Raw genomic sequence first — 97,155 nt, 5'->3', positions numbered from 1 at the left:
GCGGCGCAGGTGCTCGGCCAGCCGGTCGGTGGCCTGTTCCAGGGCTTCGGGGGTACGAGCCGACAGGACCAGCGTCTCGGTCGGACGCGCGCTGGCCGGAGAGGCCGGGGCGAGCGGAGCCTCCTCCAGGATGAGGTGTGCGTTGCTGCCGCCGAAGCCGAAGGCGCTGATCCCGGCGCGGCGGACATGACCGTCGGTGCGCGGCCAGGAGCCGAGGGTGGCCTGTACCTGGAACGGGCTGTTGGCGAAGTCGATGTCGGGATTGGCCCGGGTGTAGTTCAGCGAGGGCGGCAGCAGCTCGTGCTTGAGCGCGAGAGTGGTCTTGAGTAGACCGGCGATGCCGGCGGCGGCGTCGAGGTGGCCGACGTTGCCCTTGATCGAGCCGAGCGCGCAGGATCCGGTGTCGCCGAAGGCGCGCGACAGCGCCTGCACCTCGATCGGGTCGCCCAGCGAGGTGCCCGTGCCGTGCGCCTCGACGTAGTCGATGTCCGTGGGCGCGAGGCCCGCGCTGGTGAGGGCGGCGGTGATGACCGCAGCCTGGCCGGTCACGCTGGGGGCGGTGAAGCCGACCTTCACCGCGCCGTCGTTGTTGATCGCCGAGCCCCTGATCACGGCGTGGATGGTGTCGCCGTCGGCCAGCGCGTCCTCCAGCCGCTTGAGCACGATCAGGCCGACGCCCGTCCCGAAGACCGTGCCCCGGGCGTCCGCGTCGAACGGGCGGACGTGCCCGTCCGGGGAGACGAAGGATCCGTCCTGATGCAGGTAACCGGTGCCCGGGTTCGGATCGACGTGGACGCCGCCCGCCAGGGCGAGGTCGCACTCCCCGGCGAGCAGGCTCCGGCAGGCCGTGTGCGCCGCGACCAGGGCGGTCGAGCACGCGGCGCGCAGGGAGATCGCGGGGCCCTTCAGGTCGAGCTTGTACGACACCCGGGAGGCCAGGAAGCCGACCTCGTTCGCGACCAGGATCTGGGTCTGGCCCAGGGTGTCCACGATCTGCTGATGCGAGTAGACGTGCTGGACGTAGCGGTTGGCCCCCGCGCCGCCGAACACACCGATGCTGCCGTCGTACTGGGCGGCGTCGTAGCCGGAGTGCTCCAGCGCGGCCCAGGCCGTCTCCAGGAAGAGCCGGTGCTGCGGGTCCATCACCTCGGCCTCGCGGGCGGTGTACCCGAAGAACTCCGCGTCGAACAGGTCACTCCCGGCGAACCTGGGCGTGGCCTTGACGTAGTTCGGCCGGCCGAACACCTCGGGTGCCACGCCCGCCGCCGTCAGCTCCTCGTCGGTCAGGGCGACGATCGACTCGACGCCGTCGCGCAGGTTCGACCAGAACTCGGTCAGATCCCCGGCGCCGGGGAAACGCCCCGCCATCCCGACGATCGCGATGCCACCGCGTGCCGCCGTCACTGCGCGGCCCGGAGGTTGTCGATGAGGGCACCGAGCGTGCGCACGGTGGGGCCCTCGTAGACGATGGTCAGCGGCACGGCAACGGCCAGGTCCTGACGCAGCCGGTGGACGACCTGGAGGCCGAGCAGTGAGCTGCCGCCCAGCTCGAAGAAGTTGTCCTGCACGCCGACGCTGTCGACGCCGAGCAGCTCCTGCCAGATCTCCGCGACCTGGCGTTCGGTCTCGCCGTTCGGCGCGACGAAGGGGTTGCGCAGGTTGGGGCGTTCGTGCCGCTGAGCCGGGGCCGGCGCATCGGCGACCGGGTCGGACCACAATTCCTGACGCAGCATCAGATCGCCGGTGGAGATGACGATCTGCGCCTGGGGCGCGGCGTCGAGCAGGCTGTCGACCACCAGGCGGCCCTCGGCCGGGGTGAGTGCCAACTCGCGTACCGCAGCGCCGAGTTCCGAGTCCGCCCGGTCCTCGGTCGAGAAGTACCAGGCCTCCCAGTTGACGCTGGTCCAGGGCAGGGCGGCACTGTGGTGCCGCTGGGCGAAGGCGTCGAGCACGGCGTTGGCGGCGGCGTACGCGCCGAAGCCGAGGCCGCCGAGCAGCGAAGCGATCGAGGAGCAGATGAGGGCGAAGTCCAGCTGCTGGTCGGCCAGCACCTCGTGCAGCACCTGGGTGCCGTAGAGCTTGGGGGCGAAGTGCCAGGAAGCCTCCTCCTGGCCCAGCACCGCGACTTCCCGGTGGGCCGCCTTGCCGGTTGTACCGGCGCAGTGCAGCACGCCGGCGATCGGGCCGAACTCCCGCAGGATGCGCTCCTTCAGCGCGAGCATGGCCGCGAGGTCGGAGACGTCGGTGGCGGTGACCAGGACCTCGGAGCCGAGCGCCTCGATCTCCTGGACGGCACGGATCGTCGACCGCACGTCCTGCGGGTGCTGCGGATCGGTCCAACTCTCCCGGGGCGGCAGACCCTTGCGTCCGAGCAGCACCAGGCGCACCTTCGCCCGGTCGGCGAGGGCGCGGGCCATCAGCAGGCCGATCTTCCCCAGACCGCCGGTGATCAGGTACACCCCGTCCGGCCGGACCGGCGAGTCACCGCGTGTGGGCGGCGCGCTGGTCACGTACGTGGGCGTCCAGCGGTGTCGTCCGCGCAGCGCGATGGTGCGTTCGCCGGGCGGCGCGGCGAGGTCGGTCAGCAGCTGGTCGACCAGCCCGGGTACGGCGTGCGGGGTGTCGACGCGCAGGTCGAACTGGACACAGCTGAGCGAGGGGTACTCCTGCGGCAGCACCTTGCACAGGCCCTGGACGGTGGCCTTCGGTGGGCAGAGCGGCTCGTCGCCGAGGACGGCGTAGACCTCGGTGGACAGCACGTCCCAGCGCTGCTGCTGCGTCATCAGCTCGGCCTCGGTGGCCTGAGCCCAGTGGACCAGGCTGTCGAAGGAGCGGTGCAGCAGGGCCCGCACGTCCTCGGGTGCCGTTGCCCGGTCGGCGTCGTCACCGACGCTCCAGCAGTGCACCACTCGGCCGGGCAGCGTCCCCTCGGCGCGCAGCGCTTCGGCGAGTCGGTGAAAGTGGTCCGGCTGGGCGGGGTTGAGGACGTATTCGCGCTCGCTCTTGCGGTGCCACTCGGCGCCTTGGACGACCGTGCGCACAGTGGCGCCGAGGCCTTCGAGCCGGTCGGCGAGCGAGCGGCCGACACCGGTCTCGTCCGCGAAGACGAGCCAGCGCTGAGCGGTCAGGTCCGCCGCTGCGGGCTGCGGTGCGGCCGCGAGCCGCTGCCAGGACGGTGCGTAGAACCACTGCGGCAAGGTGCCGCGCCGCTGCTGGGCCGAGCCGCCGCCGGACTGGGCCGTGCCGGGTTCGAGCCAGTACGTGCGTCGTTCGAACGGGTAGGTGGGGAGTGGAACTCGCCTGCCGTCAGCCGAGACCGGGAAGGGGTGCGCCCGTCCGGCGAGCCAGAGGCGTCCGGCGGCCCGCAGGAGCGCGGCACGGTCGCTCTGGCCGAGGAACGCGCCGGGCAGTGAGGGGACGACGACCCGGTCGGTGCCGGCGGCGGCGGGGTGCTGGAGGGCCCCGGGGGTCAGGGTCGGCGCGGGGCCGATCTCGACGATCGTGATGTCCGGGACGGACCACAGGGTGCCCAGGCCGTCCGCGAACCGCACACTCTCCCGGACGTGCCGGGCCCAGTACTCGGGGCTGGTGGCCTCGTGGTCGGTGATCCAGGTGCCGGTCAGGTTGGAGACGAACGGAATCGCCGGAGCGTTCAGCCGGACCGAACGGACCAGTTCGGCGTAGCGGTCGACGACCGGGTCCATCATCGGGGAGTGGAAGGCGAAGCGGCTGGTCAGTCGGCGGGTGGCGATGCCGGCGGCCAGCAGGTCGCCGGCCACCCGGTCGATGCCCGCGACGGTGCCGGACAGCACGCAGGTCTGCGGACCGTTGATCGCGGCGAGGCAGACGTCCGCGTCGGTGTACCGGGCGACGGCCTCCTCGGCGAGCGGCACGGCCAGCATCGCGCCCTCACCCTGCTCCTCGATGAGCCGTGCGCGTTCCGCGACCAGGCGCAGGGCGTCCGGCAGCGAGAAGACCCCGGCCACGCAGGCTGCGACGTACTCGCCGAGGCTGTGGCCGATCATCACCTCGGGCTGGACTCCCCAGGCGGCCCAGAGTTCGACCAACGCGTACTCGAGGGCGAAGACCGCGGGGTAACCCAGGCGCGGCTGGTCGAGCGGGTGCTCGCTGCGTTCCGGTTGGAGGAGCAGTCGGCGGAAGTCGAAGGGCTGCCCGGGGGTGGCGGCGGCGGACTCGTCGGCGGTGAGGATGAGCTCTCGGATGTCCGTGCCGAGCAGCGGCTCCAGCAGCCCCGCGCACTCGTCCAGCGCAGCCCTGAACACTGCCTCCTCGGCGTAGAGTTCGCGTGCCATGCCCGGGAACTGGGTGCCGAAACCGGTGAACATGAAGGCCACCGGCCGGTGCGCGGTCTCCGGTGCGGTCGCGGTGAGCAGGCGGCCGTCCTCGCGGGCGTCGAGTGCCTCCAGCGCCTCCTCGGTGCTGCCACAGACCAGCATCCGCCGGTACGGGAACGCCCGGCGGCCCTGCTGCAGGGTGAACGCGACGTCGGCCAGCGGGAGTTCGGGGTGCGCCCGCAGGTGGTCGTGCAGCTGGTCGGTGGCCGCTTCGAGGGCCTCCGGGCTCTTGGCGGAGAGCACCAGCAGCTGCTCGGTGCCGTCGGCCGGCTTGGCCCTGGGCGGTAGTGCCGGGGCCTGCTCAAGGATGACGTGGGCGTTGGTGCCGCCGAGTCCGAAGGAGCTGACTCCGGCGCGACGCGGGCCCTCGTCCTCAGGCCACGGCAGCAGTTCGGTGTTGATGTAGAACGGGGTGCCGGCCAGGTCGATCCGCGGGTTGGGCCGCTCGAAGTGCAGGGTGGGTGGCAGCTGGCCGTGCTCCACGGCCAGCACGGCCTTGATCAGTCCGGCGACCCCGGCGGCGGAGTCGAGGTGTCCGATGTTGGTCTTGGCCGATCCGAGAGCGCAGCTCCGCTCGCTCACCCCGGAGTAGGCCGAGGCGAGTGCGGAGAACTCGATCGGGTCGCCGAGGATGGTGGCCGTCCCGTGCAGCTCGATGTAGCCGATGCTCTCCGCCGGCACGTCCGCGTTCGACAGTGCGGTGGAGATGGCGCTGGCCTGGGTGGCGGCGCTGGGCGCGCTGAACCCGGCTCGGCGGGAGCCGTCGTTGTTCAGTGCGGTGCCCTTGATGACCGCGTGGATGTGGTCGTTGTCGGTGATCGCGTCCTTGAGGCGTTTGAGCACGACCATTCCGACGCCGTCGCCGCCCACGGTCCCCTGGGCGCGGGCGTCGAAGGTGCGGCAGTAGCCGTCCGGCGAGAAGATGCCGTCCGGGCGGTAGACGTACCCCTTGCTCCGTGTTCCGTCGACGGCGACGCCGCCGGCCAGCGCGGTGTCGCACTGGTACGCCAGCAGCGCCTGGCACGCCTCGACCACGGCGACCAGCGAAGTGGAGCAGGCGGACTGGATGTTGAGGGCGGGGCCCTCCAGGCCGAGCTTGTAGGAGACCCGGCTGGCGAGGAAGTCAGGCCGGTTGCCGATCACCGTCTGCTTGTCGCCGAGGATCTGGGCGGCGCCGGGCTGGGAGGCGATGTTGAACAGGAGGTAGGTGTTGTTGCCCGCGCCCGCGTAGACGCCGACCAGGCCGTCGTGGCGTTCGGCGTCGTGTCCGGAGCTCTCCAGCGCGGCCCAGGCGCATTCGAGCAGCACCCGATGCTGCGGGTCCATGAGTTCGGCCTCGCGCGGGGAGTAGCCGAAGAATGCCGCGTCGAACTTCTCGCTGTCGGCCAGCACGTAGCCCGCGCCGACGAAGTTCGGGTCGGCGAGGGTGGTTGCGTCCACGCCTCGGGCGGCGAGTTCCTCGTCGTCGAAGCGGGTGACGGAGCAGACGCCCGCCTTGAGGTTGCTCCAGTACTCCTCGACCGTGCGGGCGCCGGGGAAGCGGCCGGCCATGCCGACGATGGCGATGTCCAGGCTGTCGTCGAACTCGGAGATGTCACCGGCCGGTTCGTGGTTCGGCTGAGCATCCAGGATGAGGTCGGCGTCGGGGGAGTACTCACTCATGGTGACCTCGCTTCGCGTGCAGCTGCTGTTGGCGGCGCTTCAACAGGGCGTTCTGTTGCGCCCCCCTGCTGTGGGTGGTGGCGGGTGCCGCCCCCTGGTTCTGCTGGGATAGCAGCTCGGCCTGGGCCCGGACGGTGGTGTGTTGGAACAGGTCGAGCAGTTCGATCTCCCGGCCGGTCGCTGCCCGGAGCCGGTGATGCAGTTCGACCATGAGCAGGGAGTGCCCGCCGAGGTCGAAGAAGTTCTGCTCGGAGCCGACCGCCTCGGCGCGGAAGACCTCCTGCCACACCTTCGCCACCAGCCGCTCCAGCTCGTTTCTCGGCGGCAGTGGTGCGGCGGCGGCGGGCTCGGTGGGTCGAGGCATCTTGCTGCGGTCGACCTTGCCGTGCGCGGAGAGCGGCAGCTGGTCGAGTGTCACCATCGCCTGCGGGATCATGTGCGGGGACAGCCGCGCCCGCAGGTGGCGGTCCAGCCCGGCGGTGCTGAAGCCGGTGTTGTGCGGCTCGATGTAGGCGACCACCCGTCGGTCGCCGGGGATGTCCTCGCGGACGATGGCGATGGCGTCGCGCACCTCGGGGTGGCTCTTCAGGGCGGCCTCGATCTCGCCGAGGGCGACCCGGAAGCCACGTACCTTGATCTGGTCGTCGCGCCGGCCGAGGAAGGCGATCGTCCCGTCGGCCAGGCGGCGGACGATGTCGCCGGTGCGGTAGAGGCGGGCCCCGGGCCGACCGCCGAGGGTGTCGGGGACGAAGGCCGCGGCGGTGAGGTCGTCCCGGCGATGGTAGCCACGGGCGAGGTTGTCACCGCCGATCAGCAGCTCGCCGGCGACGCCCACGGGCGTGGGGCGACCTGCGGGGTCCACGACATGGGCCTGGGTGCCCGGCAGCGGAACGCCGATCGGTGCGGTCTCCCACTCGGCGTCCAGGTGGTCGGCCACGGTGAGGGTCAGCACGCCGACCGTGGTCTCGGTCGGGCCGTAGTGGTTGAAGACCCGGCAGTGCGGTACGAGGCGTTGGAGTCCGCGCAGCCAGCGCCAGTCGGAGGCCTCGCCGCCGATGACGAGCAGGCGGCGCGGCAGGAGCTCGGCGAAGCGCGGGGAGGCCTGGAGGCTGCGGAGGTGGGAGGGCGCGATCTTGAGGCAGTCGACTCCCCAGGTCTGCACCCAGTCGGCCAACTTCCCGGCGTCCAAAGCGGCTTCGCGGGAGATCAGATGTACCTGGCCGCCCGTGCACAGCGGCGGGGCGAAGGCCGTGACGCTGGAGTCCACCGTCAGCGGCTGCACCATCGCGAAGTTGAGCGGCCCGTCGATGCCGAGCCGCCGGATGACGGCACGGGTGTAGCTGACCAGCTGACGGTGCTCGATCACCACACCCTTGGGCTTTCCGGTGGAACCGGAGGTGTAGAGCAGGTATGCGGCATCGGCGCAGGCTGACCGCTCGATGGGCAGGTTCTCCAGCGGGCGGCCCGCCAACACGCCCAGGTCGGCGTCGAGCTGGATCACCTGGTGCCCGGTGCTGAGGGGAGCCGTCGCCACCACGAACCGCACGGCCGCGTCGCTCAGGATGCCGTCGCGCCGCTCGACCGGGTCGTTCGGATCCACCGGTACGTAGGCGCCACCGGCCTTGAGGATGCCGAGCACGGCCACCATCAGCCGCACGTTGCGATCGGCGCACAGGCCCACGGTCGCCTCGGGGCCGACTCCGAGTTCGCGCAGCAGGTGGGCCAGCTGATTCGCGCGGGAGTTGAGTTCGCGGTAGCTGAGGCAGGCGCCCTCCGCGCGTACCGCGATCGCGTCGGGGGTGCGGGCTGCCTGCGCCTCGAAGAGCTGGTGGAAGCTCTGGTCCACCGGCTCGCCCACGAGGCTGTTCAGGGTGGCGACGGTGTCCTCCTCCGCCGCGGTGAGCAGGGGAAGTTCGGCCACCGGCCGGTCTGGATCGGCCGTCGCGCCGTCGAGCAGCCGGAGCAGGTGGTCCACCGCGCGGCGGGCGGTGGCCGGATCGAGGACGTCGGTCGCGAACACCAGGCTGCCGGTCAGTTCGCCGTCGACCTGGCAGAGCCGCAGATCGAGGTCACATGACGTGGTCTCGGGGGTGACCCGCGGTGCCGATCGGCAGGAGAAGCCCGGCCAGAGGTGTACGGGCGTGGCAGTACGGACCTGCTCGGCCTCTGCCAGCCGGGTGCCCGCCAGCTGGACCAGCTCCCGGAAGCTCCCGCCGACCTCGGCGCGGACCGGGGTGGTCACCTCGTCGCTGTTGGACACCCCGACCGCAAGCTCGGCCTGCCCGCTGTACCGGTGCAGCAGCACCAGGTAGAGGGCGAAGGCTGCCGCCGGGAGCTCCACGCCGCAGGCCTCACCCAGCTGTCGCAGAGCGGCCGTCGCCGCGGTGGGCACCACGAAGGGCACCGAGCCGGCGCGGAGATCACGCCGGACCGGATGTGCCCGGTCCAGCGGGAGTTCCGGCGCGCCGGGCAGCTCGGCGAGGTGCCCGCCGACCTTCGAGTCGGTCACAGGCGTTGCGGAGTGCGGGAGTGTCATGGATTGCCTTGAGAAGGTCGGGGCGAGGACACAGGTCACCTGTCCCTGCCGGCGGAGGTCACGGCTACGCGGATCGCTTGGTGCAGAAGTAGACCCGGTTCGGACGGTGGTCGAAGGGGACGTCGACGATCTCGACCGACTCCGACAGCGAGTGCAGCAACGCCTCGAACGGACCGGGGGCGTAGCGGTTGAACCAGATGTAGCCGTTGGCCGTCTCCCGGCGCAGCAGCGCCTCCGGCTCCCGCACCTGGAACATGCAGATCACCACCGTGCGGCGAGCGACTCGGAACATCTCGCGGACGGCGGTCTCGTAGTACGGCAGACATTCCAGCAGGTGGCGGCAGTTCACCACATCGAACGAGTTGTCGGAGAAAGCGAGATCGGTGACGCTCATCTGCCGCCAGCGAGCCTCGGGGTGGCGCTCGCGGCAGTCGGCGATGGCGGCCTCGCCGATGTCGATGCCGGTGTAGTCGACCTCCAGGCCCGCCTGCAGCAGATGGTGGTACGTGACCCCGGAGATGACGCCACAGTCGAGCAGTTCGAACGGTGCTCCTGAGTGGAGTGTCGCGATGTGCTCGGTCACGACCGCATGTGAAGGATGGCCGGCCCGACCCGCCTCGCTCATGTGAGCCACTTCGGAGGTCTGGACCCAAAGCGATTCTGTGTTCACTGCTCTGACTCTCCATACTGCTGTAGCAAATGCGGTCATGGCGGCACGATCACCGATCTGGCCGACGGATGGCGGAGGGTGGGGTAGCGGGCCACCCCGGCCGGCGAGACCCGCCGGGAGCCCCGGCCGTGGCGGCGGACCGTCGGCGTGCACCCGATGTGGCCCCAGGTCGTGGCGGGCGGCGGTCTCATGGTCTGCCCGGCCCCGAATACGAGCCGGGCTTTCCGTGCCGCCGCCGCGCTCGTACCCGGGGCCGGACCTCCTTCTTCCGCGGCTCGACGCCCGATCGTCCCGTTCGGCTGTCGGGCGTTCGCTGCGCGCTGAGATCCGAGCGGGCCGCATGTCCGGCGCCGCCCACCGGTGGCTTCGCCGTCAGCGCACCCGCTGGGAAATCAGAAGGCAGCGCCCTCCTGGGACTCGGTGTCGAAGACAGCCGTCGGCCCGAACATGCGGGCATGTTTGGCCGCGGCGAGGACCAGCGTGCCGCTCTCGTCTCGAGAGCTCGCGACGTCGGCCAGCTGGTTGACGATCGCCGGCGGCGCCAGCTGCTGGTCGCGCAGCTCAGGGGAGCGGGACATCAGGACCATCGCCGCGGTGGTGTAGCCCGACTTGAGCCAGGAGTCCCAGATCAGGTCGCGATCCTGCTCCTGGCCCGCGAAGAGCTCCTCCCGGCGAGCGTGCCGGCGAGTGGGAGTGGAGCTCTGGCCGCGGGCGTCTGCCCGCAACTGAACCCGGCGGCCGGCGATGTAGGCGATGGCGATGCCCTTGCGAATGGCGAAGTTCAGGGCTTGTGCCGCCGTGTCGACAATCGGTTCGCCCTTGTCGTTCAGCGACGTGTTGCACACCATCGGAACGCCGGTGCTCAGCCGGAACGCCTCGATCGCCCGGTACAGCAGGGGGTTGGTCTCGGCGGCCAGCGTCTGACGCCGAGCCGAGGCGTCGAGGTGAAGAATCGCCGGAACCAGATCGCGCTTGGACTCGCTGACGTACGCCGTCTCCAGCATGTAGGGCGAGGGCCAGGAGTCCTCGAACCACTCGCCGCTGTACTCTTCCAGCACGATCGGGGCGACGGGGCGCCACCACTGCCGACTCTTGTACTCGTTCAGCAGGTCCTTCGATCGGGGCGAGCGAGGATCGGCAAGGATGCTGCGATGGCCCAACGCCCTCGGGCCGATCTCGGCCGCGCCGTCTGCCCACACCAGCGGTCCGCGGCTGATGTCCTCGACGAACTGGGTCTCGGTGAAGTCCTGGACGTCCTCGATGAAGTCGTCGAAGTGCTTCAGCGCGAGGTCGACGTCGGTCAGCTCGGAGCCGTAGTAGGGGGTCCGGAGTTGGAAGTCGCCGGCGGGGAGCTGGCCCTCACCGAGGAAGCCGAGGAGGCCGAGACCGAGAGCCTGACCGGAGTCGTTGGCGCAGGGAGGAGTGAGCAGGCCCTTGAAGCCGTAGCGGCGCAGCAGGAAGGAGTTGGTCGGGCAATTGAGGGCAAAGCCCCCACTGAGCGACAGGTATGCCTCACGCGGGTTCACCCCCGCCGAGCTGAGCAGCCGATCGATGTTTCGCACCATGACCAGCTCGCAAGCCGTCTGCACGAGCTTCATGACGGCAGACTGGAGGTGCTCGTGCGCGGTGAAGCGGCTGTCGAGTTCGAGCGACGGCAGTTGCGATTCCGCCGCACGGATGATGGCCTGAACAAACGGAATCGTATCGACCAACGGCACGCGTCGGCCGCCGAACAGCTGCAGATCCTGCACCGCCGCCTCGATGTCGAAGGCGATCTCGGTGGAACACGCCGACGCCAGTGCCATCAGGGTGCCGGGCTCTTTGTTGAATGCAGCCGACGCGGCGTCATAGATCGGAGCCGGTGACTCTACGGGTGCGAATTCGACGTCGCCCTTGTCGGACACGCAGCCCGCGTACCAGTACTTCTTGCTCGTCTGGTCGAGGCCGAAGTCGGGCCGGCCGTCCAGCGCCAATCCGACGATCGTCTCACTACGAAATACCGCAGCGTCGAGAAGCAGGCCGCTGTAGAGGTGGGAAAGGCTGTGGACCGGAAAGTCCTCGCTGCCGGCGGGCAACCGGATTTCTGAGTGATGCGGCAGGCCAGGCGTACCCCACGACGCGCTCACATCATCCAAGGAAAGCCCCTCGGCGGCGAGCAAATCGGCCAGCACCCGGTTGTATCTGTCCACGGTGAAGAGGGGCCAGTAGTGGTGCTTCTGCCCGCTGATGCGCTCAAGTTCCCAAATCCTGAGCAGTTCGACCCGCGAGTCGCGACTGCGCCACAGGGCAATGTTCTGATCATGGCGTGGTGCGATTACAGACAGGCTGTCGGGCTGGGAAATATAGCTGGACAGGAAGTATTTCGCATCTGGGAACGCGGTCACGATTCCCCCTTCGGCATTCGGGCAGTGGTCATTGAACTTGAATTCGTGATGTCGGTGCCATCGCTTCACCGACCGCTTGATCACCCGCAGCGCTCAGCGATCCCGGGGTGTTCTCCCCGCCCTCGCAGCGTTACGGCCGGCGAGGGGTCCGCTGGAGCGCGGCCCCCTCGGCGTCGGTCAGTCCGCCGCCCTGCGCGTACTCACGGCTCACGGTCACCGGACCAGCCGAAATTGGCAGGCACGGCAAACAGCTCCGACATCACGCTTTCAGGTCAGTCCGCTACTGCCGCCACGCTCGGGGGCGACGGAGGTCGGCAATGCGGCATCCAAATGCGAGGATTCGAGGCCGTGCTACGCCATCATCCGAGGAGGGCCGGCCTGCCACCGATTGCGCCGTTGGCGACCGGGCTCGCGTCGGAGGGAATCCTCACCGAGGCATGCGCTCTTGGACGAGCTGAATCAGCTCGCCGACGTTGCGCACGGTGAACATGTCGACGACGTCCAGATCGACATCAAAGCTACTCTGCAGGGAGACCATCAGGCGAAGCAACGATACGGAAGTGGCTCCGAGGTCGTCAAAAGTGCTGTCGGGTGAAACCTCAAGGGGAGCAAATACTTGAGTAATCACCGACATCAAGCTATTGGCCTGTTCGTTGGACATGCTGTGTTCCCGGTTCCCTTTCCTGAAGGTCGAGAGTCTAACGGCCGGATGGTGGCGTGCAGCCTGAACCGCCCTGGTGCCGTGACCTGGGTTCTCGCGGTGGTCAGACTAGTGGGTGTCCCGATACTCGACCTTGGGATGTGCCCTATGTCACCGTCGAGTGGGGAGTGGAGCGTCCGGCACCGCCCCGTGTACTAGAGAACGGGCGCAACACGCGAACCGTGCCGACACCGCCCCATACCAGACGGGCAAAAGGGGCGAACCGACTCACTCATCGGACCGTGGCAAGGTCTTATCAATCGATGTCCAATGACGTTGCGGTTCGATCGACTCAGCTTGATAAAGACGTTGCCGCCGACTCGATTGACCCACGCTCCACCCTCCTGCGCTCCTTGTCCTGTTTACCGGAATGTGTGCCCGCTCGAATCATGGGGTACGCTGCCCGCCCGACGATTCAATTGATAGACAATGCTTAGGGGTACGGGTGTCAGAAATCAGCTTTCGGCCTCTCACGCCAATCACCGGTGCGGAGGTGGAAGGGGTCGTTCTCGATGACGACCTGCAGCCGGCCGTAGTGGCCTGCCTGCGCGAGGCCCTGCTTCGCTACAAGGTCCTCGTCTTCCGTGACCAGCCGATGGACGACGCGCGCCAGGTCGCCCTCACCGACGCCTTCGGCGGCGCCACCGCCGCCCACCCCATCGCAAACGGCCTGCGCGAGACCCCTGCCGTGTTGCGAACCGCGCTGTCGGAGGATCGACCGAAGTTGGCCGAGGCGGAGTCCGGCCTCAACCCCCTGAGCGGGGCCGCGCCCAGGCGCCTGCGCACCGAGTGGCACATCGACAGCACATTCGTGGCCAACCCCAACGCCATCACCATCCTGCGCGGCGTGGAGATTCCCCCGGCGGGCGGCGACACCCTCTTCGCCGATCTCGAAGCGCTCTACGCTGGTCTGTCGCCTTCCCTTCGCGGCTACCTCGACACCCTGCAGGCCATACACTCCCGGCACAATCCCTCGCCGGTGCCCCGCTTCGACGGCAAGTCGGCAGGCCCCTTCGTCGCTCTCCACCCTCTGGTGCGGGTCCACCCTGAGACCGGGAGGCGGAGTCTGCTCGTCAGCAGCGTGTTCATGCAGGCGATTCGCGGTCTCAAGCCCCGCGAGAGCACCCTCCTGCTGGACTTCCTCCTCGACGAACTCGCCGGGCGCGACGAGATTCACGCCCGGGTCCGCTGGGAGAAGGACACGCTCGTGATGTGGGACAACCGCTCCGTGGCCCACGCCGGCCCGGTGGACGGTCTCATGTTCGAGGAGGAGCGAATCGTCCATCGCACCACTGTCGTCGGCGACCTGCCCTGCGGGCCCAACGGCTTCGTCTCGCGCGCCCTCGTCGGGGGCTTGTTCGAGGCAATGGCCTGAGCACCGTCCGCTGAGCTTTCCCCCGAGTCGGATGCCGTCGCACCCACCGTGGCGATGCATCCGCCCCCCAACATCGCAAGGATTCCGTTGATTCTCAGTCACCTCCGCCCGCAGCAGGCCGAGCGCCACGGCGAGTTCCGTGCCTTCGCCGACCGTGTCCTGGTGCCCCAGGCGGACCGCTTCGATCGCGAGCAGGCGATCACCCCCGAGGTAATCGCCGACCTGGCCGGTCAGGGCTACCTGGGCGCGCTCATTCCCAAGGAGTTCGGCGGCCTCGGCCTGGACTGGATCGACTATGGGCTGCTCACCGAGGAGCTGGGCCGGGGCTGCCAGTCGATCCGCAACTTCGTGGCCGTGGACGACATGGTCGCTCACTCGATCCACAAGTGGGGCACCCCGGAGCAGAAGGAGCAGTGGCTGCCCCGGATCACCTCCGGCCGGACCCTGGCCGCCTTCGCCCTGACCGAGCCGGACGTCGGCAGCGACGCCGCCGCCGTGGAGACCACGGCGACGGCTGACGGCGACGTGATCGTCCTCCGCGGCACCAAGAAGTGGATCAGCTTCGCCCAGATCGCGGACCTCTTCCTGGTCTTCGCCAAGCTCGACGGGCAGCACACGGCCTTCCTGGTGGAGCGGGACACTCCCGGCCTGTCGGTGGAGCCGATCGAGGGCCTGCTCGGCCTGCGCGGCTCGATGCTCGGCCGGATCACCTTCGACGACTGCCGAATCCCGGCCACGAACCTGGTCGGCCGTCCGGGCCTCGGTCTCACCTTCGTCGCTTCCAGCGCGCTCGACCTCGGCCGCTACAGCACCGCCTGGGGCTCGGTGGGACTGGCCCAGGCCTGTCTGGAGGCCTCGACGGAGTACGCCGGCCGCCGTGCCCAGTACGGCACCGAGATCCGCAACCACCAGCTCGTCCAGCAACTGCTGGCCGACATGCTCACCGATACCATCACGGCCCGGCTGCTCTGCCACCACGCCGGGGTGAGCAAGGAGCAGGGTGAGATCGACGCCGTCAACCACACCCTGCTGGCGAAGTACCGGGCCTCGACCATCGCCGTCAAGGCGGCCGCCGACACGGTGCAGATCCACGGCGCCCAGGGCATCGGCGCGGAGGCGTCCGTACAGCGGCACTACCGCGACGCCAAGGTGATGGAGATCATCGAGGGCACCACGCAGATCCAGCAGTCCATGCTCGGCCAGTTCGCCGTCCGGGCGGCCCGGCGGTGAGCAGCCGCCGGACGGGCGCGGTGACCTACGGTCAACTGTCGGTCCTGCGCTCGCTGGAGACGCACGGACCCGACCACCGGTCGGTCGCCAACCTGATCAGCGTCTGGGAGGTGCCGTTCGGCGTCGGGACCGCCCAGGTGATGGACGCCTGGCTCCAGTTGGTGGCGGCGCATGAGTCGCTGCGGACCACTTACGACCTGAGTGGACCCGCGCCTACCCAGACGGTGCACCCGTACCGCCCGTCCAAGGTGGCGGCAGTGGAGCTGGTCGAGGACAGCTTCGAGGCAGCCTACCGGCTGGCGGCGGAGTCGGCGGCCGAGCCGATCGACATCGAGGCCGAGCTGCCGTGGCGTGCCTTCGTCACGACCTACCAGGGCGACGCGCTCTACCTGGTCACCGTGATCCACCACGTGGCGGCCGACAACGGTGCGCTACGGGTGCTGGAGGAGCAGCTCGGTCGGCTACTGGACGGTGGAATGCTCGGGCCGGTGGTCCAGCCGCTCGAGATGGCGCAGGCGCAGCACGAAGAGTCGGGTTCGCGAAGCCTCCGGCACTGGACGGAGGTCTGGGACCGGCTCACGCCGGCGGACCGGGATCCCGGTGACCGCAGTGAGCGTCGCCGGGCCTCGCTCTACAGCCTGGACGGTCTGGCCGCCGCGCAGGAGCTCTCCGACCGGCTGAAGATCTCGGTGCAGTCCGTGGTGCTCGGCGTCGGCGCGCTCGCGCTGGCCCGGCTCAAGCGAACCGAACAGGTTACCTTCGCGCTGATGGCCGCCAACCGGCTGGACAGCCGGTGGGTGCCGCTGGTCAGCTCGCTCAACCAGTTCGCGCCGGTGACCATCACCATCGACGAGCAGGCCCACCCGTTGGAGTATCTGCGGTCCGGCTACCTGCAGTGCATGACGGCGTACATGAACGGCTGTTACGACGTCGACGCCCTGAAGTCGAGCCTTCAGCAGGCCGGCCGGCAGGAGACGGACCCGACCGCCTTCGCCAAGCACTTCAACTTCCTCGGCGACGTGGACGCTGAGCCTGACGTCGGGTCGGCCCTGCGCACCGGGATCCAATGGCGTGCGTCCACCCAGCGGTCCGGGCCGAACTTCCATCTCGCGGTGGCCACCGGAAAGGGGATCCTCATCGGCGTGGGCGCGAGCCACGACTATCTCGAAGGGAATCTCCCGGCGGTCCTCGCGGCTTCGATCGAAGGCGGTCTGGTCAACATCTCCAAGGGCTCCCAGGCCTGCCTGGGCGAGGTGTCACTGGACAATCCGTGGCGGGTCGTCTGAGCGCCGATTGCGGGAGAAACTCGTTTCTCCCGCAATCGGCTGTTCGTTTCTAGAATCCCGCGCAGATGCCGCGAAGCTGCTTCTTCATCATGAACACCTCCCTGTCCGTGGTGACTATAGCGATGGGCGGTCGGGGGTGGAAATGCTGGCCAGAAGCGCACCCGATCCCGGAGCGCTTGAATCATCAGTGTTCCGATTCGGTGGGGTTCGCCCAGGTGGGGTCGGGTGCGCTCGTGTCGCGAATGGTTTCTGGTCCATAGTCCAGGGCGCCACTCGTGATGGACTCGCAAGCTGATGCAGGTACGCTGGATCACCGCGGCGCGTCTACCTTCGTGGCCGGCCCTGAGTCAGCGCCGCCGGCGGCCGCGCGGATCGGCGTCGCGCGCGACTCAGCGCTCGACCGCGCGCCTCACCACTGTCGATTATCAGGAACGGAACCTCATGCACTCGGCACCATCGCAGACGGCCCAGAGCTGGGTCCGACCGATTCCCGGCCGGACCGAGCCCGGCGGCCTTCGGCTCTTCTGCTTCCCATACGCCGGGGCCGGCGCCTCGGTGTTCCGCGAGTGGGGCGCTGGACTCCCGGAGGGTGTCGAGGCTTTCGCCGTGCAGCTGCCGGGCCGGGCGGACCGCTTCTTCGAGGAGCCGATCGCGGATCTGGACGAGCTGTTGGACGCTCTCGTCCCGGCCCTGCTCCCGTACCTGGACCGGCCGTTCGCGTTCTTCGGTCACAGCATGGGTGCCATCGTCGGCTGGGAGCTTGCCCGCCGACTCGTGCGTAGCCACGGGCTGGAGCCGGTCCGAGTCGTGGTGTCGGGCTGCCGGGCACTGCCGTTTCACGAGTCACGGCCGCTGGGCGAGCTGAACCTGTCCGACGAGGAGTTGATCGACGAGCTCCGCCGCCTCAACGGCACGCCCGAGGAGCTGCTGCAGAGTCCGGACTTCGTCACCTTCATCCTGCCGTCCTTCCGGGCGGACCTCACCCTCTTCGCCAGTTACGTCTACCGCCCCGGTGAGTTGCTCAACTGCCCGGTTTCGGCCTTCGGCGGCGACGCGGACCCCCGGGTCAGCGAGGAGCACCTCAAGGGCTGGGCGGAGCTGACCACCGGCCGGACCGAGGTGGAGATCTTCCCCGGTGGTCACCTCTTCCTCAACGGCGAGCGGGAGAACGTGCTCCGGAGCATTGCCCGAGCACTCCCGGCAGTCGGTCGGTGAGCCTCTGCCGCGTGGATCGCCTGGTACTGCTGACGCCACGGTGAGATGGGGCACATCTCACCGGTCGAATCGAGACAATCGCTACCTGATCATCACGAAACCCAAGTCACCATCAGCGTCTGAGCCCGCTACCGGGCACTGGGCGGTTCAATGGGCGCTTGACAGTGGGAAGACTTCCTAAGAATATGTATTCGAGAGTGGATGTATCGTGCCGTTTGCTCATTGGGCGGTATCCGCGCCGGGACTTGGTGTGTGGGGTGGTGGGCCCCGCTCCTGCTGGACTTGCGGAACCACCGGCTGTTCCCTCCGTGTGGCTCATCGATCCTCGTGATGCATGACGACGGTCTGAGTTCGCCCTATTGAGCTTTATCCAACCTGGTGATCACGGTACGGGGCGACTATCCACACCGGACAGAATGCTGATGGAGCGGTAGCTGAAAGACCCCGATCCACCAGGTCGCTGACCGGCGGCCGGTTGCGGCGGGCCTGACCCGCGCCGCCCGGCGCGGTCTACGACTGCCGTTCCGGTAACGGGTTATCGCCCTTCGCGGCCCAGGTCGGCCGGGGTTCTCGGTCGTCGCCCGTCACTCGGCCAGGGCCGGGTGCCGTCCCAGGATCATGATGCCCGGCCGGAAGCAGGCGATCGTCCGCCGACCGGCGGGGGGCACGTGGCTGCGGTTCTGCCGTGAGGGTCCGGAGAGAAACAACACCGTCTCGCGACTTATGCCGAGGACCACTTCGTATGGCACACTTGCAACCCGCGTGAGCTCCTATGCAGCTGATCTCCGGAAGGGATCACCTCTTGGCAGGGGCTTCGCGCTTCCTGTTGCTCACTGAGCCCGTGGTTGCGGTGTGCCTTTCGTAAACCATTGATGAAAGATTGGCTGGCTGAGTGAAAGACTCCAGTGATGTCGCCGAGGATTTCCAGGAATCCGGCACTGACGTAGCCATCATCGGAATGGCGGAGCGTCTTTCGAGGGCAGCCGATCTCGATATCAACAGCGGCCCCGAACTGGAGGACGACCAGGCCTGGTTCGAGCTGTGGAACGTCCAGCTGGGCCTGTGGCTCCAGCACCAGTTGGACGAGGGCCGGGCGGATGCCAACCTGCCGCTGTGGCACCACCTGCACGAGGCGGTGGACGTCGTCTCCATGCGCCGTGCCCTGGCTCTGCTGGTGGACCGGCACCAGGCGTTGCGGCTGTCCTTCCGGGACACCCCGGACGGCCCGCGCCAGCGCGTGCTGCCCGTGTACGACCTCGAAGTGCCGCTCGTCGACCTGACCGGCGCGGCCGACCCCGAGGCCGAGACGGACCGACTTCTCCTGGCCGAGAGCACGACCGCCTTCGACGACCTCGGCACACCGCCGGTGCGGGCGAAGATCTACCGGCTGGCGTCCGACCACTACTGCGTCCTCCTGAACGTGCACCACATCGTCTCGGACGGCACCAGCATGCGCACCCTCCTGCACGAGCTGCTGCTCTGCTACCGGGCGTTCGCGGCCGGTGAGCAACCGTCGCTGGCCCCGCTCCCGACGGCGTTCGACACGTTCGTGCGGGACCGGCAGCAGTGGCTGTCGGGCGCGGAGTGCAAGTCCATGGAGACGTACTGGCTCGACCAGCTGGCCGCCCCGCTGCCGAGACTCCGCATCGGTGACTACGACGCACCCGCCGAGGAGGTGGTGAACGAGACGGTGGAGTTCGGCGTCGCGGCCGACCTCACCGAGGGCCTGGTGGGGCTGGCCAAGGAGCTGCACGTCACGCTGCACGTCCTGCTGCTCAGCGCGTTCGCGGTCGCACTGCGCGACATCAGTTCCGACGACGACATCGTCGTGTGCGTCCCGTTCTCCGGCCGCGACACCAGGAAGCTGGAGGGAATGGTGGGGAACTTCGTCAACCCGCTGTCCGTCCGGATGACGATGTCGGGCTCCGACGCCTTCGGCGACGTCGTGCGCCGGGCCCGGACCGCGAGCATCGGCGCGTACGCGAACAGCCGTTATCCGTTCACCCGGCTGCTCGGGAAGCTCGACGTCGAGGCCAGGCCCGGCCGGAACCCGGTCTTCTCGTGCTCCTTCCAGTTCACGGACTTCCTGCCGCCCGCCAGGCAGACCTCGCAGCTCGACCTCTGTCTGTACGGCAGGCCGGCAGGCGACCAGCTCAGCCTGCGGCTCAACTACAACTCCCGTCGGCTCGCGAAGTCCGAGGTCGAGGAGTTCCAGTCGGGCTTCCTGGCCGTGCTGGGGCAGGTCGTCGCCGACGCGGCGATCCCGTTGGCAGCCCTGTCGGAACCCCTGCGGCAGGCGCGCCGGGCGGCCCAGGCCACGTCCGGGACCCGCCGTCGGCTGGGGAGTCTGCGAGCCTCCCGGTCCTCGACACCGAACGCCTGAGCACCGGTCAATTCACCGAAGGAATAGTTCATGGAACAGCAGCGTGGCGACGACGTACACGTCGTGGTGATCAACTCTGAGGAGCAGTACTCCATCTGGCCGCTGGGCCGCGAACTGCCTGCCGGCTGGCGGCAGACGGGCAAGCAGGGCTCGAAGGACGCCTGCCGGGCACACATCGACGAGGTTTGGACGGACATGCGTCCGTTGACCCTGCGCCAGGAGATGGCAGGTAAGACCGGCCGATGAAGGTGCTCGTCAGACCACTCGCCAACCGGCCGCTGGCAGGCATGCGCCTGTTCTGCTTCCCGTACGCCGGGGGTGGCGTCTCGGTGTTCCGTGACTGGCCCGCCTCCCTGCCCGACGACATCGAACCGTGGGCGATCCAACTGCCGGGCCGCGAGGACCGGTTGGGTGCACCGCCGCTGAACCGGATGGGCGATGTGCTCAACGCGTTGGTGCCCGCGATCATCCCGAACCTGGATCGTCCGTTCGCCTTCTTCGGGCACAGCATGGGCGCCCTGGTGGCGTGGAGTCTCGCCTGCTCACTGCAGCGGATGGAGGCGGGTTCACCCACCCGACTGTTCGCGTCGGGATCGGTACCGCCCCAGGCCAGGGATTCGGCCGCGCAGTACCACGCAGGTTCGGACGAGGAACTCATCGAGAAGCTGCGTTCCTGGCGTGCCACGCCGGAAGCGGTGCTGTCGGACCCGGAACTGATGACCCTGCTGCTCCCGGTGATCCGGGCCGATCTCGCCGTCATCGAGACCTACCGGTTCACCGGTCCGCCACTGCTGAACTGCCCGATCTCCGTATTCGGCGGGACCGAGGACGAACCCGCGGGCAATGCGACGCTGCCGCGCTGGGGCGAGCTGACGGCCGGTGGTTTCGATCTGCGCATGTTCCCCGGCGACCACTTCTTCCTGCACTCCGCCCGTACGGCCGTGCTTGCGGAGATCTGCGGCCGGCTCAGTGGCGCATCCCGAAGCTCGTAAGAATCTCTGCCCTCGATCGATGGAATGGGTGTAACGAACATGTCGCAGCGGTCCGTGGTGGACGTTGTTTCGAATGTGTGGACAGCTGTCCTCCGGACCGAGATACCCGGCCCGGACGCCAGCTTCTTCGCACTGGGCGGCAATTCGCTGCAAGGCGCCAGGGTGATCAGCCGGCTGCGCGAGGAGTTGGGCATCCGGATTCCGCTCAGCGTGCTCTTCGAGGCCCAGACCCTCGGCCAGCTGGCCGCGGCCATCGAGGGGATGCGGCAGACCGAGCCCGGGGCGGCCACCACCATCGAGCCGTTCGGGGAGCGGTCGGGCGACGTCTTCCACGCCCCCGCGTCGTTCACCCAGCAGCGACTGTGGCTGGACGAGCACATTCAGGGTCCGAGCTCCCGCTACAACGTCCCGGTGGCGAACGAGATCGTCGGCCCGCTCGACGTCGCGGCGCTGGAGCAGGCCGTGCAGGCGCTGGTCGACCGCCACGAGGTCTTCCGCACCACCGTCAAGGCCGTCGACGGAGTCCCGGAGCAGGTGATCCTGGCCCACCTCGACCTGCCGCTGACCGTGGTCGACCTCCGGGACGAGCCGGCGGACAAGCGCGAGCAGGTCCTGGCCGACCTGGTTCTCGAGTCCGCGCAGCGGCCGTTCGACGTGGAGCAGGGACCACTGCTGCGGGTGGAGCTCTACCGACTGGACGAGCAGTGGCACGCCCTGCTCATCAACCTGCACCACATCATCACCGATGTGCACTCCTTCGAGCTCGCCATGTCCGAGCTGCTCGGGCTGTACGCGGCTGCCGCCGACGGCGCTCTGCCCGCGGCCGAGAAGCTGCCGGTGCAGTACGCCGACTACGCCGCCTGGCAGCGGCGCAAGACCAGCGGGGCCGCACTCGATCGGCAACTGGAGTACTGGAAGACCCAGCTGCGCGGTCCGCTGCCCGTACTGGATCTTCCGACCGACCTGCCGCCCCGGGTGGGCACCGCGGGCCGTGGGGCGTCGGTGGGCATCGAACTGCCCCGGGCGGTGTCGCGGCGGCTGCGCGAGTTGTCCAAGGAGCACAACGCCACTCCGTTCATGACCATGTTCAGCCTGCTCAATGTGCTGCTCAGCCGGTACAGCGGGCAGACCGACATCGTGGTCGGCATCCCCAGCGCCAACCGGGACCTGCCGGAACTGGAGTCCATGCTCGGGTGCTTCCTCAACACCCTCGCCCTGCGCACCGATCTGTCCGGCGATCCGACGCTGACCGAATTGCTCGGTGGCGTACGGGCCCGGATGCTGGAGGCTTTCGCCCACCAGGACGTCTCTTACGAGCGGGTGGTCAACGCGATCTCGACCGACCGCTCCTCCCGGCAGGAGCCGTTCCGGGTCATGCTGGCGTTCCAGCACCAGGTGCCGTCGCTGGACCTGACCGGGCTCACCGTCACCGACCTCGATCTGGACCTGGACAAGGCGGCCAAGTTCGACCTGGTGTTCAGGGTCGTCGAGACCGAGTTCACGTACCGCCTCGCGCTCGACTACAACACCGACCTGTTCGTCGAGGAAAAGGCGTGGCGCATCCTGGAGCATCTGGGCGTGCTCGCCGCCGATGCGGTGGCCGCTCCCGCCAAGCGCGTCTCCGAGCTCACCATCCTTCCCGAGGGGGAGCGCCGTCAGCTCGAGAAGTGGTCCACCGCGGCCTGTGGTCCGTACTCCACCGATCTCTTCCTGCACCGGTTGTTCGAGGAGCAGGTGCTCAGGACCCCGGACGCGGACGCGGTCGAGAGCGGTGACGATCGGGTCAGCTATCGCGACCTCGACCGCCGAGCGGCTCGGTTGGCCGCCGAGCTGACGGCGCGTGGTGTCGGCGCCGACGATTTGGTCGGGCTGTGCGCGGACCCGTCGGTGGACCTCATGGTCGGGATCCTCGGCATCCTCAAGGCCGGGGCCGCCTACGTGCCGATCGATCCGCTGGCACCTGTCGACCGGATGTCGTACGCGGTCGCGGACAGTGGGATGAAGGTCCTGGTCACCACCCCGGTACTGCGAGACCAGCTGCCCACGGCGGTCCTCGAGAGCGTGGACGTCGTGAGTTCCGACATCGCGGGTGCCGACATCGCGGGTGCCGACGCCGCCGGGAACGGCGGCTCCACCGGTGCGGACCGCCGGGAGCCGGAGGGTGCCGAGGGCGGTGCCCAGGACCCCGTGTCGCACCCGTTGCAGCTGGTGTACCTGATGTACACGTCCGGGACGACCGGCAACCCCAAGGGCGTCGGACTGCCGCACTCCGCGATCACCCCGTGGATCCAGTGGGCCCAGGACGTCCGCCCCATCGGGCCGGGCACCCGGGTCGTGCACAACCTCTCGTACCACTTCGACTGGTCCGTAGAGCAGATGTTCCACCCGCTGACCGCCGGCGCGTGCCTGGTCATGCTGCCTCGTGAGGTCCGGGCTGACAGCCGGGCCACCGCCCGGTTCATCAACGAGCGGTCGATCCACATGCTGCTCCTGACGCCGACCCAGATGCGCGGCATCGCGGACGCCGGCATCGGGATGCCGGCGCTGCGATACGTGTTGATGGCCGGCGAGAACCTGGACGGTGACCTGGTCGCGCGGACCCGCAGGGTCGTCTCCGCACAGTGCGAGGTCTGGAACGAGTACGGGCCGACGGAGACCGCGGGCATCGCACTGGCCGGCCGCATGGGCGACGAGTCGGTGGAGCGCAGCTCCATGCCGCTGGGAGAGCTGATCGCCAACGCGTCGTGCGCGGTGGTCGACCGCTGGGGGAATCTGCAACCGATCGGCGTCCCCGGCGAGCTCTGGATCGGTGGTGACGGCGTCGCCCGCGGATACCGCAACCGGCCCGCCCTGACCGCGGACCGTTTCGCCCCGGACCCGGCCCGGCCCGGCGGTCGCGTCTACCGCACGGGTGACCTGGTGCGCCGCCTTCCCAACGGGGAGCTGGAGTTCCTGGGCCGGCTCGACACCCAGGTCAAGATCCGTGGTGTGCGGGTCGAGTTGGAGGAGATCGAATCGGTGCTGCGCGGGCACCCGGACGTGGCGAACGCCGTGGTCGTCCTCGAGTCCGACCAGCGGCTGGTCGCCTATGTGGCCCTGACGCCGGGCAGCGAGCTCGGTGAGGCCGCGCTGCGCGCCTACCTGGCCCCGAAGCTGCCCATCGTCATGCAGCCGGCCGTGTTCGTGTGGCTCGACGCCATTCCGCTCTCGCCGACCGGGAAGGTCGACCGCCAGCGGCTTCCCCGGCCCGCCGCCGCTCCGGTCGCCCAGCCGACCGTGGTGCCGCCGAGCACCGACATGGAACGCACCGTCGCGGCGGCCTGGGCGGACGTGCTCAAGCTGGACGTGGTGAACGTGCAGGCCAACTTCTTCGAGATCGGCGGAGACTCGTTCTCCCTGCTGGCGGTCGCCAACCGGCTGCGGACCGAACTCGGCCTGGACATTCCGGTGCGTGCCCTGGTCGACACGCCGACCGTCGCGACGCTGGCCGCGCAGATCGAGGCGCTGCGCCGGACGGCATAGCCCTCCGGTAGACGGCCCGCAGTCCCAACACCATGACCGGACCGGCCCCGCCATACACGCGGGGCCGGTCCACATTCCCAACTCACGTCCCAAGGGGGAACGTTGTCCGCCCAATCAACCAGGATCGTGGGAGTCGAGTTCGGCCGCGAGGCAGTTCCCCGCTCGTTCACCACCCTGCTTCCACCGGAGCTGCGAGCGGGATACGTCCGGGTGGATCCGCTGGACAACCCCGACATCCAGGGGGCCGTCCGCACGATCGAGAGTCAGGCGGAGCACTGGGCAGCCGTGTTGGCAGCGGATCCGGCACCGCCGACCGTGGTCCTCGGCTACTGCTCCGGATCCGGGTTCGCCTCCGAACTCGCCGCGCGACTGGGCGGCAACCCGCAACTGATCCTCGTCGACCCCGGGGCACCGGACGCCGAGGACGCCCAGGAGCTCCTGATCGAGCTGGCCACGGGCATGGACGAGGACCTGGCGCCGCAGGACGTCCCCGACCTCCTCGGACGGAACGCCGACGACGCCCTGGCCGTGATCGGTGACTTCCTGACCGCGACGATCCAGCGGTGCGCCCCGGAGCTCGACCAGGACATAGCCGAAGCCCTGACCAGTCATCAGCGTGGCTGGATGAGCTACACGCTGGCGGCGGGCGCCCACGGCGGCGCGCTGCCCAAGGAGCCGGCGCACGTGCTGCTCAGCGAGGCGGCCGAATGGGACCGCACCCGACCGGGCGAAGTCCACCAATTCCCCGTGGACCCGGTGGCCCTGTTCTCCGACGCGGCGGCCGCGGCGGCCGTTGCCGCGGCCGTCGCCGCCCGGCTGTAGCGATCTGTCCGTAGCCTTCCACCCACGCAGAGGGACCAACTCATGGAACTCAGTTGTCCGTACCGACAGCGCGACGGGCTGATGCCGGTCGATCCGTGCATGGACTACCTGTCCCTGCGGGACGCCGAGCCCGTCCGTCGGGACGACGACCTCGGGGTCTGGATCGTCACGGGACTGCGCCAGGTGACCGAGCTGCTGCGGCATCCGGCGCTCTCTTCTGCCTGGCCGGAGCGCGGCCGGACCCGGCTCCACGACGAGCGGTCGGGCACCTCTGACGCCATGCGCACCGCCGACATCGTCCGGCGGTGGTTCATGTTCAACGACGCCCCGCGGCATCAACGGCTGCGCGGACTGATCGCCCCCCTGTTCTCCGCGGCCCGGATCGCCGAACTCCAGCCCTTCGTCGAGGAGACGGTGGATCTGCTCCTGGACGGTGTCACCGAGCAGATCGACGTGATGTCCGAACTGGCGGTGCCGCTGGCGAGCCGGGTCATCTGTCGGGTCATCGGGCTGCCGCAGGAGGTGGCCCCCCGCATCGCGGCGTGGGCCTCGGACATCGCGGCCCTCCTTGTGGCCGACTACCTGCCTGCGGTGGTCAAGCGCGGGACACTCGCCCTGGCGGAGATCGAGCAGGTGGTGGCGGCGGCGCGGGCCGCGGAGTCCCAGCCCGAAGGGACGGCCCTGGAGGTCCTGAGCGGGGCCCACCGCAACGGCAGCATCGAGGAGCAGGACATCGCCGCCACGGCGAGCCTGCTGGTCTTCGCCGGGTTCGACACCACGTCGACGTTCCTCGGCAAGGCGGTCCGCGCCCTCATGCACAGCAGGCAGTGGGATGCCGTGACGCCGGAGCGGATTCCCACGCTGGTGGAGGAACTGCTGCGGTTCGACACCTCGGTCCAGCAGGTGGCACGGGTCGCGGTCAGTGAAGTTGACATCGAGGGTCACCGGATCCAGCCGGGTGACCTGGTGCTGCTGATGCTGGGCGCGGCCAACCGCGACCCGGCCGTCCTGGCCGACCCGGACGTGCTGGATCCCGAACGGCACAACGCCAGGCACCTCGCCTTCGGTTACGGAGCCCACTACTGCCTGGGATCCGGTCTGGCCCGGCTGGAGGTCGGTGCGGCACTCAACGGACTGGTCCGGCGCTGGAGCCGGGTGGAGCCGGCCGAGGCTCCGGTGCTGCGGCCGCACCACGGGGTGGCCGTTCTGGAGCACTTGAGGCTCAACGTCCATAGGTGATCGCCCTCCGCCGAACTTCCGCAGCCGACCTGAACCGGCTCCGGCACCCTCTTGAAGCCGTCAGATAAGGAAATGATCGTGAGTGGGAAGACCGCACAGCGCACTGTGCCGCAGCTGATCGAGGCGTGGGCGGGCCAAAGCCCCGACGCAGTCGCCGTCGTCCTCGGGAACGCGACCGCCGAGTTCGCGGAACTGACTTACCGCGAACTGTGGGACGCCGCTGGTGTCATCGCGGACCGGCTGGTCTCGGCAGACGGGTTCCGTCCCGGGGCGCTCGTCGCCACCCTGTTCCCGCGGGGGATCCAGGGCGTGGTCTCCCAGCTCGGCGTATGGCGCGCCGGTGGCGCCTATCTTCCCGTGGACGGCGCACTGCCCGGCTCGCGGCGTGACGCGATCCTGAGCGACGCCCGGCCCTTCGCGGTGCTGACCCCGGGTGGCACCGGACCTGCCGACGTCTCGATCGAGGTCCTGGCCGACGCGGTATCGGGCGGTTCGCTGGACGGCGCGGGTGCGACGGCCGACGCCGAAGCGGCGTACGTCATCTACACCTCGGGTTCCACCGGCACCCCCAAGGGGATCGAGGTCGGCCACGCGAGTCTGGGCAACCTCGTCGACTGGCACCGGGAGACCTACCGGACCGGACCCGGCGTCCGCGTCGCGGCCTTTGCCGGCCTAGGCTTCGACGCTTCGGTGTGGGAGGTGTGGTCGACGCTCGCGAACGGTGCCACGCTGCTGCTGCCCGACGGCATCGCCACGATGGACATCGACGCGGTGTGCCGCTTCCTCGACCACCACCGCGTGGAGCAGTGCTTCCTGAGCACCCCGCTGGCCGAGCAGGCCTTCGCGGTGAGCACGCCACCCCGGTTCCTCAAGGTCCTCACCACCGGCGGCGACCGGCTCCGGGTATGGCCGCCGGCCGACTTCCCGGCCGCCGTGTTCAACCACTACGGCCCCACCGAGGCGACCGTCGTGACGACGGCCGGCGGTGATCTGCGCACACCCTCCGCGCACGACGTGCCGCCCATCGGTCGTCCGATCTCCGGTGCCGAGGTCCGGCTGGTGGCCGAGGACGGAACCGTCGTGACCGGGCCGGGCGAGTCGGGAGAGCTGCTCATCGGGGGCCGAATCCTCGCCATCGGCTATCTGCACGACGAGCCGCTCAACCGTAAGCAGTTCACGAAGGATCCGGACGGCGGCAGGTGGTATTCCTCCGGGGACCTGTGCCGGTGGACCGAGGACGGGGAGCTGGAGTTCCTCGGGCGCCGCGACTCCCAGGTCAGCCTGCGCGGAAACCGGGTCGAGCTCATCGAGGTCGAGCAGGCGGTCCTGCGCGTCGCCGGGGTCGACCAGGCCGCGGCGGTCGTACGCCCCGACCAGGACGGGGGAGAGCTGGTGGGCCTCTACTCGGGTACCGCCGCGGAGCACGCCGTACGCGCCGAACTCGCCGACGTGCTACCCGCCTATATGGTGCCGGCGACGCTGCTGCGGGTGGACTCGATCCCCCTGAACGCCAACGGCAAGATCAACCGGGTCGATCTGCTCACGCTGGCGCAGCCGCAGGCCGCGCCGGCCGGGCAGCCGGACGCCGTCGCCCCGACGACGATGGATCCCGTCCAGGAGAAGCTCTCGAACATCTGGAGCGAGGTGCTGGGGCGGGTGCCCGCGGCCACCGACAACTTCTTCGAGATCGGGGGCCATTCGCTGAAGGCCGCCCGTGTCCTGAACCTCACCCGCAAGGCCTTCGAGATTCCGCTGCCCCTTGAAGTGATGTTCAGCAGCCCAGTCTTCGCCGACTTCGCCGCGCGGGTCGACGAGCAGCTCCGGACCAAGGGGAACTGACGCATGGAGACGGTTTGGGACCTGGTCCGCGAGCAGGCCGAGCGCACCCCCGACGAGCCCGCCGCGGTGGGCGTACAAGAGTATTCCTACCGGGACCTGGCACAGCGGGCCGAGGCCCTGGCGGCCCTGATCCGGCGGGTCGCCGAACCCGGCTCCCTGCTGGCACTGGAGACATCGAGCCCGGTGAGCGGGGCGATCGCGTTCCTCGCGGGTGCGCAGGCGGGCTGCGCCATCCTGCCGATGAATCTGGAGAGCCCGCCCGCGCACCGGCAGCTCATCCTGGACGACGCCCGTCCGGCAGCCGTGGTCCGCGCCCCGCAGGAGGCGGTGTTCACCGTCGACAGCCTCGGCACGATGCCGGCCGCGGACACCGCCGGGCGCGACCTGCACGACATGGCATACGTCATGTACACCTCCGGCTCGACCGGGCGCCCCAAGGGTGTGATCGTCTCCCACGACTCCCTGGCCTCGCGCATCCGCGCGCTGGCCCGGGTTCCCGGTATGCGAGCGGGGGAGACCATCCTCGCGATGACGGCGCTGTCCTTCGACATCTCGCTGGCGGAGATGCTGGTGCCGTTGACCGTCGGCGCCAAGTTCGTCGCCGTACCGGTCGAAGCGCGTACGGACCCCGACGCCTTCGCGGAACTGCTGAAGCTCCACTCGCCGGACGTCATCCAGGCAACCCCGAGCTTCTGGCGACTGCTGCTCGCCGCCGGTGACGAGGACCTCTCGTACCGGTGCCGCGTCTGGTGCGGGGGAGAAGCGCTGACCCCCAGCCTCGCCGCCGCCCTGCTCACCCGCAGCACCGAGCTGTGGAACCTGTACGGTCCGACCGAGGCGACGATCTGGGCCACCGCGGCGCGCATCGAGCGCCCCGACGCCATCTCGCTGGGCGATCCGCTGCAGGGCTGCGGTCTGTTCCTGGACGAGGGGGAGATCTTCCTCTACGGCGAGGGCCTGGCATCGGGCTACCTGGGCCGGCCGGAAACCACCGCCGAACGGTTCTCCGTCCGGACCACACCGCAGGGCCCGGCGCTGACCTACCGCACCGGCGACCGGGGCCGATGGGCGGCCGACGGTTCGCTGGAGTACCTGGGCCGGGTCGACGCGCAGATCAAACTGCGCGGCCACCGGATCGAACTCGGTGAAGTGGAATCCGTGATCGAGGAGCATCCCGCGGTGACGGAAGCGGCGGTCCTGGTCCGTCATGCCGACCGCCCGGAGCGCGCCTTCATGGTTGCTTTCGTCGTCACCCGCGAAGACCTGACCGCCGAGGCGCTGAACACCTGGATCCGTACCCGGCTGCCGGCGAGCTACTGCCCGAGCATGACCCGATTCGTGCCGTCGCTGCCCCGGAACAGCTCCGGCAAGATCGATCGGGCCGGTCTGGCCGGCGCCGACCTGTGATGAAGGCACTGCGATGAACTCTGAGACCGAAGCGATCCGTACCGCCGTCCTGCAGGCGTGGCGGGACACTCTCGAAGCCGAACCCGCTTCGGACCACGAGAACTTCTTCGAGGCGGGCGGAAATTCCATTCTGGCCGTCGCGCTGCAGCGACGCCTCGCCAAAGCGCTCGGCCATGCCGTTCCGCTGCGGCAGATCCATGACAATCCGACCGTGGGCGGGCTCCTCGGGCTCGGCGCCGCAAGCCTGCCCGCCGAGGCGGCGCAGGCAGTGGACGAGACACCGGCGCTGACGCTCTACTGCCTGCCGTACGCGGGTTCTTCGGCGCGTATGTACGCGCACTGGCACAGCAGACTGCCCTCCTGGGTGACGGTGAAGCCGCTGGAACTTCCCGGAAGAGGCGCACGCTGGTCCGAGCCCGCGCTGACCGGGATGTCCGACCTGCTGGAGGACCTGGCCGGCGCCATGGACGAGGCACGGCACGCGCCCTACGCCCTGTTCGGGCACAGCTTCGGCGGCACACTGGCCTTCGAACTCACCCGGTACCTCGCCGACCACGGCTTTCCCGCGCCGCGCCGCCTACTCGTCTCCGCCTGCCTGGCCCCGCACCAGGCCACCCCGGTCGAGACCACCCATGACCTCTCGTACGAGGAATTCACCGAACGGCTGCGGAAGCTGCGCGGCACGCCGGAGGAACTCCTGGAGAACGAAGAACTGATGGAGCTCTACATTCCGACCATTCGCGCGGACTACACGATCCTGGACCACTACCAGGCGCCCGAGACCGCTGTTCTGGACTGCCCGATCTCCGTGTTCCACGGCGCCGACGACCAGGACGTTCCGCCGGAATCGGTGGGGGAGTGGGCCCGGTACAGCAGCGAGTCCCTCGCGGCCGTGGAGATCGCGGGCGATCACTTCTTCCTGCACGACTCCGAGGACGAGCTGCTGACAAAGCTGGCGCTGCAGCTCGAGGGCGGGCCCGTCGAAGACCGGTAGCCGTCCGACTCCAGTGCCTCGCCGCTTGTGGACGCCTCGGCGCGGCGAAACGCACCCGGCCGGGGCCGGCTCTTCGAGCAAGAGCCGGCCCCGGCCGGTTCGGTGTTTGTCAGGCGATCGGGTCCGGACAGGGCACCGGCGAGGCCGAGACGATCTACCGCTGCGCGGTGCGCAGCGGTAGATCGGCCTGCCCCGGCACCGGTCAGAGGCCGTCGACCATCCGGCTGCGCCCGGTCAGGTTGACGAGGACGGTCTCGTCCGGGCGGATCAGTCCGGCCGCAGCCCGGTCGCGTACGCCGGCGATGGCGGCGGCCGACGCGTAGCACACGTCGATGCCCTCGAGCTCGCTCAGCATGCGCCGGGCTGTGACGAGGTCCGGGCGGGCCGCGGAGACGATGGCACCGCCCGTGTCGGCGGCAATGCTGTGCAGGTAGCGGTAGTAGGGCGCGCCGTCGCCGAGGAGGATCGCGGTGGCCAGTCCCCGGGGATTCTCGATCCGGTGGACGTCCGACAGCTCCGTGCGGCCCTCCTGCCAGCCACGTGCCGCCGGGGCGCAGGACTCCTCCTGGACCATCAGGAACGCGGGCATGTGGGAGAGTTCACCCATGGCCAGGTATTCCCGCGCCCCCTTGTGGGCGGCGAGCATGCCCATGCCGCTGCTGACCGCCTGCACCACGACGTCCGGCGTGCGGTCCATGGCGTCGAAGGCTTCGAGGTAGGCGAGTTTGAGCCCTTCCCGGCGGGCCCAGTTGAAGAAGCCGGCGTCGAGGTGGATGTCCTCCGCCGCGGCGTACCGGCGGGCCTCGGCGGTGGCGTCGACGTAGCTTCCGTCCACCACGGTGAGGACGGTGCGGCTGTCGTCCGGGATGTCGTGGTTGGCGACGAAGTCCTTGCCGCAGAAGAACCACGCTTGCATGGTGGGGTCCATGCGTACGGCCCGGGCCAGGGCGGTCGAGCTGTTTCCCGTGCTGGAGCCGACGAACTCCTTCACGCCGAACTGGCGCAGCACCGCGGTCACCAGCGAGGCCAGCCGGTCCTTGGTGGTACGGGTCGGCTGCTGGGACTCGTCCTTGATCCACAGTCCCGGGACGCCGATGGCTTCGCCGAGGCGCGGCGCGGGACGGCACGGAGTACGTACGGTCACGCCGCTGTCCAGGAAATCTCGCGAGGTCAGCGGGAGCAGGTCGAAATAGACCTGCTCAGGGTCGGGGTGGTCGTGGCGGACCATGCCGGTCAACGCGTATCGCGGTTCCAGCGCACCTGCGCATTCGGGACATCGGTACATCAGCGCTGCTGGGAATTCGCTCTGGCAGAGGACGCAGGCTAGGACGAACTTGGCGGGCAAGCTGGGATCCTTCGGGGCGGGGGTGTGCATGGCTGAGTTCCTTCACGTCGTTCTCGGATGGGCGGCCCAGGGGAGCGGGCGGGATCAGGAATGGGTACGCCTCGGAAGCGGACTCCCAGGGGCGTACGACATGCCGAAGACTCAGCTCTCGCCGTTCCAGGATCGCCACAGGTCCGCGTACGGCCCGCCCGCGCCGACCAACTCGTCGTGGGTGCCCAGCTCGACGATGCGGCCGGACTCCATGACGGCGACGCGATCGGCGTCGTGTGCGGTCTGCAGCCGGTGGGCGATGGCGATGACGGTGCGGTCCGACCGGACGGCGGCCACTGCCCGCTCCGCCTGGCGGGCCGTCGTCGGGTCGAGCAGCGACGTGGCCTCGTCCAGGATCAGGGTGTGCGGGTCTGCCAGATGCACCCTGGCCAGGGTGAGCTGCTGTGCCTGGGCAGGCTCGAGTTCGACTCCGCCCGAGCCCAGCGGGGTGTCCAGGCCCTCCGGCAGGTCGGTCACCCAGTCCGCCTCCACCGACCTCAGCGCCGCGAGGACGGCCTCGTCGTCGGCTTCGGGTGCCGCCATGGTCATGTTGTCCCGAAGGGTGCCCATGAACACGTGGTGCTGTTGCGTGATGAGGACGATGCGGTTGCCCAGTTCGCCCGCCGCGGCCAGGTCGGCGACGGGAACGCCGCCGACCAGGACGCGGCCGGTGTCCGGGGTGTCCACGCCGGACAACAGCTTGCCGAGGGTGGACTTGCCGGCTCCTGACCGGCCGACCACCGCCAGTCGTTCACCGGGACGGACCACCAGCTCCACGTCCTTGAGGACCTCCTGCCCGGGGACGTAGGAGTACCCCACGCCCTTGACCTCGATGAGGTCGTCCACCGGGGCCGGCACCGGCGCGTCGGCGGTGTGCGACACCAGTCCGACACCCTTGATGCGGGCGAATGAGGCGCCGCTGCGCTGCAGTTGTTCGACCCAGATGAGCATCTGGTTGAGTGGGTCGACCAGCTGCCACATGTACAGGCTGCCGGTCACCACCACGCCCAGCGGGATCGACCCGTTGAGGTAGCCGAGCCCGCCCACGAGCAGGATGAGCGCCATGGGCAGGGTGTGCGCGAACTCGGTGACCGGGAACAGCACCGTCCGCAGGGACAGAGTGCGCATGCTGGCGCGGTAGGTGGTGTCGATGGCCTTGTCGAGGGTGTTGTTCTGCAGCGCGCGCAGCCCGTAGGCCTCGACGGTACGGGCGCCGTGCGCGGTGGAGTTGAGGATCTCGGAGACCTCGCCGGCAGCCGCGCCCTCGGCGAGGTAGGCGTCGCGGGAGCGCGCGAGGTACCAGCGGCTCACCCCCCACACGAGCGGCAGCCCCACCACCGAGCAGAGCCCGAGCAGCGGGTCGAGGAAGAAGACCGCGGCGAAGATGAATACGACCTGGATGCCGGCGATGAACATGTCCGGTGCCGCGTTTCGCAGCGTGGCCGCGACGGTCGAGACGTCCAGGGTGGCTCGGGTGACCAGGTCACCGGTGCCCACCTCGTCCGCGATACGCCCCGGCAGCGAGAGGGTGCGGTCGATGGTCTCCTCGCGCAGCCGGGCGAGCGCGCGCTCGCCGAAGCGGTGGGAGAGGCTTCGCGCATAGCGCGTCAGCACCAGTCCGGCCGCAGAGAAGCCGAGTACCGCCGCGGCCAGTCCGTCGATTCCCGAGACGGACAGGTCACCGGACTCGACCCTGGTCACGATGCGGCCGAGGAGCCAGGGGCCGGCCGCGCCGGCGAGCGCGGCAAGGCAGGTCAGCAGCAGCATCCCGCAGACGGCGCCCGAGTCGTCCTTCAACAGCTGCCAGCCGGCCCGGCGAACCGTTCTGGTATCGGCGATCGGCAGGCGGGGCGTCTCGTCGGACCGGTTCATCGGGGCTGTCCTTCCAGGGGCTGCGCCACTGCGGCTTCGTCAGGGGCTTCGGTGCTGCCGCGGAACACCAGTGCCGCGTATCCCGGCTGGTGGGCAAGGAGCTCGCCGTGCGTGCCGGTCGCCTGCACCTTCCCGTCCACGAGGTAGGCGACCTCGTCGGCCTGGCCGAGCACGAGCGGCGATGTGCTGACGATGAGGGTGGTCTGCCCGTGCCGGTGCGCCGCCACCCGGGCGGCGACCGTCGCCTCCGTGTGCGCGTCCAGCGCCGAGGTCGGTTCCACCAGCAGGAGCACCGCCGGATCCGCGAGCAGGGCTCGGGACAGCTGCAGCCGCTGGCGCTGTCCTCCGGAGACGTTGCGGGCGCGATTTTCCAGGCGGGCGTCGAGCCCGTCGGGGAGCACGTCGATGATGTCCTCCGCGGCGGCGGCGTGCAGCGCCCGGCGGATGTCCTCGTCGGAGCGGACGGCACTGCCGGAGACGACGGAACGCAGGGTGCCGGCGAACATGTAGGCGTCGTTGTCGGCGAGCAGAATATGTCGCCGAAGAGCCGTGCGGTTCCAGTCGGACAGCTTGTGGTCTGCCCAGGAGGCCTCGGAGTCTGTGTAGCCGGCCAGCCGGTCCACCACGGCTCGGGGCTCGTCGGGACGGGCACCGACCAGGGCCGTCACCTTGCCCGGGGCTACCACCAGGCCCGATACGGGGTCGTGCAGGAGGCCGGGGGTGGCTGGGGGGTCGAGTCGGATCCGGTTCGGCTCGGCAGCCGGCGCGAGCGCCAGGATGTCGACCACCCTACGTGCGGACACGAGCCCGCGCGGCAGATCGTCGGCCCCTTCGATCAGGGACGAGACGGGTACGAGCAGAGCGGCGACGTATCCGTAGACCGCCACCAGCTCGCCTACGGTGATGTCCCCGCTGGCCGCCATCCGCGCGCTGATCCACGTCACCACGGCAAGGAAGAGCATGGGCAGCCAGGCGGTGAGTGCCTGGACCCAGCTGGTGATGCTGGCGACGCGGTAGCCAAGGGGGACCAGAGCCTGGGACCGCTTCCGGTACCGTCCGGCGAACAGGGGCTTGCCGCCGATGCCGTTGAGAACGCTCAGGCCGGCCACCATGTCACCGGCGAGGGCGGTGATGGCCCCCTGGTCCTCCCGGTAGCGGCTTTCGGCGCCGTGCAGCTTCCGCAGCAGCGGGCCGACGGTCAGGGCCAGGGCCGGGACGCCGAGCAGGACCACCACGGCGATGGCGACCGAGATCCGGACCAGCATGACGGCGGTTGCGGCATACGCGATGACCGCCCCGACGCCGGGTCCGGTGATGGTCAGTGTCTGGGCGATCCTGCCGATGTCACCGGCTTGGAGGTGCGTGAGTTCGCCCGCGGACACCTGTCGGGACAGCGTCGACCCCAGCTGGGTGACGTGGCGTGTGACTACCTGGATCGTCCGGTAGGCCGCGTCCACGCGGATGCGCGTCATGGCGCGGTGTCGCAGGATGCCCAGGATCGCGATCCCGGCCCCGGCGACGACGACGGCTGCGATCCAGAGGAGCAGCATCCCGGTGTCTCGCGCCTTGAGCCCCTCGTCGATGGTCTTCGACAGCAGGTACGGCGGCAGCATGATCGCACACATCCACGCGCTGCCCAGAATGGTACCGATCAGTACCCGCCGGTATTGACTTGTCGTCAGCCACCACAGAAACCGCAGCGGGCTCCGATGGTCCGGTAGGCCGGGGGAAACGTAAGGGACCCGGCGCGTGCCTTCGGGCAGGTCTGGTCCGTGGGTCATCTCGGCCGTCCTTGCATGGGAATCGAGGGGCGTCAGCGAATGATTCGGCTGCAGTATTCCGCGTGCCGCGCATAGTAAACGCCATATGGCGGAAGGGGCCATATGGCGTGAAGTCGCAATGCGCCAACGTGGAACCTATGTTCTTAGCGGAGCGGGGGCTTGTCAATAGCCTCCTTGCGTCCATTGCTCTCGACAACAGGCAAGCTACGCATCCAGAGGCCCCGCCAGCATACGGCGACAACACGAGATCACCGAATCGAGGATCCGGAATACCGTGACAGTTGTGAATCGCCGCAACCTCTGATGTCCATGATGAGGGGACTGCCCTATGGGGTCGGCGATGTGGTAGCCCTCATATGGGGTGAGTCACAGTCGGTTGACCGTGGGAACGACGGCTGAAACCCTGATCAACCGTCATGCGCCCGCTCCTGAACCGGCGGATACGAATGCGGCACCCCGGCGTTCACGCGGAAGAACGCGATACCGCACCACGAGGCCTCGTGGGGATGTCCGGGGGGAACGACAGGCTGAATTGCTACGGGGGATGTTTCATGGATGACTGTCACGGCGAGGTGTGTCCGCGGTGTCACTCCGAAGCGCTTCAGTCAACCGACGGACTGGCTGTATGCGTGAGTTGCTTCGAAGGCTTCAAAAGTGACTTGCGGTCCATCCCCGAGCTCTACCAGGGGTGTGAGTCGGTGCTGGATGCCGCATCTCCGGAGGCCGAACGGGTGTCGGGCACACCCTCTTTCGGAATCAAGCTCAATACGGCCGCCGTCGATGCCCGGGACATGGTTCGGGCCCGTCTGCGTGCGTGGAGCGAGTTGGTGCGGACGGAGCGCGGATGTGGGCCGTCGAGTCCGTCCGTCACGGCGATGGCGGCCTTCCTCCGGCTGCACGCAGACTGGCTTTGCGGCCATCACGCGGCCGTCGACGCGGTCGCCGAGATGGCGGAGACGGCAGCCGCCGCGCGACGGGTGGTCAATCCGAGCGGGGTGCGGAAATTCCGCGTGAGCCGATGCGTCGTGGGCGACTGTGAGGGTGAACTCGTCGCCACCGTTCAGGCAGGCTCGGACCGGCTGCCCGGCGAGGTCCGTTGCGATGCCAGCGCCGAACATGTCTGGTCGGCGTACCAGTGGCGAGAACTGGACCGCCGGGCGAGTCAGCGGCATGAGGCCGGCGCCGCCTGGCTCACGCCGGGAGAAGTCGCGGTGCTGTGCCAGACGTCCATGAGCAACGTCTACCGTCTCGCGTCGGAGAAGAGCTGGCGCCGCCGGACGAACGGACGCCGTGTCCTCTACGCCAAGGCGGACGTCCTCGCATCCGTCGCCTGACATCGCAGCGCAGCGGATGGAGCCAGCCATCGGCGAAGCCGGCCCGCACTGGTCGGCCATGTCGTTACAGAGGAAGTGGACAAGGCATGTCTGACCAGCCATCCGTGAGTACGCCGGGATCCCTTGTCGAGGCCTTCGCCGCCTGCGTCGCCCGGTTTCCCGACCGGGTCGCGGTCACCTGCGGGAGGCGGAACCTGACCTACGCCGAGTTGGACCGATGGTCCGACCGGTTGGCGGCGGACCTTCCGAGCGGCCCGGAGGCCGCGGGCCGTCCCGTGGGGATCCTCCTCGAGCGCTCGGTCGAGATGGTGGTGGCAGCACTCGCCGTCCTGAAGGCCGGTGCGTTCTATCTGCCGCTCGATCCGACCGCCCCCGCGCAGCGAAACGCACTCATCCTCGAAGACGCGGATCCGGCCGCCGTCGTGACGTCGCGGCTACTGGCGGACGGTCTCCCGGCGGGGCTTGCCCTGTGTCTGGTGGAGGAGTCCGAAGAAGATCGGAAGTTCACCGCGTCCGCACCGGCGGCGATCTCGCCGGACGATCGGTGCTACATCATCTTCACCTCTGGCACCACGGGTCGGCCCAAGGGAGTCGAGGTCACCCACCGGAACGTGTTGCGCCTGTTCTCCACGTCCATGCCTCTGTTCGAGTTCACCGAGAACGACGTGTGGACCGTCTTCCACTCGTTCGCCTTCGACTTCTCGGTCTGGGAGATCTGGGGCGCACTGCTGCACGGCGGACGTGCTGTGGTGGTCCCCGACGTGGTGGCCAAGGACCCCGTGGCGTTCCGGCGACTGATGCTCGAAGAGCAGGTGACGATCCTCAACCAGACCCCTTCGGCGTTCCGGCAGGTCGTGGCGGAAGACGGCCGCGACGGTGAGCGGCTGCCACTGCGGCACGTCGTCTTCGGCGGCGAAGCCCTGCGGTTTCCCGAACTCCAGCCGTGGGTGGACAAATACGGCACTTCACTGCCTCGCCTGGTCAACATGTACGGCATCACCGAGACCACCGTCCACGCCTCCTACCACCAGGTCGGCACCGCCGACATCGAGCATGGCGAGAGTGTGATCGGCCGCCCGCTGCCCGACCTCGACCTGCTCCTCGTCGACGAGGAGCTGCGGTGCGTCCAGCAGGGCGAGACCGGCGAGATCGTGGTGGTGGGCCCAGGAGTGAGCCTGGGTTACCGAGGACTGCCCGAGCTGACGGCGAGGCGCTTCGTCGACCTCCAGGACCGCCAGGGACAGCTGGTACGCGGCTACCGGTCGGGCGACCTCGCCCGGCAGCGCCCCGATGGCCTCCTGGTCTTCTGCGGGCGGGCCGACAGTCAGGTCAAGATCCGGGGGTTCCGCATCGAACTCGGCGAGGTGGAGACCGCGCTCACGCGCCACCCCGCGATCGCGCAGGCCGCCGCATCGGTCAGGCAGTCCCGTGACGGCAGTCCGGTGCTCGTCGCCCACGTCGTTCCCCATGCCGACGCGATACCGGATGTCGCGGCCCTGCGCGGATTCCTGGCCGAAGTGCTGCCCCACTACATGATCCCCTCCGCCATCGGGATGCTGAACGAACTGCCACTGACCGGAAACGGCAAGCTCGACCGTGCGGCGCTGCCGGACATCGTCCAGCTGCCCCCGGTGGCGGGAACAGCGGCGCCCCGCTCGCGGACGGAGGCCGCACTCTGCGCGCTCTTCGCCGACGTACTGGATCGCGACGCCTTCGGGCCCGACGACGACTTCTTCGTCTGGGGTGGGCATTCCCTGCTGGCGACCACGCTGCAGAGCCGGGTGCGCTCCGAGTTCCAGGGCCCGGAGTACCGGTCGCTCCCACTCTCCCAGATCTACCAGACCCCTACTCCGGCCGGGATCGCGCGCTGGCTGGAGCGACCGCAGGCCGAGCCCGTTCCGCTGTCGACCTGGCTGGAGAGGGACACGCTGCCACTGGTCCGGCAGCAGAGCGACATGCTGATCCGGCACGTGTTCGATCCGGATGACCTCACCGACCACTGTGTCATGGGCTGGCGGGTCGAGGGCGAGCTGGACACCGGTGTGCTGGCCGAAGCCGTCGACCATGCCCATGGCCGCCATGAGTCCCTGCGTGCCCGTTACCGGCTGGAGAACGAGGCGGTCGTGGAGCCGGCCGACACGCCGTCGCCCGGAGTCGTCGTACTGCGGGCACCCACCGAGGATGCCGCCCACACGGCGTTGCGGGAGGCCGTCGGGCGGCCCTTCGACCTGGAGCAGGGCGACATCTGGCGAGTCGTCGTGGTGACGATCGGCGCGGGTAGGGCACATCTCGTGGCCGTGGTCGTCCACCACATAGCCACCGACGGATGGTCCGAACCGATCCTCGCGGCAGATCTCTCGGCCGCGTACAACGCGCTCCTGGCTGGCGGGCGTCCGCAAGGCGCCCCGGCACCCGGTCTCCGGCAGCTGGCCGCGGTACAGCTGACCCGCTCCGACGCCGCCGAGCTGGAGGAGCAGCGCGCGTACTGGAAGTCCGAACTCGCCGAGGTTCCGTCCCTGGACTTCCCCCACCCCGCTGCCGGTGACCTCTCGGCGCTTCCGCGCTGTGAGAGGTACGCGCTTCCCGAGAGCCTGCTGCAGCGGGTCGAGCAGCAGGCGGTGCGGCATGGGACCACCCCCTACACGGTCCTGCTGACCGCCTATGGCAGAGCTCTGTCGGAGCTCACCGGAGCGAGCGATTTCGGCGTGGGCACGCCCGTGGCACTGCGTGGAGACGCCCGCGTGGAAAACGCCGTGTCCTGTCTGATCGATGTGCTCTGCGTACGGATGCGTTTTCCGGTCAAGGCCTTCAGCGGGGACGATCTGCTTCGTGTCGCGAGCACCGTCCGCCGCGCTTTCGCGGCACAGGACATCCCGTTCAGCGAGGTGGTGCAGCTGGCCAACCCGTCGCGCGGTACGCGTCCACCCCTGTTCCAGAACATGTTCGCCCTGCAGAACAACGCGACCCCCGAGCTGCATCTGGCCGGTACGCGAACCGAGTTCTTCCGGCAGCCGCCGTTCGGCCTGCCCACCGAACTCGTCGCCGAGGTGCGCCCGCAGGCCGATGGCAACGCGGAACTCGTCATCAGCTACCGGCCGGACCGCGTGGGCACCGCCTTCGCGCAGGCGCTTGGGGCTGCGTTCATCACTCATGCCGAGAAGCTGACGACCGACTGAACAGCCGGAGTGGCCTGGCCTCACATGTCGCGCGTCGAGATGTCGTGGCAACCCCGGGTACTGGTGGATCTGTCGCGTTGAACCTTGGCATGTGCACGCATACTCGGCGGTGAGGTGGTCGCCACGCTCAGGTCGGTGTTGCCTGCGAAGACGGCGTTCGCCGGGTTCCGGTTCCCACCGGAGGTGATCGTGATCGCCATCCTGCTGCTGCTCCTCTCGGCGAGGAGAACCCCGTCCACGGCCTAGGCATCGTCGTCGGTGCGATGCGTGAGGTCACGGGAACCGACGGCGGAGCGAGTCTGGAATGCTACCGACCATGATTGATCACCACATCGTGCTGCATGAGCCCAGCCTGACCTATTGCGGCGGATGGCTCGACCGGGCCAGCGACCGGCGGACCGACCCAGTGTGGATCGAGGCAACCCTCACGGCACCGGAGGCCCGGTTGATCCCGATGTGGCACGATCAGTGCCTGATGGCTGGAACGCCTCAGGCTCCGGTGGTGCTGGCGGGCGGCCGGGCCGATGCGGTCCGCCAGGTCTTGGGCGGGGCGGTCTTCCTGGGAATGGACGGGGACACTGGCGTGTTCGCCGTGGACCTGTCCGCGCTGGCGGAGTCCGAGGCGGTCGACCTGGCCGGTGCGGAGCGCGTCCTGGACGTTCGCGCGCTGGTGGGGACTCTGGCGCCGAGTGAGGCGTCGACGCTGGCGTACGCGCGAGGGCTGCTGCACTGGAATCGTCACCAGGGCTTCTGCGGCGCCTGCGGGGCCGCGACGCTGAGCCGCAACGGCGGCCATGTGCGGGTCTGCTCCGACGGCAGGTGCGGCCGGCTGTTCTTTCCGCGGATCGAGCCGGCGGTGATCATGCTGGTCGAATCGGCGGGCGCACCGCGCCGTTGCCTGCTGGCTCGGCACAAGGGGTCCGCCGTTGGCGGGTACTCGACGCTGGCCGGGTTCGTGGAGATCGGCGAGAGCCTCGAGGACGCGGTTCGGCGTGAGGTGGCCGAGGAGGCGGGGGTACCGGTCGAGGCGGTGACATACGTGGCTTCACAGGCGTGGCCGTTTCCGTCGGGGCTGATGGTGGGGTTCCGGGCCACGGCGACCGCGGAGACCGTGGCCGTGGACGGTGAAGAACTGGTCGAGGCGCGCTGGTTCACCCGGGCCGAGCTCGCCGCACACGTGGCGTCGGGTGGTCGGCTCGGCCGCGAGGACTCGATCGACCGGCTCCTGCTACGCGGCTGGCTGGAAGAGAGCGACTGACGCCCTCGCGCCCTGGCGCGGGCGAACCATGAGACCGCCTTTGCGGCGCGCGGCGGCTGTCGCAGCCATCCCGGAGGTGCCCATCCCGGCGACGGGTCGGCAACGCCGCCTATATCTTGGATCTTGTAACACTGCACTCGTGGCCGATGCTCTGAGATTGACAGGGCTCGGTAGTTTGCTGGGGTGTCGGGACATGTGTTCATCAGCTACAGCCACGCCGCCGACAGCGCCTATGCCGTGAAGCTGGCCGAGCATCTCACTGCGGCCGGTGTCGTGGTGTGGTTCGATCGGCAGGTCATCACCGGTGACCGCTGGTCCAGGGTGATCGAGCGGCAGATCGACACCTGCGCGGCGTTCGTCGTGGTGATGAGCCCGGCCTCGACCCAGTCGGACTGGGTGGACCGGGAGATCGATCAGGCCGAACTTGTCGGCAAGCCGATCTTCCCCCTACTGTTGGGTGGGAAGCGGTTCTTCCGCCTGGCACACCTCCAATACGAGGACGTCACCGGTGGGCGGATGCCCTCGGCGGGGTACGTCAACCGACTGCCCAGGTCTGTCGCCCGGGTCACCCCGGCACCGCAGTCGGCGAAACTCCGAGGTGTCTCTGTCGCCACCCTCACGGATCACACCGCCGGGGTTTTTTCGGTGGGGTTCGCCGTGGACGGGCACACTGTCGCCACCGGCAGCTTCGACAAGACGGTGCGGTTGTGGGACATCACCGACCGGCTGCGTCCGGTCCCCACCGCCGTCCTCACCGGCCACACCGGTTGGGTGTATACGGTGGGGTTCAGTCCGGACGGGCGGACCATGGCTACCGGCAGCCGCGACAAGACGGTGCGGTTGTGGGACATCACCGACCGGCTGCGCCCGGTCTCCATCGCCACCCTCACCGGCCACACCGGCGGAGTGCGGTCGGTGGGGTTCAGCCCGGATGGGCGGACCCTCGCCAGCGGCAGCGGCGACAAGACGGTGCGATTGTGGGACGTTACCGACCGGCTGCGCCCGGTCCTCACCGCCACCCTCACCGACCACACCGGCGAGTTGAACTCGGTGGGGTTCAGTCCGGATGGGCGGACCCTCGCAACGGGCAGCGACGACGAGACGGTGCGGTTGTGGGACGTTACCGACCGGCTGCGCCCGGTCGTCACCGCCACTCTCACCGACCATGCCGACTGGATATGGTCGGTGGGGTTCAGTCCGGACGGGCGGACCCTCGCCACCGGCAGCGGCGACCAGACGGTGCGGTTGTGGGACATCACCGACCGGCTGCGCCCAGTCTCCATCGCCACCCTCACCGACCACACCGGCGTGGTGAACTCGGTGGGGTTCAGCCCGGATGGGCAGACCCTCGCTACGGGCAGCGACGACCAGACGGTGCGGTTGTGGAATGTCACCGACCGGCTGCGCCCGGTCCTCGCCGCTACTCTTACCGGCCACAACGACTGGGTGCAGTCAGTGGGGTTCAGCCCGGACGGGCGAACCCTCGCCACCGGCAGCGGCGACAAGACGGTGCGATTGTGGAACTGACCGCGGCTCAACGGTGGCGTGTCCTGCCCAACGGTGGTTGTGCAGAACACCCGTCCCCATGCAGGACTTCGGAGACCCGCAGTTCGGGGGTTCGCGCCTGTTGCCAGATGAGTGTGCACCGGTGTGTTTGAGCGATCGCTGGTGAAAATCGGCGTGTCGAGGTGGCCGGGTGGTGTGGTCGCGGTCGGTGGAGTGGTGAATGATCCGATACCGCCGCGCTCGCTGGGCGTCGTTTCTGCACTTCACGTCCTTGTGAGGAACTGAGGCCGTTTCTGCTTCGAGGGTGTGGGTATCGCGGCGTTGTATCCGCGACGCAGCGGCAGGCTCGGAGGACCCCGGTGGGAATCGGTGCAAGCATATTCCTGATGGTGCTCGGCGCGATCTTCACGTTCGCGCTCGAGTGCAGCATCGCGGGCGTCGACATCACCGGGGTCGGCTGGATCCTTGTGATCGGCGGGGCGCTCGGCCTGCTGTTCGCCGCGTTCGTCGGGCCGCGTAATCGCACCATGATCATGCGCGAGCCGACCGAGTACCACCGGGGCGAGGAACGCATCGACGTCTGACCCAATGCACGACACCGGGGCCCGGTGCTTGCGGGCCGCGCGCCGCAGCTGAGCCGGGAGGTGGAACATGAGACGTTTCGACGTGGTGGCCAATCACGAAGTGTGGGACGTGCTCGACGGCGACGAACTGGTCGGGGTGTACGAACGCAGACCCGACGCGGTCCGCCAGGCTGCACAGGTGGCCCGCGCCAACGCACCCAGCCACTTGGAGGTGATCGCCGCCGACGGGTGCGTCGAAGACACTGCCGACTTCGACACCTTCGGTATCGTCAAGCCTTCTGGCTGATCCGCCCCCATCGTCCACGGCCCCGTCAGGGAGACGCCGCCGTGTTGGTCAGCAACCGCATCGGACGAGCGACGGTCGTGCGGTACGTCGGCTGCCCTGTCCGATCCACCCGCTGCAGCCCGGAGGTCTTGGCGGTACGCCTCGTGTTCGAAGTGGTCGTGCATCCAGGTCAAGGTCGGTCATGTCGTCGCCGTCGCCGATCCGGCGCCACGTGTCCGAGTCGTCACGCCGCACGGGGAAGACGCCGTACGCCGGGCCGGCACCGCCAGCCAAGACCTGGGTCAGGAATGTGCGGCAATCCTCGGGCAGCCCACGCCGAGGTGGTGCTCCAGGTCGCCGAGCCGGTCCAAACTGAGGGGCGGACCCAGACGCGGCTGATGGTCGCCTGCGCCGAAGATCGTTTTGCGGTGGGGATGGCGGCCCAGGATCTCGACGCGTTCGCGCACGCCCGTCCAGTCGGTGAGCATGTCGGCCTCACTGTCAGTTGTGCAGCGGGATGACGGGACGTACCAGCATCTGGTCCACGTCCTCAGCCTCGTCCTGGACGAACTGGGCGTAGTCGGCGTCGCGGTAGGCGGTGGCGATGGTGAGCCAGGATACGAAGTCGCCCGAACCGCCGCACACCATGGAGCCGCCGTCGCCGCCGCAGATCACGGCCGGGTCGGCGGTCCGCTCGTCCCGGTACGGGTCCTGCCCGATGGCCAGACCGAACAGGCTCGGCTCGCGGTGCGGCCCGATGCGGGCCGACCACGGATCGCCGCCGCCCGGGTAGGTGTCACCCCACCGGAACAGGGTTGTCGCGCCGGCACCGCAGGCGTACTCCCACTCGTCCGGAGTGAGCAGCCGCCGGCCGAGCCCCGCCAGCCGGGCGACCTCGTTGTCGTAAGACGGGGTGTCGTACATCCATGCGGCGCGCACCGAACCGTCCGAGGCCAGCAGCGCCCGCCCGAACCCGGCCCACTCGACCTGTTCGGGCATCGCCGAGCCGGTCACCGCGACCGTCTGCCGCAGTTCGTCAACCCGGCGCAGCACCGTGGGTTCGTCGACGGGCATCGCGGTGAGCCCGGCCTGCACCGCCTCGACTGCGACCAGCAGCGCCGGCACCGACACGGTGCACGGCGGCGAGGTGCGCTCGGCTACGTAATCGCGGATGTCGTCGGGCAGTCCGAAGGCCTCGGCCGACTCGCGATAGCTGCCGACCTGGTCCGCGGTGGGGCAGAAGTGGTCCACGTCGTACCCGACCTGCACCTGCCGTGCCGGGACCAGCGCGAACGGGACGCCGTCAACGTCGAAGACGGCGGTCCGAGCCCTGCGACCTGCGTACTCATGTAGGCCGACCTCGGCCGAGGCGGCGCCGACCCGGCCGGCGATCCGGTCCGCCAACGCCCGGGACCCGGCGTTGTCCAACGCCGTCCAGCGTTCCCAGGTGATCTCCACTCGCGCATCATGCCCCGACCCGCCGACATCGGGCGGCCCCGGCAGATTTCGCAGATCCGGCCAAGGCGCCCAACTCCAGCCGGTGGACCCGGCGGTGTTGCAGCCGTGCCACGATGTCGCAGTGGATCATGCCCTTACCTCTTCGCTTTTAGCATCCGAAGGGCGAGCTTGGGCCCTGAAGGATCTGCTGCTGCGCGTGGAGGGGTGGTCGGCGCTCGGTCCCCGCGGCGGTGGCGCCGCGGATCCATGACCTCGATGGCCTCGTCCACGGGCGCCGCTGGTGGCAGCAGCGCAGCTGGCCTGGCCGGTCGGTCATCAGGCGGCGGAGTACTCGTCGATGAGCCGGACACGATCCTCGAGCCCACGACGTTGGCTGGTCTTCCGTTGCAGCGACTGCGGTGGCACGCGGAGCTCCCACTCCCGCCACCCGACCCACTCCAGGCGTGAGGCGGCGACCAGGCCGAAGTCCGTGGGCGTCGGCTCGTCGGCGGTGGGACCGACACCGCCGACCCACTCCACTCGGGCGCCCCCCATGACTCGGCTGTCGATACATGAGAGCACCTGGGTATGACGGTTCAAGAAGTTGGCGAGAGTCGCGGTGGCCGCGGGCTCGTCGGGTGGTCCTGCATCGTCGGTAGGCCTTGATCAATCGACGTAAGTCACCGCCGGGAGCGGTGGTTCGATAGGGTCTGCGGCATGCCGAGGCATGTCTTCATCAGCTACAGCCGCAGCGATCGTGCCTATGTGGACGAGCTGGCCGCGCACCTGAAGGGTGCCGGCGCGCAGGTCTGGTACGACCACGGTCTGGTGGCGGGGGACAGGTTCGCCGCAGTGATCCAGGAGATGATCGAGCAGGCGTCCGCGTTCGTCGTGGTGCTCAGCCCGGCCTCGGTGCAGTCGAGGTGGGTCGACCTGGAACTCAGCTACGCCCACAAGCAAGGGCTGCCCATCCATCCGCTGATGCTGGCCGAGGTCGAGCTGCCGTTCGTCATCCACAACCGGCACGTAGAGAGTGTGGTGGGCGGCCGCCTGCCCGGCGACGGGCTGCTGGCGGCACTCGGGCTGGCCGGGCCGGCGCTGGAGCCCGCCGAGCGGAAGCCGGTCGCGCCCCGCCGGCCGATACCGGCAGCACCTTCCGCCACACCGCCCACACCCCGCCGAAGCCGGCGGATGCTCGGGGAAGAACAGCTGTTCCGGGTCCTGGACGCCGGTGGGTACAGCGGGTGGCAGGGGAGAGCAGCCTTCTCGCCGGACGGCAGCCGCCTCGCGGTCAATTGCGACCGGCGGGTCCTCGTCTGGGACGTGACGACAGGAACGCTCGAGACGAAGACACCGAGCCAAGACGTCGAGATCAGGAAATTCGCCTTTTCGCCGGACGGATCGCTACTCGTCACCACTGGTGACAGCGGCACGGTCAGGCTTTGGGACCTGCCGTCCGGGGTGCTGCGTCGGACGTTTCGGAGCGAGGCGCGGACCTCTTTCGCCGATGCCGCGTTCTCTCCCGGCGGGCGTTTGGCCATCGTCGATGGCAGCAACGTCCTGCGGATCCACGACATCGCGTCAGGCGAGGACCGCCTGCTCAAGCATTCTCACTACATGGCGGAACTCCTGTTCGTCACGGACCGGTGGCTGCTCACGTCCGCGTGGACCCCGAGCATCCCGGTCTGGGACGTCGAGGCCGGAAGCATCGCCTACAGCTATGCCGTCGCCGGTAGTTATGCCGCCCAGGGCCTGCGGATGTCGCCGGACGCGCGCCTGCTCGCAGGCGTCCTTCCCAAGAGGTCCCCTCAGCTGTGGGACTTGCGCAGCGGACAAACCAGGTTCGAGCTCTCCGAGCACGCCCGATCCGTCAAGGAGGTGGCCCTGTCGCCCGACGGGAGCCGACTCGTCGGCAGGGACGGCACCGGCACGCTGCGGGTCTGGGACACCGCCGATGGGCAGTACCTGTACGCCTACGCTGGGCACGGGGACGAGGTGTCGTCCCTGATGTTCTCCCCCGATGGGCGGCAGCTCGCCACCGCAAGCGAGGACCACACCGTGCGGGTGTGGGACACCGACAGCCGCCAGACCGTGCACATCTTCGGAGACCGGGAGAGCCTGGTGAGCCGCGCGGTGTTCTCTCCGGATGGGCAGATGCTCGCCACGCCGTACCACGACGGCTCGGTGCGGCTTTGGCACGTGTGACTGGCTGGTCGGTCCAGTGTGAACCCGTCGCCCGGGTCACCGCCATGGTGCCGAACATGCCTGGCAGACCTGCTCGACCGGACCCGGATCGAAAGCCGGCCGTCGGGGGGTCAGTTGCGTTGCGTGTTGGCACGATCGGGGCACCCTCGAGCGGTGACGTCCCCGCGCCATGGACGTTCGTGGCTGCCTGCGAGTTCGACGTTTGCCGGGTTCCGGTTCTCTCCGGCAGCAGGTCGACCTGCAAACGGGCGGAGCGTATTGCCGGGCGGCTGCCGAGCGTGCGAAATTTGCGAGCGCCACACTCGCCGTCGGGATACCGTCCGTCGGTGACTGATCAACTGCATGATGAAGACGGCTTCTTCGGCGAGGCCGTGGCGGCCCGATATGACGACCCGGCCTCGGCGATGTTCCAGCCGGAGAGCGTGAATGCCGCTGTGGATCTTCTAGTGGAGCTCGCCGGCAACGGACGGGCGTTGGAACTGGGCGTCGGCACGGGACGAATCGCGCTGCCTCTGTCCGAGCGTGGAGTTGCGGTGCATGGCATAGACCTGTCCCGGGCGATGGTGGCCCAGATGCGCGCCAAGCCCGGAGGTGACGCGATCGGCGTAACGATCGGCGACTTCGCCACGACGAGGGTTGACGGCACGTTCTCCGTCGCTTACCTCGTCTTCAATACGATCATGAACCTGACGACGCAGGAGGCCCAGGTCGCCTGCTTCCGTACCGCCGCCGCCCACCTCGAACCGGGAGGGTGCTTCGTCATCGAGGTGATGGTGCCCGAGTTGCGCAGCCTCCCGGCTGGTCAGAACGTCGTCCCGTTCCACGCGAGCCCGACCAAGTGGGCCTTCTCGGTCTACGACATCGCCACCCAGGCGATGAGCTCGAACTACGTCGAGGTCGTCAACGGCCGCGGGGCGTATAGGTCGGTCCCGTTCCGGTATGTGTGGCCGGCGGAGCTCGACCTGATGGCCCAGCTGGCCGGGTTGCGCCTGCGCGAGCGGTGGGACGGCTGGACGAGAGCGCCCTTCACCGGCGAAAGTGTCCAGCACGTATCGGTCTGGGAGAAGCCCGCCGCCTGAGAACGTCATTCAGTGAACATCGATAGATCCGTTCACATCGACTAGATCAATCTGTGATGTGTCGGTAATGGACGCAACGGCTGTCCGCGGCTAGATCGCCTGGTCTGTGAGAACCAGACGATCTTCGCGGGCAGGCCGTGGCGGACAAAGGCCATTGACGGGCCTGACCGGCGATCAAGTCGACCAGCTCGTACTCGACGTCTATGCTCACGCCGGGCTGGACCCGCCTCGCCGCTGCGCCGTCGGCCCCTACCGCGCGGCGCTGGTCGTCCTACTCTATCTTTCCCACAACCTGGCCTCTATCTTCCCCACAATCTGGCCCAGGCTCTACCGGCAGAACTGTGCGACTGCTCCCAGCCGGCCGTATCCCGCCTGATCACCCGGCTCATACCGGTCATCACCGAGGTGCTCACCCTCAAGGCCGAGCAGGTCGCCGCCCGCGAGCTGTGCTCCACCGTGCGTGTGGACGGGTTCGTCGCTCCGACCGGTGAACGTCGCAAGGACGCCTACACCTCCGGCATGTACTCGGGCAAGCGACACTGGTGCGGATTCAACATCCAGGTCATCGGCTCCTGCCACGGCAGGCTTGTGCTCACCGGCAGGCCGCAGCCACGTTCTGCTCGGGATTCGAGCTTTCAGCGGCGCGCGCCGTCCGGGTCGGTGGGACTGAGCGCGATCTCGTCACCGGGCACGACGTGCCCTCGCGCACAGTGGGCTTGCACGGTCACCGGCGCGTCGCACCCTTCGTGATGTGCCTGCAGAGCGGGGCCGCGTTCGCCGGTGAGATGGCGGTCGCCCCACTGCATGAGTGCCAGCAGGACGGGGGCCAGGTCGGCTCCGGCGGGGGTGAGCACGTACTCGTGGCGGGTGCGGGCGCCGGGCGCGCGGTAGGGGCGTCGCTCGAGCAGGCCGGCGTTGACCAGTTCACGTAGACGCCCGGCGGCGACCTTCTCGGTGATGCCGACGCGGCTGACGAAGTCGTCGAACCGGGTGGTTCCGTAGTGCGCCTCACGCATGATCAGCATGCCTGACCGGGTCCCGACCACGCCGAGGCTGAGGTCGATGGAGCAGCGGTCGGCCAGCCAGTTGTCGCGGTCGGCGAGCCTGCCGGTCAGGGACATCGTGCCGGGAACCATCCCTGTGACGGTACGCGGCTGACTTGCGTCGACGCCAGCCAGGAGTTGCCTACGCCACTCTGGCTAGGTAAAAGGGAAGTTAGCTCCTACGGTTCTGGCTGTACCCAATGCAAGTCAGGTGGTCGATGGGCCACCGCCAGCTTGATCGCCCGCAGGGCCGGAGGGAGCACCATGCACGACGCGGTCATCGTCGAAGTAGCCCGCACGCCGATCGGCAGAGGCAAGCCCGGCGGCGCCCTGGCCGCCGTGCACCCGGTCGACCTGCTCGCCCACACGCTGCGGTCGCTGCTCGACCGCACCGGCGTCGACCCGGCTCTCGTCGACGACGTCATCGGCGGCTGCGTCGACCAGGTCGCCGAGCAGGCCATGAACATCACCCGGCACGCCTGGCTCGCCGCCGGACTGCCCGAGTCGGTGCCCGCCACCACCGTCGACCGGCAGTGCGGCTCCTCGCAGCAGGCCGTGCACTTCGCCGCCCAGGCGGTCATGAGCGGTGCGTACGACGTCGTCATCGCCTGCGGCGTCGAGTCCATGAGTCGTGTGCCGATGTGGTCCAACGTGCCGCCGGGTACCGACCCGTTCGGGCCGACTCTGGCCGAGCGTTACGATGGCGGCCTGGTGCCGCAGGGCATCAGCGCCGAGCTCATCGCCGCGCAGTGGTCGCTCGACCGCGCCCGGATGGACGAGTACGCCGCCCGCTCCCACCAGCGCGCTGCGGCCGCGCACGCCGCCGGCCTGTTCGCCGCCGAACTGGTCCCCGTCCCGACCCCCGAGGGCCTGGCCACCGTCGACGAGTCGGTCCGCCCGTCCACCACCACGCAGGTGCTGGCCGGGCTGCGCACCGCCTTCACTGACCCGGCGTACGCCGCCCGCTTCCCGCAGATCGACTGGTCGGTCACCGCGGGCAACAGCAGCCCCATCAACGACGGCGCCTCCGCGGTGCTGATCACCTCCAGCCGTACCGCCGCACGTCTCGGTCTGCGACCCAAGGCGCGCCTGCACAGCTTCGCGGTCACCGGCTCCGACCCGGTGCTCATGCTCACCGGCGTCATCCCGGCCACCCGCAAGGTCCTGCAACGCGCCGGGCTCAGCCTCGACGACATCGACCTCTTCGAGGTCAACGAGGCCTTCGCCGCGGTCGTGCTGGCCTGGCTGGCCGAGACCGGCGCCGACCCGGCCAAGGTCAACGTCAACGGCGGCGCCATCGCACTGGGCCACCCGCTCGGCGCCAGCGGCACCCGGCTGATGGCGACCCTGATCAACGCCATGCAGCAGCGCGGCGCCCGCTACGGGTTGCAGACCATGTGCGAGGCCGGCGGCCTGGCCAACGCCACCATCCTCGAAGCCATCGGCTGATCCCCGCACCCATTCCGACGGAGGTAACCATGCAGACCACCGCCATCGAGACCGCCCATCCACCGGATCAGTCGGTCGGCGCATCCGCGCGCCCCGGGCGGCACGCCGCCCGCGCGGCCGTCCCAGTCCGCCCCTGGCTGCAGCCCGTCCTCATCGGTCTGGTACTGGTGGCCGCCTTCATCACCTGCTATGTCGGCATCCAGCGCAACCCCCAGCCGCACCGCATCCCGGTGGCGGTGGTCGGTGCCGGACTGGCCCTCGACGTCGACGCCGCGCTCGGCGAGAGCGTCGAGGTCCACCGTGTGGCCGACGTCGCCGCCGCGAAGGCCGCCTTGGGCGAACGCGATGTCGTCGCGGCCCTCACCGGCAGCGGCAGCAAACTCACCCTGCGCACCGCGGGGGCCAACGGCCGGTCCACCACCACAGCCGTCCAGCGGCTCGTCACCGCCTACGCCCAGGGCGCCGACCGACCCCTGACCGTGACCGACGACGTCCCCCTCACCCGATACGACACCAACGGCCTGGCCGGCTTCTACGTCGCCTTCGGCGTGAGCCTGGCAGGCTTCGTCCTGGCCCAGAACGCCCTTGGCCTGTCCCGGCTGCTGCCGCTGCGACACCGGTTCACGCTGCTGGCAGGCTTCGCGGCGGCCGCGGGCACCGTCGCCGCCGTACTGGCCGGACCGGTGCTCGGCGCCGTGCCCGCACCGCTGCTACCGCTGGCGGCCACCCTGAGCCTGCTCGCCGCCGCAGCCGCGTTCACCACCAAGCTGCTCGGCACCTACTTCGGCCCGGTCGGCATACCTGCCGCGACATTGCTGCTGCTCACCGTCGGCAACGCGACCAGCGGGGCGACCGTCGGCGCCGACATGCTGCCGGCCGCCGGCCGTGCTGTGTCCGCGCTGCTGCCGCCAGGCGCGGCCGTGCGGGCCATTACCGACCTGAGCTACTTCCACGGTTCCCGGGTCGGCCTGCCGCTGATCACCCTTGCAGCCTGGGTGATCGGAGCCGCGCTGCTGCTGATGGCACGGCAGCGCCGCAGCCGAACCGCCGCAGCGGCGGCACCGGCGGTCCCGGCGCCCGCCTGACGGCCGGGCCCGCCCAGCTGATTTCGCTGCGCCGACGCCGAACCAAAGCCGAGAAAGGGCATCACCCTCGCCGCCGGCCTCAATAGGGGAGGTCGAGTTGCTCTCAGCCCAGAGCTTCTCGGTGTCGGACCCTGCGGGGGCGGCACGATCCCGTTGATCATCCAGAGGTCCTCGCTGGTCTCGTCGACGTGGAACTCCCAGTGCAGCCCTGCCTTCCGCTCGAGATGGGGCTGCAGTATGCCCTTGACCCACTGGGCGGTCCGACGCCGGCTCTCTCGGTCGGGGTTGTGGCGGGCGATGTGGTCGATGACGACACGGGCCCCGACCGGGGTGGGCTCCCCACCGACGTAGAAATCCTCGGCTCGTGCCTCATGGAAGAGCGTGATCACGTAGAACCGCGGCAGCCCGATCTGTTCGTGGTGGTCGGTGATGCGGGCGGCGAGTCGGTGCTTCTCCTCGTCGGTGAAGATTCCGGGCGTGTGATGAATGTTCCAGAGCGGCATGGTGGGTTCGGTGCTCCTGAAGTGACGGGATTCAACCGGCGAACGAGAAGGTCAGGCGCTCCAGCAAGGGCCGGGGAGTGTGGCCTTGGCTCCGGCAATCACCCAAGCGATGTCGGGACGATCTCGTTGACGATTCGCTTACGATATGACTGATTTGTTCGCTATATGGCGGTGTGGAGTGGCACCGACATCCGGGAGGCACTGTGACCGACTTACGCTTTCGGATGATCATGGCCCTTGGCGCCATCGACCTCGGCAATCCGCTCGCCGAGCAGGTGGCCTCGGTGTGCGCCGAGATCTCCGAGCAGTACTGCGCCGAGCTGCACCTCGCCAGCGAGGTGGCGCAGCTGGCCGTCGACCCTGACCCGCGGGCCGGCTCCTGCCGGATCGGGGCGCTGCAACCAGACACGGCCGGGAGTACGCGATGAACATGACCCTCACACCCTCCCTGGACGTACGCAGGGCGGCCGAACGGTTCTGGACGCGGCTGGGCTGGCTGGACTCCCGGCACAGCTTCTCCTTCTCCCGGCACTACGATCCGCAGAACACCCACCACGGGCTGCTGCTGGTAAGCAACGACGACAAGGTGAACGCGGGCACCGGCTTCGAGACGCACCCGCATGAGGACATGGAGATCGTGACCTGGGTGCTGGCGGGTTCGTTGGTGCATCAGGACTCCACCGGCCACTCCGGCGTCATCTACCCGGGTCTGGCCCAGCGGATGAGTGCGGGCACCGGCATCCTGCACTCGGAGAAGAACGACTCCTGGCGCCTGGACCACAGCGCGCCGCACAAGGAACCGGTGCACTTCATCCAGATGTGGGTGGTGCCCGACGAGCCGGGGGCTGCCCCTGGCTACGAGCAGCGAGAGCTCTCCGACCAGCACTTACGCGCAGGCCTGGTACCGGTGGCCTCGGGCATGGACAAACACCGCGACGACGCGGCCATTCGCATTCGCAATCGCCACGCCGCCCTGCTCGCCGCACGACTTGGCCCGGGCCAGGCGCTCCAATGTCCGTCCGCCCCGTTCGTCCACCTGTTCGTCGCCCGCGGCACCGTGGAACTCGAAGGCAGCGGGCAGCTCCAGGCCGGCGACGCCGTACGGATGACCGCCACCGGCGGCCAGCGGATCACCGGCATCGAGGATGCCGAGATCCTGATCTGGGAGATGCACGCCGCGCTGCGACTGAATTGACGCCTGTCGTGGGCCTGTGTGCCGAGACCTGCCTCGGGTGGCAGCTGTGGCGCTCCGGGCACTGAGTCGGGGCCTTGCGGGGTGGGCGCGTACACGGCAGTGGAATCGGCTGGCCGCAGGCCCCCTGGAATCCGCCGTTGCGTTATCGGATCGCCGGGCACGGTGGAGCTTGGGGACGGTCTCGGGTCAGAGCGCCTGGGCGAGTTCGGAGAACCCTGCGGCGACTCGGCGGTGGCCGGGACGTCGCTGGCGAGTTCGTACTGTCCCCGGCGTAGGTTCTTCATGAAGGCGTGCCCGGCGATGATCACTTGCGCTGCCCTGCCGGTCCGTAGCACGCGCATCGGTCTCAATCGATGTTTGAGCCGGCTGTGATCGGCCTCGATCGAGTTGTTCGTGTACTGCTCTAGGTGATGCCACGCCTGCGGGACAAGTTCATCCAGCACGGCCGGGTAGACCGCGGCAGCGTCGGTGACCACCTCGGTCGAAGCCCGAAACAGCGACAGCGCCCGGCGGAAGAACCGGCGGGCCGCGGCGGCGTCACGACGCGCGGACACGAGCACGCGATGACCTGCCCGTGCTGGTCAACGGCCCGGTACACATACCGCCACACCCCGCCGATCTTGACGTAGGTCTCGTCGACGAACCAGGCATGACCGGGGTGCAGCAGACGTCACGAGGTGGCGGCACCCGCGACGAGCCGGACGATACGCATGCCGACCCCGGCCAACACGACCGGTAGCCGGCGGATGGCGTCGCGGTCCTTGTCCATCTCGCCGGGCGGCAGCACGCACGCCATCCTTGATGCCTGGATGCTCACTCAGCGCCAGCAGTTCCGCCCGGAACTTCTGTACCGACGTCGGTGACGGGGGGCTGCCCGGCTGGGACGGCGTGGACGCGGCCCGCGCCCGCAGATGCTCGACGAACCGCGCTGACGGCATCCGGCCCGATGACACGTCTTCCACCTGCACCCGGTGAAAGAGAGTTCCGAGGTCGCATGGCTCCAGTAACAGCGGCATCACCGGAATCGCACGTTGCTTGGCATACTCGACCTCGCGTTTGACCCATGCTGAGCCCACCGAGATCGGCGTGAGAACCGGGACGACGGCAGAGCTTCCGTCGCGCGCGGCCTCGATGGCGTCGATGAAGTCCTCTCCTGCCTCGATCGTGTGGTCCCACCAGGAGTTGTTCTCGAGGTAGGTCGCCGACTGCACGCGGCATCACACCCGACCGAGTAGCCAACATGGATAAAAGGTGCACGCTGTCGCCACCTGAAAGTGAGCCAGAGCCGTTCGTACGACAGTCCCGGCGCAGCTGAGGACCTGGGAATTGAGGGGGTCTGATTCGAAGAAGGGCTCAGGTCAGCGGGTTGGGGGCGGCCTGGAAGCCGAGCTGGTGGAATTGGCCTAGGAGGCGTCTGGCCTGGCGGTTCCGGGCTGACGCAAGTCAGGAAGCGGTCGGCGCCGAGACGGTAGTCGACCGAGTGGTGATCATGTGTCATGTCGCGAAGCGGATGCTGTGCCTGTGCCTGTGCCGGATGAATGCTCGCCGACGCGGGCAAGGTCTCCAACCTGGCCCGACGGTCGGAAGCTCCTGTCGGACGGCGCCGGTATGCTCCCGGCGGAGGTGAGCCATGTCGATCCGTGTCGTGCTCGAACGAGGTCCGAAGGGGCGGAAGTTCGCGGCGTTCGCGGTCGACTGGCCGGGCTGGAGCCGGGGCGCGACCACCGCCGAGGCGGCGCTGGCGACACTCGCGGCGTACCGCGAACGCTACCGCCCCATCGCCGTGCGGGCGGGTCTTGGGCACACGTTCGCCGACAGCGGACCGCTCGAGGTCGTCGAAGACCGGGTCGGCCCGGGGTCGACCGATTTCTGGGGTATCTCGTTCGCGCCCAGTTCCCTTGAGCCGGACCCGATGGACGCGTCCGAGTTCGCGCGCAAGATCGAGCTGCTGCAGGCGTGCTGGGCGTACTTCGACGAGGTCGCGGCAGGGGTCTCGGCGCAGATGCGCAAGGGTCCGCGCGGCGGCGGGCGCGACCGCGACCGGATCATCAGCCACACGATCCGCGTCGAGAGCGAGGACTTCGCGAAGAAGGTCGGGCTGGTGATCCCGGAGCACAGTGCCCTCGGCCCCGCCTTGGCGCCCTACCGGACCCGATACCTGGCGGCGATGGCCGCCTACCAGCGTGGCGAGATCAAGGGAGCGATGCGGTCGTGGACGCTGGCCTACCTCGTACGCCATTCGGCTTTTCACACGATGGACCACGCGTGGGAGATGGAGGACAAGGACCTGTCCGGTTAGGCCGTCATTGAGCTCAGAGGCAGCTCACACACGGCGCCCGAGGCCCCGCTGGTTCTGTGGCACTGCCCGGTTCAACCCTGTGGAAGATCAGGAGCCGAGCGACAGCGGACGGCCCGTCTCCACGCACCTGTCGACGACCGCGACGAGATCCTGAAGCGTCAGCGCCTGGTCACGTTTCATCTCGTCGTCAGCCTCGCCCACGAACAATCCCTGGGACCAACGCGCGCTTATCTCCCGCAACCGGGGTTGCAGGCCTGCACAGTCTTGGACGGCGAGCACCCCGCCGCCCCGGAAGCACTCAACGTCGAACAGCGGCCGAAGCGGCGTCTGCGCCTTCGCCCACGACCTGGCGCCGCCGAACCGCACCATACCGGCCAGGTCTATCGCCTCCTCGGCCGCCAGAAGCCGATGGAAGGCATGAACATGCGCCCAGCCGTAACCCGCTTCCAGGACGTCGCCCACCGGATCGGCTTCGGCTGCCCTCGACACACGGTAGATGAATCCCACTTCGTCCTTTCCTATCAGATGCACTCCAGCATCGCGGGCGATGCGCACCTCTGCCGATCCGATGAGTGTACGAGCCGGGTCAGGTGCCCGCGGCGCGCCGACCACGAGACCGACTCAACCCCACCAACCTCGTTGAGCTGCCGATCTGCTGGGAGTTTGAGCTGTGAACCTCGTACCGATAGCGATACCGGTGCGGTAGGCGGAAGAGCCGCAGGCTGCATCGGCGTGGACATCAACGCCGACCACCTGGCCGCGTGGCGCCTGGACGTCCACGGCAACCCGGTGGGTCAGCCGCGCCGGTTCGCCTACCACCTGACCGGCAACGCGGCCCACCGCGACGCGCAGGTCCGCCACGCCCTCACCCGGCTGCTGCACTGGGCCACAGCGTGCGGCGTGAACGCCATCGCGGTGGGACCACCCGACACGACGCGGCAAGCATCGTGATCGGCAGACGCGCCCAGGGACACCGGGCCCGGCGACGGACGCCACCGCCCCCACGTGACCGGAGCGATCGCGTAGGGCATCGGAGCGCCCAGGCCGGACCAGGCGACCCTGGGCGTCAGGAACCCCGCCGCATTCCCGGACCGCGCACACGATGCCCGTCGCCGGACTGCGGAACGAAAGCAGGGAACCAGTGTGCCCAACACGGTTCGGGGCACGCGGCTGTGCATGCGCAACTCATGCACAGTCAATAGGTACGGTGTCTGGCCGTCGCCGGCGTGTCCGGCGGCTAGATGATGGTGACGCCGTAGGCGTTGGCCGCTTCGCGAACCGGCTGGAAGAACGTGGTGCCGCCGCTGCTGCAGTCACCGCTGCCGCCGGAGGTGAGTCCGAGAGCCTTGCTGCCGTCGTACAGCGGGCCGCCCGAGTCACCGCCCTCGGCGCACACGGTGGTCTGGATGAGGCCGCTGACCTTCCCGCCGGGGTGGCCGCTGTAGCGGACCGACACGTTGAGCGCGGTCACGGTCCCGGTGTGGGTGCCGGTGGTCGAGCCCTTGCGCGTAACCGACTCGCCGACGAAGGGGTCCGCGACGGTGAACCCGCCCGGGTGGCTCAGCGAGGTGTTGTCATAGCGGACGAGCGCGTAGTCGTTGCCGGGGAAGCTGTAGCCGACGGTCGGGCCGATCAGCGTGGTGTGGCCGGAGTTGGTGTACCACGTGCTGACGAGGCTGCCGCAGTGCCCGGCGGTGAGGAAGTAGTAGGTGCTGCCGCTGACCACGTTGAAGCCGAGTGAGCAGCGGTACTGCCCACCGTAGATGGCGTCACCGGCCGACAGCAATGGGCTGAACACACCCCGGGAGCGGTCGATGCGCAGCGCGCCGGCGTTGGCGCCCGCCGCACGCCTGAGCGTCGCGAGGTCGGCGTTGGAGACGGTGCTGTCGGCGGTGACGACGATGCGACCGGATGCGGCGTCGGTGTACCAGGCGATGCCGTCGACACCGGAGGTGTCCACGGCGCTGGTCACCGCGGCGAGTGCGGCGGTGTTGTACTGCGGGGAGGCCACGGCGGCGACCGTGGGTGAGGCGAACAGGCCGAGGGTGACCGTGCCGGCGATGACCGCCAGGACCCGGCCGACGCGGCGGTGCCTGAGGTTGGGGGTGATCCGCACTGACTTCTCCTTAAGAGTCAACGGGACCGGGACTGCGCGGCCGCGGCCTCCTCCAGGGTCCGGAGGCTGCCGCGGAGACGCTCCCGAGGGTTGGACCAAGGTTCATCCATTGGTGACCATCGACGCCAGGAGTCGAGCGGAAGATTTACCCAAAAGATACAATATGGATTATTCGGGACATGGCGGAGCGCGTCCGGGGGTGCCGGGCCGCCACCTCGATTAGCGAATCGACGTGCCACGATGTCACGCGGCGCGCCATTCGTGAGGTCATGCTGGTCGTCCAGCCCGGCGCGCGGTCCGGCCGCATCGGCTCCGCCGCGCAGTGGTGACACATCGACCTCTAGCGGCATGCATCGATGTGTGGTAGGAATTTTCCACCGTTGCGCAGCGGATGGCCAAAAACTCCACCACCCGAGGAGCACCCCCGATGTTCCGCTTCGTCCCCCGAATGGTCACAGTGACAGCGGCCGCGGCGATCGCCTGCGTGCTCGCCTTCGCCAGCCCCGCGCACGCCGCCACCTTCCTCACCCACGCCCAGGCCGCCGCACAGCTCAGCGCGGCCGGGATCACCTGGTCGTCCAGCGGCGGCTGCTCCAACCGCAACAACTCCACCTGCACCTCGTTCGAGCAGATCCGCCAGACCACCATCAGCGGCGTTATCACCCTGAAGAACGCCAGCGGCTGCGCCATCAACATCACCGCCGGCACCGAGACCGGCCACGCCAGCGGCACCTACAGCCACTGGAACGGCTACAAGGTCGACATCAGCAAGTACAGCTGCATCGGCAGCTACATCACCAACAACTTCACCTACGTCGGCTACATCTCCGGCTGGGGCTACCAGTACAAGTCCGGCGCCGGGAACCTCTACACCGACGAGGGCAACCACTGGGACATCCTCTACTACAACTGCGGCGGATGCTGACCGCGAGAAACGTCGCTGCTGCCCCGTGTCGCGCTGCGACACGGGGCAGCCCTGCGCGGTACGAGCCCGCTGGACAGGTCGCACCTGCGGGCCATCGCCGCAAAGCCGACGCAGCGACGAGGGCGTCACCGACGAGGCGAGCGGCGGAATCCGGTCGGCTCAGGCGCTGGCGGACCGGGCAAGGCGACGGGTGCCCCCATTGCGGCCACAGCAACCGCGGGCATCCGGTCGGCCCGACCGGGCCGGCGGACACGCGCAACGTCGTGCCGTTGCCGCGACGTGACGCCGGCTGAGTGGTGAAGGCGGCACCCGCTGCGGGGACTGCGGCCGCGGGCTTCACTCTTGCGCGACGGTCAGGGTGCTGGGGACGGTTCACTACCCTGGTGTTGTCGCGTACAGGAGATGTTCAACGGGTAGGGCCGACGTGTCGGCGGGATGGTGGGACTGATGCGTCGCCTTGCGCTGCTCACGGCGTTCGTGCTGGCCGGGCTGGGCGCGGCGCTGCTGTTCGACGTCGACGCCGCGTCACTGCCGCACTCGGACGCCTACCACTGGATGGCCTACCTGCTGCTGGCCATCGGTCTGTACGGTGCCACCTACGGCATCGACCTGGGCCAGGCCCGACACGACAAGAAGATCATCGTGTCGGCGGTGACCGTCGGTGTCGTCGCCAAAGCCCTGATCATCGGCGGCGTCCTCGCCCTGGCCTGGCGCGACCCGCTGTTTCTGCTGCTGGGCGTGGCGGTCGCGCAGATCGACCCGCTGTCGGTGGCCGCGCTGATGGGCGACGGCCGGATGAGCCCCCGGGCGCGCACCATACTGGCGGCGTGGTCGTCGTTCGACGACCCGATCACGGTCATCCTCACCGTGTACGCCGCCGCGGTCGCCGCGGCGTTCGGGCTCGGGACGGCGTCGGCGGCTGCCGACGGATCATGGCTGGCGGACTACGCGGTGGACCTGGTCGGCAACGTCGGCCTCGCCGCCGCGGCGTGGCTGGTGTGGCGTCACCTGCGGCCGCCGTTGTGGCTGCGGTATCTGCTGCTGGTCGGGTGCGCGGTCGCGGCGATGTTCACCGGCTGGATGCTGGCGATGGCGCTGATCGGACTGTTCGCCCGCCCGCCGGCACTGCAGCGGCTGATGCCCCGCATCACCGAGGCGGCCATGTACGCCGCCGCGGTGGCATTGGGTGTGCTGCTTGTCGGCGGCATCGACCTGCCGGCCGGCATCGCGCTCGGCGCGGTGGCGTTCGCCGCACAGGCCCTCGTCGCGTGGCCGCTGACCCGGGGTATGCCCCGCGCCGACCGCTGGCACCTGGCCGCCGCGCAGCAGCACGGCATCACCGCCATCATCCTGGCGCTGACGCTGGAGATCCAGTTCACTGGCGTCGTCGCGGTGATCGCACCGACCATCCTCACCGCCAATGTGCTGCACATGGCCGTCAACCACCTCCTCGACCGCCGCCTGACCCACGCGACGCCCGCCCGCGCGAGCGGCGACGCCGTCGTTGCGGTGGCGGTGGCGGACCCCGTCGCCGCGCAGCCGGCATCCATACCGACCCAACCGGCCACGCCCGACCAGCCCGACCCTGCGGACCGACCGCTGCCAGGCGCGCAGTAACCGCAGGTCAGGAACTGCGCTCCGGATGACTGCGGGGCAGATGCGGCACCCAGCCTGCGACACCGGCGCTATCAGATCGACCGCCTAAATTCGTCAATTCGGGCGAAGATTGATTTTCGTCTTCAATGTGTACACACCTGGCCGACAGATGCTAACAAGTTATGAGTCGGATGAACGGCATCGCTGATCGGCTTGCGTGGGAGGCTGCCATGCCAACGTACGGCACGCAGACGTACGTCCTGAAACACGTGATTCCCGCATCCTTCAAGAGCCCGAGCGCCGACGGCTCGGTCGAGGAGGGGATCCGGGCACACCTCCACGACGGCAATCGCGCGTTCTTCAGAGAGAAGTACCAGGAGGCGCTGTCGCACTACCTCGCCGCCTGGGGGCTGCTCCGTGCCTGGTCTCGGTCGTCTTCCCGGAGATCGTGGGCAGGCTGAGGCCCGAGTTGCTGCTGGACGTCGATCTCGTGCCGCACCTGGTCGAGAGCAGCGTCCAGCTTCATCGGCTGCGCCACTCGCTGGGTCCGGGGGCGGACATCATGCCCGCGATCGACCCGCCGTGGGAGCTGGCCGAGCTGACCGACCGCTACGGCGGTGAGGCGGACAGGGCGCTGCGCGCGCACCGGCTCGGCAGGGCGTTCCTGCGGCAGGGCGAGGTGGAGCTGGCCCGCCGTCATGCCGACGAGACACTGTCGGCGGCCACCGAAGAGCAGCGGCCCGACGGCTTCTTGCTGCTCGGCGCCGTCGCGCTGGCCCAGGGCGACGGTGACGGCGCGCGTGCGCACTTCTCCCAGGCGATTGACGCCTACGACAGCGCGGGCAATCTCGATGCCCGCGCGGCGACCGAACACAACCTTGGGGTCGTTAGCAGTCTCGCCGGCGACGCGGAGGGGGCGGCGGTACGCTTCGCCGCGGCGGCCACCCGGCTTCCGCCAGTGCTCGACTGGTCCGTCACGCAGGTGCTGAATCCAGGCAGTTCCTCGGTCACCCGCCCGATCGGCGCGGCCGGGCTGCCGCTGCTGATGAAGGCCGGAGCCGAGTGGAGCCACCTGCCGACCGCCGCCGGGGCGCCGCGCCAGCTGCTCACGCTCACCACCGGAGACGGCGCGCTGGTGATCGACCTGGCCGCAGGGGCCGCTGAACTCGAAAGTACCGTGCTCAAGCCGCGCGTCACCGAAACCGTCGCCGAGCGCCTGATCATCGACCTGGCCGACCGCGATCTGTTCACGGCCACACTGGCGCACGTCCGCGGCTTCGCCCTGCCCATGGCGCTCGGCGACACCTACCACGCGCTGGGCCGGTACGACCTCGCGGACCGCTATTTCCGCGCCGCCGCAAGCTACCGCTATCTCAACCAGGCGATCGAGCTGCCGGTCGTGTGGGCCAGGCTCGCGCGTACCTACGTGGCAGAGGGCGACCGGCACTACCGGCAGCAGGACACCACCGCCGCGACGGCAGCGTACGAGCGCGTCGTCAGGGTCGTGGACGGCGGCTTCGAGCTGGTCGGCCCGCTCTACGAGGGGGCGTTCGAGCCGCTGGCCGAGGAGACGCTCGAGCTGCTCAAGGCGCCCGACCCGCTGACCTTCGACGCCGTCGACTACGCACGCCGCATCGTGGTGCTGCAGGCGCTGTCCAGCCTCCAACAGATCGCCAACAGCATCAACTATCTCGGCATCCCGGACGACGTCATCCCCATCCACCCCTGGCGCTATCTGCAGAACCAGGCGCGCTACTTCGCCGGTCAGGCGATCCAGGCCGAACGGGCGTACCTCACCTTCAAGGGCACCGCGGAGAAGGAGGCGTTCACCCGCCTCGCGCTCGAACAGGCCGTTGCAGCCCAGAAGTCGGCGGTGAAGGTCGAGCAGAAGAAGCTCGAGGTCGCCGAGGAACAGGAGCGAGTCGCCCGCGCCAGCCGGAAGCTCGCCGAGGACCGCATCCAGCGTGCGAACGAGAGCTGGGAGGACTACGCGGCGGTGGCCGAGCAGACCGCCTTCTACGACGAGATGAGCGCCTTCTACGCCGCCCCCGAGGGCGGGGTGCACGTCGATCCCGACCACGCCCAGAAGCTCGGCATTCAGCTCACGCACGTCCACGAGCGCTACACCGGCCTGTTTGGCAGCTCCGACTTCTACTACGTCAAGGACGTCGCCAAGAGCGACCTGTTCCGCACCATGAATCGCAGCCGCAGCAAGCTCACCCGTGAGCTGGAGCTGCGCAACCTGGACCGGAAGATCAGCGATCTCGGTGGCGAGCTGGAGGTCGCCAAAGGTCAGGTCTCGTCGGCGGTGAAGGGAAAGCAGGCGGCACAGGCGCAGCTCAAGCTCGCCGAGCTGCACGCGCGGCAGGCAGGTGCCCAGCTCGCCGCCTTCCAGGACCAGGAGCTCACGCCCGAGCTGTGGGACCGGCTCGCCGAGGCGCAGCGCGAGATCAGCCAGCGCTACCTGAACTGGGCCATCGGCGCGGCGTTCCTGATGGAGCGCGCCTATGAGTTCGAGTACGACACGACCGCCAACCGCATCTGTACCAGGCCGTACTAAACCGCAATCTGGACATGCTCGTCGGCATGGGCGCCGGGATCGCCGGCGGCATCGCCGGATACTGGATCGCCGGCTACGCCATGATGAAGCCGTTCTACGCCAACCCGAACCGCGACCCCCAGGCACGGGCACTGGCCCGCGCGGCGGGGATCAAACTGGGCGTGAACGTCGACCGGGTCCAGTTCGAGGTGGAGAACAGACCCGATCTGGCGCGCTACGGCTCGCACCCCTGGGGTGAGCACAAGATTGTCATCAACCGGGCGCACGTCGGCAACGACTACCTGAAGTTCCGGCACACCGTCGCGCACGAGCTCCACCACGAACTCGCTGACGTGGGCCTGACCCCGCAGGTGCACATGAAGCTCTACAGCCGCTATCCCCACGGCGACCAGATCAGCAATCCCTTCGAGCGCGAGGCGCAGAACTTCGCCAGCTTGCGCTTCGACGGCATGCCGACCGACACGCAGGGATTTTCCTACATCGGCATGCCGTCCGTGACCGCGCAGGCGGACCCCGACCACTACGAGAGCCGGGGACCCGAGCCGTACGCCTAGGAAGCGAGGTGGCGATTGACCAGCATCGCCACCTCTGCGCCCCGCGCCGCGCCGGATCAGGCCGTGACGCAAGGGATGGTGCCGTTGAGCGCGAACCGGCTCGGCGGGGGTGATCCGGCCGGTGCCGTCGCGCTGAACCCGAACGTGGCGGCTCCGCCCGGGTTGATGGTGGCCACGTAGAACGCGGGAGTCGCGGTCGCCTGGTCGCCCGCGCGGGTCACGGTCGCGTTGAAGGCGCCGCCGAGCACGTCCGCGGTCGGCAGCGTGAACGTGACCGTCCAGTTCTGCAACACTGTCGACGCGGTCATGTTCTCCACGGTCACGGTCACGGTGAACTGCGTGCCGTAGGTGATGATCGAGTTCCGGCAGGTCGGGGTGGGCTGGATTGCCCGGGTGGTGAACGTGACCGGGTCCGAGCGCACCGACCGGTTGCCGTTGGGGTCGAAGGCGACCACCACCACCGTGTAGGTCGTGCTCGGTGTCAGGTTGTTGAGGTAGACGGTGCCGACGCTGTTCGTGGCCCAGTCTGTCCACACGCCGTTGACCTGGCGCTGCACCCAGTAGCCGGCCACCCGGTTGTTGTCGGTGGAGCCGTTCGTGTTGATCGTGGCGGCGACCGTGCTCACCGAGTACGCGAACGGTGTGGCCGGTTTGGTGGGCGGAATCGAGTCGGGCAGCGGTGCCGTGGTCACGACGTTGTAGCCCGACGGGCTGCTCGTGGTGTAGCCCGAGTTGGCCTGGGCGTTGGCGATGACCCGGTACTCGTACACCTTGTCGGGGGTGAGCCCGCTGTGGGTGAACGACGTGGTCGTACTGTGGGCCAGGTCGTACCAGGGGACCAGCGGGCCGTCGATGACCTGGATGGTGTAGTCCTTCACCGGACCGGCCACCGCGGCCCAGGTGATCGTGATGCTTGTCTGGGTGACCTGGGTCGCGACCGGCATGCCAGGTGTGGGCAGCGGCGTGGCCGCGGTGGCCGGGCTGGCGGCGACCGTGGCGGCGACCACGACGGCCATGGCCAAGCCGAGCAGGCGAGGGAGGCTGTGGGAGTTCATGACGGGATCGTGCATGATCGGGCCCGCGAACCCCGCTGTGATTGGACACCGTTGGACGCCCGCGTGGACGGTGACGATGTCCGACGTCTTCGCATCGGTGAAGGTGAGTGAGGCCAGCGGGGACTGACCCGCCGCTGACCGGCTTCAGGTCCTCGAACGATCTGTGGACGACTCGTGGCGGGGCACCACGACGTACACCCTCCACGGCCGTCCACCTTGGCCGTCCACCTTTGCGGTCACGCCCTGGTCGCCGGTGTGGGGTTGGGCGTATCCGTACTGGTAGCGTCCCGGATGTGGGATACTCCTTCACTTTCGACAAGCCGCACGACGGGGTGGCCGTGGACTGTGCGTTCAACGGTTACCAGATGAATTTCGTCCGCCTGATCATGATCGAGGCGGGTGCGATCGCCGGCGACGGGTTCACGGCGGCGATTCACAACCCCGGGCTGGAGACCTGCGCTGACACCGTGCCGGCGATGAATTTCCTGTCCAATGACGGCTGGCACATCACCGCCCACGAGGCCGCATTCATCGCCTCCCGACTGCGCCAAGCGGTGGAGCTGCGAGTTGTCCCCGACCTGCTGAGCTTCTTCGACGACCGCCCCGGCGCCGCCGACGTACGGGACTGGGTGGAGGAGTTCGCGGCGTTCAACGAGCGCGCTGCTCGACGAGACGGGTACTACGTCTGTTGAGCCACGGCACGCCGCGCCATGCGATCTGGCTGGAACTCCCTTTGCCGCTGGGCAAACGGGATCGAGTGACGGCGTTTGGTTCCGTCTCGACGCGCTGACCGGTGCCGTGCCGCCCCGGATTTGGGTGGACCCTGCAGGAAGCGGTCATCTGACTGATCAACTTGATGGTTGCCTCACGTGACCGCCAACGCCGCATACATTGCTGCCCTCCCGCTGCGTCAGCGCCGGGGGAGCGGTGTCGTTCGGTCTTCGGGAGACGAGATGCGGGCAAGCATGCGCGGGGGTAATACGACAGAGGCGACCAACAGGAATCCGTAGGCGAGCCGCCACGCTGCGACCTGGGAATACTGTCTCACCACAAACGGGATGGTCGCATCCTCTACTAGAGCGTTCCGTACGGCGACCGTCACCGACACCACGCCGATCAAGGTAATGTCGCGTGCTTCTATTTCCGACAGTAAGCCGGTCATCACGGCGGCAGCGTCGATGATACCGATTGCTGCCGCACCCGCGAATATCAACACGATGACTCTGATGAGCCGCATGGACATTCGGAGCACTCTTATCCGTAGCAGTGCAAACGCCGGTCAGGGTGGCAGCATAGCTATCGACAATGACAAAACCCAGAGAGGTCGTCTCCCGGAGAACTGCCCCGAGCGTAGCGCCGAGCGTGAGCGCAAAGGCCAGTACGACGGCAGGTGGCCAACTCTCGAAAAGGTACATGCCTACCGCGAGAATCAGAACCGCACACACGAGCACCTCGGTCGCGATCGTCGAACTGGTCAGGTAGCCGAGAACTCCACCAGTCCCCGAAATGACGAGCAGTCCAGCGGCTTTGTCCAGGATCCCGTTCACCGTCAGGACGCCAACCCCGGACGGCGGTTCCCGACGCTGTGCGGGAGCCGCCGTCTGCGCAGCCAACAGTGTGAACGCACCGCCGATCAAGGCAGACAAGAGGGTAGCGAGAAAACCGACCGCCTCAGGCTTCACAGCGAAAGCATGGAGACGGGGCGAACCGTTGTCCATAGGGCGCCAGTGCTCTCACCGCGTTGCTCAGGCGACGCTCGCCGATGCGGCGGCGGCTGAACTCACCAGGCGACGGATCGCGTAGCGCAGGACCTGCTTCGTTCGTGTGGCGCAGCGCCGCAGAGACCACATTGGTCCGCGCGTTCGTCCACGCCGCCGGGCTGGCTGACCTGCGTTGTAGGGGTGGACCTGCCGACCCGGGCCCCGATTCCGCCATCGGATCTTGGCCAGCCGGACGAGCGTGGCAGGGTCGCCGTCGTCCGGTGGCTTTCCGTGTGATGTCGGTGTATCGACACTGACCGGTAGGTTGCTCGGGTGGGCGGTCCCGTGTTCATCAGCTACAGCCACGCCTCCGATGGCGGCTACGTGGAGCGGCTCGCCGCCTACCTGGAGGCGGCCGGGGTGGCGGTCTGGTTCGACCGGGAGATCGTCAGCGGCGACCGATGGGGCGACGTGATCGAGGCGCGTATCGAGTCCTGCACCGTGTACGTGGTAGTCATGACGCCGGCCGCCAAGGCGTCGCCCTGGTGAGCCGGGAGATCATTCGGCAGAGGAGTTGGGTAAGCCGATCCTGCCGCTGCTGCTGGACGGCACGGTGTTCTTCCGGCTCGGTGACGTCCAGTACGAAGACGTCACCGGCGGCCGTATGCCGTCGGCCGCGTACATCCAGCGGCTCTCCGCATCCGCATCCCCGGTTGGGTCCCAGCCTGAACGAACGTCGGCACCGCCACGACGGCCGCTCGGCACGCTTCTTGCCACCCTCACCGGCCACGCGGGCACGGTGATGTCGGTGGCGTTCAGCCCGGACAGCCGCACCCTCGTCACCGCCGCCGGCGACAAGACGGCCCAGCTGTGGCACGTGACCGACCCCGACCACCCGACACACACCGCCACCCTCACCGGTGTCCGGCTGTGGAACGTGACGGACCGCGACCGCCCGACACTTACCGCCACCCTCACCGATGGCCTCTCTACGATGTCGGAGGTGGCATTCAGCCCGGACGGCCGCACGCTCGCCACCGCCGGCGACAGAACGGTCCGGCTGTGGCAGGTGTAGTCCGTCGCAGATGCGGTGTCAGCGGTGACAATCGGCCCATGAGCCGCTGTTTGCGCTGATCAGCACGCAGAGTCGATCGTCTGATCGGCTTTCTTGCTCGCGTGGGTGTGTGCGCTCCCGCTGCCAGTGAACCTGTCCGGTGGACGCGCTCGGCCGAACCGGTGGCTTCGGCGGCGATCAGGCGGCCCGGGGCGACTGATCGGAGCGCCTGCCAACGATGAACGGCGGCGGCTGGAAGCTGGTCAAAGCCAGTGCTAGGTCCATTGTGGAACAGTCTGCCGTCATGGCCGGTGGTGGCATGGAAATCGCGCTGGAACCATCTGCCGGGATCGACGCCACGTCGCCTGACCGCGGAGGAACCGTGCCCGACACCACGCCACCCGAGCAGCCCGCCTCCGGGCCGCGACCCGGGCGGGTCACCGCCGCCGACGTCCGCGCGAAGATCGCGACGATGGGCGAACGCTGGCAGTACCACGCGTTCATCTCGTACTCCCGCACGCCCGACCAGCGCCTGGCCCGAGCCCTGCGCCGCGCCCTGCGGTCGGTGGGCAGCCGCTGGTGGGAGCGGGGCAGGCTGAGGGTGTTCCTCGATGCCGAGAATCTTGCGACCGGCTCGGACCTGCTGGGCCGCCTGCAACACGCCCTCGACGGGTCCGCGCACATGATCCTGCTGGCCAACCGCGCCTCGGCCGGTCGGCCCTATGTGCAGCAGGAGGCGGCCCACTACCGCGCCACCAGGCCCGACGAGGACGTCATCCTCGTGCACACCGGTGACACGCTGGCCTGGTCGGCCGGGGCCGGCGACTTCGACCCGGCCACCGACGCGCTGCCGCCGGTGCTGCATGGCGCGTACCGGCGCGAACCCGTCTGGGCGACGCTCACCCCGGCGGTGCTGCGGCCGCTGCGCCGGCGGGCCGCGATCCGGCGGGCCGCCGCGGCATTGGCCGCCGACATCCTCGAGGTCGACCCGGAACAGCTGGGCCACGTGGAGGTCCGCCGGCACCGCTGGCGTCTGGCCACCGTCAGCGGCGGGTTCGTCGTGGCGCTGGTCGCCGGCCTGATCGGCGGCAACGCCTACCTCGACAACCTCCAGGAACAGGCCATCGCCGCGTCGTCGTTGCTCAGCACCGCCGCGCATGCTGCCCGTGCCGACGGTGACCACACCGCCGCCGCCCAGTTCGACGCCGCCGCGTGGCTGCGCCACACCAACGACAGCGCCAAGACCGACCTGCTCAACGACCAGAACACCCCGCTGCAGACCCTCATCCCCGCCGCCGGCGGCGCGTTCAGCCCCGACGGGCAGCTGCTGGTCGCCACCGGCACGACCCAGCCCGCCCGGATATGGAACGCCACCGGCACCGTGCCCGCCGCCGACCTACCCCGCCCCGTCGACCTGCCCCGGTTCGTGCCGGGCACCCGGATCCTGCTGGCCCGCGACCGCGAACATCCCGCCACGGTTCTGCGCTGGGACCTGGCCGACCCGGCCAAACCCGCGGCACTGGCGCCCATCGACACCGGCTTCGCCAAAATCACCGCCCTGATCACCGACCCGGCCGGCAAGCGGCTCGCCGTCGGCGCCGACAGCGGCCACGTCCGGCTCTGGGACCTGCCCGCAGCCACCGCTGCCGGGCCCGGCTTCGCCGGCACCGGCGAGGCGGGGGAGGTCACCGCGCTCGCGTTCAGCACCGACGGCACCCGCCTTGCCGTCGGCAGCACCCAGGGCTCGATCGACCTGTGGCGCCTGAACGGCGCCGAACCCGAACACCTCGACCGGCCGGTGCCGCCGACCGGCTCCACCCAGTTCCGGATCACGTTCGGGCCCGACGCCGACAGCGCCGTCATCCTCGACGACAACAGCAACGCCTTCCGCTGGGTGCTGCGCGACGACCCCGACCGCATCCAGTACACCGGTTCCCATCACCTCGCCCTCGGCGGCGCCTACACCGCCGCCCTCAGCCCCGACGGGTCGACCCTGGCCGCCATGGCCAACGACGGCACGCTGCAGCTGTGGAACATGGCCTTCCCCACCGACCCGCTGCCACTGACGCAGCCCCTCAAGCCCGTCCCGCCCCGCTTCCAGGAAGCGGCCTCGTTCCCAGACCGGACGTCGCTCACCTTCAGCCCCGACGGGCGTAGCCTGCTCGCCGACCTGGGCACCCAGCCGGCGATCCTGTGGCACCTGCCCACCACGTACTTCCCGGCCGCGGGCCTGATCTCGACCGTGAAGGGCTCCGCCACCGCCGACGCACTGCTCGCCGTCGACGACGGCACCGTCACCGGCCTGTACACCCTCACGGACCCGCCCCGGCTCACCACCCTCACCAGCGAATCCCAGGCCGGCACCGCCGTGGCCGCCAGCGCCGACGGCCGCGTCATCGCCGCCGGATACGACGACGCCACCCCCGCGGTACGCATCCACTACGGTGACGGGCACACCACGACCGCCACCATCGCCCTGCCCGGCGGCGAGCTGGTCGAAGTCACCGCGCTGGCCCTCAACCGCGACGGCACCACCCTGGCCGTAGCCACCGGCGCCAACCCGCCCGCGCTCTACCTCATCGACCTGCGCGACCCGGCGGCGAAGCCGAAACCTGTCAAGTTCCCCGTCAGGACCAGCTCGGACATCACCGCTCTGGCGTTCACCGCCGACGGCCGGCGCCTGGCCGTCAGCGGCAGCGACCTGCAGATCCGCGACCTGCAAGGCGGCACGGTCACGCTCACCGGCGGCGGCGCGGCCGACACGCTCGCCTTCACCCTCGACGGCACCGGACTGGCCGCAGGCATCGGCGGGCTCACCGTGTCCCTATGGAACGTCGACATCCCCGCACCCCTGGCCACCCTGCCCGAAGCACCCCAGGTCAACGGGCCGCCGAAGGCGCCGATCGCGTTCAGCCCCGACGGGCGCACGCTGGCCGCCGGGGCCACCGACGGCATGGTCCGCCTCTGGGACGTCACCGACCGCGCCCACCCCGCCCTCATCGGCAACCCGCTGCTGAGCAGCGTCACCACCCAGGACCGCTACATCACCTCACGCCGCTACGTCGTCGGTGTGCAGACCGTCGGCTGGTCCGCCGACGGCGCCATGCTCGCCGCCGTCAACGTCGACGGCACCGTACGCCTGTGGCACACCGACCCGCGGCGCATCATCGACCGGATCTGCACCGCGACCGGCGCGAACCTCACCGAGGCGACCTGGCGCAAGTACGCCCCGACGCTGGACTACGAGCCCCCGTGCGACCGGCCCGCCGGTGCCGCCCCGATCGAGGTCAAGGTGCCGGAAGCCTCCGGGGCACCCGCCTCGGCGGCTGCGACACCCGGCGGGCCCGCCGCGGCCTGCAAGGCCGCCGACCTCGACTTCGCGTATGGGAAGAAGACCGAGTCGCAGTTCGGCGGCCAGTTCACCGTCGCCCTGGAGATCACCAACAAGTCGGGTGCGGCGTGCGGGCTGTTCGGGGCGCCCAACGTGACGCTCACCGGTCCGCCGCACGACCTGTTCGGGCCTACGTACATCATGCGGGGCGAGCCCCGGCCCGCCGACGGGATCGTGCTGGCCGCGGGCGCGAAGGCGCACGTCGACCTCACCTACCTGCTCGACGGGCCCGAAACGTCCTGGCAGCCGGACAAGGTCAACATCACCCTGTCCGGCGGGGGCGGCACACTGTCGCTGCCCTGGCCGGCGAACACGCCGGTCGTACGGCAGGACGCGGCCAGCATGCCGGGCACGTTCGTGGGTACCTATCTGCTGAGCCCGTAGGACCGGCACCTCACCGGGCGGTGCTGCCAGGTGTGTCGCGGAGATCGCCGCTGTCGCGCCCGGCGGCACCGCCACGCGTCGCCGCCCGCGGTCATGACGATGGCCGGCCTGCTCAGGCGAGGAGGGCGGCGAGCTGGTCGCGCAGGGCCCGGCGAAGCAGCTGGACAGCCTGTTCGACGCGTGGCTGCACGGCAAGACGAAGCCGAAACTCCGAGGTCGAAGGTGTAGCCGAATTACTCTCCCAGGTTCAGCAGTTCACCGACGGTGGCGGTGGGGTGGCGGTGGCGGTGGCGGCGTCGAGCCCGGCGGATTCCCGATGGTCAGGGGCAGCCGGGTGCCTACCGAGACCGAACGCGGCACACTGGACCACTGCGTCGCACGCGACACCACCACCGCCTCGCAGGGGCAGGTCGTCGGGTACATCGACTACGCCGACAGCTGGGTGGAGCTGAGCGTCTTCGCACCCCGGGCTGGTGGCATACAACACCGTCTACGTCGCCTACTCGGCGGGCTACGGCGACGCGCAGCACACACTCACCGTCAACGGAGGCTCGCCCACCATCGCGAACTACCCCAACACCGGCCGGGAGACCTGGCGGCAGGCCCCTGTCGGGGTAACGCTGGCGGCCGGCTGGAACACGGTGCGGCTGACCTTCCTGTCCCGCTGGGCCGAACTCGACTACATCGAGGTGGCGTAGCCCGACCCGCGCACCGGCTCCGCTACTCGGCGGGGCCGGTACGCTCGCCCTGCTGCCCAACGGCGGCCGTGTGAGCGGTGGTCAGGGGCGGACGGGATCTGCGGTGACACGGGCCAGCACCGCGTGCAGCCGCGCCCGGTCGACCGGTCCGCCGGGTGGTGCGACGTAGAAGGCGACCCAGCCGGGACGCGCCTGCTGGCCGGCGAGGCCGAACTCCACGGCCACCGGGTGAGCGCAGTTCCGCGCCAGATCAGGCCGCCGGTCGAGGACAGCGTCGACGGTTCGCGGCGAATACGACTCCCCCTCGCGCCAAAGGGTTTCCGCGCCCACCGAGGACCAGGCGTTCACCGCGCCCAGCTGCGCGAAGGCGGCCCTGTCACCCGGCTCCCCGTCCAGCAGCGCCCGCAGGCCCGCCGCGGCGGTGATGCGCCCGGGGACGCCGTGCGTGGCATCCGACGCCCCGATCGTCGCCAGCACCCGGGTCACCGCGTCGGCCGCCTGCTGCCACTGCTCGGCCGGGAAGGCCGCGCCGACGAAGGCATTGCCAGGCCACATGACCTCGACCCCGAGGTGCCCCACGCCGTTCGACATCGGCTCGAGGAACGCGGCCGGATTCCCGTCGATGACGACCGCCCGCTCCCACCGGCCGTCGGGAGCCGCCTGGACCAGCGGCTCGACCGGCAGTTCCGCACTCAGGAGTTCCCGCAGACCCGACATCACGCAACCCTCGCGCACCGCGCGCCGAGCGGGACCCGCACGCCGTGGGCAGCCAGTTCGTCGCCGGTACAGATCCAGAAGTCCATCTCCGAAGAGTACGGTCGGCGCGGGCCACGGCCAACCGGACCGCGGCAGCCAGCTCATCCGCACTGGCAGCTCCCGGCTGGACGTCGACGCCGGCTGGCTCGACGCCATCCGCGACTACCGCAAAAGACGGTGCGTCCGCCTCGGCCGACGGCGTCGATCCTGCCGTCGGCGTGCACGGCGATCTTGACGTCACCGGTGATGCGCAAGAACAACGAGGCTAGCGCCGGGTTGGCGGCGGCGGCGGCGTTTAGCACGACCAGCGTCTGGGCGAAGCCACCCTGGCGGTCGGCGCGGACGATCAGGTCCACCCCGGAAGCACCGCGGCATAGGTCGCGCCCGCGCCCGACACGGTCGGCACGGGCAGCGCCATCGGCAGGGTGAGGCCAAGCGTTTCACCCGCCGACGTCATCACGGCCAGTGGTCCCGGACCGCCGCCCGAAAGCCGCAGCTCGGACGTCGACACGGCCGGCGACAAGGTGCCGTCGGAGTTACGGTGCAAGCTCGCGTCCAGACCCTTCCACTGCCCGCCGACGTACTTGCGAACCGGGACGAGACTGGTGGTCAGTCGCAGCGCGCCCGTCGGCAGCGCGGTGACGGTCTGCGTCTCGGTCGTGGAGCCGACGACCTCGACGGCCCGGCCGGTACGCCATGCCTGAGTCAGTGCTTCGGTGGTGGTCATCTGATGCTTCGGCTCGCTCGGCGCAGCCGGTGGTGCGAGGAGGCGAGCGGCGCCCTCGGCGGGGGCGGCCGGCCCGGCGAGGCCCGCGGCCACTACGGCGAGGGCGGTGAGTGCGCTGATACGTACGGCGTTGCGGCTTCGCAATGAAACCATGGGAACCCCGATCATCGGCACGGGGTATCCATCGACCCCGCTGGCGCTCAGTAAAGCAGGGCAGAGTAATTCACGGGGGGCGATGAAAGACGCATATGTGGCAGGTGCGTCAGCGCGGCTTGCGGCTTTGGTGGCATGGTCCGGTAAGGAAGGCAGTACTGCCTTACGCGGCTAAAGCAGCCTCGGCCACATATGCGGTATTTGAAACACGTCTTGCACTTCGATCTCTCCATGCTCGGAGATCGTGTCGGCGATGCGGCGCAGTAGAGCAGGCACGTCGCCTTGCCCAGGACCCTGCGGATTGGCCTGGGAGAAGTGGCGGACGATCCAAGACTCCATCGAACCCTCTTCTCCCTGCTATGTGCAGCGTGCTGCCAAAGCTTCAAGCGGTCGGCGAGGAGGGACGCTGCGAGGTGGGTCCTCCTCTACCGGGTGGCCTGGGCTGGCGCCGGCGTGGTGACGCCTCCTGCTTGGCGCTGCCCGATCACCTCACCAGGCCGGCGAGGTGTCTCTGCGCCAGATCGTCGACGATCGGTTGAGTGTGAGGGTCGTCGCCGGTGATTGCGCTGCCGTCGGCGTTGGTGATCGTGCAGTACAGCAGGTAATGCCCACGCACGTCCCAGGCCACATTCGCGGCCGCGCGGGAGATCGCATTTGTCTTGCCCCCTGCGATGACGCCATCGTATTTGGGGCGGTGCCTTAGTTGGCGTAATGGGCGCACTCGCAATCGAAATCGTGACCTCCGGCATAGAGACGGCGGCGCTGCTGCCGCGTCGACGTATTTCAGCACCTGCGCAGATCATCCCCGTGCTGCTGCTGGGCGTGGCACTGCGGATCCGTGAGATCGACGCCGTTGCCCGCCGTGCCCGCAGACAGGCGTCCCCCCTGCCCGGCAGACATATTGCGGGTGGGCAGGCGACCAGCGCGACCACAATGGTCCGCTGGGCCATGATCCATCTCTTCGCCCAGCGGTTCTCAAACGCATCGCCCCAGCCCAGCCCGGTTACGTGGTCTGCTCGGTGGCGGGCAGGGCTCCCTGGCTGGTGAGCCAGGCGACCAGGTCGTCGAAGTGGTGGCGGCGGGCGGCATCGAGCGGGGTCAGCCCGTCCCACGGTGCGACCCGGTTCAGGTTCGCACCGTGCTGGAGCAGGTGCTGGACAGTGGCCTGCTGTCCGCCGTGGCGTGCGGCCCACAGGGCGGCCGCGAGTAGCAGGCCTGTCCAGCCCATCGGGCCGTGATCAGTGTTCCTGAATGGACGCATCTTCACCAGCGGATTCCAACATTCCTTCAGGTTGGCGGGCAGGCGCGTCGACATCCTGGTGGCCTCCGCCACCCATCGACAGGAGGACGCGTTGAGAAGATCGGTTTCAGCCGTCGCGGCATCGCTCGCCGCAGCGGTGCTGTTGGCCATTTCGCCGAGCGCGGCGCACGCCTTGGCCGACCGTGCGCCGCTCGGCAGGTTCGAGACCATGGGCGTCGGCTACGGCCAGGCCGCGCGCCTGGTCGGCTGGGCGCTCGATCAGGACTGGCCGGGCAGCATCAAGGTCGACGTCTACATCTCGGGAAACCTCGCCCAGTCGGTCGACGCCAACGCCTACCGGCCTGACATCGGCGCGGCCTACCCGGGCACCGGCAGCAACCACGGGTTCGACGTCACCGTCACCGTGCCGTCCGGCGCCAGCGTGTGCCTGGTCGCGAAGAACACACCCAGCGGACCGTTCGGCGCAAGCGACACCACGCTGGGCTGCAAATCCTTCGGCAACGCCACGCGCCGGATCAGCGCCGGGTTCGACCCGTGGTGGACGGCTGCCGGGCAGCGCGCCAGTGCCGCCGAACCGGACACGTTCAGCTACGGCGACACCATCGTCGCCGCGTACCAGGTCGGCCGGTACGAGTCCGGCGGCGGTGCGGACAACATCGGCGTGGCGGTCTCGACCGACGCGGGCGTCACCTGGTCCCAGTCGTACCTACCCGGCATCACAGTCGTCGCGGGTGGCCCGCACCAGCGAGTCAGCGACCCGGCCGTCGCCTACGACCGGGCACACAACACCTGGATGATCGTCTCCATGCCCATCGTTCCCGGCAACGATGGCTCGGGAGCCCTGATCAGCCGCTCCACCGACGGCGGTGCCACCTGGCGCGCCCCGGTCTGGGCACTGGGCAACGACGGCAACCGCTGGGACAAGTCCTGGGTCGCCTGCGACAACCGCTCCGGCAGCCCGTACTACGGCCGCTGCTACGTGTCGATCGAGGGGTTCGGTGCCGGCCAGCCGGACTCGGTGTATCTGGCGACCTCCACCGACGGCGGCGCCACATGGTCGCCGAAGGGCACTTCCGCCGCAGGTCCGCTGAACCATCAGGGCACGCCGGGCGCGATCGCGATCCTGCCCAACGGCACCGTGGCCGCGCTGTTCGTCGAATTCGCCCCGGATGGCAACTACCTGGCCGAACTCACCTCGACAAACGGCGGGGCGACCTGGAACGGTCCCACCCGGATCACGGCGGCACGGTACCACCAGGCGCCGTTCGTGCGTGACCTGCTGCCCCTGCCCGACGCCGCCGTCGACGCCATGGGCCGGATCGTGGTCGTATGGGAGGATTGCCGCAACTACCCGAGCTGCGCCCGAGACGACATCCTGATGTCGACCTCGACCGACGCGTTCACCTGGACCAGTCCCGTCGTCGTGGCCCGCCCGTCGCCGAATGGCGACCTGTTCATGCCCAGCATCGGCACCGACCAGTGGGACACGGCGCAGCCGCAGACCCTCGCCGTGACCTACCACGCTGAGGCGGACCAGTCGTGCACTCCCGACGGCGCGGGCGGCACCCCGGTCTGCACCGTATCGGTCCTGCTGGCGACCTCCCGCGATGCCGGCCGAACCTGGGCCTCCGGGCCGGCGTTGGCCGGGCCGATGGAGGTCCGGGCGATGGCCAAGGCGAACACGCTGGGCATGCTGGGCGACTACACGTCGACGTCGGTGGTGCGCGGCAACGCGATCAGCGTCTTCGCGGCCGCCGCCGGTCCGGGCACGGCTACCCCGAACCTTGACCAGGCACTCTACGCAGCCGGGCCGCTGCCGCTCGGGGACGCGGCCGCCGCCGCGAACGCCAGCAGCGGCACCGGGCCGATCACTGCGGGCACGGTCGCCAAGTGCGTGGCGGCGACTCCCAGCGGCACCACGGTCCAGTTGCAGGCGTGCACCGGCGGTGCCGACCAGGAGTGGACGTACACGGCGGGCACCCTGCGCGTGCAGGGCAACTGCCTCGATGCAGGCGGGGCCGCGGCCAATGGCACTCGCGTACGGACGCTGGCCTGCTCGGCCGGGGCGTCGCAGCAGTGGCTCAAGCAGGCCGACGAGTCGCTGTTCAACCCGTGGTCGGGCCGCTGCTTGGACGCGCCGGGCACCGCCGACGGGACTAGGCTTCAGCTGTGGGACTGCAACCACGGCGCCGCGCAGCGCTGGTTCCACGTCACGTATGCGGGCAGTGACACTCTCGGCTGGGGAAAGCAGCTCAACCTGCGCACGTTCCTGCGCTCGGCCGACGGACGGTTCCGGTCGGTGCTGCAGGCCGACGGCAACCTGGTCGTCTACGGCCCCGGTATGCAGGTGCTGTGGGCCACCAACATACTGTCGCCGGCCGTGCGGCTGGTGCTGCAGACCGACGGCAACCTGGTGGAGTACTCGGGCAACAACACCGCCACGTGGGCCTCCAACACCCGGGGTGCCCCGGCCCATCACCTGACCATGCAGAACGACGGCAACCTGGTCCTCTACAGCGGCACCGGCCAAGCCGTCTGGAGCACCGGAACCTGCTGCCACTGACACGGTCGCCAGCCGGGTCCGAGGGCGCCACCGCGGCTCGGACCCGGCTCGGGGCTGCGAAGCGGAGACGGGCCGGGACGGTCGGCGCCGTCCCGGCCCGCATCTGGTCGGGCATCAGTCCCGGGCGTACTCGATGGAACGGCCGTGCTGGTCGACCAGGGTCAGCGTCCCGCCCGACACCCGCCAGCGGTAACTGGTGCCCTCCCTGCAGGCGGTGACCGAGTCGGAGGCGCCACGCGTCGGGTGGACCGCGAAGCCGCCACCGGCGGAGAATTCCAGGTATCCCTCGCACGCGGCGAAGCTGCTGGCGAAAGTGAACCCGCCGTCGCTGCTGAAGTGCCAGGTCAGCACGTCGATACCGGCGTTGTCGAGCCAGTCGCCGACCAGTGCGGCCGGCGCCGCCGGTGGGGGCGGGGGCGCCGGGTCGGACACGATCGGTGCGGTGCCGGCGGCCGGCGGTGCGGGCGGTGCCGCGGACGGCTCGTCGGACCCGCACCCGGCGGGCAGGCTGGCGGCGGTGATGGCCGCCAGCGCCGCCGCGGCGCGCGCGGCACGTTCGGTGATCTTCATGTGAGTCTCCTTCCGGTCAGTCGATACGGAATTCGTTCATCCCGCCGTTGGCCGCGAGGCTGCGGTGCAGGTCGACGGCATCGACGGCGAGCGTGCCCGATTCGGCGTAGATCTCGGCCCGGGTGATGTTCTCCCAGCCGCGGCCGCAGACCGTGCTCGGCGTCCACGTGTTCGCTCCGGGCAGGTTCGCGGTGGCCCGGTACGTGAGCTGGTACGCGTTGCCCGATGGGGGCAGCTGCCACAGCACGAGCCGGGCGCTGGCGCCGCCGCCGGTGCCCAGCGTCGCCATCCGGGCAGACATGCAGTAGTTGATCTCGCCCGTGATGTCCTGGTACAGGCTGCCACCGGGCAGTGCGGCGCCGAACCTGGCGCCCTCGGGCGGATTGTTGCCGGTGACACCCGGCCCGTACGTGGTGAGCACGGTCGGCGCCCAGGTCGACCAGTAGGCGGTGGTCGCGTTGAACCCGCCGTTGCGGACCAGGCTCGGATGCAGGTCCACCATGTCGAACAGGAGGGTGGGCACGTTGGGCTGCGGGTAGATCTCGACCCGGACCACCGAGTGGCCGGCAGTGGCGGTGGCGCAGGTGGTCACCGGCGTCCAGGCGCCGCTGCCGGGCAGGCCGGCGAAGGAGGTGGTCGCGTTCTCGGTGGTGCCGCCCAGCAGCCAGACGGCCAGTGTGCCGCCGGATCCGGTGGTGGAGCCGAACGAGGCGACCTGCGCGGTGGCGCAGTAGGTGTCGCCAGGGTTGAGGATCCGCCCGCTGTCCTGGTAGACGCTGCCGCCGGCGGTGGCTGCGGCAAAGCGCGAGCCTTCGTACGGCGCGCCGGCTGTCCCCGGGCCGTAGGTGGTGAACGTCGTGGGCGCGAACGCCGACCAGTAGGAGGTGCCGTTGTTGAACCCGCCGTTGGCGGCGAGGCTGACGTGCAGGTCGACGGCGTCGACGGCGACGGCCGGCCCGCCGACCTTCGGATAGAACTGGATCCTGACCGCCGTGTGCGCCGATGTCGCGGTGACACAGGTGCCCACCGGCGTCCAGTTGTTGCGGTTGGGCAGGTCGGCGACAGTCTTGGTCGAACTCTCGACGTTGCCCCAGATGAGGAACACCGTCATCTCGACGCCGCCGCCGGTGGCGGTTCCCTCGGTGGCGACCTGTGCGCTGGCGCAGTAGGTGTCGCCCGGGTAGATCGTGCGGGTGATGTCCTGGTAGATGCTGCCGCCGGACTGGGTGGACTGCACCGAACCGTACATCGGGCCCTCGTACGGATCGGTGCCGGTCTCGCCCGCCAGGTGCGTCGCCGCGACCGTGCCGGCCGCGGTGCTCCAGCGGAACAGGTACGGGAATCCGGCCGAAGCCGGGCTCGCAGACAGCCCGACCAGCGCACTGGTGACCAGGGTCAGTACCGCCGCGGCGAGGGCCGCCCAGCGAGTTGCGCGATGTCGCATGATGCACGCTCCTCGATGAGGGTTGAAATCAGGTGGCGCCAGGATCCACCCGCCGTCGCGGCCTGGCCTGAAGCAAACCTGTAATCCGGTGCTCAGGACACCCGCATGCCGGCGCCGGGCCGCAGTGGTGCCGCAGCCAGGCGATTCCAGGATTCCTTCAGGATCATGCGCGGTGCCCGTGCGACCCTGCCCGCGTCCATTGACAACACCCTGAGGATTGCCTCAAACGTCATGCATGCGCATATCTGGAGGCGGTATGGAGTCAGGTCCACGAACGTCGGCTGTGGACGTGGTACGCGCGACGGTGGCCGGCCAGGCACCCGACGAGCTGCCGTTCGTCGATCAGGTCACGCGGCTGTGCACGGCAGATCCCCGGATCATGTACCACCCCGGTGACCGCCGCCCAGGGGTGCTCGCCGACGGGCTGTCGCTGTTCCTCGTCGTGGCCACGCCGATCCTGTTCGGCGTGCTCAACGACCTCGCTACGCAGGCGGCCACCTCGGGCCTGCGCGCCGTGTGGGAGCGGCTCCGCCGCCGCGGCCGGCGGGTGCTGCGCCTTGATCCGGCCGCGGCGCTCCAGCCGTACACCCCGGAGCAGATTCTCTACGCCACCACCGAGGTCACCAGCCGCCTGCTGCGCCTGGGCATGCCCGCCGCGCAGGTCAAGGCGATCGCCGACGAGTTCGCCCACCAGCTGGGAGGGGTCCGATGACCGTGCCGACGCAACCAGGCAGGCCCGCAGTGCCCTGGCGGGCCGCAGTCACCCTGCCGTCGACCACCCTGTCTCGGTTCCTGCTGCTCATCGGGGTGTTGTTCATCGGGGCGCTGCCCTTCTACCAGTACTGGACCTTCCTGGTGCTGCGCCTCACGCCGACCTACTCCGACTGCAGCGCGATCGTCGACGCCGGCGACACCGCCGACTACATCAGGAGGCTGGCCACCTGTCCCGAAGCCGTCGACCGCACCTCGGTCCTGATCCAGCTGGGCGCCGCCAGCAGCGTCATCGTGGCGGCGCTGCTGCAGTACGCGGCATGGCCGTGGTGGGTGGCCCGGCGTCAGCGGCTGACGCCGCTGGACGAGGCCGAATACCCCGAGGTCGCCGCCGACCTGCGGGAGCTGGTCGCCGAGGCGGGCCTGCGCCGGCCGCCGCAGTTCCTGGTCCGACAGCTGACCTCGGCTGAGGGCCTGGCGTTCGGCCGCTTCCCGCGTTACCGCGTCCGGCTCGACGCCGGCCTGATCATCTGGCACGCCGCCGATCCGGTCCGGTTCCGGACGGTCGTCCGGCACGAGCTGGCCCACCTGCGCAACCGCGACGTGGACCTGACCTACCTGGCCCTGTCGTTCTGGCGTGCTTTCGTGCTGGTCGTGGCTGTGCCGACCGTGGTCGAGGTGGGCGTCACGCTCGTCCAGCACGACTTCGCCGTCAGCGGCTACATGACCGACCAGTTGTCCTCGCTCGCCTTCATCCTGGTCATGGCCTACCTCGCCCTGCGGTCGGTGCTGCGGACCCGCGAGTTCCACGCCGACGTGCTCGCCGCCGGCGACGACGGAGCGGCCGGCCCGCTCGGATCCATGTTGGACGCACGGCACCGGTCGGCGCCCCCGTCCTGGCGCGAGCGGCTGCGCAGACCGGTGCAGACCCATCCCGCCGCCGCCGAGCGCCTGCGCGTGCTGCAGGACCCGGGGCTGCTTTTCCGGTTCGCGGCACTGGACGCGCTCGTCGCGGGCGCGGCGGCCGGTTTCGGCCTGCCGGGCCTGCGCCTGATGGTGGGCGGTCTCGGTGGCACCTACACCGGACCGACCGAAGTGGTGGCAGGCCTGATCGCCGCACTGCCGATCACGGCCGTGGTGGCGGCCGCTGCTGTGCGGACCGCCTACGCCACGATCGCGGCAGGGCGGCGGCTGCCGCTCGGGTCTGCGGCGGCGCTGTGCGCGGTCGCCGGGTTCATCGCCGGGGAGTGCCTGTCCTACCTGCTGCTGTACATCGACTGGTACGACATGCTGACCGGTCGGACCTGGACGGCCGTCTGGCTGGCGGTCATCCTCGCCGCGGGAATGCTCCTCGTGGTCCGTTGGACGATCATCTCCGCCGCGGTGTGGTTGCAGGGCCGCTCGACCGCCCCGCCACCGTGGAGCTACGTGCTGCTGGCCGCCCTCGCAGCCGCACCGCTGACCGCGGTGCTGGTGTACTGGCAGAAGGCGCACGAAGGCGAACTGCCCGGCGCGGGACGCTACCTGTGGTACACCTACGTCCAGATGCTGATCGAGTACCCGGGCGTCATCGCCGTCGGGCTCGCCGCGATGGCGCTGCTTCCGCTGCTGGCGGGCATACGGCGCCGCGGCCAGGTGACCGCACCGCTGGGTCTGAGCCTCGGGGCCGGGGCCCTGGCCGCCGCGATCACCGTGGCGCTCGTGGTCCGGCCGCTGGACTGGTGGTGGCTGGTTACCGTGCCGACGCCGAGCCCGCAGAGCGACGACCTCAGCAACATGCAGTACCTCACGGGCGTCGTCATGGCGGTCGTCGCCGTGGCCGCGTTCGTCGCGGCGGCGGCCGGCCGGCGCAGCGCCGCGCTGGGGGCGGTCTACGGTCTGTGCGCGGCCGCCGTCGGCGCGTCCCTGACCGTCGTGATCGACGGCGTCAACCGGGCGGCCCGCGCATGGCTCGGCGGCCGGGACTTCACTTGGGAGGGCGTCCGCTTCTTCGACTCGTTCACGTTCCGGCAGGCGCTCGTGGCCTCGGTCGCCTTCGTCTTGGCGGGTGCTGTGATCGGGCGGCTGGCGGGTGTGGCCGGGCGGCTGTCGGCCTGGCCGGGCGGCGACCCGCCCGCCCGCAGGGCGCCCACGGTCGCGGCAGGCCTGGCGGCGGCGGTCGTCGTCGCGGTCGCGGGCCTGCAGGCGACGGTTCCGATGCGGTTCATGGATCTGCCGGATGTGCCGAACCGGCCAGGAGCCACCGCGAGCCCCGCACCATCGCCCGGGCCGGGGCCTGACCCGTTCACCCTGCCGGCCGATCTCGGCGCGCCGACGATGTGCGCCTGGTTCCCACTCGGCTGGTTCGGCACCGAGGTGGCGCAGGCGACCGTCGACCAGCGAAGCCTCGACGAGTACGTCTGGGTCGGCCTGGTGTTGTCGCACGCAGATGATCCGAACCTGGCCACACTGGGCTCGCAGCTGACGCTGGCCTTGCGGGCCGGCGACCCGCAGCAGGTGCTGACCGTGATGACCGCGTTCTCGAACAAGTGCGTGGACGCCGCCGGCGCCACGACCACCGGCACGGTGCTGCCGCCGCGCGACAGCTGCCTGGTCGGAGAGTGGGAGCTGACCAGGTCGATGCATCGCTACGACCTCGGCTCGTACGGACTGGGCAAGGTCGTCCTGACCAGCGTCGGCACCTACCGCAGCAGCATCCGCGCCGACGGCACCGCCGTCGACACGGCGGCGGGGTACCGGCAGGTGGGGGCGACCGGTGACGCCGAGGTGTCGCTGACGCAGGACCGGACCCGCACCTACACCTGGCATGCCGGGGCAGGGGTGTACCTGCAGTCGCAGGATTCCGGGCCGATGACGATCACCCTGGCCAAGGACGGCGTCACGGTCGACGAGATAGATCTGTCCGGCAGCACCGCCAGCGGGGGAGCGGAGTACACCTGCGACGCCACGACGCTGCGGCTCACCTACGCCGGTGACGACTACGAGGAGTTCAGCCGCGTGAGCTGACGCGCCCCTCCCGGTGGCCCGCAGCGGGCCACCGGGAGACCCCTTGTCCGGCGATCGGAGACCCTGAATCATGGATGCCGCGCCGCCCGCAGGGGGAGAGGGGAAGCCGCCAAATGCCACAGCCGACCGCCGAACAGCTCGTCCGCGCCATACTGGCCCGCCACGCGCCCGCGGAGCTGGACCACTTCGAGCCGGTCACGGCGCTGCTGTTCGCCAACCCGGCGGCGATGTACACCTCCCGCGACGGCGAGAGTGGTCCGCTTGGCGCAGACCTCGGCCAGGTCGTGGTTGTGTTGACGCCCGTGCTCTACGCGGTCCTCAACGACCTGGCCAAGGAGATGGGCGCCGAGGCCGTCGCGAAGGTCAGGATTCTGGTACGGGAGAAGTACGGGCTCTACCTGCGCCGCAACGAGCCCATGCGCGGCGCCGCCAACGCGCAGATGGCCGAGCGGGTCCTCGCCACCCTGACACGTCGGCTCGGTGGGCGGCTGTCCGCCGAAGACCTCGCCGGCATCGCCGACGACCTGTGCGAACAGCTGACGGACCACACGTGAGCGACGACGAGCGGGCCGTCCGGGCAGCCGCCCGGCCTGCCCTCGCGGAGCTCGCCGCGCACCTGGAGAAGCTGCGGTCCGGCACTGCGGTGACCCAGGTCCACGCCGGAGTGCTGGCACTGCAGCCGAGCCGGCTCATCGCGCTGGGCGTGCCGGAAGTGCGGACCCGGGCCCGGGTCCGCACTGAGTACCGGCACTTCAGTACGCAGTGGACCGATTTGCGTGAGCTGCGCAAGCTGCCGCCGCTGGACGGCATGGTCTTACCGTCGGTCGTCGTGATGAGCAGGCCCGGCGAGGAGGCCGAGAACATCGCCACGGCCGAACGGCTGTGGCACCGGGCGATGGCCGAGCAGGGACCGCGACGCCGGCGCGGCCCCGCCCCGGCCGGTGGCGGCCGGGGCGCGCCCGCGCAGGATCCGCCTGCCGCGGTGGCCGCCGTTGAGCAGGCCGCGGCTCCGGGCCGGGGCGGTCCGCTCATCGTGCTCGGCTTGGCGGTCATCGCCGGGGGAGGATTCATCGTCAATGCCGGCCTGGACCGGCCCGGCCCGGCTGGTGTCGCGGTCGCCGCGATCGGTGCGCTCGTCGCCGCTGTCGGCGGTGACCTGGCCAAGCGCGGCATCAGGCGGGTGCGGACCGGCCGGTCCGAGCGTACGTCCGGACCTGCCGGTCCGCCCTGAGCGCGGACCGGCCGGTCCGGTGTACCGTCCGGATCAGCGCGGCAGCATCAGCGCGGCTGCGCGGTCGGCCTGCGCGGTCTGCGGCGGCTGCGGGGCGGTGTCGTGGTCGTTGGCCGACACCTGTCCCCGCACGGCAGCGGTCGGGACCGCGGCGGCCAGCATAGCCGCCATGATCGAGACGAGCAGTACGGCGATCTTGCGAATGGCCGGGTTCATCGGGGCCCTCCAAGGGCTGGTGGCCGTCGGGATGACGGCTCGGTAGACCCAGGAGACCGAGAAGTCGATCACACTAAATACCGTCGAGAATCACAGGTTCTCGCAGGTAGGGATAGCCGTGGTATTGCCGTGGTATCGCCCGTCGCCCGCCGGGGGCGACACCGGGTGCCCGACCGTTGGCCAGCGAGCCGCACCGGGCGCGGGATGCGGCCGCGGACGGTCCCACGGCACACTCGTCTATGCGGCGGCATCCGCCCAGCGGCGGCGGCACGGATCCACGGAGGTTGGCTGGTGACGCGGATCAGGTTCCGGCTGTTCGGCCCGCTCGAGATCGACACCGGGACCGGAGTCGTCGACGCGGGCCATGCCCGCCAAGCCGCCGTCCTGGCGGTCCTGCTGCTCGAGCCCGGCCGTGTCGTCACCGTCGCCGACCTCGTCCACCGCATCCATAGCGGTGGCAAGACCAGCAGTCCGGCCACCATTCACACCTACGTCTCCAGGCTGCGCACCGTCCTCAAACCGGCCGGGGTGCTCATCGAGCAGAACTCCGGCGGCTACGCAATCGGCGTGCGTCCCGAGGAAGTCGACGTGCACGTGTTCCGCGACCTGCTGGACCGAGCCCGAGCCGACCGCAGCACCGCCACCGGCCATCTCGCTCAGGCGCTGGCTCTGTGGCGGGGGGCAGCGTTCGCCGCGATCGCCTCCGACTGGCTGACCGGCATCGCGGCCGAGCTGGAGGACGAACGGATCACCGCCTTCGAGGACTGGGCGCAGGGCGAGCTCGACGCCGGACACCACCGCAACCTGATCCGGCCCATCCGCCACCAGGTCCAGCGATACCCCCTCAACACCAGGCTCGTCGAACTGCTGATGATCACCCTGTACCGGGCCGGCCGTTCCGATGAGGCACTCGCCGTGTACAGCCGCTACGCCGAACAGGTCGGCCGCCGTCCCGGCCACGAGGTACGCCCGAACCTGCGCCGCCTCCAGCACCGCATCCTCATCTGCGACGAGAGCCTGGATCCGGACGTCCCGCGCAGCCCCGCCGCCCCGGCGCCGTGGACCCTGCCGCGCGACGTCAACCTGGTCGGCCGCGGCGTGCCACTCGCCCGGCTCGACCGGCTCCTGCCGTCGCAACCGCCGGTTCCGCAGCCGGTCGCGGTGATCAGCGGACCACCCGGAGTCGGCAAGACCGCCCTGGCCGTGCACTGGGCCTATCGGAAAGCACGCCTGTTCCCGGACGGCTGCCTCTACGCCGACCTGCACGGCTTCGGGCCGACGGCACCGTCTGAACCCGACAGCGTCCTCGACGGTTTCCTCACCGCGCTGGGTGTCGCACCGAGCCGGCTGCCGGCGAGCCATGACGCCAAGACATCCCTCTACCGGACCCTGGTCCACCACCGCCGGATACTGGTGATCCTCGACAACGCGGGCTCGACCGACCAGATCCGGACGCTGCTACCCGGCGGCACCGCGACGACGGTCCTCGTCATCAGCCGGCAGCCGCTGCGGCAACTCGCGGCGACCACCGACGTGCTGGGCATCGCCCTCGGACCGCTGTCACCGCAGGACAGCACGGCGCTCCTGCACTCGCTCGTCGACCCCCACCTCCTCGCCAGGCACCGGCAGACGCTAGAACAACTGCGGCAGGCATGCGGCGGCCTGCCGATCGCGCTGCGCCTGGCCGCTGCCGCCGGCCACGGCGCGGCAGTCGAAGACCTGCCCACCCTGGCCGCCGCGCTCGCGGCATCCGCCGACACACTGTCCGCACTCGATCCGGACGGGACAATGGCCGCGGCGTTCTCCTGGTCCTACCGCACGCTGCCACCGGACGCGGCCGCGCTGTTCCGGCTGCTGGGCCTGCACGTGACGAACACGTTCGACGTGCCGACGGCCGCCGCACTGGGCGGCGTCTCCATCGCGCAGGCCGGTCAGCTGCTGGACGTGATGTGCAACGCGGGCCTGGTCGACCGCTCCCGCGACCGCCACCGCCTGCACGACCTACTGCACGAGTACGCCATGCGCTGCGCCGAAGCCGACGAGCCGGTCGACCGCAGGACGCAGGCCCAGACGCGGATGATCGACCACTACACGGCGGCCGCGACCCGGGCCATGGACGTCATCCTGCCCGCCGAGCAGCAGCGGCGTTCGACCCGAACACCGGACGGGGCAATGGACTTCCCGCACGCCACCGCGGCCCGCGCCTGGCTCGCGGCCGAGCGCAGCACGTTGCTGGACGTGGCAAGGCTGGCCGCCGAGTCCGGCGCGGTCGCGCAGGTGTGCGCACTGGCGATGGCGCTGTTCCGGTTCCTCGACCACGGCGGGCACCTGGCCGACGCCGCCACGATCGCCGAGGCGGCGCTGTCGGCCGCCCGCCACGGCGGCGACCGCCGAGCGGAAGCGGAGATGCTGATCCACCTCGGCGCCGTCCGGATCCGATCGGCGGCCTACGCCGACGCCGCCGAACTGCTGAGGCAGGCACTCGACCTGTCCACCGACCTCGGGTCGCCGCACGGCCGCGCCCGAGCGCTGGGCAACCTGGCCCGCATCTCGGCCCGGACCGGTGACCTTGCCACGGCTGTAGCCCGGCACCGCGAGGCCATCGCCGGGTTCGTGGCCGCCGCAGACCTGCTCGGACAGGCTCGGGCGAGGACCAACCTGGGTATCGTGCTGAGCCACCTGGACCGCCTGGACGAAGCCGAGCATGAACTCCGCCAGGCGGTGGCGCTTGCCCGGGAGTTGAGCGTGCCCGACAGCGAGGCACGTGCCCTCGGCAGCCTGGCGAGCATCCTGCAGCGCAGGGGCCGACTGCGGGAGGCCGCCGACGGGCACTTCGCCTCGCTGCAGATCTTCGACGCCATCGAGGACCGCATCGGTGCTGCTGTCGCCCGGGCCAACCTCGGCATCGTCCGGCGAGACCTCGGCGACCCCAGTGGTGCCAGCGTGCTGCAGCGGGACGCGCTCGCCGAGTTCCGGGCCATGGGTGACCGCAAGAACGAAGCCGAAGTGCTCAATGACCTGGCGCTATCGCTGACCGCATCCGGGCAGGCCGACGAGGCGCGAGCCCGCCACCTGGCGGCCCTGGAGGTGGCCGTCGAGATCGGCGACCAGCGCGAACAGCTACGCGGCAGCCTCGGTCTCGCCCGGTTGGCCGCGGCAGGCGGCGACCTCGACGAGGCTCGCCGGCACCTGCGGGAGGCCCGCCAGGTGCACGACGGCCGGCCCGGCCCGTCGGCCCGGGAACTCGCCGACCTCGAGGACGAGCTCGGGGACGGCAGCGCCGCACCGTGACGCTGTTCGACCTGGTGCCTTTGCATGTCGAAGCCGCACCCGAGCGTGCGGTTACCGCATGTGTGGCCGACGTACGCCAGCTGCCGCAGCCGGATGCGTCGGCCGTTGCCGTCCCACTGCTCGGCCCGCTGTTTCTCCGGAAAGTTGGTCTGTTGCACACCTGACCGCGGCTCGGGATAGTCCCCGTTCGGTCAGCCATTGCCGAGGTGGGCGAGCTCCGCGCTTCAGTATGGTGACATTGGACTGTTCGGCGATGACACCGTCCGAAGATCGACCGTACAGTCTCTTGAGCCCTCGCCACGTGGATCGACGGCTATCGCGTGCTGGACTGTGATGGAGCGTCGATGAACGGAACTGATCTCGCGTAGTGGACTCAGCCTTCACTGCAGGAAAGATTTAACGACCGACGTACTCGCCACTTCCGGACATCGGAGATCGCCTCAGCAACACGCTCGGATGGGATCACGATCCGAGCATCGCGGTCGCCAGGCCACACGACGAGATCGTAGACATCGATAAAGCCATGCCGGCTCAAGCTCACACGGCATCACGAAGCAGCGGCACCGCCGCTCGGCAATCGTCCTCTGTTCCGTTCTCGGTCCAGGCCGCCGCCAACTCCTACAGCTGGGAATGGCCGTCTGACTCGTGAAGCACGAACCACTCAACAGGCGTAACCCCGTTCACAACCTCAGCCATGGCTCCCTCACTCGACGGCAGCATCGACCTTCCGCAGCTAGGAGTCTATGCAAGGCTCATCAGGCAAACCATGATCGGAGCGAGCCCTCACCATCGACTCGCACCAGCTGTGATCATCGCCGGACACGCCTTCATGCAGAACCTGCGCCGTGGTCAGTACAAACTCGCCACCGACACCACGCCCACCCGGCGGGTCGCCGCAGCGTTCGCCGAACTTGCCAAAGCGACCTGACCCGCGGCCACAACCAAGATCCACCATGCCCGGCGATCCGACAACGCAACAGCGCCCGTGCGGGATCTGCCACTGGATGTCGGGCGCGAAGCGTTGCGTTGTTTGCTGGCCCGCCGCGGCGTCACGTTCCAGCGCACCAAGACGCGCCGTGACCACACCACCTGGCGGCGGTTCCTGCGCACCAGGCCTCGACCATGTTCGCGTGCGACTTCCTCCACGTCGGCTGCGTCCTCACCCTGCAGCGCCTGTACGTGTTCTTCGGGATGGAGGTCGGCACCCGCTACGTCCACATCCTTGGTGTCACGGCGGACCCAGCTCAGGCCATGTGACGGGGTTCTGGAACCCCACAGGCTCCCTGCACGGCCACAGACCGATGTCACGCGTGCCGGTTCATGTTCCGTCTTCGGTGATCGCCAAGCGTTCCTCGGGCTGTGCCTAAGCCCGGAACGCTGAGAGAACTCAGAGTCTGCGCCGGACGAGCCCGGTCGTGTGTGCGGCGCAGGGTCGGTGCCGACCCGGTGCCGGCAACGGCGAAGGCCCCCGCCTGGAACGGGGGCCTTCGCTTTCGTGGGGTGTCGCGGGTCAGGGCAGCGGGATGGACCAGATGCCGCGGCCGTGGGTGGCCAGGTAGACGGTGTTGGTGGCGGCGTAGTACTCGATGTCCATGCCGACGGTCAGCGGCAGGCCGGTGCCGAGCCGCTGCCAGGTTGTCGCACCGGGGGCCCGGTGGAACGAGGCCAGGTCGGTGGCCAGGATCAGCGATCCGTTGGGCAGGGCCTTGATCGAGCTGGCGGGGACGTCGGGCAGGTTCGCCGAGATGTCGGTCCAGGTGGTGCCGCCGTCGGTGGTCTCGTAGACGTGGCCGTTGCCGGCGCCGGGGCCTTCGGTGAAGCGGCGGGAGAATCCGTTGAGGGCCAGGTACGCGTGCTGGGGGTTGGTCGGGTCGATGCCGGCGCCTTGGATGAACCGGTTGGGGAAGTCGGCGGGCAGGGTGAGCTGGTGCCAGCCGGTGCCGTCGATCTTGCCGACTGCGATGCCGCGGGTGAATCCGGCGTTGTTGCAGGGCCCGCACCAGCCGACGTAGGCGGTGCCGTGTGAGACCGCGACTGAGGTGGCGGTGTGCCCGGCGCCCAGGTCGAAGGCCTTGGTCCAGTCCTTGCCCGAGGTCATCGCGTATCCGTTGGTGGTGACCCAGACGTGTTGGCCGCCGGCGACCCACACGTTGGCGTCGTCGTCGGCTGGGGCGAACGGGGCGATGAACCGGGCGGGCTCGTCACCGGGGCTGCTGCTGTATGGCTGGATGTCGCGCGAGGTGGCCTGCGACGGCATGGTGGCGCCGGGGTTGACGTTGCAGTTGACGGTGGACTTCATGGCCAGTCCGACGTATTCCTGGACCTGTCGGCAGCCGTTGGCGGGGTCGGCGAAGGAGTCGCCGCCGTCGCCCCCGAAGTGTGAGCCCATGACGGTGTCGCCGGGCCGCAGGATCGAGGTGCCGTTGTCCTGCAGGCCGCCGGAGACCACGACGCCGGTGGGGGCGTCGGGGTCCTTGCCGACCGAGACCGAGTAGTACTGCAGGGCGTCCATGGTGCCGTCGTTGAGGCTCTGCCAGTCGGTGGCGTGGCCGTCGGCGTTGGTCTGGCCGTTGATCGGGCGCCGGTACACCCCGCCGTCGTTGCCGACGTACACGAACCCGTTGCCGACGGCGACGGAGTGCTGGTCGGGGTGCATCGGCGCGCGGGGGCAGGTGTTGGCGGCGTCGGAGATGTTCCAGCACGGGAAGTAGAAGTTCCAGTACGGGCCGACGGTCTTCCAGCTGGAGCCGCCGTTGGTGGACTCGTAGACCTCTTCCAGGCCGACCCACAGGTGCTGGGGGTTGGCCGGGTCGACGTCGATGAACTGGTTGTACCAGGCCTGGATGCCGGGGCCGTAGCCCTTGCCGCCGACGGCCTGCTTGAGCGCGGAGCCGGAGTTGCCGAGCTTGCGGGTGTCGGCGATCTTGTTCCACGGCCCGGCGGGGGAGCCGGTGTTGGAGACGTAGACGCCGTCGAGGTAGGAGTTGACGGTGCCGGTGGCCTTGTTGAGCAGCGACGGTGCCTGGTTGATCGCGTACAGCTTGCTGCCGTCGCCGGAGAACCCGAACGTCACGTAGCCGATGTCGTTGGCGGGGATGGCACCACCGGGGTTGACCTTCGTCCAGCCGCCCGTGGTGTAGTCGGCCGTCTCGTAGAAGCCGTTGTAGGTGTCGCCGGAGCGCCAGGCGGCGGCGGCGATCACGTGCTTGGCGTTTCTGGGGTCGCCCGCCACATCGTTGACGATGTTCTTGTACGCCGCGTTGGCGTTGGCGGCGTCGGCTCCGCCGGGCAGGAACGTCGGGTTCGGCGTGAACTCGAGCTTCCATGCGCCGGTGTTGCTGCCCGTGGGGTGGGAGTACAGGCCGCGGCCGGTGGCCGCCCAGACCTTGCCGTCGATGAAGCGCAGCCGGTTGATGACGGTGCTCTCCAGTTCGATCCCGCCGACGCGGTCGGTCGGGCTGAACGTGCCGGTGCGGGGGTTGGCCAGGCGGTAGACGCCGGAGCCGACGTAGGAGGTGGCGCCGGTGTTGCCCTCGCCGGTGCCGTACCACAGCGACCCGTCGCCGGCCAGCACGAGGGTGCCGCTGGACAGGCTGGGCAGCCGGTCGGCGATCGGCGTCCAGTTCCCGCCGCCGGTGGCCGAGCGCCACACGCCGCCGTCGGCGCCGGCCGCGTAGACGTAGCCGCTGTTGTCGGAGGCAAGGCCGGTGATCCGGCCGGTCACCTTTCCGGCGCCGCCGGAGGAGTTGGAGTTGTAGTCGCGGTAGCGCGGGTCGTCGGCGTCGTAGGGCAGCGTGGTCACCTCGTGCCACGCCCCGCCGGCGGTGGTCATGGTGTTGAGCTGCGCGTAGGCGCTGCTGTAGGCGCCGGGCGCGACGATGCCGGGCGCGGTGCGTGCCTGCTGGAACTGCTCGGCGATGGTGGAGGCCTCGAAAGCCTCCTGCGCTGCCTCCTCCGGGTCCTCACCCGCGAGCATCTCGGCCCGCTCGCGCGGCTGGAACGGCAGACCCTCGCCGGGTTCTGACGCGATGCCGAGCCATTCCTGTACCTCGTGGCTGACGGCCACGGCGGTTCCGGCGCCGATCACCGCCAGGGCGCTGAGGATGATGGCGCCTTTCTTCCATCCCTGTATTGACATGGTGCGTTTCCTCCCGGTTGCACCTTGGTGCGGGCATGGGTTGGCCCGCAAAACGAATAGCGCTTCCATCGCCGATGGCGTCACCCACGTCGGGTCGCGATGCGCCTGGTCATGCGGATGCCGGTGGGAGATGACAGGACTGTCATCTCCCACCGGCACGGTGCGGTGGAACCGACCAAGGCGGATGCGTCTGGGGCCGCGGCGGGCGCTGCTGTGGGAGGAGATCTGCGCGCCCGCCGCGGTGCCGGTGGTGGGTCAGGCGCAGCCGGGGTATTTGAACGAGCCGATGCGGGTCTGCCAGTCGGCTCCGATGGCGGCGTAGTACTCGCCGGTGAACCAGAAGGTGCATCCGTCGACCGGGTCGACGCTCATCTCCGAGTAGTCGCCCCAGCGGTTGACGTTTCCGCTGGCCGGTGCGCCGGTGCCTTCGATCAGCGAGGTCTCGGACTGCATGAGGGTGCCCAGCGGGTCGGTGGAAGGAATCGTTGCACGAATTGGCTTTCGAAACCCGAGCGACGGCGATCCGGATACACCAGGAGCGCGAGTGCTGTCGCCGTGAATGGATGGCTGCGTCACATCGCCTGCGAATTCGCTATGGCGAGGGCAGCACAAGAAGACCGCCGCATTATCTGATACAGCGGCAGTCGCTTTTCCTCAAGCCTCGTGGGCAGCACCGTCTCCGCTGACGCACGACCGGCGGTGGCGCGCTATTTGGAGGATGGCGCGCCGCCACCAGTGCGCTCACGTGCGGTGTTCGGGCGGTTCACCGTGCCGCCTTCGCACCGCCTGCGTGCCCTGTCGACGTGTCGGGGAGGACTCGTATTGATAGGGCACGCGCCACCGGGCCATCGGCGTGAGGCAATGGCTCGGCGGGCGTGCTCGACCGCGTCACTGTGGTGACGTCGGCCGGGTATCGGGGAATCTGCTCTTTCGAGGGGGGTTGTCGGCAGACTATTGGCCGCTGAGTGCCGGATCAAGATCGATGACAGGAATGTCATTCGCGGTGTGGTGCTGGCGGCCGACGGGAAACCGCAGCGTGACGGTGGTGCCGCCGTGCTCGCCGCGACGTAGGTGCAGGGTGCCGCCCCAGGCCGCGGCGATGGTGCGCACCGTGGTCAGGCCCAGGCCTGTGCCCGAGCGGCTGTCACGGGGCAGCGGCTCGGCGGCGGTGAGCGCGGCCGCCTGTTCAGCGGTCAGGCCGCTGCCGCTGTCACTGATCTCGATGATCCAGTGGTGCTCGCCGACGGTGCCGGTCACGGCGACGGAATCGCCAGGGCCGGTGAACCTGACCGCGTTGTCGAGCAGGCAGTCCAGCGCGGCCTGCAACCGGTCGGGGCTGGCGTGCACGGCGGCCCCGGCGGTGGCCTGCAGGTGCCAGCGGCGCTGGGCTGTCGGCTTCCAGCGGTCGATGATGCGGGTCAGTTCGGCGCGCAGGTCGACGGGGCGGCGGTCGTAGTCGCCGTCGATCTGGATCAGGGTGAGCAGCCGCTGGGTGATGGTGGCGAGCTTGTCGAGTTCTTCCAGGACGATGGCGGTGTCGGCGAGCAGGGTGGGGTCGCTGCTGCGCTGGCGGGCCAGTTCGGTGTAGCCGCGCGCGATGGTGATGGGGGTGCGCAGTTCGTGGGAGACCTGCCGTACCAGCAGGTCGCGGGACTCGGCCCGGCGCCGGTCGGCGGCGGCGAGCCGGGCCAGTTCGGTGACGGCCTGGTGGCGGCGGCGCAGGTAAGTGGCGATGACTGCGGTCAGCGCGACGCTGAGGGGCACCTCGGCGACCTCGGCCCATTCGATGTAGCCGCCAGCGGCGTGGCGGACCAGGATGACGGCGGTGACGACCGTGGTGGCGCCGGCGACCAGGACCATCTCCCGGGGCCGCCATACGGTGAACCCGTACAGCAGGCACAGTCCGATCCAGATCAGGTGGAACGGGATCGTCTCGTGGCCGGGCAGCAGCAGCATGGCCGCGACGCAGGCGATGGCGGTGGCCAGCCAGGCCAGCCGCAGCACGGCGTTAGTTCGCCGCGAACCGGTATCCGACATGGCGCACCGTCTCTATCCGGTCGGGGTGGTCGAGCTTGGCACGCAGCCGCCGTACGGCCACGTCCACGAGGTTGCTGCCGGGATCGAACCCGATGCCCCACACCTGCGCCAGTAGCTGCTCGCGGCTGCACGTCTGCCCGGCGTGCTGCATGAGGTGCAGCAGGAGCACGCCTTCGCGGTGCGACAGCGCGGACTGCCGGCCGGGCACCTCGACGCGGTGGTGGCGCAGGTCCAGCCGTACCGGCCCGACGGAGATCGCGTCGGTGGTCGGTGCGGCGGGCGGGCGGATCCGGGCGCGGATGCGGGCGACGAGTTCGGCCAGCGCGAACGGTTTGCCCAGGAAGTCGGCCGCGCCCGATTCCAGGCAGGCGACCCGGGTGGCGATGTCCGGGATGGCCGACAGGACCAGTATCCGCGTGCCGGGGTCGTGTTCGACAATGGCGTGCAGGACGTCCAGGCCGTCCATGTCGGGCAGCATCAGGTCGAGGATCACCAGGTCGTACGGGTCGGTGACGGCGGCGTGCAGCCCGCGCGGGCCGGTCGGCTCCCGGTGCAGCGTGAAGCCCTCGGCGGCCAGCGCGCGCTCGATGAGCCCGGCGATGCGGTCGTCGTCCTCGATGAGCAGCAGCCGCCCGGCGGCGGCCGCTGACGCAGGGGTTGTGGTCATGGTCTGCCCATGATGGCTGTCGGCGCCGTTGGGGCGCCGCGGCGGGGCCGTCGTCGCCAGGTGGTCCGGTCGGCGAGGCCGCCGATCGCGGGTATCGGGTACTGCGGATGGCGTGAAGGCATCGGCCTCTCCCGGTCGGTTGATTCCGGGCCGGGCACGGCGCCGGGTCTGTCAGGCCCCTCCCGCCAGCGCAGCGGAATCATGGCACGGTTCGACATGTGATGCCACGTCGTCGGGCCGGGTCGGCGTCCTGCCAGGGACGGCGGCGTCACCGGGAGGCACGTTCCTGGGGCGGCAGGCCCCAGGCCGTCTCGAGGTCATCGGGGCGGCGCGGGCGTTGCGGCCGGGGCGACGGCGCTTTGCGCGGCTCGCGCTTGCCGCCACCGGCGGCCAGGGCGGCCAGCGCGGTGGTGATCGGTACGGCGGTGATCAGGCCGAGGGTGCCGACGATCGACCGGACGATCTCCTGGGCCAGGAACTCTGAGGTCAGTGTGGCGCCGAGCGGTGCTCCGCCGGCGACGAGCAGCAGCAGCGTCGGTAGGGAGGCGCCGGCGTACGCGAGCACGATGGTGTTGACGACCGAGGTGATGTGGGCCCGCCCGACGCGGGCCGCGGCGGCGTACAGCTTGGCGAAGCCGAGCGCCGGGTTGGCCTGCGCGAGTTCGGTGACTGTGTACGCCTGGGTGACCGTGACGTCGTCGAGCACACCGAGGGCGCCGATGAGGATGCCCGCGAGTAGCAGGCCGGGCATGTTGATGTCGGCGTTGACGAGGGTGACGTACATCGACTCCTCGCTGGACATGCCGGTCAGGTGCAGCAGGCTCACGGCGAGGGCGGACAGCCCGCCGGTCAGCGCGAGCGCGGCCAGGGTGCCCAGCACCGCCATCGAGGTCGGGATGTTGATCCCATGGGTCAGGTACAGCACCACCAGCATGATCGCCGCGGAGCCGACGATCGCGACCAGCAGCGGCGAGCTGCCCTGCAGGATCGCCGGCACGATGAACATCAGCAGCACCGCGAACGTGAACGCCAGTCCGGCCAGGGCGGCCACGCCGCGCCAGCGCCCGAACGCCACCACCGCCAGCACGAACGCCAGCACCAGCGCCCACATGCCGTCGCCGCGGTCGTGGTCCATGATGTCGTAGGTGACCGGCCCGCCCTCCTCGGCCGAGTCGGTCTGGATCACGATGACCTTGTCGCCGACGGCGATCCGCGGTGCGCCCGGACCGGAGGGCAGCGCGGTGGTGACCTCGGTGCCCTTGCCGGACCCGCTGGTCAGCCGGACCGCTACCTCGCCGCAGACCGCGGGGCCGGGCTGGTCGAGGCTCTGCAGGGGTGGTTCCGGCTGGGTCGAGCAGTCGACGGTGTGCATGGTCGCCACGACGCCGTCGAACTGGGGCGGCCCGTCCGACGGCTGGGCCTTGACCGAGCCGGGCCATAGCAGCACCAGCCCGACCAGGGTCAGCAGCGCCGCGGGGATCAGGGCGGCGAGCGTCAGCCGGGTCGCCCGGCGGGTTACCGTGGCGGGGAGGTCGCCGTGGGAGTGGCCGTGGCCGGCCGGCTCGGCGTCGTCGTGCCGGTGGTGGTGCGAGGTGGTCACGCGTGGCTCCTGCGCGGTGGGCGGATCTGCCGTGCGGGGGTCGGTCGTGGGGTCGGGGTTACCCAGTAAAGCAGCCGCCGCGCGTGTCGCCCAATCCTGCCGCCGCTTATGACACGCTTCTCGCGGCGGCGAGCGCCGACCATTGCAAATGACAATACTGTCATCTTCCATAGCGGCACGGTGGCGGGACGCGACCGTCAACCCAAGGCGCCCCCATGATCATCCGGACGCACCCCGCCAGCCGGTTTGAACTGGCTCGACGGTCGGTGTGCACGCCCGAACATCAATGCATAGGGCGACATCAAACAATGTGTCGTACACTTGCGGCCACGTCTGGCAGGAGAAGTCGAATCGCTGCCCGATCGGCCCTGCCCCACCTGCCGCTGACGGATCGCATAAGACCATTGCCGCACCGGACATGCCCTCGCAATCAAGCCGCACCTTCCGGGGAACTTCGTGACATCCATCGAGCAGCGCCGACAACCCAGGCCGGCACCACCCGCTGAAGCCCCACCACCGCGGCAGTCCCGCCTGCGCGGCCGCATCGGCTCCGTCGAGGTGCTCGCGGCGGTGCTCGTGGCACTGCTCGTCTTCCGGGCGCCGCTGGCGTCGGCGCTGTCGACGCCGCGGCTGCAGACCTGGACCACCGTCTTCGTATCGGTGATGGTGCAGGCCACGCCGTTCCTGGTGTTCG

76 protein-coding genes and 4 pseudogenes are annotated in these 97,155 nt (G+C 69.5%); 47 read left to right on the top strand and 33 right to left on the bottom strand.

What is annotated here, in order from left to right:
- From KUA19_RS37745 to KUA19_RS37720, 6 genes are all read right to left on the bottom strand, one after another.
- On the bottom strand, window positions 1-1,404 hold a 1,404-nt coding region (locus KUA19_RS37745; RefSeq protein ID WP_308167871.1), incomplete at its 3' end, for a type I polyketide synthase.
- Complete coding sequence (locus tag KUA19_RS37740; protein ID WP_217404011.1) at window positions 1,401-6,017, bottom strand: type I polyketide synthase; 4,617 nt, start codon at window positions 6,015-6,017, stop codon at window positions 1,401-1,403. The genes KUA19_RS37745 and KUA19_RS37740, both read right to left, overlap by 4 nt.
- Window positions 6,010-8,526: a non-ribosomal peptide synthetase gene (locus tag KUA19_RS37735; RefSeq protein ID WP_217404009.1), complete on the bottom strand. Its 2,517-nt coding sequence runs from the start codon at window positions 8,524-8,526 to the stop codon at window positions 6,010-6,012. Before KUA19_RS37735 ends, KUA19_RS37740 begins: the two co-directional genes overlap by 8 nt.
- Window positions 8,527-8,617: 91 nt before the next feature.
- A complete protein-coding gene (locus KUA19_RS37730; RefSeq protein WP_217404007.1) occupies window positions 8,618-9,136 on the bottom strand; it encodes a class I SAM-dependent methyltransferase in 519 nt (172 codons plus the stop codon).
- Window positions 9,137-9,615: 479 nt separating this feature from the next.
- Window positions 9,616-11,607, bottom strand: a complete 1,992-nt coding sequence (locus tag KUA19_RS44805) for a carbamoyltransferase C-terminal domain-containing protein (RefSeq protein ID WP_217404006.1) — start codon at window positions 11,605-11,607, stop codon at window positions 9,616-9,618.
- Window positions 11,608-12,034: 427 nt separating this feature from the next.
- Entirely contained in the window at window positions 12,035-12,268 is a 234-nt protein-coding gene (locus KUA19_RS37720; protein ID WP_217404004.1) for an acyl carrier protein, read from the bottom strand.
- A gap of 484 nt (window positions 12,269-12,752) precedes the next feature.
- Between KUA19_RS37720 and KUA19_RS37715 the strand changes: the two genes are divergently transcribed.
- The 13 genes from KUA19_RS37715 to KUA19_RS37655 all read left to right on the top strand — a co-directional run bounded on the left by KUA19_RS37715 (window position 12,753) and on the right by KUA19_RS37655 (window position 30,611).
- Window positions 12,753-13,682, top strand: a complete 930-nt coding sequence (locus tag KUA19_RS37715; RefSeq protein ID WP_217404002.1) for a TauD/TfdA dioxygenase family protein — start codon at window positions 12,753-12,755, stop codon at window positions 13,680-13,682.
- Between the two features lie 87 nt (window positions 13,683-13,769).
- The gene (locus KUA19_RS37710) at window positions 13,770-14,912 is read left to right on the top strand and encodes an acyl-CoA dehydrogenase family protein (RefSeq protein ID WP_217404000.1); all 1,143 of its coding nucleotides are present in this window, start codon (window positions 13,770-13,772) and stop codon (window positions 14,910-14,912) included.
- Window positions 14,913-14,932: 20 nt separating this feature from the next.
- Window positions 14,933-16,198 carry a condensation domain-containing protein gene (locus KUA19_RS37705; protein WP_308167870.1) on the top strand — a complete coding sequence of 422 codons (1,266 nt, stop codon included), beginning with the start codon at window positions 14,933-14,935 and terminating at the stop codon, window positions 16,196-16,198.
- A 441-nt stretch (window positions 16,199-16,639) separates the two neighbouring features.
- Window positions 16,640-17,413 (top strand): thioesterase II family protein, encoded by a 774-nt coding sequence (locus KUA19_RS37700; protein WP_217403999.1) that lies wholly within the window; start codon window positions 16,640-16,642, stop codon window positions 17,411-17,413.
- Between the two features lie 958 nt (window positions 17,414-18,371).
- Window positions 18,372-19,796: a condensation domain-containing protein gene (locus tag KUA19_RS37695; protein WP_217403997.1), complete on the top strand. Its 1,425-nt coding sequence runs from the start codon at window positions 18,372-18,374 to the stop codon at window positions 19,794-19,796.
- Between the two features lie 30 nt (window positions 19,797-19,826).
- Complete coding sequence (locus KUA19_RS37690; RefSeq protein WP_217403995.1) at window positions 19,827-20,042, top strand: MbtH family protein; 216 nt, start codon at window positions 19,827-19,829, stop codon at window positions 20,040-20,042.
- Window positions 20,039-20,788, top strand: coding sequence for a thioesterase II family protein (locus tag KUA19_RS37685; RefSeq protein ID WP_217403993.1), 750 nt, complete (start codon window positions 20,039-20,041; stop codon window positions 20,786-20,788). Before KUA19_RS37690 ends, KUA19_RS37685 begins: the two co-directional genes overlap by 4 nt.
- Before the next feature lie 24 nt (window positions 20,789-20,812).
- A complete protein-coding gene (locus tag KUA19_RS37680; protein WP_308167869.1) occupies window positions 20,813-24,310 on the top strand; it encodes a non-ribosomal peptide synthetase in 3,498 nt (1,165 codons plus the stop codon).
- Between the two features lie 102 nt (window positions 24,311-24,412).
- On the top strand, window positions 24,413-25,132 hold the full coding sequence (locus KUA19_RS37675) for an alpha/beta hydrolase family protein (protein ID WP_217403989.1): 720 nt from the start codon (window positions 24,413-24,415) through the stop codon (window positions 25,130-25,132).
- Window positions 25,133-25,174: 42 nt separating this feature from the next.
- A complete protein-coding gene (locus KUA19_RS37670) occupies window positions 25,175-26,371 on the top strand; it encodes a cytochrome P450 (RefSeq protein ID WP_217403987.1) in 1,197 nt (398 codons plus the stop codon).
- A gap of 78 nt (window positions 26,372-26,449) precedes the next feature.
- Window positions 26,450-28,210 carry a non-ribosomal peptide synthetase gene (locus tag KUA19_RS37665; RefSeq protein ID WP_217403986.1) on the top strand — a complete coding sequence of 587 codons (1,761 nt, stop codon included), beginning with the start codon at window positions 26,450-26,452 and terminating at the stop codon, window positions 28,208-28,210.
- 3 nt (window positions 28,211-28,213) lie between these two features.
- Complete coding sequence (locus tag KUA19_RS37660; RefSeq protein ID WP_217403984.1) at window positions 28,214-29,617, top strand: amino acid adenylation domain-containing protein; 1,404 nt, start codon at window positions 28,214-28,216, stop codon at window positions 29,615-29,617.
- A 13-nt stretch (window positions 29,618-29,630) separates the two neighbouring features.
- Entirely contained in the window at window positions 29,631-30,611 is a 981-nt protein-coding gene (locus KUA19_RS37655) for an alpha/beta fold hydrolase (RefSeq protein WP_217403982.1), read from the top strand.
- A 202-nt stretch (window positions 30,612-30,813) separates the two neighbouring features.
- On the opposite strand, the gene KUA19_RS37650 is transcribed toward KUA19_RS37655, so the two are convergent.
- From KUA19_RS37650 to KUA19_RS37640, 3 genes are all read right to left on the bottom strand, one after another.
- Entirely contained in the window at window positions 30,814-31,896 is a 1,083-nt protein-coding gene (locus KUA19_RS37650; protein WP_217403981.1) for a threonine synthase, read from the bottom strand.
- Window positions 31,897-32,097: 201 nt separating this feature from the next.
- The gene (locus KUA19_RS37645) at window positions 32,098-33,858 is read right to left on the bottom strand and encodes an ABC transporter ATP-binding protein (RefSeq protein ID WP_217403979.1); all 1,761 of its coding nucleotides are present in this window, start codon (window positions 33,856-33,858) and stop codon (window positions 32,098-32,100) included.
- Complete coding sequence (locus KUA19_RS37640) at window positions 33,855-35,639, bottom strand: ABC transporter ATP-binding protein (RefSeq protein ID WP_217403977.1); 1,785 nt, start codon at window positions 35,637-35,639, stop codon at window positions 33,855-33,857. The genes KUA19_RS37645 and KUA19_RS37640 overlap by 4 nt, the downstream gene beginning before the upstream one ends.
- A 629-nt stretch (window positions 35,640-36,268) precedes the next feature.
- On the opposite strand from KUA19_RS37640, the gene KUA19_RS37635 reads away from it, so the two are divergent.
- From KUA19_RS37635 to KUA19_RS37610, 6 genes are all read left to right on the top strand, one after another.
- A complete protein-coding gene (locus tag KUA19_RS37635; protein ID WP_217403975.1) occupies window positions 36,269-36,973 on the top strand; it encodes a helix-turn-helix domain-containing protein in 705 nt (234 codons plus the stop codon).
- Entirely contained in the window at window positions 36,856-40,149 is a 3,294-nt protein-coding gene (locus tag KUA19_RS37630; RefSeq protein ID WP_217403973.1) for a non-ribosomal peptide synthetase, read from the top strand. The genes KUA19_RS37635 and KUA19_RS37630 overlap by 118 nt, the downstream gene beginning before the upstream one ends.
- A gap of 304 nt (window positions 40,150-40,453) precedes the next feature.
- Window positions 40,454-41,407, top strand: a complete 954-nt coding sequence (nudC, locus tag KUA19_RS37625) for an NAD(+) diphosphatase (protein ID WP_254550743.1) — start codon at window positions 40,454-40,456, stop codon at window positions 41,405-41,407.
- A gap of 183 nt (window positions 41,408-41,590) precedes the next feature.
- The gene (locus KUA19_RS37620) at window positions 41,591-42,934 is read left to right on the top strand and encodes a toll/interleukin-1 receptor domain-containing protein (RefSeq protein WP_217403971.1); all 1,344 of its coding nucleotides are present in this window, start codon (window positions 41,591-41,593) and stop codon (window positions 42,932-42,934) included.
- 338 nt (window positions 42,935-43,272) lie between these two features.
- Window positions 43,273-43,497, top strand: a complete 225-nt coding sequence (locus KUA19_RS37615; protein ID WP_217403969.1) for a DUF6458 family protein — start codon at window positions 43,273-43,275, stop codon at window positions 43,495-43,497.
- A 67-nt stretch (window positions 43,498-43,564) separates the two neighbouring features.
- Complete coding sequence (locus tag KUA19_RS37610; protein ID WP_217403967.1) at window positions 43,565-43,783, top strand: hypothetical protein; 219 nt, start codon at window positions 43,565-43,567, stop codon at window positions 43,781-43,783.
- 281 nt (window positions 43,784-44,064) lie between these two features.
- Here KUA19_RS37610 and KUA19_RS37605 read toward each other — a convergent pair whose 3' ends face one another.
- The 3 genes from KUA19_RS37605 to KUA19_RS37595 form a co-directional block, all read right to left on the bottom strand.
- Window positions 44,065-44,250 carry a hypothetical protein gene (locus KUA19_RS37605; protein ID WP_217403965.1) on the bottom strand — a complete coding sequence of 62 codons (186 nt, stop codon included), beginning with the start codon at window positions 44,248-44,250 and terminating at the stop codon, window positions 44,065-44,067.
- Between the two features lie 13 nt (window positions 44,251-44,263).
- The gene (locus KUA19_RS37600; RefSeq protein ID WP_217403963.1) at window positions 44,264-45,220 is read right to left on the bottom strand and encodes a formylglycine-generating enzyme family protein; all 957 of its coding nucleotides are present in this window, start codon (window positions 45,218-45,220) and stop codon (window positions 44,264-44,266) included.
- Between the two features lie 315 nt (window positions 45,221-45,535).
- The gene (locus KUA19_RS37595) at window positions 45,536-45,754 is read right to left on the bottom strand and encodes a hypothetical protein (RefSeq protein WP_217403962.1); all 219 of its coding nucleotides are present in this window, start codon (window positions 45,752-45,754) and stop codon (window positions 45,536-45,538) included.
- 162 nt (window positions 45,755-45,916) lie between these two features.
- Here KUA19_RS37595 and KUA19_RS37590 point away from each other — a divergent pair, with 162 nt between their 5' ends.
- Both KUA19_RS37590 and KUA19_RS37585 read left to right on the top strand, forming a co-directional pair.
- Complete coding sequence (locus KUA19_RS37590; RefSeq protein ID WP_217403960.1) at window positions 45,917-47,404, top strand: toll/interleukin-1 receptor domain-containing protein; 1,488 nt, start codon at window positions 45,917-45,919, stop codon at window positions 47,402-47,404.
- 326 nt (window positions 47,405-47,730) lie between these two features.
- Complete coding sequence (locus KUA19_RS37585) at window positions 47,731-48,483, top strand: class I SAM-dependent DNA methyltransferase (RefSeq protein ID WP_308167868.1); 753 nt, start codon at window positions 47,731-47,733, stop codon at window positions 48,481-48,483.
- Between the two features lie 635 nt (window positions 48,484-49,118).
- Here KUA19_RS37585 and KUA19_RS37580 read toward each other — a convergent pair.
- The gene (locus KUA19_RS37580; RefSeq protein ID WP_254550741.1) at window positions 49,119-49,619 is read right to left on the bottom strand and encodes a winged helix-turn-helix transcriptional regulator; all 501 of its coding nucleotides are present in this window, start codon (window positions 49,617-49,619) and stop codon (window positions 49,119-49,121) included.
- A gap of 171 nt (window positions 49,620-49,790) precedes the next feature.
- Between KUA19_RS37580 and KUA19_RS37575 the strand changes: the two genes are divergently transcribed.
- The gene (locus KUA19_RS37575) at window positions 49,791-50,975 is read left to right on the top strand and encodes a thiolase family protein (protein ID WP_217403958.1); all 1,185 of its coding nucleotides are present in this window, start codon (window positions 49,791-49,793) and stop codon (window positions 50,973-50,975) included.
- 29 nt (window positions 50,976-51,004) lie between these two features.
- Window positions 51,005-52,060: a hypothetical protein gene (locus KUA19_RS43500; protein WP_254550740.1), complete on the top strand. Its 1,056-nt coding sequence runs from the start codon at window positions 51,005-51,007 to the stop codon at window positions 52,058-52,060.
- A 140-nt stretch (window positions 52,061-52,200) separates the two neighbouring features.
- Here the strand turns inward: KUA19_RS43500 and KUA19_RS45155 are convergent.
- Window positions 52,201-52,563, bottom strand: a pseudogene (locus tag KUA19_RS45155) (tautomerase family protein); the annotation flags it as partial.
- 224 nt (window positions 52,564-52,787) lie between these two features.
- Between KUA19_RS45155 and KUA19_RS37565 the strand changes: the two are divergent.
- Both KUA19_RS37565 and KUA19_RS37560 read left to right on the top strand, forming a co-directional pair.
- Complete coding sequence (locus KUA19_RS37565) at window positions 52,788-52,991, top strand: hypothetical protein (protein WP_217403954.1); 204 nt, start codon at window positions 52,788-52,790, stop codon at window positions 52,989-52,991.
- A gap of 2 nt (window positions 52,992-52,993) precedes the next feature.
- Window positions 52,994-53,758: a pirin family protein gene (locus KUA19_RS37560; RefSeq protein WP_217403952.1), complete on the top strand. Its 765-nt coding sequence runs from the start codon at window positions 52,994-52,996 to the stop codon at window positions 53,756-53,758.
- A 186-nt stretch (window positions 53,759-53,944) separates the two neighbouring features.
- Here the strand turns inward: KUA19_RS37560 and KUA19_RS43495 are convergent.
- The 3 genes and pseudogenes from KUA19_RS43495 to KUA19_RS45150 form a co-directional block, all read right to left on the bottom strand.
- Window positions 53,945-54,416: pseudogene (locus tag KUA19_RS43495) on the bottom strand (DDE-type integrase/transposase/recombinase); the annotation flags it as partial.
- A 12-nt stretch (window positions 54,417-54,428) separates the two neighbouring features.
- Entirely contained in the window at window positions 54,429-54,554 is a 126-nt protein-coding gene (locus KUA19_RS44275) for a hypothetical protein (RefSeq protein ID WP_302563623.1), read from the bottom strand.
- Between the two features lie 157 nt (window positions 54,555-54,711).
- A pseudogene (locus KUA19_RS45150) lies at window positions 54,712-54,969 on the bottom strand (toll/interleukin-1 receptor domain-containing protein); the annotation flags it as partial.
- A 419-nt stretch (window positions 54,970-55,388) separates the two neighbouring features.
- Here KUA19_RS45150 and KUA19_RS37545 point away from each other — a divergent pair.
- The gene (locus KUA19_RS37545; RefSeq protein WP_217403946.1) at window positions 55,389-56,057 is read left to right on the top strand and encodes a hypothetical protein; all 669 of its coding nucleotides are present in this window, start codon (window positions 55,389-55,391) and stop codon (window positions 56,055-56,057) included.
- A gap of 87 nt (window positions 56,058-56,144) precedes the next feature.
- On the opposite strand, the gene KUA19_RS37540 is transcribed toward KUA19_RS37545, so the two are convergent.
- Complete coding sequence (locus KUA19_RS37540) at window positions 56,145-56,612, bottom strand: hypothetical protein (protein WP_217403944.1); 468 nt, start codon at window positions 56,610-56,612, stop codon at window positions 56,145-56,147.
- Between the two features lie 177 nt (window positions 56,613-56,789).
- Here KUA19_RS37540 and KUA19_RS37535 point away from each other — a divergent pair, with 177 nt between their 5' ends.
- On the top strand, window positions 56,790-57,008 hold the full coding sequence (locus tag KUA19_RS37535) for a hypothetical protein (RefSeq protein ID WP_217403942.1): 219 nt from the start codon (window positions 56,790-56,792) through the stop codon (window positions 57,006-57,008).
- Window positions 57,009-57,294: 286 nt separating this feature from the next.
- On the opposite strand, the gene KUA19_RS37530 is transcribed toward KUA19_RS37535, so the two are convergent.
- Window positions 57,295-58,173, bottom strand: coding sequence for a S1 family peptidase (locus KUA19_RS37530; RefSeq protein WP_217403940.1), 879 nt, complete (start codon window positions 58,171-58,173; stop codon window positions 57,295-57,297).
- Window positions 58,174-58,621: 448 nt separating this feature from the next.
- Between KUA19_RS37530 and KUA19_RS37525 the strand changes: the two genes are divergently transcribed.
- From KUA19_RS37525 to KUA19_RS37505, 5 genes are all read left to right on the top strand, one after another.
- The gene (locus KUA19_RS37525) at window positions 58,622-59,098 is read left to right on the top strand and encodes a hypothetical protein (RefSeq protein ID WP_217403937.1); all 477 of its coding nucleotides are present in this window, start codon (window positions 58,622-58,624) and stop codon (window positions 59,096-59,098) included.
- Window positions 59,099-59,545: 447 nt separating this feature from the next.
- A complete protein-coding gene (locus KUA19_RS37520) occupies window positions 59,546-60,715 on the top strand; it encodes a cation:proton antiporter (protein WP_217403935.1) in 1,170 nt (389 codons plus the stop codon).
- A gap of 170 nt (window positions 60,716-60,885) precedes the next feature.
- On the top strand, window positions 60,886-61,155 hold the full coding sequence (locus tag KUA19_RS37515) for a hypothetical protein (RefSeq protein ID WP_217403933.1): 270 nt from the start codon (window positions 60,886-60,888) through the stop codon (window positions 61,153-61,155).
- Complete coding sequence (locus KUA19_RS37510; protein WP_217403931.1) at window positions 61,143-63,254, top strand: ATP-binding protein; 2,112 nt, start codon at window positions 61,143-61,145, stop codon at window positions 63,252-63,254. Before KUA19_RS37515 ends, KUA19_RS37510 begins: the two co-directional genes overlap by 13 nt.
- 26 nt (window positions 63,255-63,280) lie before the next feature.
- Entirely contained in the window at window positions 63,281-63,808 is a 528-nt protein-coding gene (locus tag KUA19_RS37505; RefSeq protein WP_217403929.1) for a hypothetical protein, read from the top strand.
- A 56-nt stretch (window positions 63,809-63,864) separates the two neighbouring features.
- Here KUA19_RS37505 and KUA19_RS37500 read toward each other — a convergent pair whose 3' ends face one another.
- Entirely contained in the window at window positions 63,865-64,863 is a 999-nt protein-coding gene (locus KUA19_RS37500; protein WP_217403927.1) for a cellulose binding domain-containing protein, read from the bottom strand.
- 293 nt (window positions 64,864-65,156) lie between these two features.
- On the opposite strand from KUA19_RS37500, the gene KUA19_RS37495 reads away from it, so the two are divergent.
- Window positions 65,157-65,555, top strand: a complete 399-nt coding sequence (locus KUA19_RS37495) for a hypothetical protein (RefSeq protein ID WP_217403925.1) — start codon at window positions 65,157-65,159, stop codon at window positions 65,553-65,555.
- Window positions 65,556-65,773: 218 nt separating this feature from the next.
- Here KUA19_RS37495 and KUA19_RS37490 read toward each other — a convergent pair whose 3' ends face one another.
- The gene (locus KUA19_RS37490) at window positions 65,774-66,106 is read right to left on the bottom strand and encodes a hypothetical protein (RefSeq protein WP_217403923.1); all 333 of its coding nucleotides are present in this window, start codon (window positions 66,104-66,106) and stop codon (window positions 65,774-65,776) included.
- Between the two features lie 790 nt (window positions 66,107-66,896).
- Between KUA19_RS37490 and KUA19_RS37485 the strand changes: the two genes are divergently transcribed.
- From KUA19_RS37485 to KUA19_RS37470, 4 genes are all read left to right on the top strand, one after another.
- On the top strand, window positions 66,897-67,112 hold the full coding sequence (locus KUA19_RS37485; RefSeq protein WP_217403921.1) for a toll/interleukin-1 receptor domain-containing protein: 216 nt from the start codon (window positions 66,897-66,899) through the stop codon (window positions 67,110-67,112).
- Between the two features lie 25 nt (window positions 67,113-67,137).
- Complete coding sequence (locus KUA19_RS37480) at window positions 67,138-67,638, top strand: WD40 repeat domain-containing protein (protein WP_217403919.1); 501 nt, start codon at window positions 67,138-67,140, stop codon at window positions 67,636-67,638.
- 361 nt (window positions 67,639-67,999) lie between these two features.
- Complete coding sequence (locus tag KUA19_RS44270; protein WP_217403917.1) at window positions 68,000-71,392, top strand: DUF4232 domain-containing protein; 3,393 nt, start codon at window positions 68,000-68,002, stop codon at window positions 71,390-71,392.
- Between the two features lie 473 nt (window positions 71,393-71,865).
- The gene (locus KUA19_RS37470; RefSeq protein ID WP_217403916.1) at window positions 71,866-72,090 is read left to right on the top strand and encodes a carbohydrate-binding protein; all 225 of its coding nucleotides are present in this window, start codon (window positions 71,866-71,868) and stop codon (window positions 72,088-72,090) included.
- Window positions 72,091-72,171: 81 nt separating this feature from the next.
- On the opposite strand, the gene KUA19_RS37465 is transcribed toward KUA19_RS37470, so the two are convergent.
- The 4 genes from KUA19_RS37465 to KUA19_RS37450 form a co-directional block, all read right to left on the bottom strand.
- A complete protein-coding gene (locus KUA19_RS37465; RefSeq protein WP_217403914.1) occupies window positions 72,172-72,807 on the bottom strand; it encodes a hypothetical protein in 636 nt (211 codons plus the stop codon).
- Between the two features lie 385 nt (window positions 72,808-73,192).
- Window positions 73,193-73,747, bottom strand: a complete 555-nt coding sequence (locus tag KUA19_RS37460; RefSeq protein ID WP_217403913.1) for a hypothetical protein — start codon at window positions 73,745-73,747, stop codon at window positions 73,193-73,195.
- Window positions 73,748-74,210: 463 nt separating this feature from the next.
- Window positions 74,211-74,516, bottom strand: a complete 306-nt coding sequence (locus tag KUA19_RS37455) for a hypothetical protein (RefSeq protein ID WP_217403911.1) — start codon at window positions 74,514-74,516, stop codon at window positions 74,211-74,213.
- Window positions 74,517-74,729: 213 nt separating this feature from the next.
- Window positions 74,730-75,197: an ankyrin repeat domain-containing protein gene (locus KUA19_RS37450; protein ID WP_217403909.1), complete on the bottom strand. Its 468-nt coding sequence runs from the start codon at window positions 75,195-75,197 to the stop codon at window positions 74,730-74,732.
- Between KUA19_RS37450 and KUA19_RS37445 the strand changes: the two genes are divergently transcribed.
- Complete coding sequence (locus KUA19_RS37445; RefSeq protein WP_217403907.1) at window positions 75,196-77,550, top strand: ricin-type beta-trefoil lectin domain protein; 2,355 nt, start codon at window positions 75,196-75,198, stop codon at window positions 77,548-77,550. The genes KUA19_RS37450 and KUA19_RS37445 overlap by 2 nt on opposite strands.
- A gap of 114 nt (window positions 77,551-77,664) precedes the next feature.
- On the opposite strand, the gene KUA19_RS37440 is transcribed toward KUA19_RS37445, so the two are convergent.
- A complete protein-coding gene (locus KUA19_RS37440; RefSeq protein WP_217403905.1) occupies window positions 77,665-78,120 on the bottom strand; it encodes a hypothetical protein in 456 nt (151 codons plus the stop codon).
- Window positions 78,121-78,136: 16 nt separating this feature from the next.
- Window positions 78,137-79,564, bottom strand: a complete 1,428-nt coding sequence (locus KUA19_RS37435; RefSeq protein WP_217403903.1) for a hypothetical protein — start codon at window positions 79,562-79,564, stop codon at window positions 78,137-78,139.
- 283 nt (window positions 79,565-79,847) lie between these two features.
- On the opposite strand from KUA19_RS37435, the gene KUA19_RS37430 reads away from it, so the two are divergent.
- From KUA19_RS37430 to KUA19_RS37415, 4 genes are all read left to right on the top strand, one after another.
- Window positions 79,848-80,276: a hypothetical protein gene (locus tag KUA19_RS37430; protein WP_217403901.1), complete on the top strand. Its 429-nt coding sequence runs from the start codon at window positions 79,848-79,850 to the stop codon at window positions 80,274-80,276.
- Window positions 80,273-83,281, top strand: coding sequence for a M48 family metalloprotease (locus tag KUA19_RS37425; RefSeq protein WP_217403899.1), 3,009 nt, complete (start codon window positions 80,273-80,275; stop codon window positions 83,279-83,281). The genes KUA19_RS37430 and KUA19_RS37425 overlap by 4 nt, the downstream gene beginning before the upstream one ends.
- A gap of 113 nt (window positions 83,282-83,394) precedes the next feature.
- Window positions 83,395-83,835, top strand: coding sequence for a hypothetical protein (locus KUA19_RS37420; protein WP_217403897.1), 441 nt, complete (start codon window positions 83,395-83,397; stop codon window positions 83,833-83,835).
- Window positions 83,832-84,512 carry a hypothetical protein gene (locus tag KUA19_RS37415; protein WP_217403895.1) on the top strand — a complete coding sequence of 227 codons (681 nt, stop codon included), beginning with the start codon at window positions 83,832-83,834 and terminating at the stop codon, window positions 84,510-84,512. Before KUA19_RS37420 ends, KUA19_RS37415 begins: the two co-directional genes overlap by 4 nt.
- A gap of 33 nt (window positions 84,513-84,545) precedes the next feature.
- Here KUA19_RS37415 and KUA19_RS37410 read toward each other — a convergent pair whose 3' ends face one another.
- The gene (locus KUA19_RS37410) at window positions 84,546-84,728 is read right to left on the bottom strand and encodes a hypothetical protein (RefSeq protein WP_217403893.1); all 183 of its coding nucleotides are present in this window, start codon (window positions 84,726-84,728) and stop codon (window positions 84,546-84,548) included.
- 291 nt (window positions 84,729-85,019) lie between these two features.
- On the opposite strand from KUA19_RS37410, the gene KUA19_RS37405 reads away from it, so the two are divergent.
- The 4 genes from KUA19_RS37405 to KUA19_RS44265 all read left to right on the top strand — a co-directional run bounded on the left by KUA19_RS37405 (window position 85,020) and on the right by KUA19_RS44265 (window position 89,276).
- Window positions 85,020-88,019, top strand: a complete 3,000-nt coding sequence (locus KUA19_RS37405) for an AfsR/SARP family transcriptional regulator (protein WP_217403891.1) — start codon at window positions 85,020-85,022, stop codon at window positions 88,017-88,019.
- Complete coding sequence (locus KUA19_RS37400) at window positions 88,016-88,183, top strand: hypothetical protein (protein ID WP_217403889.1); 168 nt, start codon at window positions 88,016-88,018, stop codon at window positions 88,181-88,183. Before KUA19_RS37405 ends, KUA19_RS37400 begins: the two co-directional genes overlap by 4 nt.
- A 530-nt stretch (window positions 88,184-88,713) precedes the next feature.
- A complete protein-coding gene (locus KUA19_RS45145) occupies window positions 88,714-88,947 on the top strand; it encodes a hypothetical protein (protein WP_217403887.1) in 234 nt (77 codons plus the stop codon).
- A 194-nt stretch (window positions 88,948-89,141) separates the two neighbouring features.
- The gene (locus KUA19_RS44265; RefSeq protein ID WP_302563617.1) at window positions 89,142-89,276 is read left to right on the top strand and encodes a hypothetical protein; all 135 of its coding nucleotides are present in this window, start codon (window positions 89,142-89,144) and stop codon (window positions 89,274-89,276) included.
- Between the two features lie 253 nt (window positions 89,277-89,529).
- Here the strand turns inward: KUA19_RS44265 and KUA19_RS37390 are convergent, their stop codons facing one another.
- From KUA19_RS37390 to KUA19_RS44800, 5 genes are all read right to left on the bottom strand, one after another.
- Complete coding sequence (locus KUA19_RS37390) at window positions 89,530-92,157, bottom strand: glycosyl hydrolase (protein WP_217403885.1); 2,628 nt, start codon at window positions 92,155-92,157, stop codon at window positions 89,530-89,532.
- A gap of 255 nt (window positions 92,158-92,412) precedes the next feature.
- Complete coding sequence (locus KUA19_RS37385) at window positions 92,413-92,610, bottom strand: hypothetical protein (RefSeq protein WP_217403883.1); 198 nt, start codon at window positions 92,608-92,610, stop codon at window positions 92,413-92,415.
- Window positions 92,611-93,108: 498 nt separating this feature from the next.
- Window positions 93,109-94,194, bottom strand: coding sequence for a sensor histidine kinase (locus KUA19_RS37380; protein WP_217403881.1), 1,086 nt, complete (start codon window positions 94,192-94,194; stop codon window positions 93,109-93,111).
- Window positions 94,166-94,861 (bottom strand): response regulator transcription factor, encoded by a 696-nt coding sequence (locus KUA19_RS37375; RefSeq protein ID WP_217403879.1) that lies wholly within the window; start codon window positions 94,859-94,861, stop codon window positions 94,166-94,168. The genes KUA19_RS37380 and KUA19_RS37375 overlap by 29 nt, the downstream gene beginning before the upstream one ends.
- Window positions 94,862-95,129: 268 nt before the next feature.
- Window positions 95,130-96,461 carry a YibE/F family protein gene (locus KUA19_RS44800; RefSeq protein WP_308167867.1) on the bottom strand — a complete coding sequence of 444 codons (1,332 nt, stop codon included), beginning with the start codon at window positions 96,459-96,461 and terminating at the stop codon, window positions 95,130-95,132.
- A gap of 456 nt (window positions 96,462-96,917) precedes the next feature.
- Between KUA19_RS44800 and KUA19_RS37365 the strand changes: the two are divergent.
- Window positions 96,918-97,155 (top strand): annotated as a pseudogene (locus tag KUA19_RS37365) (permease); the annotation flags it as partial.

Source organism: Catellatospora tritici (assembly GCF_019083965.1).
Classification (GTDB): Bacteria; Actinomycetota; Actinomycetes; order Mycobacteriales; family Micromonosporaceae; genus Catellatospora; species Catellatospora tritici.
The sequence above is the reverse complement of the archived record's forward strand: the minus strand, read 5'-3'. Positions and strand labels throughout refer to the sequence as shown.

What these genes read in the sequence shown, in the direction of transcription:
- KUA19_RS37740 (WP_217404011.1), bottom strand. Translation starts at nt 6,017, where the DNA reads ATGAGTGAGTACTCCCCCGACGCCGACCTCATCCTGGATGCTCAGCCG.
- KUA19_RS37720 (WP_217404004.1), bottom strand. Translation starts at nt 12,268, where the DNA reads ATGTCCAACGAACAGGCCAATAGCTTGATGTCGGTGATTACTCAAGTA.
- KUA19_RS37700 (WP_217403999.1), top strand. Translation starts at nt 16,640, where the DNA reads ATGCACTCGGCACCATCGCAGACGGCCCAGAGCTGGGTCCGACCGATT.
- KUA19_RS37695 (WP_217403997.1), top strand. Translation starts at nt 18,372, where the DNA reads ATGGCGGAGCGTCTTTCGAGGGCAGCCGATCTCGATATCAACAGCGGC.
- KUA19_RS37690 (WP_217403995.1), top strand. Translation starts at nt 19,827, where the DNA reads ATGGAACAGCAGCGTGGCGACGACGTACACGTCGTGGTGATCAACTCT.
- KUA19_RS37685 (WP_217403993.1), top strand. Translation starts at nt 20,039, where the DNA reads ATGAAGGTGCTCGTCAGACCACTCGCCAACCGGCCGCTGGCAGGCATG.
- KUA19_RS37680 (WP_308167869.1), top strand. Translation starts at nt 20,813, where the DNA reads ATGGGTGTAACGAACATGTCGCAGCGGTCCGTGGTGGACGTTGTTTCG.
- KUA19_RS37670 (WP_217403987.1), top strand. Translation starts at nt 25,175, where the DNA reads ATGGAACTCAGTTGTCCGTACCGACAGCGCGACGGGCTGATGCCGGTC.
- KUA19_RS37660 (WP_217403984.1), top strand. Translation starts at nt 28,214, where the DNA reads ATGGAGACGGTTTGGGACCTGGTCCGCGAGCAGGCCGAGCGCACCCCC.
- KUA19_RS37655 (WP_217403982.1), top strand. Translation starts at nt 29,631, where the DNA reads ATGAACTCTGAGACCGAAGCGATCCGTACCGCCGTCCTGCAGGCGTGG.
- KUA19_RS37650 (WP_217403981.1), bottom strand. Translation starts at nt 31,896, where the DNA reads ATGTACCGATGTCCCGAATGCGCAGGTGCGCTGGAACCGCGATACGCG.
- KUA19_RS37645 (WP_217403979.1), bottom strand. Translation starts at nt 33,858, where the DNA reads ATGAACCGGTCCGACGAGACGCCCCGCCTGCCGATCGCCGATACCAGA.
- KUA19_RS37640 (WP_217403977.1), bottom strand. Translation starts at nt 35,639, where the DNA reads ATGACCCACGGACCAGACCTGCCCGAAGGCACGCGCCGGGTCCCTTAC.
- nudC (WP_254550743.1), top strand. Translation starts at nt 40,454, where the DNA reads ATGCTACCGACCATGATTGATCACCACATCGTGCTGCATGAGCCCAGC.
- KUA19_RS37610 (WP_217403967.1), top strand. Translation starts at nt 43,565, where the DNA reads ATGAGACGTTTCGACGTGGTGGCCAATCACGAAGTGTGGGACGTGCTC.
- KUA19_RS37605 (WP_217403965.1), bottom strand. Translation starts at nt 44,250, where the DNA reads ATGCTCACCGACTGGACGGGCGTGCGCGAACGCGTCGAGATCCTGGGC.
- KUA19_RS37595 (WP_217403962.1), bottom strand. Translation starts at nt 45,754, where the DNA reads ATGGGGGGCGCCCGAGTGGAGTGGGTCGGCGGTGTCGGTCCCACCGCC.
- KUA19_RS37590 (WP_217403960.1), top strand. Translation starts at nt 45,917, where the DNA reads ATGCCGAGGCATGTCTTCATCAGCTACAGCCGCAGCGATCGTGCCTAT.
- KUA19_RS37580 (WP_254550741.1), bottom strand. Translation starts at nt 49,619, where the DNA reads ATGGTTCCCGGCACGATGTCCCTGACCGGCAGGCTCGCCGACCGCGAC.
- KUA19_RS37575 (WP_217403958.1), top strand. Translation starts at nt 49,791, where the DNA reads ATGCACGACGCGGTCATCGTCGAAGTAGCCCGCACGCCGATCGGCAGA.
- KUA19_RS43500 (WP_254550740.1), top strand. Translation starts at nt 51,005, where the DNA reads ATGCAGACCACCGCCATCGAGACCGCCCATCCACCGGATCAGTCGGTC.
- KUA19_RS37565 (WP_217403954.1), top strand. Translation starts at nt 52,788, where the DNA reads ATGATCATGGCCCTTGGCGCCATCGACCTCGGCAATCCGCTCGCCGAG.
- KUA19_RS37560 (WP_217403952.1), top strand. Translation starts at nt 52,994, where the DNA reads ATGACCCTCACACCCTCCCTGGACGTACGCAGGGCGGCCGAACGGTTC.
- KUA19_RS44275 (WP_302563623.1), bottom strand. Translation starts at nt 54,554, where the DNA reads ATGGCGTGCGTGCTGCCGCCCGGCGAGATGGACAAGGACCGCGACGCC.
- KUA19_RS37545 (WP_217403946.1), top strand. Translation starts at nt 55,389, where the DNA reads ATGTCGATCCGTGTCGTGCTCGAACGAGGTCCGAAGGGGCGGAAGTTC.
- KUA19_RS37525 (WP_217403937.1), top strand. Translation starts at nt 58,622, where the DNA reads ATGGTCACAGTGACAGCGGCCGCGGCGATCGCCTGCGTGCTCGCCTTC.
- KUA19_RS37520 (WP_217403935.1), top strand. Translation starts at nt 59,546, where the DNA reads ATGCGTCGCCTTGCGCTGCTCACGGCGTTCGTGCTGGCCGGGCTGGGC.
- KUA19_RS37515 (WP_217403933.1), top strand. Translation starts at nt 60,886, where the DNA reads ATGAACGGCATCGCTGATCGGCTTGCGTGGGAGGCTGCCATGCCAACG.
- KUA19_RS37505 (WP_217403929.1), top strand. Translation starts at nt 63,281, where the DNA reads ATGGGCGCCGGGATCGCCGGCGGCATCGCCGGATACTGGATCGCCGGC.
- KUA19_RS37500 (WP_217403927.1), bottom strand. Translation starts at nt 64,863, where the DNA reads ATGAACTCCCACAGCCTCCCTCGCCTGCTCGGCTTGGCCATGGCCGTC.
- KUA19_RS37490 (WP_217403923.1), bottom strand. Translation starts at nt 66,106, where the DNA reads ATGTCCATGCGGCTCATCAGAGTCATCGTGTTGATATTCGCGGGTGCG.
- KUA19_RS37465 (WP_217403914.1), bottom strand. Translation starts at nt 72,807, where the DNA reads ATGTCGGGTCTGCGGGAACTCCTGAGTGCGGAACTGCCGGTCGAGCCG.
- KUA19_RS37445 (WP_217403907.1), top strand. Translation starts at nt 75,196, where the DNA reads ATGGGCGTCGGCTACGGCCAGGCCGCGCGCCTGGTCGGCTGGGCGCTC.
- KUA19_RS37450 (WP_217403909.1), bottom strand. Translation starts at nt 75,197, where the DNA reads ATGGTCTCGAACCTGCCGAGCGGCGCACGGTCGGCCAAGGCGTGCGCC.
- KUA19_RS37440 (WP_217403905.1), bottom strand. Translation starts at nt 78,120, where the DNA reads ATGAAGATCACCGAACGTGCCGCGCGCGCCGCGGCGGCGCTGGCGGCC.
- KUA19_RS37435 (WP_217403903.1), bottom strand. Translation starts at nt 79,564, where the DNA reads ATGCGACATCGCGCAACTCGCTGGGCGGCCCTCGCCGCGGCGGTACTG.
- KUA19_RS37425 (WP_217403899.1), top strand. Translation starts at nt 80,273, where the DNA reads ATGACCGTGCCGACGCAACCAGGCAGGCCCGCAGTGCCCTGGCGGGCC.
- KUA19_RS37420 (WP_217403897.1), top strand. Translation starts at nt 83,395, where the DNA reads ATGCCACAGCCGACCGCCGAACAGCTCGTCCGCGCCATACTGGCCCGC.
- KUA19_RS37410 (WP_217403893.1), bottom strand. Translation starts at nt 84,728, where the DNA reads ATGAACCCGGCCATTCGCAAGATCGCCGTACTGCTCGTCTCGATCATG.
- KUA19_RS45145 (WP_217403887.1), top strand. Translation starts at nt 88,714, where the DNA reads ATGGCTCCCTCACTCGACGGCAGCATCGACCTTCCGCAGCTAGGAGTC.
- KUA19_RS44265 (WP_302563617.1), top strand. Translation starts at nt 89,142, where the DNA reads ATGTTCGCGTGCGACTTCCTCCACGTCGGCTGCGTCCTCACCCTGCAG.
- KUA19_RS37390 (WP_217403885.1), bottom strand. Translation starts at nt 92,157, where the DNA reads ATGTCAATACAGGGATGGAAGAAAGGCGCCATCATCCTCAGCGCCCTG.
- KUA19_RS37385 (WP_217403883.1), bottom strand. Translation starts at nt 92,610, where the DNA reads ATGCAGTCCGAGACCTCGCTGATCGAAGGCACCGGCGCACCGGCCAGC.
- KUA19_RS37380 (WP_217403881.1), bottom strand. Translation starts at nt 94,194, where the DNA reads ATGTCGGATACCGGTTCGCGGCGAACTAACGCCGTGCTGCGGCTGGCC.
- KUA19_RS37375 (WP_217403879.1), bottom strand. Translation starts at nt 94,861, where the DNA reads ATGACCACAACCCCTGCGTCAGCGGCCGCCGCCGGGCGGCTGCTGCTC.